67 protein-coding genes and 1 pseudogene are annotated in these 90,196 nt (G+C 70.6%); 43 read left to right on the plus strand and 25 right to left on the minus strand.

Features of this window, described 5'->3' with window-relative positions:
* Positions 1-1,880 precede the first annotated feature (1,880 nt).
* Positions 1,881-2,198: a M23 family metallopeptidase gene (locus O145_RS18915; RefSeq protein ID WP_267489913.1), complete on the plus strand. Its 318-nt coding sequence runs from the start codon at positions 1,881-1,883 to the stop codon at positions 2,196-2,198.
* A gap of 554 nt (positions 2,199-2,752) precedes the next feature.
* Here O145_RS18915 and O145_RS04275 read toward each other — a convergent pair.
* Both O145_RS04275 and O145_RS04280 read right to left on the minus strand, forming a co-directional pair.
* Positions 2,753-3,739: a D-alanine--D-alanine ligase family protein gene (locus tag O145_RS04275; RefSeq protein ID WP_043560179.1), complete on the minus strand. Its 987-nt coding sequence runs from the start codon at positions 3,737-3,739 to the stop codon at positions 2,753-2,755.
* A gap of 9 nt (positions 3,740-3,748) precedes the next feature.
* The gene (locus tag O145_RS04280; protein ID WP_043560182.1) at positions 3,749-5,056 is read right to left on the minus strand and encodes an aminotransferase-like domain-containing protein; all 1,308 of its coding nucleotides are present in this window, start codon (positions 5,054-5,056) and stop codon (positions 3,749-3,751) included.
* 308 nt (positions 5,057-5,364) lie between these two features.
* On the opposite strand from O145_RS04280, the gene O145_RS04285 reads away from it, so the two are divergent.
* Positions 5,365-5,952, plus strand: a complete 588-nt coding sequence (locus O145_RS04285; RefSeq protein ID WP_043560184.1) for a sugar O-acetyltransferase — start codon at positions 5,365-5,367, stop codon at positions 5,950-5,952.
* 107 nt (positions 5,953-6,059) lie between these two features.
* Here the strand turns inward: O145_RS04285 and thrC are convergent, their stop codons facing one another.
* The 6 genes from thrC to O145_RS04315 form a co-directional block, all read right to left on the minus strand.
* Positions 6,060-7,484 (minus strand): threonine synthase, encoded by a 1,425-nt coding sequence (gene thrC, locus O145_RS04290; RefSeq protein WP_043560187.1) that lies wholly within the window; start codon positions 7,482-7,484, stop codon positions 6,060-6,062.
* 219 nt (positions 7,485-7,703) lie between these two features.
* A complete protein-coding gene (gene trxA, locus O145_RS04295; RefSeq protein ID WP_043560190.1) occupies positions 7,704-8,030 on the minus strand; it encodes a thioredoxin in 327 nt (108 codons plus the stop codon).
* Between the two features lie 30 nt (positions 8,031-8,060).
* Positions 8,061-8,987 carry a thioredoxin-disulfide reductase gene (gene trxB / locus O145_RS04300; RefSeq protein ID WP_043560194.1) on the minus strand — a complete coding sequence of 309 codons (927 nt, stop codon included), beginning with the start codon at positions 8,985-8,987 and terminating at the stop codon, positions 8,061-8,063.
* 95 nt (positions 8,988-9,082) lie between these two features.
* Positions 9,083-12,823 carry a lipid II flippase MurJ gene (locus O145_RS04305; protein ID WP_043560197.1) on the minus strand — a complete coding sequence of 1,247 codons (3,741 nt, stop codon included), beginning with the start codon at positions 12,821-12,823 and terminating at the stop codon, positions 9,083-9,085.
* Positions 12,820-15,210 (minus strand): DUF6049 family protein, encoded by a 2,391-nt coding sequence (locus tag O145_RS04310; protein WP_229118344.1) that lies wholly within the window; start codon positions 15,208-15,210, stop codon positions 12,820-12,822. Before O145_RS04310 ends, O145_RS04305 begins: the two co-directional genes overlap by 4 nt.
* A complete protein-coding gene (locus O145_RS04315) occupies positions 15,207-15,716 on the minus strand; it encodes an NUDIX hydrolase (protein ID WP_043560200.1) in 510 nt (169 codons plus the stop codon). The genes O145_RS04310 and O145_RS04315 overlap by 4 nt, the downstream gene beginning before the upstream one ends.
* 77 nt (positions 15,717-15,793) lie before the next feature.
* Between O145_RS04315 and O145_RS04320 the strand changes: the two genes are divergently transcribed.
* Positions 15,794-17,371, plus strand: a complete 1,578-nt coding sequence (locus tag O145_RS04320; protein WP_043560203.1) for a CCA tRNA nucleotidyltransferase — start codon at positions 15,794-15,796, stop codon at positions 17,369-17,371.
* A 197-nt stretch (positions 17,372-17,568) separates the two neighbouring features.
* Positions 17,569-18,600 carry a hypothetical protein gene (locus tag O145_RS04325; protein WP_052374659.1) on the plus strand — a complete coding sequence of 344 codons (1,032 nt, stop codon included), beginning with the start codon at positions 17,569-17,571 and terminating at the stop codon, positions 18,598-18,600.
* A 110-nt stretch (positions 18,601-18,710) separates the two neighbouring features.
* On the opposite strand, the gene O145_RS04330 is transcribed toward O145_RS04325, so the two are convergent.
* Entirely contained in the window at positions 18,711-19,997 is a 1,287-nt protein-coding gene (locus O145_RS04330) for an ATP-binding protein (RefSeq protein ID WP_043560205.1), read from the minus strand.
* Positions 19,998-20,340: 343 nt separating this feature from the next.
* Between O145_RS04330 and cas3g the strand changes: the two genes are divergently transcribed.
* From cas3g to O145_RS04365, 7 genes are all read left to right on the plus strand, one after another.
* Positions 20,341-23,046, plus strand: a complete 2,706-nt coding sequence (cas3g, locus tag O145_RS04335; protein ID WP_043560208.1) for a type I-G CRISPR-associated helicase/endonuclease Cas3g — start codon at positions 20,341-20,343, stop codon at positions 23,044-23,046.
* Positions 23,030-23,992: a hypothetical protein gene (locus tag O145_RS04340; RefSeq protein ID WP_229118345.1), complete on the plus strand. Its 963-nt coding sequence runs from the start codon at positions 23,030-23,032 to the stop codon at positions 23,990-23,992. The genes cas3g and O145_RS04340 overlap by 17 nt, the downstream gene beginning before the upstream one ends.
* Positions 23,985-24,620, plus strand: a complete 636-nt coding sequence (locus O145_RS04345; protein ID WP_043560348.1) for a type I-E CRISPR-associated protein Cas6/Cse3/CasE — start codon at positions 23,985-23,987, stop codon at positions 24,618-24,620. Before O145_RS04340 ends, O145_RS04345 begins: the two co-directional genes overlap by 8 nt.
* A 68-nt stretch (positions 24,621-24,688) precedes the next feature.
* Entirely contained in the window at positions 24,689-25,891 is a 1,203-nt protein-coding gene (gene cas7g / locus O145_RS04350; RefSeq protein ID WP_043560211.1) for a type I-G CRISPR-associated RAMP protein Csb1/Cas7g, read from the plus strand.
* On the plus strand, positions 25,888-27,198 hold the full coding sequence (gene csb2, locus O145_RS04355; RefSeq protein WP_043560214.1) for a type I-G CRISPR-associated protein Csb2: 1,311 nt from the start codon (positions 25,888-25,890) through the stop codon (positions 27,196-27,198). The genes cas7g and csb2 overlap by 4 nt, the downstream gene beginning before the upstream one ends.
* Before the next feature lie 622 nt (positions 27,199-27,820).
* Entirely contained in the window at positions 27,821-28,903 is a 1,083-nt protein-coding gene (gene serC, locus O145_RS04360; RefSeq protein WP_043560216.1) for a 3-phosphoserine/phosphohydroxythreonine transaminase, read from the plus strand.
* A 47-nt stretch (positions 28,904-28,950) separates the two neighbouring features.
* Positions 28,951-30,132 carry a phosphoglycerate dehydrogenase gene (locus tag O145_RS04365; RefSeq protein ID WP_043560220.1) on the plus strand — a complete coding sequence of 394 codons (1,182 nt, stop codon included), beginning with the start codon at positions 28,951-28,953 and terminating at the stop codon, positions 30,130-30,132.
* A gap of 356 nt (positions 30,133-30,488) precedes the next feature.
* Here O145_RS04365 and O145_RS04370 read toward each other — a convergent pair whose 3' ends face one another.
* Positions 30,489-31,373: a helix-turn-helix transcriptional regulator gene (locus tag O145_RS04370; protein WP_043560224.1), complete on the minus strand. Its 885-nt coding sequence runs from the start codon at positions 31,371-31,373 to the stop codon at positions 30,489-30,491.
* Positions 31,374-31,552: 179 nt separating this feature from the next.
* Between O145_RS04370 and O145_RS04375 the strand changes: the two genes are divergently transcribed.
* From O145_RS04375 to O145_RS04390, 4 genes are all read left to right on the plus strand, one after another.
* The gene (locus tag O145_RS04375) at positions 31,553-31,936 is read left to right on the plus strand and encodes a DUF2255 family protein (protein ID WP_043560227.1); all 384 of its coding nucleotides are present in this window, start codon (positions 31,553-31,555) and stop codon (positions 31,934-31,936) included.
* Between the two features lie 25 nt (positions 31,937-31,961).
* Positions 31,962-32,705, plus strand: a complete 744-nt coding sequence (locus O145_RS04380; protein ID WP_229118346.1) for an SDR family NAD(P)-dependent oxidoreductase — start codon at positions 31,962-31,964, stop codon at positions 32,703-32,705.
* 61 nt (positions 32,706-32,766) lie between these two features.
* Positions 32,767-33,474, plus strand: coding sequence for an NADPH-dependent F420 reductase (locus tag O145_RS04385; protein WP_043560232.1), 708 nt, complete (start codon positions 32,767-32,769; stop codon positions 33,472-33,474).
* Positions 33,471-34,349: an aldo/keto reductase gene (locus O145_RS04390; protein ID WP_229118347.1), complete on the plus strand. Its 879-nt coding sequence runs from the start codon at positions 33,471-33,473 to the stop codon at positions 34,347-34,349. The genes O145_RS04385 and O145_RS04390 overlap by 4 nt, the downstream gene beginning before the upstream one ends.
* A 127-nt stretch (positions 34,350-34,476) precedes the next feature.
* Here O145_RS04390 and O145_RS04395 read toward each other — a convergent pair whose 3' ends face one another.
* Entirely contained in the window at positions 34,477-35,619 is a 1,143-nt protein-coding gene (locus tag O145_RS04395) for an ROK family transcriptional regulator (RefSeq protein WP_043560235.1), read from the minus strand.
* Positions 35,620-35,833: 214 nt separating this feature from the next.
* Between O145_RS04395 and O145_RS04400 the strand changes: the two genes are divergently transcribed.
* From O145_RS04400 to O145_RS04410, 3 genes are all read left to right on the plus strand, one after another.
* A complete protein-coding gene (locus tag O145_RS04400) occupies positions 35,834-36,964 on the plus strand; it encodes a GNAT family N-acetyltransferase (RefSeq protein WP_043560238.1) in 1,131 nt (376 codons plus the stop codon).
* Positions 36,965-37,069: 105 nt separating this feature from the next.
* Positions 37,070-39,274 carry a beta-galactosidase gene (locus tag O145_RS04405; RefSeq protein WP_043560241.1) on the plus strand — a complete coding sequence of 735 codons (2,205 nt, stop codon included), beginning with the start codon at positions 37,070-37,072 and terminating at the stop codon, positions 39,272-39,274.
* A 133-nt stretch (positions 39,275-39,407) separates the two neighbouring features.
* Positions 39,408-40,844, plus strand: coding sequence for a glycoside hydrolase family 30 protein (locus O145_RS04410; protein WP_052374663.1), 1,437 nt, complete (start codon positions 39,408-39,410; stop codon positions 40,842-40,844).
* Positions 40,845-40,959: 115 nt separating this feature from the next.
* On the opposite strand, the gene O145_RS04415 is transcribed toward O145_RS04410, so the two are convergent.
* Both O145_RS04415 and O145_RS04420 read right to left on the minus strand, forming a co-directional pair.
* On the minus strand, positions 40,960-41,607 hold the full coding sequence (locus tag O145_RS04415; RefSeq protein ID WP_043560243.1) for a TetR/AcrR family transcriptional regulator: 648 nt from the start codon (positions 41,605-41,607) through the stop codon (positions 40,960-40,962).
* Between the two features lie 180 nt (positions 41,608-41,787).
* The gene (locus tag O145_RS04420; RefSeq protein ID WP_043560245.1) at positions 41,788-43,098 is read right to left on the minus strand and encodes an MFS transporter; all 1,311 of its coding nucleotides are present in this window, start codon (positions 43,096-43,098) and stop codon (positions 41,788-41,790) included.
* Positions 43,099-43,449: 351 nt separating this feature from the next.
* Between O145_RS04420 and O145_RS04425 the strand changes: the two genes are divergently transcribed.
* From O145_RS04425 to O145_RS04495, 15 genes are all read left to right on the plus strand, one after another.
* Positions 43,450-44,760, plus strand: a complete 1,311-nt coding sequence (locus tag O145_RS04425) for an MFS transporter (RefSeq protein ID WP_043560247.1) — start codon at positions 43,450-43,452, stop codon at positions 44,758-44,760.
* A gap of 193 nt (positions 44,761-44,953) precedes the next feature.
* Positions 44,954-45,676, plus strand: coding sequence for a FadR/GntR family transcriptional regulator (locus O145_RS04430; RefSeq protein WP_043560249.1), 723 nt, complete (start codon positions 44,954-44,956; stop codon positions 45,674-45,676).
* A 165-nt stretch (positions 45,677-45,841) separates the two neighbouring features.
* Complete coding sequence (locus O145_RS04435) at positions 45,842-46,120, plus strand: hypothetical protein (RefSeq protein ID WP_043560251.1); 279 nt, start codon at positions 45,842-45,844, stop codon at positions 46,118-46,120.
* Between the two features lie 508 nt (positions 46,121-46,628).
* Positions 46,629-47,351: an aspartate/glutamate racemase family protein gene (locus O145_RS04440; protein WP_043560254.1), complete on the plus strand. Its 723-nt coding sequence runs from the start codon at positions 46,629-46,631 to the stop codon at positions 47,349-47,351.
* Positions 47,352-47,414: 63 nt separating this feature from the next.
* Positions 47,415-48,356 (plus strand): carbamate kinase, encoded by a 942-nt coding sequence (arcC, locus tag O145_RS04445; protein ID WP_043560256.1) that lies wholly within the window; start codon positions 47,415-47,417, stop codon positions 48,354-48,356.
* 52 nt (positions 48,357-48,408) lie between these two features.
* A complete protein-coding gene (locus O145_RS04450) occupies positions 48,409-49,917 on the plus strand; it encodes an NCS1 family nucleobase:cation symporter-1 (protein ID WP_043560257.1) in 1,509 nt (502 codons plus the stop codon).
* Between the two features lie 58 nt (positions 49,918-49,975).
* On the plus strand, positions 49,976-51,331 hold the full coding sequence (allB, locus tag O145_RS04455; protein ID WP_043560259.1) for an allantoinase AllB: 1,356 nt from the start codon (positions 49,976-49,978) through the stop codon (positions 51,329-51,331).
* A gap of 84 nt (positions 51,332-51,415) precedes the next feature.
* Positions 51,416-52,411 carry an aspartate/ornithine carbamoyltransferase family protein gene (locus O145_RS04460; protein ID WP_043560261.1) on the plus strand — a complete coding sequence of 332 codons (996 nt, stop codon included), beginning with the start codon at positions 51,416-51,418 and terminating at the stop codon, positions 52,409-52,411.
* A gap of 56 nt (positions 52,412-52,467) precedes the next feature.
* Entirely contained in the window at positions 52,468-52,878 is a 411-nt protein-coding gene (locus O145_RS04465) for a DUF3830 family protein (protein ID WP_043560263.1), read from the plus strand.
* Between the two features lie 78 nt (positions 52,879-52,956).
* Positions 52,957-53,778: a transketolase gene (locus tag O145_RS04470; RefSeq protein WP_043560265.1), complete on the plus strand. Its 822-nt coding sequence runs from the start codon at positions 52,957-52,959 to the stop codon at positions 53,776-53,778.
* Positions 53,775-54,725, plus strand: coding sequence for a transketolase family protein (locus O145_RS04475; RefSeq protein WP_043560267.1), 951 nt, complete (start codon positions 53,775-53,777; stop codon positions 54,723-54,725). The genes O145_RS04470 and O145_RS04475 overlap by 4 nt, the downstream gene beginning before the upstream one ends.
* Before the next feature lie 99 nt (positions 54,726-54,824).
* The gene (locus O145_RS04480; protein ID WP_043560269.1) at positions 54,825-55,745 is read left to right on the plus strand and encodes a sugar phosphate isomerase/epimerase family protein; all 921 of its coding nucleotides are present in this window, start codon (positions 54,825-54,827) and stop codon (positions 55,743-55,745) included.
* Between the two features lie 66 nt (positions 55,746-55,811).
* Complete coding sequence (gcl, locus tag O145_RS04485; protein ID WP_043560271.1) at positions 55,812-57,587, plus strand: glyoxylate carboligase; 1,776 nt, start codon at positions 55,812-55,814, stop codon at positions 57,585-57,587.
* Positions 57,588-57,919: 332 nt separating this feature from the next.
* On the plus strand, positions 57,920-59,443 hold the full coding sequence (locus O145_RS04490) for an NCS1 family nucleobase:cation symporter-1 (protein WP_052374666.1): 1,524 nt from the start codon (positions 57,920-57,922) through the stop codon (positions 59,441-59,443).
* 633 nt (positions 59,444-60,076) lie between these two features.
* Complete coding sequence (locus O145_RS04495) at positions 60,077-60,907, plus strand: MerR family transcriptional regulator (RefSeq protein ID WP_043560356.1); 831 nt, start codon at positions 60,077-60,079, stop codon at positions 60,905-60,907.
* A 106-nt stretch (positions 60,908-61,013) separates the two neighbouring features.
* Here the strand turns inward: O145_RS04495 and O145_RS04500 are convergent, their stop codons facing one another.
* Positions 61,014-63,953 (minus strand): cation-translocating P-type ATPase, encoded by a 2,940-nt coding sequence (locus tag O145_RS04500; RefSeq protein ID WP_043560273.1) that lies wholly within the window; start codon positions 63,951-63,953, stop codon positions 61,014-61,016.
* A gap of 128 nt (positions 63,954-64,081) precedes the next feature.
* On the minus strand, positions 64,082-67,531 hold the full coding sequence (locus O145_RS04505; RefSeq protein ID WP_043560275.1) for a PPi-type phosphoenolpyruvate carboxykinase family protein: 3,450 nt from the start codon (positions 67,529-67,531) through the stop codon (positions 64,082-64,084).
* A gap of 426 nt (positions 67,532-67,957) precedes the next feature.
* Between O145_RS04505 and O145_RS04510 the strand changes: the two genes are divergently transcribed.
* From O145_RS04510 to rplI, 5 genes are all read left to right on the plus strand, one after another.
* Positions 67,958-70,348 (plus strand): transglycosylase domain-containing protein, encoded by a 2,391-nt coding sequence (locus tag O145_RS04510; RefSeq protein WP_043560278.1) that lies wholly within the window; start codon positions 67,958-67,960, stop codon positions 70,346-70,348.
* A 274-nt stretch (positions 70,349-70,622) separates the two neighbouring features.
* Positions 70,623-70,910 (plus strand): 30S ribosomal protein S6, encoded by a 288-nt coding sequence (rpsF, locus tag O145_RS04515; protein ID WP_043560280.1) that lies wholly within the window; start codon positions 70,623-70,625, stop codon positions 70,908-70,910.
* A gap of 24 nt (positions 70,911-70,934) precedes the next feature.
* Positions 70,935-71,531 (plus strand): single-stranded DNA-binding protein, encoded by a 597-nt coding sequence (locus tag O145_RS04520; protein WP_043560282.1) that lies wholly within the window; start codon positions 70,935-70,937, stop codon positions 71,529-71,531.
* 171 nt (positions 71,532-71,702) lie between these two features.
* Positions 71,703-71,939: a 30S ribosomal protein S18 gene (gene rpsR / locus O145_RS04525; RefSeq protein WP_043560285.1), complete on the plus strand. Its 237-nt coding sequence runs from the start codon at positions 71,703-71,705 to the stop codon at positions 71,937-71,939.
* Between the two features lie 15 nt (positions 71,940-71,954).
* Complete coding sequence (gene rplI, locus O145_RS04530; protein ID WP_043560288.1) at positions 71,955-72,410, plus strand: 50S ribosomal protein L9; 456 nt, start codon at positions 71,955-71,957, stop codon at positions 72,408-72,410.
* Positions 72,411-72,848: 438 nt separating this feature from the next.
* Here rplI and O145_RS04535 read toward each other — a convergent pair whose 3' ends face one another.
* The 4 genes from O145_RS04535 to O145_RS04550 all read right to left on the minus strand — a co-directional run bounded on the left by O145_RS04535 (position 72,849) and on the right by O145_RS04550 (position 78,427).
* On the minus strand, positions 72,849-73,496 hold the full coding sequence (locus O145_RS04535; protein ID WP_043560289.1) for an NAD(P)-dependent oxidoreductase: 648 nt from the start codon (positions 73,494-73,496) through the stop codon (positions 72,849-72,851).
* A 107-nt stretch (positions 73,497-73,603) separates the two neighbouring features.
* Positions 73,604-74,197 carry a TetR/AcrR family transcriptional regulator gene (locus O145_RS18580; RefSeq protein ID WP_052374668.1) on the minus strand — a complete coding sequence of 198 codons (594 nt, stop codon included), beginning with the start codon at positions 74,195-74,197 and terminating at the stop codon, positions 73,604-73,606.
* A 263-nt stretch (positions 74,198-74,460) separates the two neighbouring features.
* Positions 74,461-76,905 carry a sensor histidine kinase gene (locus O145_RS04545; protein ID WP_156966597.1) on the minus strand — a complete coding sequence of 815 codons (2,445 nt, stop codon included), beginning with the start codon at positions 76,903-76,905 and terminating at the stop codon, positions 74,461-74,463.
* Between the two features lie 262 nt (positions 76,906-77,167).
* The gene (locus O145_RS04550) at positions 77,168-78,427 is read right to left on the minus strand and encodes a glycosyltransferase (RefSeq protein ID WP_043560295.1); all 1,260 of its coding nucleotides are present in this window, start codon (positions 78,425-78,427) and stop codon (positions 77,168-77,170) included.
* A gap of 60 nt (positions 78,428-78,487) precedes the next feature.
* Between O145_RS04550 and O145_RS04555 the strand changes: the two genes are divergently transcribed.
* Positions 78,488-79,318: an alpha/beta fold hydrolase gene (locus tag O145_RS04555; RefSeq protein ID WP_043560297.1), complete on the plus strand. Its 831-nt coding sequence runs from the start codon at positions 78,488-78,490 to the stop codon at positions 79,316-79,318.
* Positions 79,319-79,349: 31 nt separating this feature from the next.
* Here O145_RS04555 and O145_RS16385 read toward each other — a convergent pair whose 3' ends face one another.
* Complete coding sequence (locus O145_RS16385; RefSeq protein WP_052374670.1) at positions 79,350-79,691, minus strand: helix-turn-helix transcriptional regulator; 342 nt, start codon at positions 79,689-79,691, stop codon at positions 79,350-79,352.
* A gap of 896 nt (positions 79,692-80,587) precedes the next feature.
* Here O145_RS16385 and O145_RS04565 point away from each other — a divergent pair.
* On the plus strand, positions 80,588-81,037 hold the full coding sequence (locus O145_RS04565; RefSeq protein WP_043560299.1) for a hypothetical protein: 450 nt from the start codon (positions 80,588-80,590) through the stop codon (positions 81,035-81,037).
* Positions 81,038-81,457: 420 nt separating this feature from the next.
* Here the strand turns inward: O145_RS04565 and O145_RS04570 are convergent, their stop codons facing one another.
* Positions 81,458-83,026, minus strand: coding sequence for an MATE family efflux transporter (locus O145_RS04570; RefSeq protein ID WP_411265943.1), 1,569 nt, complete (start codon positions 83,024-83,026; stop codon positions 81,458-81,460).
* Positions 83,027-83,476: 450 nt separating this feature from the next.
* Between O145_RS04570 and dnaB the strand changes: the two genes are divergently transcribed.
* A complete protein-coding gene (gene dnaB / locus O145_RS04575; RefSeq protein WP_043560302.1) occupies positions 83,477-84,934 on the plus strand; it encodes a replicative DNA helicase in 1,458 nt (485 codons plus the stop codon).
* 111 nt (positions 84,935-85,045) lie between these two features.
* Here dnaB and O145_RS04580 read toward each other — a convergent pair whose 3' ends face one another.
* Positions 85,046-86,680 (minus strand): amino acid permease, encoded by a 1,635-nt coding sequence (locus tag O145_RS04580; protein ID WP_229118350.1) that lies wholly within the window; start codon positions 86,678-86,680, stop codon positions 85,046-85,048.
* A 166-nt stretch (positions 86,681-86,846) separates the two neighbouring features.
* Between O145_RS04580 and ddaH the strand changes: the two genes are divergently transcribed.
* Entirely contained in the window at positions 86,847-87,623 is a 777-nt protein-coding gene (ddaH, locus tag O145_RS04585; protein WP_043560305.1) for a dimethylargininase, read from the plus strand.
* A 114-nt stretch (positions 87,624-87,737) separates the two neighbouring features.
* Here the strand turns inward: ddaH and O145_RS04590 are convergent, their stop codons facing one another.
* Complete coding sequence (locus O145_RS04590) at positions 87,738-88,310, minus strand: hypothetical protein (protein WP_043560309.1); 573 nt, start codon at positions 88,308-88,310, stop codon at positions 87,738-87,740.
* Positions 88,307-88,572, minus strand: a pseudogene (locus O145_RS20020) (ATP-binding cassette domain-containing protein); the annotation flags it as partial. The gene O145_RS04590 and the pseudogene O145_RS20020, both read right to left, overlap by 4 nt.
* A 745-nt stretch (positions 88,573-89,317) precedes the next feature.
* Here O145_RS20020 and O145_RS17955 point away from each other — a divergent pair.
* Entirely contained in the window at positions 89,318-89,932 is a 615-nt protein-coding gene (locus O145_RS17955; RefSeq protein ID WP_156966598.1) for a hypothetical protein, read from the plus strand.
* On the opposite strand, the gene O145_RS04595 is transcribed toward O145_RS17955, so the two are convergent.
* Positions 89,904-90,196: transposase (locus tag O145_RS04595; RefSeq protein WP_043560312.1), on the minus strand; the 293-nt coding region annotated here is incomplete at its 5' end. The two genes, O145_RS17955 and O145_RS04595, sit on opposite strands and share 29 nt — an antisense overlap.

The following is a 90,196-nucleotide window of genomic DNA, read 5'->3' on the forward strand; positions in this document are numbered from 1 at the left end:
AACTTGGCCGTATGCCGTCGCATGACTCTCGACCATGAACAGGCGGGGCACCAGCGCACGACGGGAGGCCGGTGCTGATCTGGCGCCGGAGCATGGGCCCGGATGATCCCAGGCCATAGAGATCAGCGGAACTGGAGATGGTCCGTGCGAAAAGGGCCCAGGACGGAGGTCAGACAGGTCATGCCGAAGGGGTGCTGCTCGCAAGGACGCCGATGACAGGGACGAGTAGCTGTCCCTGTCATCGGGATACGGCTGCTGCCGACTGGATGTACCAGTCCTGAACATGGGATCGACATGACGACGGATGACGGGCGGTCCTGGAGGCGATGGTTGTACGTGGTGGCGCAGACTCGTGCAGCGAGGTGTGGAGCAGCACGGCCGCGCTCCCCTCCCCAGTGGGCATCACCTCGGCTTCGGGGACTAGGACGAAGAAGATCGGGTGGCTGCGGCGAGGGACGTCTCTTTCTCCGTGCCCGTGGCAATGCCAATAACCGGTACGACTGATCGGGTGGTCGCTGCTGCAGACCCCGCCACCTCAGGGGGCACCGTCTGCACAGTGCACCCTGTTCTTGGACGGCTCGGCATGCATCGAGCACCGAGGTGCTTTCACGCCTCGACAGATGGGGTGTATAGCCAATACCTCGAAGGTGCTCGCTGAGGCTGGGCTATCAGGTCCTCATTTCACGTGAAACGCCTCGACCGGTTCGTTTGCAACCAGTTAGCGAATCGTCTCAGCGCGATCCGCTGTGTGGGAACATGAGGCGCAGCGGGCTCCGGCTCCCCTCCGATGCCGCATTGGGCGGGGTGAAGGTTTGCTGTGTCGAACGATATGGCGGAGCCTGCGCAGGCACATAATGACCAGCTGAGTGAGGTGAGCGGCTCGTCGGGGCGGTACTGATCTGGTGGAGGGATGCTGGTGGCCGGGCCGTAGAGCTCCGGAGGATCCGCCCGAGCGCGCTCCAGACGGACAACGCCGAGGTGGTCCCCGGATGACCGCAGCGGTCCGCCGGACGTCGGCGAGCACGACGAGTGCCGGTGTTGGCCTTGAACAGGAGGTCATGCGCAGCGCGGGCATGACCGGCTGGCCATGACGCGGTTCGCCGTTGTCTCAGAGCGGTCGCCCGTGACGACAGATGTGTTCCTCTTGAACGCAGAGAGACTCATGTAAAATAATTCATTACCCAACGGTGGTGCTGCTCGGCGCCCTCACACAGTGAGATTTCGAGAGAGATGCAGCGCCTCAAGAGATCGGCGACAGCTCCAAGAAGGTGACATGAAGGCGTCAGAGCGCTCAGCGACCGTGCCGCCATGGCGTTCGGCGCACAGAAGTCCACAGCCGAACCCGCACTGCACAGGCAGCGCGACGGGAGCCCCGGACCTCTCCGCTTCTGCCGAGCCCATCGCTTGTTCGAGCGAGGTCGCGGGGTGATTCACGTGGACAGGGCCGGCCCCGCCGTCGGCCTTGAAAAGGATGGATAGTGGCCAGCCCCCGCACATCACTACAAACCCCGGACGGCTTCGTCGTCGCACGCCTGCCCTTCGGCGGTACGTGGCTGACCGAGGTGAGTCCCTCGCGGCAGATCCCAAGCCATGGGTCGGATCTCTTCGCCACCACCTACGCTCTCGACTTCATGGCGGTCGACGAGCGCGACCGCACCGCCCCCACCTGTGGGCCGGCGACCATTTTCGGCGTCGAACCCCCGGGAACTGTTCTACGCGTTCGGCAGCCCGCTGCCGGCACCGGTCGACGGACAGGTCATAGCGATCCATGACGGAGAGCCGGACCAGGTCGCGCGTCGTTCGTTGCCGGCCCTGATTCCGTACAGCCTCACGCAGGGCGGCGCATCCGGCAGGGAATCGGGGCGATCGCTGATAACCACGTGATCATCCGCGACCAGGACACTGAGCATTTTGTTGGCCTGATGCACCTCAAGCTGGGCTCGCTGAGCGTCGCTCAGGAAGACCGAGTCAGGGTCGGCGACCGGATCGGGGCGTGTGGAAACTCCGGGAAGTCGACGCAGCCCCACCTGCACATTCAGGCCATGTCCGGCCCTGACCTCAACACGGCTCGCGGGCTTCCTCTGCGATTCGTGGAGCTTCGCGAGCGGGAGCGGAGTACGCGCTGGTCCGGTAAAAGTCGTGCCCGTGCCTGCCCCGAGCAGAGCACGATCATCACTAGGCCTTGCGGGCCATTATGACGTTGTAGACGCCGGAGACGCCGGGTGCAGTGGGGGTGGCGGGATCAGGCTGTCAGGACTGGTGGTGCTCAGTCAGCCAGCCTCGTACAGGAAGAGCCCGCCGCCCATGGTAGACCGTAACGCCCGCTGATCCCGAGGGCGGGCGTCGCTTCCCCGGCTTGGCGATGGTGCATGCTGCCCTCCGGGAACCGCATGGAGCTCTGTGCACGGTATGCGAGCCCCGTACCCGCATATCGCACACGGGAGGCCGCATAACGGGCGTCACCACCGCAATACAGTGCCCGCGCAGATCGCCAGGCTCGCGTCATCCATACGAGTAGGGCAATGAGATCCCTGGCCTGCCAGTGTATCGCCCGAGGCCAGCCCAGCGGTCCAGGGCAGGGCGAAGACGAAGCGCGACGCCGGCCGCCTGCGCGACTCGCGCCGTCGTCGTCCTCGAGGAACAGTCTGGGCTCCGGTCCCCCTGCCCCGCGCCCGTTCGCTCTCGGGCTGGGACGTTTCACGTGAAACGTCCCAGCCCGAGAGCGAACGGGCGCCGCGAGGACGGAAACGGATCAGGGGTGGACGAGTGGGTGATGGACGAGTGCGTCGTACAGGCCGGGCAGGTCGCCGTCGGCCTCGGCCGCCAGCGGCAGCAGCGAGGTCTCCGTCATGCCAGGCACCACATTGACGTCAACGAACCAGGGGGTTCCGGCGTCGTCGAGAATCAGGTCGGTGCGGGACAGGTTGCCGAGGCCGAGCGTGCGGTGCACCGTCATGGCGGTGCCCTGCACGCGCTCGATAAGCTCGGGGCTGAGCCGTGCGGGCACGAAGTACTCCGAGCGTCCGGGGTTGTACCTGGCGTCGAAGTCGTACTGCCCCTCCGAGACGACCTCGACGGGCGGGAGCGCCCGCAGCCCCTGCCCCGTGTCGACGACGGAGACGGCCACCTCGGTGCCGGGAACGTACTTCTCGATGAGGGCGCGCTCGTCGTAGGAGAAGCAGGCCACCATAGCATTGCGCAGCTCGTCCGCATTGCGGGCCAGGGAGACGCCGAGACCGGACCCGCCCTGATTGGGCTTCACAATGACGGGCAGCCCGAGGTGCGAGGCGACGACGCCGAGCGCCTCCTGCGCCCCGAGCTGGGAGAAGTAGGCCTTGGGCAGAGTGACCGAGTCCGGCGTCAGCACGCCCCCGATCCGCACCGTCGCCTTCGCCGTCGGCTTGAACGAGGCGCGCTGGCACCCGTCGGAGTGCGTCCCCACATAGGACAGTCCGAGGGCGATGAGCACATTCTGGAGTCCCCCGTCCTCCCCGTGCAGCCCGTGGACGAGCGGCCACACGACGTCGGGAGCGAATGCGCGCAGCGACGAGATGGTCCGCGCGTCCACATCCAGGACGAGCACGTCGTGACCGAGGTGCCTGAGGACTGACGCGACGCGATGCCCGGAGCGAAGGGAGACATCGCGCTCGTGGCTGAGGCCGCCGGCGAGAATGGCGACGCGGAGCGGCTCGGTGGAGGCGGGCGCAGTCGTGGGCATGGACTCTGACGACTCGGTCATGGTGATTCCTCAGATCTGATCCGGAGCGGGGGCTGACACGCCTTCGGTGGGATGGGCGGGGAACGGGCCGAAGAGATTGATGAGGTCGAGGTCGTGCGCGACCACCTCGGACAGGCGCCGCACTCCCTCACGGATCTCCACGGGCTCGGGATAGCAGAATGACAGCCGGACGTGATCGTGCCCGGCGAAGCCCCCGGCGTAGAAGGCCGTGCCGGAGACATAGGCGACGAGATTGGTGACGGCGCGCGGCAGCATGTCCTTGGCGTCCAGCCCGTCCGGCAGCCCGACCCACACGTAGAAGCCGCCCGCGGGCACGTTCCACGTGCACGTGGGCATGAACTCCCCGAGCGCGGAGACCATGGCGTCCCGGCGGCCGCGGTACATGCCCCGGAACTCCTCGATCTGGAGCCTCCAGTCGAAGTTGTCCAGGTAGGTGGACACCGAGTACTGGCCGACCGAGCTCGGGCAGAGGATCGCCGCCTCGGAGGCCAGCTTCATCTTCTCCCTGACGGCGGGTGGAGCCACCGCCCAGCCGACCCGGTAGCCGGGCGCGAAGATCTTCGAGAACGAGCTCAGGTACACGACGTCGTCGGGTGCGAGGGTCTTGAGGGCCGTGTAGGTCTGCCCCTCGAAGCCGAGCAGTCCGTAGGGATTGTCCTCCATTATCAGAATGCGGTGCCTGCGGCAGATCTCAATAATGGCAGGACGACGCTCCTCGGACAGCGTGACACCCGCGGGGTTGTGGAAGTTCGGCAGGCAGTAGAAGAACTTCACGTGCCTTCCCTCGCGCTCCAGCCGTGTGATCGTCTCCTCCAGCACCTCCGGGATGACGCCGTCGGCATCGATCGCCACCTGCTGGATATCGGCCTGGTAGGTGGAGAAGATCGACAGGGAGCCGACATAGGTGGGAGCCTCGGCGAGGATCACGTCTCCGGGATCGATGAAGAGCTCAGTGACAATGTCAACGGCCTGCTGGGAGCCGGTGGTGATAATAATGTCCTCTGGATCGGCGTCAATGCCCTCGAGCGCCATGATCTCCGGGATCTGCTCCCGCAGGCGCGGCAGTCCCTGTCCGTTGCCGTACTGGAGCGCCCTCCCCCCGTCCTTGCGGATCATCTGGGCGGTGGCGTCGGCGAGCCGGTCAAGGGGCAGGTCCTTGAGGTTGGGCATCCCGCCGGCAAGTGACACCACCTCGGGCCGGGCGGCGACGGCGAAGAGCGACCGCGTCTCCGAGGCACGCAGGCCGTGGGCGCGGGCGGCATAGCTGTCCAGCCATGGATCGAGCCGATTGCCTTTCACCTGGTTCGCGTCAGTCACGTCGTCGTCCTTCCTGGGCGGGCACCGCCGTAGGAGGCCAGTCTGCCACGGCGGGCCCGTGCCTCGCCGCTCTGCTCCCAGAACGGACCGGAGCGCCTTGGGAGCGCCGGTCGGACCCGACACCGGTTCATGCGCCCCGTCGCGGGGCCGGGATGTGTAAACCGGGCCCATTGGAGGGCGTCGGGGACGATAATGGTGGGGTGCTCTCCCGCGGTGGCGCGACGCCGCAGTTCCTGCAGGGAGGGGACCTAAGCGGTCCTCCGGGTTGGGCCCGGTCGGGGATGAGGTTCGAAGACGGAGGCCATCGCATGAGCGATCAGGACAGGCGCACAGAGCTCGAGAAGCTGGAGGCTGGAGACGTCTACTGCTTCTTGGATCCGGAGGTCGTGGCCCGCAAGGAGTCTGCGGTGGTGGCGTGCCGGAGATTCAATGACGCCGATCCCGCCGACGTCGAGGGGCAGACCCGCATTCTGCGGGAGCTCTTCGGTTCGGCCGGAGCGGATCTCTCTGTGCAGCAGCCGTTCCGGTGCGACTACGGACCCAACATTCATGTTGGTGACGGATTTCTCGCCAATTATAATGTGACTATTCTTGATATTGCGCCGGTGGTCATCGGCGATCATGTCATGATCGGTCCGAACACGCTTATCACAACCGTGGGCCATCCTCTGGATCCTGCGGGCCGGCGTGAAAAGCTCGGCCAGGCCTCCCCCGTGCATATCGGGCACGATGTGTGGCTCGGCGGGAATGCTGTTGTCCTTCCTGGAGTCGCAATAGGCGATAACGTTGTCGTGGCGGCGGGCGCGGTGGTTTCCAAGGATATTCCGGATAATTGCGTGGTGGGCGGAGTCCCTGCCCGCAGGCTCCGGGAGCTCAATGCCGAGAAGAAGGACTGATTCGTTGATTCTGGCGCGAAGCTGAACCGGTCTCGAGCCGGAGCTGAACCGATCTCGGCGAAGGAGGCGGCCGGAAGGGCGTGGGAGGGGCGGCGGGGAGCGGCCGGTCAGGCGCGCAGAGCTCCGGCCTCGATGAGGGCGCGCAGTGGCGCCTCGTCGTCGGCAATGGTCTCCACGTGCTGCGGCAGCGCGAGCAGCCCGGTGATCTCCGGCGGGACGGGCTGGGCCCGCCCCAGCGCCTCGGTCACGGTCCCGCCGAACTTCGCGGCCTTGGCCGTCTCAAGCACGAGGGTCGGAAAGCCCGGCTCCATGAGCCTGAGCGCCACCGTGACGCCGTCGGCCGTGTGCGGGTCGATGAGCCTGCCCGTGGCAGAGTGCACCCGGCGGATGGCGGCCAGCCGGTCGGTGTGGGACGACGATCCCGAGACGAAGCCGAACTCGGCGCCCAGTCGTACCAGGTGATCGGACAGGTCGAGGACGCCGTCGGCCTCCAGCGCGGGCCAGCGGCGGCCGAACTCCTCGGGGCCGAGCAGCTGCCAGATGAAGCGCTCCAGGTTCGACGCCTTGGAGATGTCCATGGAGGGGCTCGATGTCGCCAGCGTCTCCGCGCCCCTGCGCGGACGGTAAATCCCCGTGGAGAAGAACTCGTCGAGAACATTGTTCTCGTTGGTGGCCAGAATGAGGCGCCGGATCGGCACCCCCATGGAGCGGGCCAGGTGGCCGGAATAGATATTGCCGAAGTTCCCGCTGGGCACGGCGACATCCACCTCGGCGCCGGCGCCCCGCTCCTTCTCATCGGTCATCCGCAGCCACGCCCACACATAGTAGACGACCTGCGCGGCAATGCGGCCGATATTAATGGAGTTGACAGCGCCAATGGAATATGCCGCCTTGAACGCGGCGTCATTGTTGAGCGCCTTGACGAGGCTCTGGCAGTCGTCGAAGACGCCGTCGACCGCAATATTGTGAATATTGGTGTCGTCGAGCGAGTACATCTGGGCGCGCTGCACGTCGCTCATCCGCCCCAGCGGGGAGAGCATGAAGACGGCGACGCCCTTCCGGCCCCTGAAGGCGTGCTCGGCCGCGGACCCGGTGTCGCCGCTCGTGGCGCCGAGAATATTGAGCACCTGTCCCCTGCGGCCGAGCACATGGGGAATCGCCTGGCCCAGGAACTGCATGGCCAGATCCTTGAAGGCCATGGTCGGTCCCTCCGACAACCCGACGAGCCCGAGTCCGTCGGCGACGTCGTCGAGCCGGTTCACGGGCACGACGGGCGCCGCGAAGCGCCCGGGCCCGTAGGCCGCACCGGTCAGGGATGCGAGGTCGCTGGCCGGGACGTCCGTGGCGTACAGGCCGATGACCTCGGCGGCGAGCTCGGGGTAGCTCAGCGGCCGCCACCGCTCGAGCCGGCCCCGGTCGACCGCAGGGATGCTCTCCGGCACGACCAGGCCGCCGTCGGGCGCGAGCCCGGACAGGAGCACCTCGGTGAAGTCGGCGGGGGCCATCCCGCCGCGGGTGGAGATGAAGCGCATGGGCGTGCCTTCGCGTCGTCGGTGTGCGGCCGCCTCGAGTCTATAGCGGACCCGCATGCGAGCCGAGCTCCACACCGATGCGCCGGGTCTCGACGGCGCCCGCCTCGGCCGGGCTCCGGGGCGCAGACGGGCGTGCGGGGCCGCCGTCGAGAACAGCGGCCCGCACGCCCCGCTCCCCGCTCCGGGGCGGGCGAGCGGGGCGTGCGGAGGGCCGGCGGATCAGCCGAGCGCCTTGCTGACCTCCTTGGTGAAGGAGCCCTTGGGGCGCGAGCCTGAGAACCGGTGGACGACCTTCCCGCCGCTCACGACGGCGAAGGTCGGGATGGAGCTGACGCCGAAGGACGCGGCGGTGGCCGGGTTGGCGTCCACATCGACCTTGACGAACTTGGCCCGCGGGCCCAGCTCGGCGGCGACCTCATCGACGACCGGCGCCATCTGACGGCACGGGCCGCACCACTCGGCCCAGAAGTCGATGACGACGGGCACCTCCGAGGCCAGCACCTCGGACTCGAAGGTGGCGTCGGTGACGGCAAGAGCGTTGGACATGGTTCTCCTCCAGAGAAGTCGGGTGGATGGTCAGGCGGTGAGAGCTGCGAGGTAGTGCTCGGCGTCCAAGGCCGCGCGGCAGCCGGAGCCGGCGGCGGTGACCGCCTGCTGGTAGTGCGGGTCGGCGACGTCGCCGCAGGCGAAGACGCCGGGGACCGCGGTGCGCTGGGACGGCGCCTCGACGGCGATGTAGCCGGCGTCGTCGAGCTCGAGGACGTCGGCGACCAGCTCGGACCTCGGGACCTGCCCGATGGCCACGAACAGGCCCGCCGCCGGGATGTCGCGCCGCTCCCCGGTGGCCACGTGCTCCAGGGTCACCGACTCCAGGGCGTCCAGGCCGTTGAGAGAGACGACCCTGGAGCTCCAGGCGAAGTCGATCTTCGGGTCCTCCTGGGCGCGCCTGGCCATGACGGCGCTGGCGCGCAGCTCGTCGCGGCGGTGGACGACTGTCACCGAGGAGCCGAAGCGGGACAGGAACAGGGCCTCCTCCATGGCGGAGTCCCCGCCGCCGACGACGACGATCGGCTGGTCCTTGAAGAAGAAGCCGTCGCAGGTGGCGCAGTAGGACACGCCGTGCCCTGACAGCCGGTCCTCGTCCTCCAGGCCCAGCTTGCGGTACTCCGACCCGGTCGAGATGATGACGGCGCGGGCTTCGTAGACGGCGTCGTCGGTGGTGATGCGCTTGACGTCGCCGGTGAGCTCGAGGGCCGTGACGTCCTCATAGCGGATGTCGGCCCCGAAGCGCTCGGCCTGCTCCTGCATCCGGGTCATGAGGTCGGGTCCCATGACGCCCTCGATGAAGCCCGGGTAGTTCTCGACCTCGGTGGTGTTCATGAGCGCGCCCCCTGCGGTGACGGAGCCCGCGAGGACCACGGGGCGCAGCCGGGCGCGTGCCGCGTAGATCGCGGCGGTGTACCCGGCCGGGCCGGAACCGACGATGACGACGTCGTGGATCATGACTCTCCTGACACTGACGAATGGGGCCCGCGAGTCGCGGATGCCTTGCGAGTCATAGAACAGTCCATGAAAAACAGATGTTCCCTAAGATATGCCTATTTAAGAGTGATCTCCGACACGCTCACCTTGGGCTGGCCGTCCGAGGCGGTCGGTAGCTCGGTCACCCAGATGACGATCGACTGGGTGGACGTCGGCGTGAAGTCGAAGCTCGTCGTTCCCGAGGTGAAGGCCCCCTCGGCCAGCATGGTGCCGCCGGTGGGGTCCTCCGGGCTCGTGGCCCGGATCTGGACGTAGCCGCCGCCGCCCGTCCCCTGGATGTCGATGCCCGAGACCTCGGCGGCCTGCTCCAGGGTCACGGCGATGCCCGTGCCGCCCTTCAGATTGCCGAACTTGGAGGTGCTGTAGTGCTGCGACTCCCACGTCGTGGAGGGGTCGCCGTCGACGGTCTTGCCCGCGTTCTCGGGATGGTCCCCCTCCCCCCCGGTCTCGTTGACCGCCCGCGCTCCGGTGATCGTAATGGGCACCTTGGAGGGCTCACTGGTCTGCTCGTCCTGCTGCTCGACCGGCGTGGGCAGCGTGCTGGCCGCAGGGATGTCGGGCTCGAAGAAAGGCAGGTTGAACAGGCCGAGAATGCTGTGCACCGCGTAGATGACGCCCACCAGCATGACCACGACCATGCCGCTGATAATCGCCATGGTGGTGCGCGACACCGAGCGCGCGACCTCCTCCTCCTCGGCGCGGAGGGCCTCGCCCGTGGTGAGCGGCGGGCTCGCCGGCGGCGCGGGGGCGGGCCTGGCACCGGGCGTCCAGCTCTGCGCGCCGCCCTGCCCCACGGCCGGCGCCATGGCGCCGGCCGGCGACGCGGGGTCCGGCGGCGGCGCGGCGGCCTGGGTGGCGGCCGGCGCGAAGCTCCGGGGCGCCTGGGCGACCGCGGCGGCCTGGGTGTCCGCGCCCGTCTGAAAGTCGTCTGAGTCCGGTTCGACGGCCGCGGTCGATGAGTCCGGGCGCGTCCCGGTCGCCCGGCGCAGGCGCGAGAGCACCCCGCGCGGGGCATCAGGCGCGTCCGGCGACGACGGCGAGGCGGCCTCCGAGACCGCCTGCGACAGGAGCGAGGCGTCCCAGGTCCCGAGCGCGTTGGCGACCTCGGCCGCGGACGTCGGCCCGGCGGCGGACCAGGCGCGGGCCACCAGCTCGTCGAGGTCGGCGTCGTCCGGACTCATGGTCATCGCCAGCATGGAGGGCGGCACCGGCACCCCGTCCGACGTCGTCGGGGCCGAGGGGAGCCCCGCGCGCTTGCCCGGCCAGCGCTTCGTCAGGCCGTAGTAGAGCAGCTCGACCAGGGCGCGGGCGTCGGTGCGGTCGGCCTCCAGCGGGTCGGCGTCGTCGCCCTCGTCGCCGGCGCCGTGAGGGTCCAGGCCGAGGATGGCCGCCTCGATGCCGACGCCGGTGACCTGGACGGTGCCGTCGGAGCGCAGCCGGACGGCCTCCGGGGACAGGTTCAGGTGGTGCAGGCCGCGGCGGGAGCAGGCGTCCAGCGCCTGGGCGACCTCGCCGACGATGGCGCGCACCTGGGCCGCGTCCAGGCCCTGGCTGACCAGGGAGGACAGGGGGCGCCCGTCGGCGGGCTCGGTGACGATGAAAGCGGGGTGATCCTTCTCGACGTCGAAGACCCGCTGAATGCGCTGGTCCTCCACCAGGACGGCGCGGCTGGCCGCTTCCAGGACCTCGGCCCGGTGGGGAGTCGCGTCGGTGAGCATGAGGATCGTCACCGTGCGGTCGAGAATGGTGTCCCGCCCGACGTGGCGGACCACCCGTGGGAGCGTCGCGGGCAGGGTGGCGGCCAGTGCGTAGCGCCCGGTGCCGATCGGGGTCGCATCCGTCATGAGGTTGCCTCCTCCCGTGCCGAAGAGCATGAGTGCGTGTGGAGCGAGTGTACCGGGCGTCAGTGCTCGGACAGAGGCCGCTTGGGCGGCCAGGTCCGCGACCGTGGGCGGCGGGGCCGGAACCGCGGGCGGCGGGGCGGGCGCCGGGCGCGGCGCGTCCACGGCCCGCAGCATGGGGCGGTAGGCCGGCGGGTACGACGGCGGAAGCTCGGTGCCCGCGCGGTCGGCGGAGGTCGGCGCCAGGACGTGGGCCAGGTGCAGGACCGCCTCGCCCGCCCTCCCCGGCAGGAGCCGCCCGATCTTGGCCACAATGCGCGACAGTGGGACGAAGAGCACACCGAGCTCCTCGACACGCAGCAGGCGCGCCGCCACCAGGTAGGTGACCGTCATGAACAGGGCCGCCACGAGGACGGTGACCATGGCGTCCGTCGGCCTGGTGCCGGTCAGGGAGCCGTCGGCCGGGCCCAGGATCACCCGGATGCCCGCCCCGACGAGCACCGTCGGCACCGCCGCCGCCAGCAGGCGGGCGTAGGTCGCGATGACGCGGGGGCCGTCGAGGTCGGGCAGGTGCCGTCTGATGAGCGGGATCACCATCGCCGAGCCGCCCACCTGGCTGAGCATGGAGCCCACCGCCGCCCAGGTCATCCAGTGGTTGGCCGGCGCCAGCACGTAGGCGGCCAGGCAGACGATGACCGGGACGATGCCGACGACGGTGTCGGCCAGGAGCAGCCGCTTGGTGTCCGCGTAGGCCAGCATGACGCGCTGGGTCGTGAACCAGATGCCCTGGAAGATGATGCCGACGGCCAGGACCGTGAGGATCGGGCCCGCGGCGGTGGCCTCGGCCAGGGACAGCGAGGGGACGAAGAGCTGGAGCGAGGGCGTGGCCAGGGTCCCGATGCCCGCGGCGAACAGGATGGTGAACACCGCGACGCTGCGCAGCCCCAGCGACAGGTCGTCGCGCACCCCCCGGCGGTCCCCGGCGGCGGCCTTCTCGCTCATACGCGTGAACAGGGCGGTGATAATGGATGTCGTCACCAGCGACTGCGGCAGCATGTAGACCAGCTGGGTGTTGTCGTACAGCGTCTTGGAGGGCACGACGACGCCGTCGTACTGCGGCAGGTAGGCCTCGGTGACGGCCCGGGCGCCCAGGTTCGCCGTCGCGATGTCCCCCAGCGAGACCACCGCCGTGCCCAGCAGCGCCCACAGCGCCACCTTCGACATCGTTCCCAGGCCCATGCCGCGGATCCCCCACACGAAGCGCGGGTGGAAGCCCGAGCGCACCAGGGGGATGTAGAGGATGAGGGCCTGGATGGCGATGCCCGCCGTCGTCGTGGCCCCGATCAGGGCGATGCGGCCCGCGTCCCAGATCTCCGGGCTCTGGCCGGTGGTGTAGCGGCCGTAGATGTGCAGGTAGGCCATGATCGAGGCGATTGAGATGACGTTGTTCAGGACCGGGGACCACATGTAGGGCCCGAAGCTCGACCGGGCGTTGAGCACCTGCCCCCACAGGGCGTACAGGCCGTAGAAGAAGATCTGCGGCATGCACCAGAAGGCGAAGGCGAAGGCCAGCGGCTGCCACTGGTCCAGGCCCGAGGCGTAGAGCATAATGACCAGCGGCGCCGCCACCGTTAGCACGGCCGAGACCGCGGCCATGGCGGCCGAGGCCGCCGTCAGCAGCCGGTTGACGAGCTCCTCGCCGTTGCGCCGGCGCAGCGCCTGCACGATCTGCGGGACGAGGATCGCGTTGAGCACGCCGCCGATCACCAGGTTGTACAGCTGGGTGGGCAGGTTGTTCGCAATATTGAAGGCCTCGGCGGCGCCCGACGCCGTCGCCCCCAGGGCGGCGATCAGCAGGGCGTTGCGCACGAGGCCCAGTAGGCGGCTGGCCAGCGTGCCGGCCGCCATGACGGCGCTCGAACGAGCGATCGACGAGCTGTTGTCCTTGCCGCTCATGTCTTCTCCTCGACGCGGTGGGGCGCTGTCGTGCGCCGCCCGCGACGCACGGTCCGCACGATGCCGCCGACGAGCAGGATGACGAGTCCGGCCCCCATGACCCGGGTGCCCCTGGACTCCCAGTCGGCGTGCACGCGCATGTGGATGGTCTGCGGGGCGCCGACGGCGGTGCCGTCGTTGGCCAGCAGCATGATGGTCAGGTTGACGTCTCCGCTGCCCACGGCCCTGACCGGCACGGTGGCGGTCGTCTGGCCGTCGGCCGGGACCGTGAGGATGACGTCCTTGATCGTCTGCAGGCGCGCCGAGCCGGACAGGACGCGCACAACGACGGTGGCGTCCTGGTTCAGGGACGAGGTGATGCGCACCGGCAGGTTGGCCTCGGCGGCGATCAGGTTGATCGTCCGCGAGGGCATCGCCGTGAGCCTCGCGGTCACCGCGGCGCCGCGCTCGCGGGCCGACTCCGCCATGGACGTGCGGCCCGGCGGATCGGACCGCCATGCGGCCGAGGCGGTGCGCGCCACGACATCGGAGGCCGAGCCGATCGCCGCCTGCGGATCGGGCAGGATCGAGGTCACCGAGCTGAGGTAGTCCCGGGTCGCCCGCGCGGCGGCGAGGTCGGCCGCCGAGGCCTCCTGGTCGCCGACGACCCAGTCGGGCGCGTCGGCGCGGTGCACCTTCGTTCCCTCGTCCTGCTGGGCGGCGGCCTCGGCGGTCAGGGCGCTGAGCCCCTGGGGCGAGGTCCAGGAGGACTCGCGCAGCGCCTTGAGGCGCTCGGCGAGCGCCTTGGTGTCGATGCCGGCCGCGTCACTCCGCTTGAGGGTGACGACGACGGAGCGGCTGAGCGCGGGGGCCTGGCGCGTCATGATCGCCGTCTCGGCGCGCAGCAGCTGGGTGGCGTCCAGGCTCGACAGGTCGGTGGAGGACTCGTCGGTCACCAGCGTGCCGCCGAGGGTGTCGGACAGGTTCGCGTCGGGCGTCAGCACCGTGCGCGAGCCGACGCTGGTGACCTGCGAGGGCGTGTACGTCAGGTCCTCCTCCACCGGCAGGTCCCCTGGGTCGGTGACGACGGTCTGCACGGAGTCGGGCAGTGCGTCCAGCGTCGCCGAGTCCAGGGCGCCGGCCGGCCAGGCCAGCGACGCGGGCGCGCCCGCCGCAACGGTCTGGGAGCCCTCGGTGCGGCTGTAGGCGTCGGCGAGCAGGTCGGTCTCCCCCAGGTGGGTCAGGGCGGCGATGTCCGCGTCGCTCCAGGGCAGGGCGACGACGTCGCCGGCCGCGACGGCCTCAACGAGCGTCTTGGTCAGGGCCTGGCCGGGCCGCTTGTCGGACGGGGACGGGGAGTCCGATGGGGAGGCGGTGGCCGACGGCCCTGCGGACTGCCCGGGCGAGGGGCTCGCCGAGGGCGTCTCGGAGGAGTCGGGGGACGACGTCGGCGCGGGGCTCTCCTCGTCACCGGCCTCGTCGCCCGTGGCGGAGGGGCTCGGGGAGGGCGCGGGCGAGGGCGTCGCGGCGGCCACCGTCTCCCTGGTGACCCCGAGGGCCTCCAGCAGCGCCGGGTCCACCGCCAGGACGACGCCGTCGCCGGCGAGCTCCAGCAGGGAGGTGATCCGCTTGCGCAGGCCCGCCAGAGCGGCGTCCGCGGGCGGCTCGGCGCCCGTGGTCAGAAGCTCCAGGTCCCCGGTCGAGGCCGTCACCGGGATCAGCGTCGTCACGTGCGACCGGCCGGCCTTGGCGCCCGTGTCCCACACGAGGAGCGTGCGGTCCTGGGCGACGGCGGTGCGGCCCTTGGACACCGTCACCTCCAGGCCCCGCGGGCCCCACTGCTGCTCGTCACCGAGGGGGAGGCTGTCGGCGGGGATGGTCACGGAGAAGGTCTTGACCTCGCCGGAGGCGATGCTCTCGCCGAGGTCGCCCTGGTGGACGGAGCGCATGGCGGAGTCGCGCTCCCCGGCCAGCCACGACTCCAGGCCGGTGACGGTCACCTCTGTGGAGCCCTCCATCTGGACCGTGACTGACAGGCCCTCCAGGGCGTCGCCGGTGCCGTTGGCGATGGTGCCGGAGACGGTGAGGTCCTGCCCGGAGGTGATGACCTCGGGGGCCAGGGAGTCCACCGAGAGCGTCGCCTGGCCGTCGATCATCTGGGCCTTCGCCGGCGGGGTCGTCGGGGCGGCGGTGCTTGCGGCGTCGGGCTGAGCGGTCGATGTGGCCTGGGTGGCCGGGGCGAGCAACAGCTCCGTCATATCCGGCCCGTTCGCCGCGTCCGTCACGGTGGCGCCGGTGCTCGGAGGAGGGCTCACGAGGGCGGCGGAGGCGGTCACCGCTGTCACCAGGGCGATCAGCAGGCGCGCCCGGGAGCGGGAGAGACGGCGACGGAGCTTGTTCGGGATCACCCGTCCCCCACGAGAATCTCGCGTGCAGCGGCGACAATGCGCCGCTCGTTGGGATAGGCCAGGCGGCGGGCGACGTCGTCCAGGCTCACCCACTCAACCTCCTCAGCCTCGTGATCCGGATCGTTCTCCGTGGTGAGGCTGCCACTGATCGCCTCAAGGAGAAAGTGGTGAACGACCTTGTGGACACGATGGTCGTCACCGGCGAACCAGTAGTCAATGGTAGCCAGGTGCCGCAGGACGCGGCCGGAGATGCCGGTCTCCTCGGCGATCTCGCGCACGGCCGCCTCCTCGGCGGTCTCACTGCCCTCGAGGTGGCCCTTGGGCAGGCACCACTCGAGGCGTCCGCCGCGATTGCGGCGTGCGATGACGGCGGTGACTGCCCGCCCGCCCTGGACGTCGATCACGAGCCCGCCGGCGCTGGTCTCATCGACCACCGGCAGGAAACGCGCACTCGCGCGCCGCGGCGATGAGCCAGCGCGGGGCTTGCGAGCGCGGTGAGAGGGCATGAGGACACTCTAGGCGGTTCGACTGGGTGGGCGCCGTTCGGGTGCTCGCGGGGAGTCCGCGTGGCAGGCTTAGACCAATGACTCATCCCGCCGCTCCCTCCGCCTCCTCCGCCCCTGGTGCCGCCTCGTCCTCCGGCCCCGGCTCGTCCGCCCTGTCGGGCGGGGCTCCCGCTGCCTCCGCCGTCCCCGTCGGCCCCGCGGCCCACGCGCTGCTCGACGAGGCCCCCGATGCCGCCGGCCTGACCCCCACGGCGCGCCAGGCCCTGCGCACGCTGCCGCCGTCGTTGGCGGCGCTCGGGCACATATTCGCCCGCGCCGGCCACGAGCTCGCGCTGGTCGGCGGGCCGGTGCGCGACGCCTTCCTCGGCGTCGTCCCCCACGACCTGGACTGCGCGACCTCCGCGCGCCCCCAGCAGACCGAGAGGATCCTGCGCGCCTGGGGAGACGCCTGCTGGGACATCGGCAAGGAGTTCGGCACCATCGGGGCGCGCAAGGGCGAGACGATCGTGGAGGCGACGACCTATCGCACCGAGGAGTACGAGGTCGGCTCCCGCAAGCCGGCGGTGGTCTACGGGGACACCCTGGAGGGCGACCTGACTCGCCGCGACTTCACCGTCAACGCCATGGCGCTGCGGCTTCCCGACCTCGAGCTCGTCGACCCGTTCGGCGGGCTGGCCGACATGCGCGCCGGGGTGCTGCGCACGCCCGTGAGCGCCGTGCAGTCCTTCGACGACGACCCGCTGCGCATTATGCGGGCAGCCCGCTTCGCCGCCCAGCTGGGGTTCGACGTCGAGCCCGACGTCATGGCCGCCATGGAGAAGATGGCGCCGCGCCTGGAGATCGTCTCGGCCGAGCGGGTGCGCGCCGAGCTGGAGCGCCTGCTGATCTCGCCGTGGCCGCGCCGCGGGCTCGAGCTCATGGTGCACACCGGGGTCGCCGACGTCGTCCTGCCCGAGCTGGCGGCCCTGGTCGAGACGGTCGATGAGCACAGGCGGCACAAGGACGTCTACGAGCACACCCTGACGGTGCTGGACCAGGCGATGGCCCTGGAGACGGGGCCCGACGGACCGGTGCCCGCCCCCGACCTCGTACTGCGCCTGGCAGCGGTCATGCACGACGTCGGCAAGCCGGCCACGCGCCGCTTCCTGCCGGGCGGCACCGTGACCTTCCACGGCCACGACCACGTGGGCGCCCGCATGACCCGCAAGCGGCTGCGCGCGCTGCGCTTCGACAGGCAGACCGTCAAGGACGTCTCCCGGCTGGTCGAGCTGCACCTGCGCTTTCACGGCTACGCCGACGCCGCCTGGTCGGACTCGGCGGTGCGGCGCTACGTGGCCGACGCCGGGCCGCTGCTGGAGCGCCTCCATCGGCTCACGCGCGCGGACGTCACCACCCGCAACAGGCGCAAGGCCCGCATGCTCGATGCCGCCTACGACGACCTCGAGGCGCGCATCGCCGCGTTGGCCAGGCAGGAGGAGCTCGACGCCATCCGCCCGGACCTCAACGGGGCGCAGATCATGGACGAGCTCGGGGTGGAGCCCGGACCGGTGGTGGGCGAGGCCTACCGCTTCCTGCTGGACCTGCGGATGGAGAAGGGGCCGCTGGGAGAGGAGATGGCGCGCCAGGCGCTGCGCTCCTGGTGGGCGGCGCGCTGAGCTCGCCGCGCCCCTGACTCGCTTACTACGCCTCTTTGTTCCTTACTACGCTCCTTTTCCTCGTACAGTAAGGGACAAAGGAGCGTAGTAAGCGATCGGTGGGGGCGGGGCTCCACAGTCACGGCTCGCGACGGCCCCGTCCACAGGGCTCGACGACGCCGCTCGCGCACGCGGCGTCCGGCGGTGAGCCTGGAACCATGCAGCGCTACCCGGTCCCGCCCGAGCCCCCGCAGGTCCTCTACACCGCCGACCGCAACGACCGCGACTTCTCCGGGCGTGACGATCTCATCCGCGTGAGCCGCGGTGCCTACATGGTGAGGGCCCCCGCGGGCACGCCGCTATGGCGCCTCAAGGAGATGGTGACCCTCGCCCGCTGCGAGGCGGCCCTGCGCGCCTACCCCTCCGCGCTGGCCCTCACCCATGAGGCGGCCGCCGTCGTCCAAGGGCTGTCCCCGATCGAGCAGGAGCCCGGCATACGGGTCGCCGTTGAGACCAACCGGTCCCGCACCACTCGTCCCCTCCCGGGCGTGGCCTACGGCCGGCCGGGCAGCGCGCCCGCCGCCCGGCCGGTGTCGGTGGCGCGCTCCCTCGTGGCGCCGCGCGAGGGGGAGATCGTCGTCGTGAGCGGGCTGCGCGTGACGACGCCGCTGCGCACCGCCGTCGACTGCGCCTTCGACATGCCGGTGCGCGAGTCCCTCCCGATCATTGACGCCGCCCTGCGGCAGGTGTGCCGGCCCGACCGCTTCACCCGGCGTTGCAACGGCGAGATGGACTTGGCGCAGGCGCGCGCAAAGCTCGCCGGCATGGTCGAGGAGCAGGGGCAGCGCAACGGCAAGCGCCGTGCCCGGGCGACGGTCGCCCTGGCGGACCCTTTCGCCGAGTCGCCCGGCGAGAGCGTGCTGCGGTGGGCGGCGGCCGCGGCGGGGCTGCCCGAGCTGGTGACCCAACTGCGTTGGGTTGATGAGGATGGACATGTGTACTACCTCGACCTGGGCTTCGTGGAGGAGGCGGTCGACCTGGAGTTCGACGGCTACGGCAAGCTGGTGACGGCGGAGGACCTGCGGGCGGAGAAGGCCCGCGAAATGGCCCTGCGGCGCGGCGGCTGGACGGTGGGGCGCACCGAGTGGAAGGAGCTGTTCGCCCCCGAGCGCCTGGTGCGGCGGATTGCGGACTTCTTCCCGCCCAAGGTGGCGGGGTGTGCCCGGCGGTGTCGGGATCTGTGGCTGTGAGCGCGCCCCGCCGCGCCCTCTTCTCGCTTACTACGCCTCTTTGTTCCTTACTGTACGAGGAGAAGGAGCGTAGTAAGGAACAAAGGAGCGTAGTAAGCAATCGGCGGGGGCTACGGGCCGAGCAGGGCGGCAGGAACGACGGCGATGCCGTGCCGGTCGCGGTAGGCGTGGCTGCCGGTGGTGACGACGACGGCATCGGCCAGGCGCTCTCCCAGCCGTTCGCGCAGCCACAGCAGATGGCGGGTGTCCCCGGGCCGTGGCGCGGCGGAGGCCTTGACCTCAATGGCGACGACGCGGCGGTCGGGGCCCTCGACAATGAGGTCGATCTCGTGCTCGCCTCCCTTGTCGCGCAGGTGGTGGACGGCGGCGTTGCACAGGGAGGCGTAGACCCGGACGCTCTGGGTGACCAGGGACTCGAAGAGGGGGCCCAGCATCCGGGTGCGCCTGGGGACCCCCTTCAGGGCTGTCTGGGCGGGCCTGCCCACACCGAGCAGGCCGGCGGCCCCGGTGCGCAGGAGGCGCGCCGCCAGAGCCGGGTCGCACAGCTGGTGCTTGTCACTCGTGGTGAGTCGTTTGAAGTCGTTCTCGGAGGGGCTCCAGCCGCGCACCGGCTCCAGGATCCACATCTCCTCCAGCAGGTCGCGGTACTGGCGCGTGGTGGAGGCCGCGGGCGTAGAGCCCTCTCTGCTGGTGGCGGCCGCGGCGATCGAGCCGTAGGAGGCCGTGGTCGCCACGCCGGCGGCATAGGCGCGCAACCAGTCCGTGAGGGTCCGGGTGCGCCGCGCGCGCCCGTCGGCCAGGTCGTGGCGGACAGTCTGCTCCAGGTAGGCGTCGAGCTGTGCCTCGCGGGCGACGGGCGGAAGGTCGCGGATGCCCGGGAAGCCGGAGCGGAGGATCTCATCGACGTACCGGCCCAGGTCGATCGGAGTGCTTCCCTCGATGGCGCCCGTCCCGTCCCCCGCTATCAGGGCCGCCAGTGAAATGGTGGGTGCTTCCAGGGAGCGCTCGGCCAGGCTGAGCGGCCACATGCGGATATTGACGATGCGCCCGGCCCCCGTGTGCACGGGCGCCTGCGCCGGCGAGGCGGAGCCGGTGAGGATGAAGCGCCCCGGTGCGGGGTCGTCGTCGACGGCGCGCCGCACCCTGTCCCAGGTCTCCGGCAGCCGCTGCCACTCGTCGAGGACCACCGGGTAGTCGAGGGACGCGGTGAAGCGCCTCCCCAGGTGCACGAGCTGGGCGCGCTCGTCCGGGTCGTCGACGGCGATGAGGGTCCGCGCGTGACGTGAGGCCGTCCAGGTCTTGCCGACGCCGCGGGCGCCCTCGATATTGACAGCCGGAAGCCCGTCGAGCAGCGTGGCGAGCCGGGTGTCGATGAGGCGGGAGTACGGCGGGCTCATGCGCCGCCCGGCTCCCGCCGCCCGCACCGCGCAACGTCCCCTCGGCGAGGGCCGCGCCCCTGCTGCCGACAGTGCCAGCCCCACGAAACACTCACAATCGTCGGGATCAAACACTCGCTTCCGTCGGTCATATGGACTCACTTTCGTCGCTTTTCATAGAAGAGACAGGTGACACGCAGATGGCGGTAGTGTAGCCTGCATCTCGATGCCCCGTGGTCTGCGCGAGCTCTCCGCCTGTGCGGATGTAGAGGAGTTCTCTTGGTTCGGCATGTTGACGAAGAGGACCGAGCCCCGAGTGATCGGGGGATCGAACGTTTTATTGGTAAGTGAAGGAGTTTGTCCTGTGCTGCCGGAGTTCCCGCCGGTGTTCCGCGCCGCCACCGGGTACGAGCCCCGCGCTTACCAGGAGCGGCTCGCCGAACGCCTCGCCGCAGGCGATGTTCCGCCCATCCTCGACGTCCCGACCGGCATGGGCAAGACCCTGGCCGTGCTCCTCTCCTGGCTCCACGCGCTCGCGGCCGACGCCGACAGCGGTGGCGCCCGGCTGGTCGCGCTGCGCCTGCACATCGTCGTCGACCGCAGGGTCGTCGTCGACGACGCTCACCGGAGCGCCTGCGACCTGGCGGACCTGGTCAATGGCGCCGTCGAGGGTCCGTTGGCGGCGCTCGCCTCCATCCTGCGCGGCCGCTTCGGCCTCGGCCCGGACGAACCGGTCCTCGAGGTGCGAAGGCTGCGGGGCGGCCTGACGCCCGACCTGACAGAGCACACCCGCAGCCCCGCCCGCCCCGCCGTCGTGGTCGGCACCCTGGACATGGTCTGCTCCCGTCTGCTCTTCCGCGGCTACCAGCTCTCCGCCGGGCGCCGCAGCATCGACGCGGCCCTGACCGGGCTCGACTCCTGGTGGGTGCTCGACGAGGCGCACCTGTCGGCGCAGGCGCGCACCACCCTGGAAACGCTTCAGACGTACGAGTCGGCGCTCGAGGACCGGTTCGGCGGAGCTGTTCCGGGGCTGCGGGTCATGGCCATGAGCGCCACCCCCGGCGGCGGGGCCGACGGCGCGCTCATCTGGGACGCGGACGAGGAGGAGCGGCGCGACCCGGCGCTGGCACGGCGTCGCCGGGCCCGGGACGCCATACCCGTCACGCTGACCGAGACCGGGGGGAGCAGTGTCAAGGCCGTGACCGAGGCGGCTGCGGGAATCGTGCCGGAGCTCGGCAACGGGAACAGCCTGGTCGTCTTCTGCACCACGGTCGCCGACGCCAAGGCTGTCATGACCAGACTCAGCAGGCCGTGCAGGCGCAGCGGCGTCGCCCTGGAGCTGCTCACCGGCGGCATGCCGGAGCGCTTCACCCGGACCGTCGTCGACCGGCTCGAGCCGTACCGCACCGGGAGCGAGAACCGGGCCCAGGCCGGGCCCGTCGTCGTCGTGGCCACCTCCACCCTCGAGGTGGGGGCCGACCTGGACTTCACCCACCTCATCACCCAGGCCTGCGGCGCGGACTCACTTACCCAGCGGCTCGGCCGCGTCAACCGCGTGGGTGCGCGCCAGGACGGTTCGGTGACGATCATCCGCGCGGCCAGCGGGTCCGATCCCATTCACGGGGACGCCGCCGACGCCGTCGCCCGGCTCATTGCGGACGCGCCCGTGCTCGGGGAGGCGGTGAGGCGTCTGCGCGAGGCGAGCGACCCCGCGGCGCTTCGCCGCCCCCAGCAGGTTCCGGTCGTCATCCCGCCGACCGTGCTGCGCGCCTACCTGCGCACGGCCGGCTCCAGGAACGACTCGCCGGTGGCGCCCTGGATCCGCGAGCTCGCCGACCCGCGGGCCGAGGTCACCGTCGTCGTCCGGAACCGTGTCGACCTTGTGGCCGAGGGGCCGCTCCTGGCCGATCTTGAGGACTTCCCACCCGACCTGCGGGCCGAGGGCTGGACACTGCGGATGGCCGACACGCGCAGGGCGGTTCAGGCCGCCCTCAGGACGGCCCCGGTCATTGCGCTCGACCCGGTCCGCGAGAAGCCACCCCGGGTACTGACGGAAGCGCGCGAGGCGGAGGCCGTGAGTCCCGGCGCCGTCCTGGTCATCGACTCGCGCGCGGCCGAGGGAGTCCTCGGGATCGCCGGCGCCGGGAAGGACCTGTCCGACCGCCTGCTCCTGCCGGGGGCGGACCTCGAGGACTTGCACGAGAAGGTGGAGGCCGAGGCCCTGTCCGGGGAGGGTGCCGGGACGCCGCGCGTCATTCTCACCGACCTCGGCGGGGAGGCCGACGTCGAGGGGCGGACGCGTGCCGACACCCTGCGCGAGATCGTCGAGGAGGTCGCCGCCCCCGAGGGCTGGGTGCTGACCGCCGACATCCTGGGCGAGGACTCCGAGTGCCCCTGGCTGCGCCTCTGCCTCGCCCGACCGGCGGGCCAGGAGCTGCTCCGCGCCGTCCCGCTGAAGGAGCACAGCCGTGACGTGAGCGAGTGCGCGAGGCGGTGGGCGCGCGCTATCGGCCTGCCCGAGGACGTGGTGGGCGACCTCGCCATGGCGGGCGCCTATCACGATGCCGGCAAGGCCGAGCTCGGCGCCTTCCAGTCCGCCCTGCGGATGAAGGAGGAGGACGGCTGGCTTGCCTTCGCGGAAGGGGACGAGGGCGGCGCGGCATCGGTGCCGCTGGCCAAGTCCGCGCTGCCCCGGCGCCTGTGGCGGCGCTCGACCGCGCTCGCCGGGGTCCCCCGGGGCTGGCGGCACGAGGCGGCCTCGGCGCGGGTGCTCGACGAGACGGTCGCCGCCGGGACCCTGCGGCCCCACGACGTCGAGCTGGTGCGCCACCTCATCCTCACCCACCACGGCCTCTACCGCGGGCCAGGGCCCATCTGCCCGCAGGACGACGGTGCGGGCGAGCCCTACCTGGATCCCGCCTGCCCCCGGTGGGCCGCGCAGATCGAGTCCTTCCACCGGCTCAACGAGCGCTACGGCCCCTACGGGCTGGCCCTGACCGAGGCCGTCCTGCGGCTCGCCGACTGGGAGGTCTCCCGGAAGGAGCAGGAAGACCATGAGCGAGATGAGTGAGATGTCCGCACCGGCTGAGCGGCCGACCGACCACCAGCACCCGCTCGCGGCCCTGTCTGGGCACCGCCCCGCCCACGTCCTGGCCTGCTGGGGGCTGGCCTCTCTTCTTCCCGGGGCAACGCTCCACTTCGAGGGCGACTGGGCGGTGCCGGTGCTCACCTGGGACGGCGATGCGGAGGCTCTGGCGCAGGTCGCCGCGGAGGCCCTGGTTGCCGGCACGTGGGACCTGGAGAGCCGGATGCCGCAAGAGCTCCAGGCGCTGAAGCCGAAGGAGTACCAGACGACGACGCCGAGCCGGACAGTCGCCAATGCGCTGGCCCGTGCGGCGTGGGAGGCCTGCCGGGAGCCGGCTGTGCTCGCCGGGTCCGGCATTGTCCAGACCTACGACCTGTCGGCGTCATCGGGGCCTGTCAAGGAGCCAGACGTCCGGGTGCGCTCCGCGGCGCTCACCCTGCTCAGCGGCAAGAGCTACACCGCCAAGTCCGTGCAGGACACCTGGGCCCTGCTCGGAGCGGAAACGCGTGAGGCCGCCCGGGATGCCGCCGCGGTTGAGATCGCCCGTCTGCTCGACGGGCGCCTGGCCGTGGCCGAGGCCAAGCCGGGGCTGCGGTTCTCCGCCGCCCAGCCCACCCCGCGGCTCACGAGCGGCTCGGAGAAGTGCGATGTCCACCCGCTCATCGATCTGCTGGCCTTCTGCGGACAGCTCCTCCTTCAGCCCGCACAGCAGGCGATGTCGGGCTCGCGCAAGGTGCTCACCTGGGTGCTCAACCCCGTGCCCCTGACCGTCACCACGATCGTCGACCTTCATGAGTCGCCGCCGGCTCACCTGCCCTGGCCGAGGTGGAGCTCGGCGATCCAGTCCACCAAGGGAACCGCCAGGATCACCTTCCTGGCTCCCGCGAGGCAGGAGACCGCCGCTGATGTCCGAGGAGGATCCCGTGCCTGACCAGATCATCACCCTGCCTCTGGCCCGGGCCTTGCCGTCCCTGGGCGGCCCCGACGGCATCCATCGTCTTGCCATGTCCTTCCTCCCGGACCTGGCGGGCGCCTCTCGGGCCGCCCGCGCGGACCTCGGCGTCCTCTACCGCCTGGCACTGCCCACCGACGTCGGCGGGCGCAGCGGGCATGCTGCGATCCTGTTCCGCGCCCCCTTCGATATCGACGGCGCCGAGCACATCGAGGCGCCGGACGCCTTCGCCGTCGGACAGCGCTTCACCGTGCGGGTCGTGGCCGAGAAGCGCCACCAGGACCCCGAGGGCCGTAGTCACTCCCGTCCCGTCTTCGACGAGGAGGCCGAGGCCTGGGCCCGGGGCCTGCTGGCCCGTCGCGGCATCGAGGCCGACGCCGTCGTCGCCTCCGAGCGGTGGAGGGTGGGATCGCCCGCCGAGCGGCCCCATTCGCGGCGCACTCGACGCACCGAGGCCGGTCGGAGGGCCGATCCGCCCAAGGGACGGTCCTTCACGGTGCGGGACCTCACCGCCACTATCACCGGTCTCGCTGAGGGCTGCGATGCCTACACCCGTGGGATTGGGCGCGGGAAGGCCTTCGGCTACGGCATGCCGATCGTCCTGTGAGCCTGCCCGCCTGCTCGATCTTCCTCTGCTCACCGCACTATTCCGGACCTCGTTGAAGGAGCCCATTCATGACCACCGCATCAGAGCTTCACAGCCAGCTCGTCGATCTCGCCTCCGATCCCGCGGTCGCGGGCCTGTCCCTCACCGGCCGGTACGAGTCCCTCACCGGGCCGACCGTCACCCCGCCGGCCGGGACGATCCGGCAGGACGGGAGGGTCGTCGGCATCTTCACCACCGCCGATGGCGAGCCGGCCGCCACCATCGACTCCTGGGGCTCGGTGGCCTCGCGCTGCGAGGCGCTCCTGGCGGGACGGTTTCGCGGTCAGACCCTCGCCGACTACCTGAACTTCCCGCTCGTGACCTTCGTCGACGAGAGAGGCCGGCTGCTCACCACCTCGGTCGAGCTCTCCCACCGGCAGGCCGATACGACCTGGCGGCTGGCGCGGGACGAGCTGCGGAAGGCCGGCGTCGATTTTGACGGGATCCAGCAGGCCACGCGTGAGAAGCCCGATGCCCTCCTGACCGGCTTCCCGACGGCAATCCCCTTCGGCTGGTGGCACTCGCAGACCAAGCGCTCCCAGAAGGCGGCCGACAAGGCCAACAAGAAGTCTTCCTCCGACGGGAAGGGCAACGAGATTGAGAAAGGGCGCGACGAGTACCTCGGCTACTACGTCATGAATCCCGCGGACTCTCGTTCTGCGCGCCTGTTCACCGCCGAGTTCATTGCAACGGGTGTTGAGGAGCGGCGCCGCATGGCCGGTAAGGTTGATGCCCTTTTTGCCGCCGTCGATGCTGAGACGAAGATCGGGGGAAACAAGCTTTCGACCGTGGGGCTGGGTTCCCTTCCGCCGACCGACCTGACCGGGAAGAAGAAAGACCGGCCGACGCCGTCGGACCTGACGTACCGCACCATTGAGAGTCACGCCTTCTTCTCCTTCACGGGACTGCGGACCTTCAGATTCAAGCAGCCGGAGCCGGCGCGCTCGCTCACGGTGGCCCTCACGCTCCTGCTCTATCTTCTGCACCACCAGAACCTCTCGCTGCGGGCCGGCGCGGAGCTGCGTCTGCTTGAGCCCGGGCTGGAGGCGCGGGTGGCGCGTCATGGCGCTGCTCCGGAGCCTCTGGGGCTGCCCGACGTCGACGAGCTGGCTGCCCTGGTACGTGAGCTCGGTGCCGAGGCCGGGTGGAAGAAGCCGGAAACGGCCCACATTATGGATGACTCCGCTCTGGGCAAGATCATTATCGCCATTGACGGCAGTACCGAGTCATGACGGCCTTTACTGTGACGGCGCGCTTCCCGGCAGGTGAGTTCAACGCCCACGACCGCGACGGGGGACCGGAGTGGCCTCCCGCCCCGGCTCGTCTGGCCGCTGCGTTTCTGGCGGCGGCCTACGAGGCTGGGAACGGGGTGGGCGCTGCGGAGAGTCTTTTCTTCTTGTCGCCCCCCAGGATCTCGGCGCCTCGCGCCGGAGTGCGCCGGGTCGGTTACGGACGCTGGGTGCCTGTCAACAATGAGATCAAGCTCGATAACCGAGGGAGGATGACCGGTATTATCGATGTTAACTCTCGTTTTGCGAGCAAGGACCTCAAGGATCCTGAGTGCGGCGCCCTGATCGGGGCGGGGCCCGACGACGTCGTGCGGTGGGTCTTCGACGACGCGCAGGACGTGGATGTGGAGGGATTGCAGCGGGTCGCCCGGAAGGTGGCCTACCTGGGCCGGCCGACGTCGCCGGTGATCCTCGACGTGGTGGAGGGCGTCCAGGAGCCGCCGGAGGCTCACGACCGGTGGATTCCCGATGAGAACGGGGAGTGTGCTTTGAGGGTGGCGACCCCGGAGCTGCTGCGCGCCCTTGACGAGCGCGAGGGGCAGCGCAGGCGCAGCCGCGTGACCGGTACCCATCCGCCTCTTGACGTGCGCCCTACTGCGAGGTATCGGCAGGCTGGTGCCGGCGCGCGGGTGATGGCCTCGGCGCCGTGGGATGTGCTCGCCGACGCGGTCCTGTATCGCTTTCCCGGGGGACGGTCGGGCGGAGTCACCGTGGGCGCGGCTGACGCGGCGACCATTGTCGATCAGCTGCGGGGGCAGGTGCCGGCTCTGGAGTGGGTGCTGCCGCTCTTCGGGGAGGTCGGACGACGAAGGGCGCCCGTGCTGCGCGGGTTCGTGCTGCAGGCGGGTGGAGTACCGGGCGAGATCACTCTGGCCGTGCGCAGTGGTGTTGTGAAGGTGCGGCCCTCAGAGCTGCGCGAGCTGGCCTCGCTGCCGAGGGTGGTGCGCGCTGCGACCGCGCCGACGTCGGCATGGACCTCGATCGTGCCCGTCGAGATGGAGTCGGAGGTTGCGGTCGAGCGGGTACGAGCGCTTGCGGACCGGCTGGGTGTGCGCCTGGTATGGGTGGGGCGTCATGCGCAGGCGCGAGCATCGGTCGGGCTTGATGCGTGCGAGCCGGGCGGCGCCGCTCACCTCACGGTCGTCTTCGATGAGGCTGTTGCCGGCCCAGTGGTCTTGGACGGCGTGTGTCTCGTTCCGGAGGAAGCCAGCGGGTTGGCAGTGAATGAGAAGCGAGGCGCGCGGGAGTAAGATCCCGCTGTATTGTACGGTTTCGCACGGTTTGCCCCGCGTGCGCGGGGGTAGAGGCAGGTTTCCGTCGGGGTTGGAGTAGGAGAGCTGGTTTGCCCCGCGTGCGCGGGGGTAGAGGCGCCGCCCAGGTCATCGCGGCCGGCAACGCCGCGTTTGCCCCGCGTGCGCGGGGGTAGAGGCGTGCTGAAGGTGTTCGGCGGTGCCCTGGCTGCGTTTGCCCCGCGCACGCCGGGGGTGTGAGGGCGCTCTCGTGGTCTCCGGTCGGGAGCGACAGAGTGTTGCGGTTGCGGTGGGGGCATGGCTGGGAGTGCGCCCCGCCGCGCCCTCTTCTCGCTTACTACGCTCCTTTGTTCCTTACTGTACGAGGAAAAGGAGCGTAGTAAGGAACAAAAGGGCGTAGTAAGCGATCGGCGGGGCCTACGGGTCGAGGAGGCCGAGCGCGCCTGGCGCGCTGCCGCTGACACCTCGCGCCATGCCGTAAGCGTCCTGCGCAGTCAGGGCCTCACCGTCCAGGACATCGCGACTCCGGGCGAACGTCCAGCGGCCCCACCCGGCCCGCCGGACGCGGCCTGCCCCGTGAGACGGCGCGGCTGCCCGCCCTGTGCACGGGTTATCGTGAGACATGCGCGTGTACAACTTCTCCGCCGGTCCCGCCCAGCTCCCCCTGCCCGTCCTCGAGCGGGCCGCCTCCGAACTCACAGACTGGCGGGGCTCCGGCATGAGCGTGCTCGAGGTCTCCCACCGCGGCAGGGACTTCGTCGAGTGCGCCGCCGACGCCGAGGCCGCCCTGCGCTCTGTCGCCGGCATCCCGGAGAGCTACCGCGTCCTCTTCCTCGCCGGCGGCGCCACCGGCCAGTTCTCCGCCATCCCCGCCAACCTCACCGCCCCCGGCGACACCGCCGCCTTCCTGAACACCGGCCAGTGGTCCGCCAAGGCCATCAAGGAGGCCCGCCGCCAGGGCGTCGTCGTCGAGGTCGTCGCCGACGAGGCCGCCTCCTCCTACACCACCACCCCCGCGCCCGGCTCCTTCACCGTGCCCGATAGCGCCCGCTACCTCCACTACACCCCCAACGAGACCATTGGCGGCGTCGAGCTCCCCTACATTCCCGACGCCGGGGGCGCGCCCCTCGTCGCCGACTTCTCCTCCGCCTACCTCTCGCGCCCCCTCGACGTCTCCCGCTTCGGCGTCATCTACGGCGGCGCCCAGAAGAACCTGGGGCCGGCGGGCCTCGCTGTCGTCATCGTCCGTGAGGACCTGCTGGGGCGCGCCCGCCCGGACGTGCCCGCTATCTGGGACTGGACGGTCATGGCCGCCAAGGACTCCATGCTCAACACGCCCCCGACCTTCTCCATCTACCTGCTGGGCCTCATCCTCCACTGGATCGAGGACACCGGCGGCCTGGCCGCCATGGGAGAGCGCAACAGCGCCAAGGCCGCCCTCCTGTACGGGGCCATCGACGCCTCCGACTTCTACACCAACCCGGTCGAGCCCCGCTCCCGCTCCTGGATGAACATCCCCTTCACCCTGGCCGACCCGACTCTCGACGCCGACTTCCTCGCTGGCGCCGCGGCCGCGGGCCTGACGGGCCTCAAGGGCCACCGCAGCGTCGGCGGCATGCGCGCCTCCATCTACAACGCCATGCCCGTCGAGGGCGTGACCGCCCTCATCGACTACATGGCCGAGTTCGAGCGCACCCGCGCCTGAGCCCGCCCGACCTGAACCCGCAACCCCGCACCCCAGCGAAGGACCCCATGACCACCCGCAAGCAGTTCCGCGTCCAGACCCTCAACGCCATCTCCGGCGCGGGACTCTCCCGCTTCCCCGACGACCTCTACGACGTCGGCGGCTCCCTGGCCGACCCCGACGCGCTCCTGGTGCGCTCGGCCAAGCTCCACGACGAACCCATCCCCGAGACCGTCCTGGCCATCGCCCGCGCCGGCGCCGGTACCAACAACATCCCGGTCGCCGCCATGACCGAACGGGGCGTGCCGGTGTTCAACACGCCGGGCGCCAACGCCAACGCCGTCAAGGAGCTGGTCCTGGCGGGCCTGTTCATCGCCTCGCGCAACCTCATTCCGGCCGCCCGCTTCGCCCACACCCTTCAGGGCGACGACGCCGCCATCGCGGCCGCCGTCGAGGCCGGCAAGAAGCAGTTCGTCGGCTTCGAGCTGCCCGGCCGCACCCTGGGCGTGGTCGGGCTGGGCGCCATCGGCGTCCAGGTCTCCAACGCCGCCCTCGGCCTGGGGCTTAATGTCGTCGGCTTCGACCCGGGCATCAGCGTGGAGCACGCCTGGCACCTGAGCGCGGAGGTCGAGCGCGCCGAGTCCATCGAGGAGGTCTTCCGGCGGGCGGACATCCTGACCGTCCACGTCCCGCTCATCGACGCGACCCGCGGGCTGGTGTCCACCCAGCGCGTCGCCCTCATGAAGGAGACCGCGGTGCTGCTCAACTTCGCGCGCGCCGAGATCGTCGACACCGACGCCGTCGTGGCCGCCCTGGACGAGAGGACCCTGGGCGGCTACGTGTGCGACTTCCCCTCCACGCTGGTCCACAAGCACCCCAAGTGCATCTCGCTGCCGCACCTGGGCGCCTCCACCAAGGAGGCCGAGCGCAACTGCGCCATGATGGCCGTCGATGCGCTGCGCGGCTTCCTCGAGGACGGCCAGGTCCACAACTCGGTCAACTTCCCCGAGGCCGTCATGGCGCGCCAGGAGGGCACGCACCGCTTCGTCATCGTCAACCGCAATGTGCCCAACATGGTCGGCCAGGTCTCCACGATCGTGGCCCGCCGCGGGCAGAATATCGCCAACCTGCTCAACAAGTCGCGCGGCGAGCTGGCGGTCACGCTGGTGGACGTCGAGGGCGGGATCAGCGTTGAGGTCCTCGAGGAGCTCCGGGCGATCGACGGCGTCATGTCCGCCCGCGGCATCTGAGGCACGGCGCGGGGCGGCCCGGCATGCCGTCACCCGCACGGCCGCGGGGCGGGGGCGAGATTCTCCAGGACTCGCCCAGCGAACATCGCCGTCCCGCTCTCGCGCGCCCGGGCCGCTCATGCGGCCGCTGGCGCCCGGAAGGTCGCCCCCGGGCTGCCGATGTTGACGGCCCACCTGATCCCGGAGGCATCGAGGCCCGCTGCGGACTCCCCGCAGCATCTCCCGAAGGGGCTCGAGGAGCCGGTTGGTGCGGTCAGCGGGCGCCTCGGACCGATCGCGGCGCGGAATACGACCGGTCTCGGTGAAGAGGGCTGCACCGCCCGCCGTCTCATGAGTCGGTGCCGACGGGCCGGTACTCAGGTCTTGCGCGCGGCGGTCCTGAGCAGGCCCAGCGTCCGTGCGGCGGGCGAGTGGGGGGCGACCGGGAGGACCACCAGAGTCAGCCCAGGGTCCGCCGCCAAAGGGGTGGCCTCCATGCACACCTCCAGGTCCCCGACGTCGGGGTGGTGCAGACGCAGGACGCCCGCCCGCTGCTCCATGACGTCCTGCGTCTCCCACAGCCCGCGGAAGCGGGGGTTGCCCGTGCACAGCTCGACCACCAAGTCGAGGAGGCCGCGGTCCCCGGGCACGCGCCCCGCCTCGGCGTGCATGGTGGCCACAATGTCGCCGGCCACCTTGTCCCAGTCCGTGTAGAAGGCGGGCGCGCGCTCGTCCAGGAAGACGAAACGAGCGATATTCGGCGCGCCGGGCGCATGATCGGGCGCGTCCTCCGGCTCGCCCGTGCTCTGCTGGGAGTCGAAGTGGGGCGAGTACAGCCGCCGTCCCAGCTCGTTGGCGCCCAGCAGGTTGAGGCGGCCGTCGCGGATGAATGCCGGGGCGCCCTCGATCGCGTCGAGCAGCCACTGCAGGCTCGGCCGGATGCCCGCCGTCGCCGGCCGGTCCGAGGCGCGCCGGCCCGTTGTGGTGCTGCGGGCGAGTCTGCGCAGGTGGGAGCGCTCGACGTCGTCGAGCCGGAGCACCTCGCCGATGGCGTCGAGCACCGTGTCCGAGACGCCTCCGGCCCGCCCCCTTTCCAGGCGGGTGTAGTACTCGGCGCTCACCCCGGCCAGCAGGGCGACCTCCTCACGCCGCAGGCCCGGAACCCGGCGGTGCCCTCCCGCCGCGGTCAGACCGACCTCCTGCGGGGACAGGCGGGCGCGCCGCGTCGCCAGGAAGCTGTGGAGCTCGGCTCGGGGGTCCACGGTCCCATTATTCCCGACGCCGCAGCGAGGGGCGCCCTGCGAGTCCCCCTCTCAGCAGGATCTGTCACAGGCCGCGGTCGCCCTGATTGCATGGTCGCGGCACGACGGACCGGCCCGCGTGGAGCCCCGCGGATCGCGGGCGCCGGGCCGCAGAGCTCCGCGAGAAGGAGGAAAGGACAATGAGTACATGGCGCGAGGACGCCATTCGGGCCATCGGTACCGCCGACGACTTCCATATTGCGCCGTTCCACCCCGACGGCGTCACCACCGGAACTCCCACATGGATCTGGTCGGTCATTGTGGAGGGCAGGCTGTTCGTGCGCTCCTACAGCGGCACCAGCGGCCGATGGTACCGGGCGGCCATTGAGCAGCGGGCCGGGATCGTCAAGTCCGGGGGCAGGACGTACAACGTCGACTTTGCCCCCGCCCCCGAGTCCTGGGCAGGCATCATCGACGACGCCTACTCCAAGAAGTACGCCGGCAGCCCGTACCTGCCGATGGAGCTGAGCGAGCGGGTGCGCGCCGCCTGCGTCGAGGTCATCCCCGTCAGCGAGGCCGGCTGAGGTCCGAATGAGAGAGGACGAGAGTATGAGAATCGCACTGATCACCGGCGCCGGGCGCAAGGGCGGACTCGGCTACGAGGCGTCCCGGCAACTGGCGGAGAAGGGCCATCACGTCATCCTCACCGCCCGGCGTCTGGAGCAGGTCGAGCCCCTGGCGCAGGAGCTCGTCGCGCAGGGCCTGAGCGCCTCCGCGCTGCGCCTGGACCTGACCGACGACGCCAGCGTCGTGGCGGCGGCGCGCGCCGTCGAGGCCGAGCACGGCCGCCTGGACGTGCTCATCAACAACGCTGTCCTCATGATCCCCTCGGGCACGATCGCCCAGAAGGACCTGGAGGAGTTGAGCCGGGAGCTCGAGACCAACGTGGTCGGGCCCTGGCGCGTCGCCAAGCACCTCTTCGGCCTGCTCGCCGCGAGCGACCACGCCAGGATCGTCAACGTCTCCAGCGGGGCGGGCTCCTTCTGGGACCCGGATTTCGGGCTGGTCAACTACCCCGGCCTGGCCCTGCCGGGCTCCGGCGATGCGTCGATCACCGCCTATGGGATCACCAAGACGGCGCTCAACGCTGTGACCATCAAGATGGCCAAGGACTTCCGCTCCAGCCGCATCCTGGTCAACGCCGTGTGTCCCGGCGTGACCGCCAGCCGTCCCGGGGCGGGATTCGGCCGCCCCGCCGCCGAGAGCGCCAAGGGCCTGGTCTGGGCGGCCACGCTGCCCGACGACGGCCCGACCGGGCTCTTCTTCCGCGACGGCAAGCAGCTGCCCTGGTGAGGCGCGCGGGAGCGGCCTGGAAATGATCGTACAGGTACGCAAGCACAGAAAGCAGGCATTAATGAGAATCGCAGTCATCGGCACTGGAATGGTGGGGCGCGTCCTCGCTGCCAAGCTCGCCGAAACCGGTCACGAGGTCACCATCGGCACCCGTGACGTCGAGGCCACGCTCGCCCGCACCGAGCCCGACCAGATGGGCGCCCCGCCCTTCTCCCAGTGGCGGGGCGAGCACCCCGATATCGGCCTGGCCACCATGCCCGACGCCGCCGCAGGCGCCGAGCTCGTCGTCAACGCCACGGCAGGTCGCGTCTCGCTGGAGGCCTTCCGGAGCATTGGCGCCGAGCGGCTCGACGGCAAGATCGTTCTCGATGTGGCCCAGCCGCTGGACCTGTCCCGGGGGCTGCCGCCCACTCTCACCGTGGTCAACACCGACTCCCTCGCCGAGCAGCTCCAGCGCGAGCTCCCGGGCGCCAGGGTGGTCAAGTCGCTCAATACCACCTACGCCGAGGTGATGGTCAACCCGGCGCGGGTGCCCGGCCACCACAACATCTTCGTGGCCGGGGACGACGAGGGCGCCAAGCGCGTCGTCCGCGGTATTCTCGGCGAGCTCGGCTGGCCGGAGGACCGGGTCATCGACCTGGGCGACATCACCGGCGCCCGGGCCGCGGAGATGTTCGCGCGCATGTACTTCACCCTCGTGGGCGTTCTGGGCACCTTCGACATCAATATCGCCGTTCTCGCCGGGGGCCGGAAGGAGCAGCGACCATGACGTCCATGACACGCGCGACCGGCCCGACGGCCGTGCGGACCGTCTCCCTCAACAGCGGCGGCGAGATGCCCGTCGTCGGGCTCGGCGTCTTCCAGATGGACGACGCCCAGGTCCGCGAGATCGTGCCGGCGGCCGTCGAGGCCGGCTACCGCCTCATCGACACCGCCTCGCGCTACTACAACGAGGAGGCCGTCGGCCGGGCCCTGGCGGAGCTGGACGTGCCCCGCGAGGAGCTGTTCATCACCACCAAGCTCTGGTTCAAGGACCACGGCGAGGGCATGACCCTGGACGCCCTCAGGGTCTCCCTGGACAACCTGGGCCTGGACTACCTCGACCTCTACCTCGTGCACCAGCCCTTCAACGACTACTACGCCGCCTGGAGGGACATGGAGAAGGCCCTGGGGGACGGGCTCGTGCGCGCCATCGGGGTGTCCAACTTCTACCCGGACCGCTACCTCGACCTCGTCACCCACACCGACACCGTCCCGGCGGTCAACCAGCGCGAGACCCACCCCTACAACCAGCAGGTCGACATGCAGGAGCTCATGGGCCGCCACGGCACCGTGCTCCAGGCCTGGGGCCCGCTGGGCCAGGGCAACACGGCGATCCGCGAGGACCCGGCCCTCGTCGCCATTGCCGAGGCCCACGACGTGAGCGTCCCGCAGGTCATGATCCGCTGGCTCGTTCAGCGCGGCACCGCGCTCGTGGTCAAGTCCACGCACGTCGAGCGCCTGCGCGCCAACCTCGACGTCTTCGGCTTCACGCTCACCGACGACGAGATGGCCGCCATCGCCACCCTGGACAGGAGGACCCCCAACGCCGGCTTCACCCACCAGGATCCGCGGATGCTCGAGGCCCTCATGCGCTTCGAGTAGCAGGCGGCGGGCGCGCCGGTGCTGGCCCGCCGCGTCGAGATAGACATTTTCGTACGAGGTAGACGGTGACACCGCCGACCTCGTACGAAAATGTCTATCTCGACGCAGGAGCCGCGCTGCAGGGGCGTCACCTCCTGGGGGCGGCCTCCAGGGAGTCCCCGAAGTACCGGTCGCGCACGTCGAGGGCGGCGCGCCGCGCGGCTCCGCGGACGACGGCCTCGCGCCCGAGCGTCGAGACCCTGACGACGGGCATGCGCGGGACGAGGCGCGCCAGGGCGCGCGTGAAGTGCTCCAGCCACAGGTCCGCGCTCGGCGCCATCTCGCCTCCCAGCACCACAATGGCGGGATCCACGGCGAGCACGAGCGCGGCGGCTCCGGTAGCCAGGTCCCGGGCGTAGGTGCGCACGCAGGAGGCCGCCTCGGCGTCCCCGTCTCGCGCGGCGCGCACGACCCAGGCGATGCGCTCGCCCGCATCCTCCAGCTCCGGCAGGCGCGGGTGCGCGGTCAGGTCCCGGACGGCGCGCTCCCACCGCAGGACCTTGAGCCCTCCGATCTCCCCGGCCGCTCCGGCTGACCCCTCGATCACCCTGCCCTGGCTCATGATTGCCGCGCCGGTGCGCCGGCCGGCGAGGATGTGGACGACGTCGGAGTACCCGGCCGCCTGACCGTGCTGCACCTCGGCCAGCAACGCGGGCCTGCAGCTGTTGCCGACCCGCACCGGGCACGCGAAGCCGGCCCTCAGGCGCGTCACCAGGTCGATCTCGTGCCACTGGGGCGGCGGCGTGCGGGAGGCCGTGCGCCCCGGCTCCTCGAGGGCGGCGGAGACGGCGACGGTCAGGGCGTGCACGTCGTCGGCGCGCAGCCGGGCCCGCGCGAGCGCTTCGGCGATGAGCCGGTCCAGGACCGCGAGCCGGGCCGGCGGGTCGAGGCCGGGCTCGACGTCCTGGGAGCACCGGGCCAGCGCCGTCCCCGCCAGATCCGCGAGCAGGACCTCGACGTGGCGCACACCGACGTCAGCGCCCAGGACGACGGCGCCCTCGCTGCGGAACCGGTATCGTCGCGCCGGTCGTCCGCCGGTCATGCCCGTGACCGCCTCGAGCGTAGTGATCCAGCCCAGCTCGCGGAGGTTGGCCAGAGCGGCGTTGACGCTGGTTCGGGACAGGCCGCAGTGATCGGCGATCTCAGTAGCAGTGGCCTCACCGCCATCGACGAGCCAGTGGAGGATCTGCAGGGAGTTGAGCTCCCGGATTCGCTCGGGACCAACTCCCATCCTGCCTGTCACCGTGTCCTCCGTCCGTGGGCGTTAGGGCCACGGTAACGGGTTCCACAGAGACGTGCGCTATGAGAATACTGCATGTTCGCATGCTTCGTCAAGAGCGTTGACAAACTTTTGTCGGGATGCGACTTTATCCATAGTGGGTCGCATTGGGCGCCCTCACGGCTCTGGCAGCGCAGCCAGTGGTGTCGAGCGAAGGGGAGTGGCAGTGAGCGCGACGTCATCGACGGCGGTTCTCGCGGGCGGATTCACGTTCCGGCCCCTGGGAGAGGAGGCCGGGCGCGAGTACCTCGCCGTCCAGCGCCGGCCTCCCGGCCGTTCCCGGTGCGGCCCGATCGCGCGGGCGCCCGCGGGCGGCGGGCCGTGCGTCATGGGCGCCCTCGACCCCGGCGGCCTCCCGGTCGCCATGGCCGGCTCCCTGCCGATGACTGTGAGGATCGGCGGTCGGGGGCTGCCCGCGCACGGCCTGCTCGATGTGGCCGTCGACCTGCGCCACCGGGGGCGCGGCGTCGCCCGCGGGCTCCTCGGCAGGCTGCTCACCGACGAGCGCGCGAGCGGCTCCGCCGTCTCCCTGGTCCACCCCGCTGCGCCCCTGTTCTACCGGTGCCTGGGGTACGAGGCCGTGGGCTGCCTGGAGCTGCGGGAAGTGGCGCGCGCCGTCGTCGAGAACGCCGCCGCGGACCCGACGGTGCGCCTGCGCGGGCCCCGCGTCGGCGAGGACGTGCTCGGCCCGCTGTCGCGCCATCTCGAGGGTGCCCTGAGCCCGGCGCCGCCCGCGGACGACGGCGTGCGCGACGTCGTGCTGGAGCGCGCCGGCCGGGTCGTCGGCATGCTGCGCCTTGAGCGGCTCCCCGGGCGCCTGGTCGTCCACTTCCTGCGCGCCGCCGACGCCGGTGCGTGGACGACGGCGCTGGCCGCGCTCGGCGCCGAGGCGGCAGAGGCCGGCGGGTCGCGCATCGAGGTGTGGGGCGGCGGGAACGACGACCTGATCCGCTGGTCCCCCGACCGGCTGCGGGTGCGGGAGTGCTCCATGCCCATGCTGCGAGTCATCGACGTCGTGCGGGCGCTGGAGGGCCGGGGGTGGCCCGACGACGTCGAGGGGCGGTGGTGCCTGGACGTCGCCGACCCCCTGGTGCCGGCCAATACCGGGACGTGGGTCCTGACGCTGGAGGGCGGCCGTGCCCGCGTGCGTCCGGGCGGTGCGCGTGGCGTCCCGGTGAGCCTGCCGCGTCTGGCCCAGCTCGTGGCCGGGGTCCCGCCGGTCTGCGACGAGACCGTTCCGGTGGATCTGGCGTGCGCGAGCCTGCTGCGCCCGTGGGCCGGGCTCATCGAGTTCTGAACGACCGGTAGATTCTCGGGCGAGCCCTCTTCCACCTGGGCGCCGATCGGGCTATTATCTAGTAAGTACTAGGTAAATGGCGACGGCGCCGCACAGGAGGCACTCATGATCCGATCCGACCGCATCCTCTTCGGCGCGGCCTACTACGACGAGTACACCCCCGCCTCCGCGGGCCCCGACCGCCTGGAGCGCGACATGGAGATGATGGCGGAGGCCGGCTTCACCACCATCCGCATCGCCGAGTTCACCTGGGGAACCTGGAACCCCGCCCCCGGCGTCTTCGACTTCACCCACGTCGACCGCACCATCGACGCCGCCGCCGCCCACGGCCTGGGCGTCATCGTCGGCACCCCCACCGCCGCCGTCCCCACCTGGCTGGCCGCCCGTCACCCCGAGGTCCTCGCCGTCACCGGCGCCGGCCCCGCCGTGTACGGCCCCCGGCAGAACATGGACATCACGGCCCCCGCCTACCGCCACTGGGCCGAGGCCGCCATCCGGGCGCTGGTGGCGCGCACGGCGCCGCGGGACGTCGTCGTCGGCTTCCAGCTCGACAACGAGACCAAGTACTACGACGCCGCCAACCCCGGCATCCAGCGCGCCTTCGTCGACTGGCTCAAGGAGCGCTTCGACGGCGACCTCGACGCCCTCAACGCCGCCTACGGCCTGAGCTACTGGGCCAACCGGGTGAGCGCCTGGGAGGACTTCCCGGACGTGACCGGCACCATCAACGGCTCGCTCGCCGCCGCCTTCGACGCCTTCCGCCGCGGCCTGGTCGCCGACTTCCTCGCCTGGCAGCGCGCCATCGTCGACGACTACCGGCGCGAGGACCAGTTCGTCACCCAGAACTTCGACTACGAGTGGCGCGGGCACTCCTTCGGCATCCAGCCCGCCGTCGACCACTTCCGGGCGGCGCGGGCCGTCACCCTGGCCGGCGTCGACATCTACCATCCCGGGGAGGACCACCTGACCGGCAGGGAGATCGGCTTCGGCGGGGACGTGAGCCGCTCCCTGAAGGACGGCGCGCCCTACCTCGTCGTCGAGACCCAGGCGCAGGGGCAGATGGGCTGGCTGCCCTACCCCGGCCAGCTCCGCCTCCAGGGCTACTCCCACCTGGCCTGCGGGGCCCGCGGCGTCATGTACTGGCACTGGGGCTCCCTCCACAACTCCTTCGAGACCTACTGGAAGGGGCTGCTCTCCCACGACTACTCCCCCAACCCCACCTACCTGGAGGCAGCCGGCTTCGGCCGCGAGATCGCCGAGCACGCCGCCGCCCTGACCGGTCTGACCAAGCGCAACCGGGCGGCCATCATGGTCTCCAACGAGTCGCTCACCGCCCTGGAGTGGTTCGCCCTGGAGTCCGGCTTCCCCCGGCGCTACTCCGGGGGCGGGGCGAGCTACAACGACGTCTTCCGCTGGGTCTACGACGCCCTGTTCGACCTCAATATCGAGGTCGACATCGTCCCCGCCGACGCCGGCGCAGAGCGCCTGGCCCGCTACGGGATGCTGGTGGCCCCCGCCCTGTACGTCACCCCCGGGGCCACGACACGGGCCCTGCGCGACTACGTGCGCGGCGGCGGGCACCTGGTCACCACCTTCCGCACCGGCGTCGCCGACGAGAACCTCCAGGTCTTCACCGATCGCCAGCCCCATGGGCTGAGCGACCTGCTGGGGCTCGGCACCGACCAGTTCACCCGCCCCGAGGGCGTGCGCCTGGCCCCGCGCGGGGCCCTGGCCGAGGCGCTGGGATCCGACAGCGCCGGCGCGGGCGGTGGGAGTGCGGCGGAGCGTGAGGGCGCCGACGGCGGGGGTGCGGGCGGCGGCGCTGGCGGCGCCGTCGGGCGCAATGAGGCGGACCTGGCGGCCTCCACCTTTATGGAGCTGCTCACCCCGGTCGCCCACCCGGCCGAGGGCGGCGACGTCGAGGTCCTCGCCGAGTACTCCCACCACGCCTGGTCCGGGCCCGCCATCGCCGCCCGCGCCGTCGGCGCCGGCTCCGTCACCCACCTGGCCACCATGACGAGCCCGGCACTGCTGCGCGCCGTCCTGCGCCTGACCGCCGAGCGCGCCGACGTCGCCGACTGGGCAGTGGGCCTGGCCGGGACCGTGACGGTCCGCAAAGGCGTCAACGGCCGGGGGCGCAGCCTCACCTACCTCCTCAACTACTCCCGGGAGCCGGTCGGCGTTGTCCTGCCCGTCGGCGGGCGCGACGTCCTGGGCGCCGTCGGCGAGCCGGGCGCCCCCCTCGCGGCGGGCGCGGCCGTGAGCGTCCCCGCCTGGGGGGTGCTCGTCGTCGAGGGCGACCGGGCCTGAGACCCGTGCGCCGCCTCCGGCACGGATACGCCCGCCGGTGGCGCGCACCGCTTTACGACAACCTGTCGCAGACTTCCTGATCCCCGTCATGGCAATGAGAGCAATGACAACCGACACGAATCCGAGGAGAGTCATGTCCGCTGCAGCTACCGAGCCGACCGCCGGCCCCACCTGGGTCGCCACCACCGAGGACAACCCCTGGTTCACCCCCGACGAGCCCGTCTCGATCGGGGAGATGACCGCCTTCCCCGGCGCCTTCCTCCGCCTCGACCAGCCCGCCCAGGAGGTGGACGGCTTCGGCGCCTGCTTCAACGAGCTCGGCTGGGTCGCCCTGTCCCGCCTCGACGAGGGCGAGCGCTCCGAGGTGCTCCGCCAGGTCTTCGCCCCCGGCGTCGGCGCCGACCTGTCCGTGTGCCGCATGCCTGTGGGTGCCAACGACTTCGCGGTGGACTGGTACTCCTACGACGAGGTCGACGGCGACTACGCCCTGGAGCACTTCAGCATCGAGCACGATGAGGCCACCCTTGTCCCCTACCTCAGGGCCGCCCTGGCCCACCGCCCCGACCTGACCCTGTGGGCCTCCCCGTGGGGCCCGCCCAGCTGGTTCAAGCGCAACAGGCACTACGCCTGCGCCGCCCCGAACCCCCTGAGCGAGCAGACGAGGTTCGACAACGGCCTCGACCCGGACAACCAGATCGCCGAGGGCACCGACGGCCTCATCCTCACCGACGAGGTCCTGGACGCCTACGCCCGCTACTTCGGCAGATTCATCGACGCCTACGCCGAGCGCGGCATCACGATCTCCATGGTCATGCCCCAGAACGAGTTCAACTCCGCGCAGATCTACCCGGCCTGCACATGGACCCCGGAGGGCCTCATCGCCTTCCTCAAGCGGCTCATCCCAGAGATGGACAGGCGCGGCGTCGCCGTCTTCTTCGGCACCATGGAGCGCCCCGACGACTCCATGGTGGAGAAGGTCCTGGCCGACCCGCAGGTCGGCCCCCGCATCGGCGGCGTCGGCTTCCAGTGGGACGGCAAGCGGGCCGTGCCCTTCGTCCACCACGCCCACCCCGACCTCAAGATCTACCAGTCCGAGCAGGAGTGCGGCGACGGGCGCAACGACTGGCGCTATGCCAGGTACGCCTGGACGATGATGCGCCACTACTTCACCAATGGCGCGAGCGTCTACGACTACTGGAACCTGGCCCTCGACGAGGGCGGGGTCTCCCGCTGGGGCTGGAGCCAGAACTCCCTCGTCGTCGTGGACCCGGCCACCGGCACGAGCCGCTTCAGCTACGAGTACTACGTGCTGCGCCACCTGTCCGGCTTCGTGAGGCCCGGCGCCCGCTTCATCCCGGCGCTGTCCTACACGGGGTATGAGAACCTGCTCGCCTTCCACAACCCGGACGGGTCCGTGGTCGTGGCCGCGCAGAACGACATGACGACCCCGCAGGAGATCGTCGTCGGGATCGGGCGGAAGAACGTGACCTTCACCGCGCCGGCGGACTCCATCGTCACCGTCGTCGTCCCCGCCGAGGAGGTCGAGGTCGCGGGAAAGCCGCTGGCCTGAGGCCGCCACGCGCTCCCGGCGCACCCTTGGCGTCGAGATAGACGTTTTCGGACGAGATCGACGGCGACACCGTCGATCTCGTCCGAAAACGTCTATCTCGACGGGGCGGGCCGCGTCAGCGGTAGTCGTCCCACAGCGGGGAGGGGAAGAGCAGCGGCTCCCACCGGGTCCACTCCTCCACGAGGCTGATGGCGGGACGCCGGAAGTAGCGGATCTGCGCGCCGTCCATGGCCTCAAGGGCCATCTCGACCAGGGGCCGCATGGTCTCCCAGCCGCCCGCCTCCTGGATCTCGGGAGGCAGGCGCCAGGTGAAGTTGGAGTAGTACTCCCAGACCTGGTTGGGGCGGTCGATGAAGTAGTCGTGGGCGGGGTGCCGGGGGTCGGTCGCCTCCACCCCGAGCGTCATGTAGAGCTCCATGAGCTGGGGGCGGGCCTGGTTGAACGCGACCAGGTACCGGAAGTAGGCGGGCAGGGATATTCCCTCAGGGTGGGTGGCTGCGGCGCTGCCGGAGTCGAGGAAGTCCTGCGGGGTTCCCTGCCTGTCGTAGCGGGAGTCCAGAAGAAGCTCGAGCAGGCCGTTCTTGGTGCCGATGTAGTGGAGGAGGCCGGCCTGGGTGATGCCGACGCCGTCGGCGACCTCCTGCAGGGATAGGCCGTTGAAGCCGTGCCGGGCGACGAGCTCGGTGGCGACAGTGACGATCTGTTCGCGGCGCTCCTCCGCGGAGAGCCGGACACGCTGCTTGGCGGCCGAATTGGAGGTCATGACTACAATCCTAGAGACAATCCGCTGCGACGGCGCGCCAGCCCCGCCTGCGGTTCGGGCGGGACTGGCGCGCGGACGGCGCAGCCGGTGCAGCGCGGCCGGCTGAGCGGACGGCGCAGCCGGTGCAGCGCGGGCGGCTGAGCGGACGGCGCAGCCGGTGTAGCGCGGGTGCCGCCGTGCTCAGCGGACCTTCCTGATCATGAGGATGGAGAAGCAGCCGAGGACGGCGCAGGTGATGGAGATGGGGAAGACGAGGGTGTACTCCCCGGTGCGGGTGACCACGAATGAGGTGATGATCGGGCCGCACATCTGGCCGAGGGTGGTGGACATGTTGAGGATGCCGAGGTCCTTGCCGGCCTTGTCCGGGTCGGGCAGGACATCGACGTTGAGCGCCTGGTCCACCGAGCTGTAGACGGCGTAGCCGAAGCCCGCGATGGCGGCGAACAGGTACATGCCCATGGTGGAGTGGATGAGCCACGGCATGGCCACGCCCACGGCGAAGCACAGGGACGAGATGACGACGGGCAGCTTGCGGCGGCGCAGCAGGTCGGAGATCGGCCCGCCGAGGAAGCCGCCGGACAGGCTGGTGACCAGGATGATGGTGTTGGTGACCGAGACGGTGGTGACGACCTCCGCGGCGGACAGGTGGAGGTAGTCCTGGATGATGTAGAGCTGGTAGGCGTTGATCATCTGGTAGGAGATGAGCATGGTGAAGCGGCCGACGAAGGCCTTGTAGAAGTCGCCCGCGTTCCTGGTCGGGGGGACGAAGGACTGCAGGAGGTCCAGGAGCGAGCCCGCCTCGACGTCGGCGTCCGTGGAGGGGCGCTCGCGGGGCCACAGGGCGACGGCGACAATGCCGGAGACTCCCATGAGCGCCCCGCCCAGGACGAATCCGGAGACGGACGCCGTGCCGCCGGCGATGAACCGGGCGCCGATAATGGCGCCGAGCGGGTACCCCATGGAGGCTCCGACGCCCCAGAAGGTGGACATGGTGCCGCGGATCGACTCCGGCACGCGGTCGGACAGCACGGCGATGGCGGGGGCCAGCATCATGTTGAGGCCGACCATGCACAGGCAGTAGTCGAGCGTGAGCAGGACGGTGCTGCTGAGGACGCCGACGGCGAAGAGCGTGATGCCGCCGAGGACGCCGCCGCACACCACCCAGGGGGTGCGCCTGCCCAGACGCGAGCGGGTGCGGTCGGAGAAGTTGCCGAAGACCAGGTTGGAGACCAGGGACACGACGGCGGTGATCGCGTTGATCGTGCCGAGGAGGGCGTCGGGGCTCGCCACGCCGAGGTCCTTGAGGCGCTGGGGCAGGAGGACTGAGGCGATAATGCTCAGGCCGATCGCCCACAGGACGGAGATGAGGAGGAAGCCCGCTCCGAAGCGCACCATGGTGCTCCTGGGCAGGGGCAGTCCCGTGTCGGGCGCCAGATTGGAGGGAGCCGGGGCCGCTTCCTCGGCAGCGAGGCTTGCTGGTGTCGGGGGCATGTGTGTGACCTATTCGTCGAACGGCGGTGTCCGTCAGAACTGACTACTTACTGATTAGTAAGTACAACGGCGATCGTAATCGCTTCGCACCGTTGCGTCAACAGGTTGCTCATCCGATTTGCCAACGACCGACAATAACGATTACCGCAAGTTAAAATCGTGCCAGGACTGCTCCACATGCGCGGCGGCGCCGTCGTCCCCCGCCCGCGCTGCCGCGCTGCCGCGCCCCGGCCCACCCCGGCCCGCGCGTACCGGCCGCGACCGGCGTCGGGGGTCCGCCGTGGCGACCTCGACGACGAGCCGCCCCCGCCCCGATTCCCCACCGGGGCGCGAGTAGGCCAGTCTTGACCCATGCGCCTGACCGCCGACCTCAGGGACCTCGCCGCCGTCCCGGCCTTCCGCACTCTGCTCGGCGTCCGCCTCATCTCCCAGACCGGCGACGGGATGGTGCAGGCCGGGCTGGCGACGCTGTTCTTCTTCCGCCCCCAGAACATGACCGACGCGGCCGGCGTCGCCGCCGCGCTGATCGTTATGCTGCTGCCCTTCTCCGTCGTCGGCCCCTTCGTCGGGCCCTTCATCGACCGCTGGCGGCGCCGTCAGACCCTCCTGGTCGGCAACCTCGTGCGGGCCAGCCTGATCGCGGCCACCGCGCTGCACCTGGGCGCGGCAGGGATCGGGCCGCTCGTCTACGTCCTGGTCCTGGCGGCCCTGGGCGTCAACCGCTTCCTGCTGGCCGTGATGTCGGCCGGGCTGCCGCAGATCATCGGCCGCGAGCGGCTGCTGGTCGCCAACTCCATCGTGCCCACCCTGGGCGGCACGGCCACCGCGGCGGGCGCCGTCCTCGGCCTGGTCCTGCGCCTGGCGCTGCCGGCGGGCACCGCCCAGGACGCCGGCAGCCTCGTCGTCGCCGTCGGGCTGTACGCGCTCGCGGCCGGGGCCGTCACGCGCCTGGGCGGGAACGAGCTGGGGCCCGAGCGGATCGACCGCCGCACGGAGGTTGCGACGGCGCTAGCCGCGACCGCGGGCGACCTGGCCGCCGCCGTCCGCTACCTCGTGCGGCGCGGGACGCCCGGCCTGGCCCTGACCACCATGGCCCTGCACCGCTTCGTGTACGGCATGGAGCTGATCACGCTGATCCTCATGTCGCGCAACCTTCTCGCGGCGCCCGAGGACGCCGACGCCGGGCTGGAGGTCTTCGGTGCGCTCATGGGTGCGATGGTGGCCGGGCACGGCCTCGCCGTCGTGCTCACTCCCCTGGCCCGCGAGAGGGTGGCGCCGTCGGCCTGGATCGTCATGTGCCTGATCGGCGGGACCGCGGGCCAGCTCGTCCTCGTGGCCACGCACATGTGGGCCGCGGTGGCGGCGGGGATCTTCCTCTTCGGCGTCGGGGTGCAGGGCGCCAAGATCGCCGTGGACACGATTGTGCAGGCCGACACCGCCGACGCCTACCGCGGGCGCGCCTTCTCCATCTACGACGTCCTGTTCAACAGCGCCGAGTGCGCGGCGGCCGGAGCGGCCGTGCTGGTGATGCCCGCCGTCGGCTGGTCGCGGGGCGTGCAGGCGGCGCTGATCGCCTTCGTGTGGGCGGTCGCGCTGGTCTACCGCGGCCGGGTCGGGGCGCTGGGCGGCCGGCCCCGCCCGGTGGGCGGGCCCGGGGCGTGAGGTCCGGCGGCGGTGAGGGCGGTCGGGGACGACGGCGGTTGTGAGGCGGTTATGAGATGCTGTTGTCTGAGAAGACGCCGCCCCAGCGCAGACCGAGTGCCGGCCTCCGCCGCATTCTCCTTCGCCGGGGCGCGTGTGTCCTGCGCGCGTCAGTACCCCGATACACCGCAGCGCCGAGTCCCAGGGAGGTCGGATGGCCGTCGACATGGTCGCCGGAGCAGTGAAGAAGATCCTCGACGCCGTCGTCAACGGCACGTTCGTCGAGGAGGAGCCGCTGCCCGCGGAGGCGGACCTGGCGCGCTTCCTCGACGTGTCGCGGCCGACTATGCGGGAGGCGGTCCGCACGCTGTCGCTGGGCGGCGTGCTCAATGTCGTGCACGGCCGAGGCACGTTCCTGCTGCCCCGGTTCCGCTGGAGCGAGCTGCGGTACCTGATGTACGTCTCGGCGCACGAGGGCAATGCCGTCGAGGTTGAGGTCCAGGTGCTGGGCGTGGAGGAGATGATCGAGGTGGGGGCGGTCCGCCTGGCGGTTCGCAATCGCACCGAGGAGGACCTCGCCGAGATGCGGCGCAGCGTCGAGCAGTATGCGGTCGCGGACCGCGCCGACGACGTCCAGGCCCTGGTCGGTCTCGACTACGCCTTCCACGATGTGATTCTGCGGACCGCCGGGAACCAGTTCGTCTCCTCGGCGGTGCACCCCTACCGGGACGCCCTGCTCGGGGTGCGGTTCCGCGCGACTGAGTCCAAGGAGGTGCGCAGCCGTGTGGACGCCCAGCACAGGGAGATCCTGGCGGCGGTGGAGAACCAGGACGAGGACCTGGCGGTCTCGCTGATGCAGGCGCACATGGCGCAGACGCGCGAGGACATCCTCGCCGCCCGTCAGCGCCGCCCCGACGAGGTCTCGGAGAACCTGTAGGTGCCGAGGGCGCTGGTGCTGGCGCGCTCGTGATAGAAGCGACATACCTCAGTGCTCTGAGGTGTTGTACGGTGAATGCAGGTCTGATTTGAAGGGTGCCACGCCACAGCCGTGCGGAGTGCGGCTGCGCTCCCGCACCTTCGTCCACGAAGAAAGCAAGGAACCATGTCCGTCGTTGCCCTGGACGTCGCTACGCGCCGCCCCTCCTCCGCCCGTCTTCGCGCCGTCTCCTCGAAGAGCCCGACCGATGAGGCCCCCACCGTCGCATGGCAGACCGACGCCACCGTCGTCTCGGTCGCCCTGGCGGTGCTGGCCGTTCTCGGCATGTTCACGGTCTTCGCCGCCATCGCCGACTCGAAGCCGGTCGTAGTCGGCTGCGCCGTCGTCTCGGTGGTGGTCTCCGTTGCGACCGCGTTCTGGCAGCTGCGGCGCGCGGGGCTCTGAGACCTGCGAAAAGCTCCGGCGCGGGCGGGTCGCGACACGCGCCCTCCGCCGAGGGCGGCGCCAGGAGGCGCCACCCTCGGCGCGTCTGCGGACTGTCTGCGCCCGCCGCGGGGCGACAGGTTGAGCCGGGCAAGCCCCGACGTTCACGGAGCTTCGTCGCGTGAACGCGCCTTTCTCCCGTCCTTCTGGGGGTAGACCCCAGAAGGACGGGAGAAAGGCGCGTTAGTGCTGCGAGGGTGCGTTCACGTTCCGGCGCGTTCCGGCCCGCTCCGTGCGGGCGCCCGGGCCGCACGCCGGCGCGCAGCCCCACCGCCCGTCCCTCGCAGTCTCCGCCTCCCCTCTTCGCCGGGACCGGTCCGCGGTGACGGTGGGGACGGGCGCCTGGGAAATGTGATCTGGGTCTTGCCAAGAGCGCCGTGGTGAGGTTCAATTGAGATACCTCAGACCTCTGAGGTCTATGGACCGCAGCGCTGCGGCCCGAGCCGAACCTCATGTGGAGGAGCGCGGAATGAAGATCCTCGCGGTGAACGTCAACACCACTCGGACGATGACCCACTCCATCGCCGAGGCGGCGCGCGCCGCCGCCCGGCCGGGCACCGAGATCGTCGAGCTCACGCCGAGCTTCGGGGCGGACTCGGTCGAGGGCAGCTTCGAGTCCTACCTGGCGGCGGTCGGCGTCATGGACGCCGTCGTCACCTATGACGGCGACTTCGACGCCGTCATCCAGGCCGGCTTCGGCGAGCACGGCAAGGAGGGGCTCATGGAGCTCCTCGACGTGCCCGTCGTCGATATCACCGAGGCGGCCGCCCACCTGGCCATGCTCATCGGCCACCGGTTCTCGGTGGTCACCACCCTGGACCGGACCGTTCCCGGGATCGAGGACCGCCTGACGTGCTTCGGGCTGAGCGCGCACTGCGCCTCAGTGCGCTCCTCGGGGCTCGGCGTGCTGGAGCTCGAGGACGCCGGAGCCGCCCGCCGGGCGGTGGCCGCGCAGGCGCGGCAGGCGGTCGAGGCGGACCGCGCCGAGGTCATTGTCCTCGGCTGCGGGGGCATGGCCGGGCTGGACGCCCAGCTGACCGCCGACCTCGGTGTCCCCGTCGTCGAGGGCGTCACCGCCGCGGTCAAGCTCGCCGAGGGCCTGGGCGACCTGCGCCTGAGCACGTCCAAGGTCCGCGCCTTCGCCCCTCCGCGCCCCAAGAGGGTCAGCGGCTGGCCGCTGTCCGCGCGCTGAGCCCCGGCCCCGCCGGCCCTCGTCGAACCCCCACCACCCACCGCCCTCGCCGGAAGGACACTCGTGATCACCAAGGGAATCGTCGTTGCCGTGGGCGGCAACGCACTCATCAAGGACAAGCACCGGATCTCCGTGAAGAGCCAGGGCGCGGCCGTCCTGGAGTCCTCGCAGCGCATTGCCGCGCTCGTCGACGCCGGATACACCCCGGTCGTCACCCACGGCAACGGGCCGCAGGTCGGTTTCCTCCTGCGCCGCGCCGAGCTGGCGGTCGGCGAGCTCCCCCCGCTGCCCCTCGACGTGCTCGGCGCGGACACGCAGGGAGCCACCGGGTACCTGTTCGCCAGGAGCCTGAGGGGCTGTCTCGCCGAGCGGGGCATCGACCGCCAGGTCGTCGCCGTCGTCACCCAGAGCCTTGTCGACCCCGACGACCCCGCCTTCGCCGAGCCCAGCAAGCCGATCGGCTCCTTCATGGACGAGGCCGAGGCCCGCGAGCACGAGCAGAGGGACGGCTGGGTCCTGCGCGAGGACTCCGGGCGCGGGTGGCGGCGGGTCGTCGCATCCCCGCAGCCCCTCGACATCCTCGAGCGTCGCGTCATCGGCTCGCTGGTCGACTCCGGCTGCGTCGTCGTCGCCTGCGGTGGCGGGGGCATCCCGGTGCGTCGCGAGGGCGCCGGCTACGTCGGCGTCGAGGCGGTCATTGATAAGGACTTCGCCTCGGCGCTGCTGGCCAACCAGCTGGGCGTCGAGGACTTCGCCATCTGCACCGCCGTCGACGCCGTCAGCCTCGGCTACAACACCCCCGCGCAGGTCGACCTGCGCGAGCTGACCATCCAGGAGGCGGAGAGGCACCTGGCCGAGGGGCAGTTCGGCAAGGGTTCCATGGCCCCCAAGATCCAGGCGGCCATCAGCTTCCTGCGCAATGGCGGCCGCAGGGTCGTCATCACGTCCCTGGCAAGGCTTCGGGACGCCGTCGACGGCAGGGCCGGCACCGTCATCACCCGCTGATCATCCCCGCGCGCCGGGCGAGGGAGCCCGGTCCTCACCCACAGGAGAACCCATGACCGCACAAACGCAAGGCCGACCGCCGATGGTCCCCGAACCGGCCGCCGGCATCGACCCCCGCCTCATCAATGACGACCTCGCCCCCGCCAGGAGCCGGGACTGGGGATTCTTCTCCCTGTTCGCCATGTGGATGAGCGACATCCACTCCATCGGCGGCTACACCTTCGCCGCGGGCCTGTTCGCCCTCGGGCTCGGCGCCGCGCACGTCTTCGCCTCGCTGAGCATCGGCATCATCATTGTCTTCCTCCTGATGAACCTGGTGGGGTTCGCCGGGCAGAGGACGGGCCTGTGCTACCCGGTGCTCGCCCGCATCACCTTCGGCACGATCGGCTCGAACCTGCCCGCGCTGCTGCGCGGCTTCGTCGCCATCTGCTGGTACGGCATCCAGACGTGGCTGGCCTCCAGGGCCGTCATCGTGCTCGTCGCCGGCCTGTGGCCGGGCGTCGTCGAGATCGGCCGGACCCGCCTCCTCGGGGAGAGCCTGCTCGGCTGGGCGGCGTTCATCCTCATGTGGGCGCTCCAGCTGCTCCTGCTGCGCAAGGGCATGGAGACCATCCGCAAGTTCCAGGACTGGGCCGGCCCGGCGGTGTGGGTCGTCATGCTCATCCTGACCGTCTACGTCCTCAAGCTCGCCGGCTGGCACGTCTCCTTCGACCTCGCCACCGCCCCCTCCCAGTGGGGCACCGCCCACGCGGTCCTGGCCGCCATCTCCCTGACCGTGGCCTACTTCGCCACACTCATGCTCAACTTCTGCGACTTCTCGCGGTTCTCCCCGACCCGCAGGGCGGTGTGGCTGGCGAACCTGTGGGGGCTGCCGGTCAACTTCATCGCCTTCTCGGTCGTCTCCGTGCTCGTCACGGCGGGCTCGATGCAGATCTACGGCGAGTACATCTTCGACCCCGTCGACCTGGTGGCCCGCCTCGACCACCCCGTCGCCATTGTGCTCGGGGCCGTGACCTTCACCGTGGCCACCCTGGGCATCAACGTCGTGGCGAACTTCGTGTCCCCGGCCTACGACCTCGCCAACGCCTGGCCGGAGAAGATCAGCTTCCAGCGCGGCGGCCTCATCTCCGCCTGCATCGCCCTGGTGATGACGCCGTGGAACCTGTTCAACAGCCCCTTCATCATCAACGTGTTCCTCGCCGCCCTCGGCGCCGTCCTCGGACCCCTGTTCGGCATTATCATCGCCGACTACTTCATTCTGCGCAGGCAGCTGGTCCAGGTCTCCGAGCTGTTCAGGGCGCGGGGGGAGCACGCCTTCGACAACGGCTGGAACATGCGCGCCGTGTGGGCCTTCATCATCGCCTCGATCCCCTCGATCCTGGTCGCCGTCGTGCAGGTCGACTTCTGCAGGTTCCTCAGCCCCTTCTCCTGGTTCATCGGGGCCGGGCTCGGCCTGATCGCCCACCTGGCCATCTCGCGCAACGACCCCCATATCGCCCGGGCCCTGGAGAAGGCGGCGGCGGTGGACCTCGACGCCGACCGCGACTCGGTCGCGCGCTGAGCCGCACCCGCGCCACCGCACCACTTCACAGACGACATCACGAGGACGTGAGGAAGCCATGACCGCAGACACCCGCAACACCCGCGAGACCCACCAGCTCGTCCTGCGCGCCCGGCGCGCGGTCCTCCCCGACGGGACGCGCCCGGCCACCGTCGTCGTCGACGACGGGCGCATTACCGCCCTGCTCGGCCCCGGGGCCGACGTCAGCGCCCGCGAGGAGATCGTCGTCCCCGACGACCAGGTCCTCATGCCCGGGCTCGTCGACTCCCACGTGCACGTCAACGAGCCCGGCCGCACCGCCTGGGAGGGCTACGAGAGCGCCACCCGGGCGGCCCTGGCCGGGGGCATCACCACCATCATCGACATGCCGCTGAACTCGAGCCCGCCCACGACGACGGTCGCCGGCCTCGAGGCCAAGGAGGAGGCCGCCCGGGGCCTGCTCTCGGTCGACGTCGGCCTCTGGGGAGGCGCCGTCCCGGGCAATATCGACCAGATGGCGCCCCTGTGGGACCGGGGCGTCTTCGGGTTCAAGTGCTTCACCGCCCACTCGGGCCTCGACGAGTACGGCTACCTCGGCTACGACGGCGTCAGGGAGGTCCTCGCCGAGCTCGCCGCGCTCGACGCCGTGCTCATCGTCCACGCCGAGGACGCCCGCATCCTGGCCGAGGCGCCCCAGGGCATCACCGACCGGTACGCCACCTTCCTGGCCTCCCGGCCCCGCGCCGCGGAGAACACCGCCATCGAGCAGGTCCTCGTCGCCGCACGCGAGACCGGCGCCCGGGTCCACATCCTCCACCTGTCCTCCTCCGAGGCCCTGCCCGCCATCCGCGCCGCCAAGCGCGACGGCGTCAGGGTCACCGTCGAGACCTGCCCGCACTACCTCACCTTCGCCTCCGAGCTCATCCCCGACGGCGCCACCGAGTACAAGTGCTGCCCGCCGCTGCGCGAGGAGGACAACCGCCGGGCCCTGTGGGAGGGCCTGAAGGACGGCACCATCGACCACATCGCCTCCGACCACTCGCCGTGCACCATCGACCTCAAGTGCAAGGACACCGGCGACTTCGGCAGGGCCTGGGGAGGCATCGCCTCCGTCCAGCTCGGGCTGCCGGCGGTGTGGAGCGCCGGCGAAGAGCTCGGCATCGACCTGGGCGACATCGCCCGGTGGTTCGCCGCGAACCCCTGCGCGAGCTTCCGCATCCCCGGCAAGGGCGCCATCGCCGTCGGGAGCGACGCCGACTTCGCCGTGGTCGCTCCCGAGGAGACCTTCGTCGTCGATGTCGAGTCCCTGGAGCACAAGAACAAGATCTCGCCCTACCAGGGGCGCGTCCTGCGCGGCGTCGTCAAGCGGACCGTGCTGCGGGGGCGGACCGTCGACCGCGACTCCAAGGCCGGCCGCATGATCCGCCGCCCCTGACCCGGGCGGCGGCCCTGGGGCCCCGCTCCGGGGCCCCACCCGTCCCGCACCTTCACCACCACCCCATCTCGAAGGAGAGACACCATGTCTGAGTACATGCGCTCGATGAAGGGCCTGGTCGACGCCGTCGACCACGTCGGCAAGGACTTCATCTCGATCACCGACATGACCAACGACCAGCTCTACTCGCTGTTCGAGCTCGGCAAGAACCTGGAGCTGTTCAACCGCTCGAGGGTCGACCTGCTCGGCGACCGGATGCTCGCCCTCATGTTCTTCCAGCCCTCGACCCGCACCCGCATGAGCTTCCAGACCGCCATGGAGCGCCTGGGCGGCCACGTCATCGTCGAGGCCAACCCCAAGGTCACCTCCTCGGTGGCCAAGGAGGAGAGCATCGAGGACACCATGCGCTGCGTCTCGCAGTACGCCAACCTCATGGTCATCCGCCACTACGACGCCGAGGAGGCCCGCCGCGGCGCCCGGGCCGCCGAGTGCCCGGTCATCAACGGCGGCTGGGGACACTGGGAGCACCCCACCCAGGCCCTGCTCGACCTGTACACCATGTGGCGCCGCTTCGGGCGGATCGAGGGCCTCAACGTCGCCGTCGTCTCCCCCGACATGATCGAGGCCCGCACCGGCCACTCCATGGCCGCCGGCCTGGCCCGCTTCGGCGCCAACGTCACCATCTGCTCCGACTCCGACCGCCGCACCCCCGCCGAGGTCAGGGAGCGGATCCTCTCCCACGGCGAGGTCAGCCTCAAGGAGGAGTTCGACTTCGAGCAGGACACCTTCAACGAGTTCATCCGCACCCAGGACCTCATCTACCTGCCCGGCTGCTCCGCACCCGCCGGCGCCAAGGCCGAGGAGTTCAAGACCCTCATGGACCGCTACCTCGTGCGCTACGAGACGCTCCAGGAGGAGGCCGCCAAGGGACACCAGATCTACGTCACGCACACCCTGCCGCGCCGCGCCGGCGAGATGGACCTGCGGATCGACGACACCCCGCACCAGCTCTACTTCCGGGCGATCCTCCAGTCCGTCTCGATCCGCATGGCCCTGGTCACCGCGATCCTCGGCCTGTGAGCGCACCGGCGGCAACCGCATTACAACCCAGCACCGCAAGAGAAAGGACCTGCACCATGCTCGAGATCAAGGCCGGCGGCCTCACCTTCCTGGCCCGCTACGAGGAGGAGACGGCCCCCGCGACCGTCGCCGCCTTCCGGAAGAAGCTCCTGCCGCTGGACTCCAAGATCATCCACGTCCGCTGGTCCGGCCAGGCCGGCTGGATCCCCATGGGCGACCTCGACCTGGGGATCGCGCCCGAGAACGGCACCTGCTACCCGCACCCCGGTGAGCTCGTCATCTACCCCGGCGGCGTCTCTGAGACCGAGCTGCTCATGGCCTACGGCTACGTCAACTTCGCCTCCAAGGCCGGCCAGCTCGCGGGCAACCACTTCGCCACCGTCGTCGAGGGGGCCGAGAACCTCCCCGCCCTCGGAGAGAGGCTCCTGTGGGACGGCGCCCAGGAGATCACGTTCCGAGAGGCCTGACCCGCCACGAGCCGGCTCCGCCTCCCGCCCGGCGGGAGAACCCGCCGGGCGGGAGGCGGAGCCGAGAAGGAGGAAACCATGCTCAATGACCAGGAGCTCGCCGAGCTCGAGGACGTGGCGCGCCAGTGCCGGCGCGACATCGTCCGCATGACCCACAAGGCCGGCAGCGGTCACCCGGGAGGCTCCCTCTCGGCCGTTGACGCGCTCGTCGTCCTCTACCTGCGGCACATGCGCGTGCGGCCCCAGGAGCCGCTGTGGCACGGGCGCGACATGTTCTTCCTGTCCAAGGGGCACTGCACGCCCGCGTACTACGCGGTCATGGCTGCGCGCGGCTACCTCCCCCATGAGGAGCTGCTCACCTTCAGGGCCATGGGCAGCCGGCTCCAGGGCCACCCCTCCAACACCCACCTGCCCGGCGTCGACTCCTCGTCCGGCTCGCTGGGCCAGGGGCTCTCCATCGCCAACGGGGCCGCGCTCGCGGCCCGCTACGAGGGCCTGAACGCGCGCTACTACGTCATGATCGGCGACGGCGAGAGCCAGGAGGGCCAGATCTGGGAGGCGGCCATGACGGCGGCCGCCTGGGGCCTGGACAGCGTCTGCGCCATTGTCGACGTCAATGGCATCCAGCTGGACGGGACCGTGGAGTCCGTCAAGTCCCTGGGCGACCTGCCGGCCAAGTGGCGGGCCTTCGGCTGGAACGTCATCGACGTCGACGGCCACGACCTGCGCGCCGTGGACGACGCGCTCACCGAGGCCTCCCGCACCAGGGGCGCCCCCACCACGATCATCTCCCGCACCGTCAAGGGCAAGGGCGTGTCCTTCATGGAGAACACCGCCAAGTACCACGGGCTCGCCCCCACGGACGAGGAGCTCACCACCGCTCTGGAGGAACTGCGATGACCCAGCGTCACGAGCCCCGGGAGCCCCGCGAGGGCTACGCCCGGGGGCTGGTGGAGATCGGCGTCGAGCACGACGACGTCTTCGTGCTCGACGGCGACTGCGCCAAGGCCAACTACACCGACCGCTTCGGCGAGAGGTTCCCGGACCGGTTCTTCAACCTCGGCATCGCCGAGTGCGACATCGTCGGCACCGCGGCCGGCATGGCCGCCCTGGGACGGGTGCCCTTCGCCAACGCCTACGGCAACTTCCTGACCGGACGCGGCTTCGACCAGGTGCGCGTCTCGGTGGCCTACTCCCGGCGCAACGTCAAGATCGTCGGGCACAACGCCGGCACCACCGCAGCCCAGGAGGGGGCGACCCACCTGCCGCTGGAGGACGTCGCGATCATGCGGGCCATCCCCGAGATGACCGTCGTCGTGCCGTGCGACGCCGTCGAGATGCGCAAGGCCGTCCACGCCGCCCACGCCCTGGACGGGCCCGTGTACCTGCGCGTCGGCAGGCTCCCCGTCCCCGTGGTCACCGATGAGGACACTCCCTTCGAGATCGGCAGGGCGGTCCGGCTGCGCGAGGGCGAGGACGTCACCCTGCTCACGACGGGCTGCATGGCCTCCGAGACCCTCGGCGCTGCCGACCTGCTCGCCGCCGGGGGCGTCGAGGCTGACGTCCTCCACCTGCACACCGTCAAGCCCCTCGACGTCGAGGCGGTCGTCGCCTCGGTGACCAGGACCGGCTGCGCCGTCACCGCCGAGGAGCACTCCGTGCTGGGTGGCCTGGGATCCGCCGTCGCCGAGACCCTGGGCGCCCGTCTGCCCGCCCCCCTGGAGCGGGTCGGCACCAAGGACGTCTTCGGGGTGTCCGAAACCATGGACGAGCTCTTCGACTACTTCGGGCTGCGCGCCGCCGACATCGCCCGGGCGGCGCGCACGGTCCTGGAGCGCCGTGGCTGACCGTCCCACCCGCGCGGCCCGCCGCGCGCACCCGCCGCACACCACCCACCACGCGCACCCGCCGGGCGCGCGGCTACGAGAAGACCGAGGAGACACAGCATGAAAGAGTCACTGCACGACTACATGAAGGTCGGGATCGTCCACTTCATGGCCTACCCCTTCGCCCAGAGCGGCCAGGAGCCGGTCGCGGACGCGGTCGCCGAGATCGTCGAGGACGACTTCTTCGACGCCATCGAGGTCACCCGCATTGACGACGACGCCGAGCGCCGGCGCGTGGCGGACCTCCTGGACAGCGCCGGCGTCGCCGTCGGCTTCGGCGGCCAGCCCTACGTCCTCAAGGGCCGGCTCAACCTCAACTCGCCCGACGAGGAGGAGCGCGCGCACGCCATCGACGTCCTCAAGGGGGGCATCGACCAGGCCTACGAGCTCGGCGCGGGGAAGTTCGGCTTCCTGTCGGGCCCCAGGCCGCCGGCGGGCGAGCGGGACCGGGCGCTGGAGCTCCTGGCCGACTCGATCGTCCAGCTCGGCCGCTACGCCCGCTCCAAGGGGGACCTCGTGCTGTCCCTGGAGACCTTCGACGACTCCACCGACAAGAAGGCCCTCGTCGGCACCAACCGCATGGCCTGCGAGCTCGCCTACGAGGTGCGCAAGGCCATCCCGGACTTCGGCCTCATGGTCGACCTGTCCCACCTGCCGATGCAGGGAGAGACCCCGCACCAGGCGCTGAGCGCTACCCGGGAGTTCATCAACCACGCCCACATTGGCAACTGCGTCATCAGCGACCCGAGCCACCCCGACTACGGGGACCTCCACCCGTACTTCGGCCACCCCCAGGGCGAGAGCAATGTCCCGCAGGTACGCGAGTTCCTCCGCGCCCTGCTCGACATCGGCTACCTGCGCCCCGACGCCCCCGAGCGCAGCATCGTCGCCTTCGAGGTGCAGCCCCGCGGCGGCCAGCGCAGCCGCGCGGTCGTCGCGGACGCCAAGCGCGTGCTGCGGGAGGCCTGGCGGACGCTGTAACACCCGCGGGCGGCCCCGCACGGGGCTGCCCGGCGGCGCACATCCCACCGATTGGAGCAGAGAACCATGACACTCATGAGAGCAGTGGACGCCATCGTCCTCATCCTGGAGAAGGAGGGCGCCACCCAGGCCTTCGGGGTCCCGGGCGCCGCCATCAACCCCCTGTACTCCGCGATGAAGAACCACGGGGGGATCCGGCACGTGCTCGCGCGGCACGTCGAGGGCGCCTCCCACATGGCGGAGGGGTACAGCCGGGCCGGCGCCGGGAACATCGGCGTGTGCATCGGCACCTCGGGCCCCGGCGGGACCGACATGGTCACCGGCATGTACTCCGCCGCCGCCGACTCCGTCCCGATCCTGTGCATTACCGGTCAGGCGAGCGTGCCCATGCTGAGCAAGGAGGAGTTCCAGGGCGTCGACATCTCCTCCATAGCGGCGCCCGTGACGAAGATGGCCGTGACCGTCCTGGAGGCCGCCCAGGTCCCCGGCACCCTCGCCAAGGCCTTCCAGCTCATGCGCTCCGGGCGCCGCGGCCCGGTCCTGATCGACCTGCCCTTCGACGTCCAGGTCGCCCGGATCGACTTCGACATCGACTGCTATGAGCCGCTCCCCGTCGCGGTCCCGGCGATGTCCCGCACCCAGGCCGACCGCGTCCTGGACATGCTCGACGCCGCCGAGCGTCCGCTGCTCATCGCCGGCGGCGGGATCATGAGCGCCGACGCCGCCGGGGACCTCGTCGCCCTGGCGGAGTACCTGGACGTGCCGGTCATCTCCACCCTCATGGGCTGGGGGTCCATCCCCGACGACCACCGGCTCGCCCAGGGCATGGTCGGCATCCAGACCTCCCAGCGCTACGCCAACGCCACCTTCCTGGAGTCCGACCTGGTCATCGGCGTCGGCAACCGCTGGGCCGCCAGGCACACCGGGAGCCTGGACGTCTACCGCAAGGGGCGCCGGTTCGTCCACGTCGATATCGAGCCCACCCAGATCGGGCGCGTCTTCGCCCCCGACCTGTGGTCCGTCTCCGACGCCGGGGTCGCGCTGCGGGTGCTGCTGGAGGCGGCCGAGGAGCGCTACTCCGGCCCCCTGGAGCGGTACGGCTCCTGGGTTGAGGCCTGCAACGAGCGCAGGCGCACCCTGCTGCGCAAGACCCACTTCGACGACGTGCCGCTCAAGCCCCAGCGCGTCTACGAGGAGATGTGCCGGGCCTTCGGGCCGGAGACCCGGTACGTGACCACCATCGGCCTGTCCCAGATCGCGGCGGCGCAGATGCTGCACGTCTTCCGGCCGCGCCACTGGGTCAACGCCGGGCAGGCGGGCCCGCTCGGGTGGACCATACCCGCCGCGATCGGCGCGTGCGTCGCCGACCCGGACACCCCCGTGGTGGCGCTCTCGGGCGACTACGACTTCCAGTTCCTCATCGAGGAGCTGGCCGTGGCCGCGCACTTCCGCATCCCCTACGTCCACGTCGTCGTCAACAACGCCTACCTGGGACTGATCCGCCAGTCCCAGAGGAGCTTCGACATGGACTACCAGGTCCAGCTCTCCTACGAGAACATCAACGCCCCCGAGACCGAGGGCTACGGCGTCGACCACATCGGCGTCGTCAAGGCCCTAGGGTGCCACGCCATCCGCGCGCGCACCCCCGACGAGCTCGGGGACGCGCTGGCGCGGGCCCGCGGCCTCGCCGAGCGGGACCGAGTGCCCGTCGTCGTCGAGGCGATCCTCGAGCGCGTCACCAACATCTCCATGGGCGGCGCGATCGACGCCGTCACCGAGTTCGAGCCGATCGCCGAGGACCCGGCCGTCGACGCCCCGACCGCGGTCGGGCTGTCCGCTTGAGCGGCCGCAGAGCCGCCGGCCGCTTCGCCCGGCGGCTCCGCGGGCCTCAGCGCCTCCGCGCTCCCGCCTCCGCCCCCGCCGGGACGCCGGCGGGGCGGGGCCACCGGGGTACCGCGGCCTCCGACGTCGGAGACCTTGAGGCCGACCGCCGGTGCGGGGAGGCCCGTCGGCTGCCGGCGGGAGCGGCGCACTGCCGATCGCGCGCCCCGGGCGCGGGGCGCCCGTCGTCGTCACGGTGCGGGCCGGTGACGACAGCCGGCCACCGCGACGGCGGTGAGCCGAGCCCTCAGCCAGGCCCGCGCTACCTGACAACGGTGTGAGGAGAAGAAGACATGAAAGCACTGGACGTCCGCCACGACGAGCTGCGCCGCGGCGACACCGCGGGACGATTGTTCAACGACGACCTGGCCCCGGCGCGCGCGAGCGACCGCAGCTGGAACAGCTACTCGCTGTTCTCCCTGTGGATGAACGACGCGCACAACGCCTCGAACTACACATTCGCCGCCGCCCTGTTCATCGGGACGGGGACGCTCATGGGCATGACGCCGCTCGCGATCGTCATCGGGGTGCTCGTCGCCACCGTGATCATCTTCGCGGCGTGCTGCGTCTCGGGGCAGATGGGCTACGAGACCGGCGCGCCGTACCCCGTCATCAGCAGGGTGACCTGGGGCGTGTGGGGCGCGAACTTCCCGGCGATCGTCCGGGGCGTTGTCGCCATCGCCTGGTACGGCATTCAGACCTACCTCGCCTCCATCTCCCTGGAACTGCTCCTCATGCGCATATTCCCGGGCATGCTGACGTGGAGCGCCTCGTTCCTCGGCCTCCGGCTCTCCGGGTGGCTGGCGTTCCTGATCCTGTCGGCCGTCCAGCTGGTCATCGTGTGGCGCGGGATGGAGGCGGTCCGGCACTTCCAGGGGGCCGCGGGCCCCACCATCTGGGCCATTATGATCGGCCTGGGCCTGTGGATGCTCTCCCGGGCCGGATGGCAGTTCCACTGGACGGTCAACGCCGACGGCGTGGCGCCGCCGGCGGGCACGCAGGTCCACCAGGTGCTGGTCACGGTGGGCCTGACGGTCGGCACGCTGGCGACCCTCATGCTCAACTTCTCCGACTTCGCCCGCTACGCGCCGAGCTCGCGCTCCATGGTCATGGGCAACCTGCTCGGCCTGCCGCTGAACTGGACCGCCTTCGCCATGACGTCGGTCCTGTGCTCGGCGGCGGCCATCGAGGTCTACGGAGTGGCCATCCACGACCCGGGCGAGCTGCTGTCCCTGGTCGACAACGACATCGTCTTCTACGTGGTGAGCATCGGGTTCATTGTGGCCACCATCGGGGTGAATATTGTCGCCAACTTCGTCTCGGCGGCCTTCGACCTGTCCAATGTCAACCCCAAGCGGATCTCCTTCCGGGTGGGCGGAATCGTCGCCGTCGTCGCCTCCATTGCGGTCACGCCCTGGAACCTCTACGGGAGCCCCGCGGCCATCACCTACTTCCTGGGCTCGCTGGGGGCGCTCCTGGGCCCCTTCTTCGGGATTCTCGTCATTGACTACTTCTACTTCAAGCGCGCACGCGTCGACCTGCGGGACCTGTACTCGCCGGCGCGCGACGGACGGTACTACTACCACCGCGGAGTCAATATGAATGCGCTGATCGCCTTCATTCCGGCGGCGATCATCGCCCTGTGCATCGCGCTCGTCCCGGTGCCGCTGCTGCAGACCCTGGCCCCGTTCTCCTGGTTCATCGCCGCCCCGCTCGGATCGCTGTGCTACTGGACGGTCATGCGCGTGCGCGGGGTCGAGGAGCGGCTGGTGCCCGTGCCGACCGCCGAGGAGCGGAGCAGGACGGAGGCCGCATAGAGTCCGAATAGATCGTATAGATCATGCGGTCCGTGCGGTCCGTGCGGGCTCCTCGTTCGGGCCGGGCGGCGCGGGTCGCGCCGTGTGGACTCCGAACAGGTCCGGTGCGGGGTGCGACGGCGGCACTGAGCGCGCGGCCGCGGAGGCGCTTGGCGCACGCCGTCGTGCCCTGCGGCCGCCGGCCTGAACCGATCTCGACGCGGAAGTGAACCGATCTCGAGCCGGAGTACGACCGATCTCGGCGGCGGCACACACGACTGCGGCCCGCGGAGCCGGGTTGTCTCTCCCGGCCCGCGGGCCTTTGTCGTCGAGGGGCTCAACTCCGGGTTCCCAAATCCGGAGGAGCGCGCCTCCTTCGCCAGAGCGACCGGTGCCGGGCTCCCTAAGACCCGACTCCGTCTCGGCAGCGAGCCGGTCACCGGGTTCCCCAACCCTCGCGGCCCGCTCCGTCCAGCGGCAGTCACTATGTAACCCGACCCGCCTGGAAACTCACCCCTATGAACCCTGGCAAGTTCCTGTGAACGTCAGATTGTGGTGCTCGTGGGATCCAGCCGGCCCGCACCGACCTGCGCCGGCCCTCGTCTTGACCCTCGCGCTGCGTGAGGGCCCATGCTGTCGGGCGTGAGAGATGCTGTGCTCATGGAGCTTGCGGACACCGTGCGGGGCCGGGCCGAGGGGCCCGGCGAGATGACGGTCGGGCGAGTCGCCGGGCTCGTCGGCGTCAGCGTGCGCACCCTGCACCACTGGGACGAGATCGGGCTGGTCGTCCCCTCGGCCCGCTCGTGGGCCGGCTACCGGCTTTACAGTGCCGAGGACGTCGCCCGGATCCACCGGGTGCTCGTCTACCGGGAGACCGGGATGCCGCTGGCCGAGGTGGCCCGGGTCCTGGACGACCCGCACGTCGACGCCGTCGCGCACTTGGCCCGCCAGCGCGAGCTGCTCCGGGCCCGCATCGCTCACCTGACCCGGATGCTCCGGGCAGTGGACACGATGATGGAGAGGAACAGTATGGGGCAGAACCTGACTCCGCAGCAGCAGGCCGAGATCCTCGGCGCCGAGTGGGACCCCGCCTGGCAGGAGGAGGCCGAGGAGCGCTGGGGCGGCACCGAGGAGTGGGCGCAGTCGTCCGCCCGCAAGGCCGCCATGACCCGGTGGGACTGGGCGTGCGTCGCCAAGGAGACGGGTGCCCTCGAGGCCGACCTGGCGGCCGCCATGCGCGAGGGCGTCGCCCCCGGCAGCGAGCGGGCCAACGCCCTGGCCGAGCGGCACCGAGCGAGCATCGACCAGTGGTTCGACGCGACCTATGCCAAGCAGGTGCTCATCGCCCGCGGCTACGTCGCCGACCCGCGCTTCACCGCCTACTACGACAGGATCGAGGACGGCCTGGCCGCCTGGCTCAAGGATGTCGTCGACGCCAACGCCGCCGCCCACGGGGTGGACCCGGCCACCGCCGTCTGGGAGTGAGACGGCGCCGGCGCTCTGCCGGCGTCGAGATAGACATTTTCGTACGAGATAGACGGTGACACCGCCGACCTCGTACGAAAATGTCTATCTCGGGGGGTGCGGCGCGTCAGCGGGCGCGCATCCGGCGCACCGCCTTGCGGGCCTCGTCGAACCACAGCACCAGGGAGGCCATCGCCACCGTCACGCCCCAGTGCACCGCGTCCAGGCTCGACGTCGAGAACGCCGCCTGCAGGAGGGGCACCTCCACCACGGCGATCTGCGCCGCCACCCCCAGCGCGATCGCGCCCCACAGCCACCGGTTGACCAGCAGGTGGCTGAAGGCGCTGACCGTCTCCGAGCGCGAGTTCAACGTGTTGAACAGCTGGGCGAGCACGAGCGTGGTGAAGGCCGCCGTGCGGGCCGTGGCCAGGTCGTCGGTGGACACCCCCGTGATATCGACCAGCCCGCCCGGCAGGAAGATGTCGAGGGTGCCCAGCGTGGCGGCCGCCATGACGGCCCCGATGAGGAGCACTCCGCCCCACATGGCGGCATCCACGACGTGGTCCTCGGGCCTGCGGGGCGGGCGCCCCATGACGTCCTCCACGCTCGGGTCCACGCCCATGGCCAGGGCCGGGGCGGAGTCGGTGATGAGGTTGATCCACAGGATCTGCGTGGCCATGAGCGGCAGCACGACGCCGGAGGCCGACTGCCCGCTCAGGCCGATGACGCCGGCCAGCACCACCCCGCCGAAGACGGTGAGCACCTCGCCCATGTTCGACGACAGCAGGTAGCGCAGGAACTTCTTGATGTTGTCGAAGATGCGCCGCCCCTCGCGCACGGCGTCGACAATGGTGGCGAAGTTGTCGTCCGCCAGCACCATGGCGGCGGCCTCCTTGGTCACCTGGGTGCCGGTGACGCCCATGGCGACGCCGATGTCGGCCGCGCGCAGGGCCGGGGCGTCGTTGACGCCGTCGCCGGTCATGGAGACCGTGTGACCCTGCGACTTCAGGGCGCCGACGATCCGCATCTTGTGCTCCGGCGCCACCCGGGCATACACGTTCGTGGACGCGACGGCGTCGGCCAGGGCGCCGTCGTCCATGCTGCTCAGCTCGCCGCCGGTGAGCACGTGGGCCCAGCGCTCGGCAATGCCCAGGTCGGCGGCGATGCGCCCGGCCGTGGCGGGGTGGTCGCCGGTGATCATGAGGACCCGGATGCCCGCCCGGTGCGCCTCGGCGACGGCGGCGGCCGCCTCCGGGCGGGGCGGGTCGATAATGCCGACGACGCCGGCGAGCACGAGGTCGCTCTCCAGGTCGGAGAGGTCCGCGTCCCCGCCCCCGGTGGCGAGGGCGACCCGGCGCGCCTCGTCCTCCTGAAGCACCCGGTAGCCCACCCCGAGGGTGCGCAGCGCTCGGCCGGACATGTCCTGGATGTGCTCGACGAAGGAGCCGCGCCGCTCCTCGGTGAGCGGGACGGCCGCCCCGACGACCCCGCCGGCACCGTCGTCGGAGCCGCCGACGCCGGAGCCGGCGCCCCCGACTGGGCCGCCCTCGCGGACCCGGGTGCAGCGCTCGAGGAGGACGTCCGGGGCGCCCTTGGACACGATGATCGTGGTGCCGTGCTTGGCGTCGGTGTACAGGACGCTCATGAGCTTGCGCTCACTGGTGAAGGGCACCTCGCCGACCCGCTCGAAGCGGCCCTCCCGGCTCCCCTGTGTGCCCAGCTTGCGCTCGGCGACGAGGAAGGCGCCCTCGGTGGGGTCGCCGACGACGCTCCAGGCGCCGTCGTCCACGGCCAGCTCGGCGTCGGAGGCCATGGCCCCGCCGGACAGGACCACGGTGACCTCGTCGCGCAGGGCCCCGGCCAGCGGCTCGGGGTCGGGTCGCCCGTCGCGGTCGGCGTCGGGGGCGACCTCGCCGTGCGGGGCGTAGCCGATGCCGGTGACCACCGTGGTGCCCGAGGCGGTCGCGACCTCCTGGATGGTCATCTCCGAGCGGGTGAGGGTGCCGGTCTTGTCCGAGCAGATGACCGAGGCCGACCCGAGGGTCTCCACGCTCGTGAGCCGCTTGACCACGGCCTTGTGGAGGGCCATGCGCTGCACGCCGAGCGCCAGGACGACCGACAGGATCGCGGGCAGCCCCTCGGGGACAGCGGCCACGGCCAGCGAGACCCCCAGGAGGAGGGCGTCGATGAAGGTCTCGGCGGTGCGCTCGGTCGCCAGGAGCAGCAGGGTGGCCACGACGACGACGGCGATGACGACGACGATCGCCCCCAGCGTCTTGGAGATGACGTGGATCTCCTTCTCCAGGGGCGTGTCCTCCTCATCGACGGCCTGCAGCATACGGGCGATCCCGCCCATCTCGGTGCCGGCGCCCGTCGCCGTCACGACGGCCCGCCCGGTGCCCTGGGCCACGGAGGTGCCGCGGTGGACCATGCAGGAGCGGTCGGCCAGGTCGGCGTCGGGGGCGACGGCGTCGACGGTCTTGGCCACGGCGTCGGCCTCGCCGGTCAGCGAGGACTCGACGACGCGCAGGGAGGCGGCGGACAGGAGCCGGGCGTCGGCCCCCACCTGGTCACCCTCGCCCAGGACGAGGACGTCGCCGCGGACCAGGTCGGCGGAGGGCACCGTGAGGCGGCTCCCGCCGCGCAGGACGGTGCTGGTGGCCCGCGTCATCTCAGACAGGGCGGCGACGGCGTCGGACGCCCTGCTCTCCTGGACGAAGCCGAGCACGGCGTTGAGGGTGATGACGGCCAGAATGACGAGCGCATCCACGGGGACGCCGTGCGCGCCCTCCAGGACCCAGGCGATCGCGGAGACGACGATGGCGACAATGAGCAGGTAGACGAGCGGGTCCTGGAACTGGGCCAGGAGGCGCCGCCAGGCGGGGACCGGCGGCTCGCTCGGCAGCTCGTTGGGGCTGTCGGAGCCGAGGCGGCGGGCGACCTCGGCCTCACTCAGGCCGGCGTCGGGGCTGGTACCGCAGGCGGCGGCGACGGCGTCGGGGCTCTCGGCGAAGGGTGCGGGTGGCTGGGCACTGGGCGTGTTCGTGGGTGCGGTCGGCGCGCTCATGAAGAGACTGTAGCCGCAGCCCCATCTCGTCGAGAGAGACATTTTCGTACGAGATAGACGGTGACACCGCCGATCTCGTACGAAAATGTCTCTCTCGAGGGGCGCCAGCGTGAGGGACGTCCGGGGCCTCAGGCCAGGGAGGGCTGGAGGCCGAGCGTGCCCACCAGGTGCGCCCGGTAGGCCGGCGAGGTGACCTCGTCGAGCCAGGCGCGCGCCGAGGCCAGGCGGCCCTCGATATCGAGGCGCTCGGTGACCTCCTCGTTGCCCTGGGTCGTGGTGAAGCGGGTCAGGGCCGCGATCGCGGACTCTGCCTGCTTGCGGTCGCGCTCGACCTTGGCGTCCACGCGCTCCGCGTACCAGTCGGAGGCCAGGATGTTCTCCCGCTCGAACAGGGCGCGCAGCTCCGGGCTCGACAGCGTCCACCCCTCCTCGGAGCGCCCGGAGTACATGATCTCCAGCAGCGCCTTGAGCGGCGGCACGGCCCACTGGATGGAGCCGTCGTCGACGTAGTGCTTGGCCACGGCCCGGTGGGTGGCGACGATGACCTCCACGGAGTCGGCGAAGATCGCCGGGTCCTGCAGCTCGGGCCGCAGCATCTCCTCGGTGAACACGACGTCGGGGTGCAGGAAGATGCGCCCGAAGTAGGCCGTCGCGAAGGCGGCGTTCATGCGGTAGCCCAGACGCGAGGCCTCGATGCGGCGGCCCTCGTGGTCGAAGTCCTCCAGGCGCTCCAGGTAGCCGGCCTCGATCAGGGCGCGGGCGTCGCGCTCCTGCGGGGTCATGCGCGAGAAGATCTCGGGCACCAGCAGGGAGATGTCGTGGGCGACCTTGACCTTCGGGCCGATGTAGCCCGCCGAGCTCAGCCAGCCGTCGTAGCCGCCCAGCGCGTAGGACAGCAGCGCGGCGTTGAGGTCGTAGACGGGCGGCAGCGCGTTGAAGGGCGACTTGGTCAGCGCCCCCTCGCTGCCCGCGCCCGTGGTGGAGGGCGACTTGCCGGTCATGGAGGAGATGAACTCCATGAACAGCTCGGGCAGCTCCATGTAGTGCAGCGGGTTGTAGGCGCACAGCGCGGGCACGCCCGGCTCGGGCGGGTTGTTGCGGCGTCCCGCGGCGACGACGTCGACGCCGTGGCGCGCCGGGGCGGCCAGCGGCGCGTCCCGGTACAGGTGGATGGACAGGTCGGCCAGCGCGACGTCCCGGGGGTTGGCGATGTCCGGGCGCACCTGCAGGTAGCGCGGGTTCCTGGTGGGCGCGCCGCCGACCAGGCGCGGGTTCGCCGTCGAGGTCCAGTAGGTCTCCTCGCGCGGGTCGGCCGCCTCGGGGATCGCGGCCGCGCGCCGCACGAGCTCCTGCATGGGCTCGGTGAAGCGTGACAGGCCGGGGGCGTCGGCGACCATGGCGCGGGCGTCGGCCGGGGTCAGCGGCTGGTAGTTCGAGATGAACAGACCCGTGCCGGACATGTCCCGCTCGGTCTGCTTGTCGTAGCCGCGCACAATGGCGTCGTCGGGGCGCTGGAAGAGCAGCGACTCACAGTTGGTGACGAACTTGCGCGAGACGCTGGAGCCGGCCGTGGACTCCAGGCCGCCGGGCGCCACGATCGAGGAGGTGATGTCGTCCTCGGTCTGGACCTTGGCGGCCGGGGAGAAGTCCGGGCGCAGGGACAGCAGGCGCCAGGCGCCGTCGTCCTCGAAGCCCACGCGCAGCATGTTGACCTTGATGACCTCGCCGTCCAGGCGCAGCGAGTTGCCCTTACGGCCGTTGATAATGCCGACCGAGAAGTGGCTGCGCCAGTCCGCGCCCCAGCCGGGCTGGTAGTAGCGCTTGACGGTGAAAATGAGCTCCTTGATGTGGGCCGGGATGGACTCCAGGAAGGCGTTGTACTCCTCGGTGTACATGCTCGAGGGCGTCAGCAGCTTGATGACGCTGCCCAGCGAACGGCGCTCGGACAGGATCGGGCGGTGGTGGGCGCTCTTGTTGGCCGGGTCCACGAAGCGGTCGGCGTAGTTGCCGTCCAGGATCTTCTGCACGGCGTCGAGGTCGGCGTCCACGTCGCCCACGTAGGCCTCCCCGAACACGAAGGCGTCCAGGAGGGACTTGGAGATCTCCGACTTGCCGCCGCCGGAGACGGTGGCGGGCTTGTGCGCCTGGGTGGCCCACGGCGCGGTGCCCACCAGGTGCCACTGGGTGGCGTCGCCCTCGCGGTGCTTGGCGTGGACCCGGTAGCCGCCGGGGGCGATGTAGACCCGGTCGGCCAGCAGCGGGATGGAGGCCTCCCGGCCGTCCGCGCGGTCCCAGGTCACTGTCTGGGTGCGCATGGAGAAGTGCGCGCCCGCGGGCACCAGGACAATCCCCTCGTCCGGGCGGCCGTCGTCGTCGAGCAGGACCGCCGAGCCGTCCGCGCGCGCCTCGAAGCGGCCGGGGTTGCGCGCGAGCACCCGCTCGACGGTGGCGCCGGCGGGGGTGTGGACGTCGGTGTACTCCTGGCCCAGGTTGTAGCGAGGGAAGGCCAGGGCCCCGCCGGAGTGCTCCTCCTCCACGCAGCCGAACAGGTTGGCCGAGTAGCTGATCTGGGTCTTGACCTCCTTCTTGCAGTAGCCGTAGTAGTTGTCGGCGATAATGGTGACGATGACGCCGCGCTCGTCGCGGGCCACCAGCTTGAAGGCCTTGCCGTCGTTGTAGAGCTCGTCGGCGCCCCGCCAGCACATGCCGTCGCGGCGCTGGCGCTCGGTGGCCTCCTCCCAGGCCGGCAGCCCCAGCTCCTTCTTGGTCAGGCGGGTCAGGTGCGGGGCGAGGATGACGCAGCCGGTGTGCCCGGTCCACGACTCCGGCGCCAGGGAGGCGTCGTTCTCAGGCAGGTAGGGGTCCCCGCCGTTGCCGAAGATGCCCTCGACGAAGTCGAGGTTGGACACCAGGCCGCCGGGCGCGATGAAGCGGATCTCCATGGAGCGCTCGGCGGAGAAGCCGGGTACCTCGGGCACGACGACGGGGCGCAGCAGCAGGGAGACGAAGCAGCGGGCCGGATCGGCCTGGGTGGAGGCCCACGGCAGGGTCATGAGGTCGTCGGGGGCGTCGACGGCGGCCGCGAGGACGCGGGCGAAGACGTCGCGGGGCACGGCCTTCTTGTCGTCCGGGATGGGCAGGCCGCCCTCGGCGACGTGGAAGACGCCGGCGGTGGTGCGGCGGTCGTTGCGCGGGTTGTGCAGGACGCCGGAGAGCACCCTGTAGCTCTCGACGTAGTCGGAGGTGAAGCTGGTGGCGTCCACCGGCAGGGACAGCGCGCGGGCCAGGCCCGGCTGGTCCAGGACGAGGGTCGCCCCGGGCAGCTTCGGCTGCGCGGCGGCGCCGTCGAGGTAGGAGTCCAGGAAGGCCTGGATGCGCCGGTCCGCGGCGCACGGGCGGTTGGCCAGGCGGCGGGTCAGCTCGCGCTGGCGGGCCAGGATCGGCGCCACGAGGCGGTCGGTCTCGCGGTCGAAGTCGGAGCGGGCGGCGTGGTCCGGGACGGGGGCGCCGAGCAGCTCCAGGCGCAGCGCGATCGCTGAGTTCGCTGAGTTGGTGGGCGCGGCAGGAGAAGAGCTCATGGCGCCGAGCCTATGGCGGGACGCGACACACGCCGGTCTCATTGGCCCGCGGGGAGTGTCGGCGACTCCCGGCGACTCCCGGCATCCGTGACGTGCTGCACACCACGAAGAGGGCGAGCGGGTCTCCTTGGTCACGGAATCGGTTACTGATTGCCACCGGGCGCATGGGGCGACGACGACGCCGGGGCGGCAGGCCCGGGCTCGGCGGAGAGGGGGAACCGCGCCGTTCTGCGCGATTGCCGGCAGCGCCGAGGCCGGGTGGACGGTGGGGCGCCCGCGACCCGACGGCGAGGAGGGGCGCGGGTCATGGGTTTCATTCGGGAGTCTCGCAGGCGCTTCCCGCTGTTCATGGCACGCCGAAGCCGCCATACTTGACGACAGTCCGTGACGGCAGTGCGCCGTCGTCCGCACAGAAATGAGGACCGCGTGGCAGACTCCGCTAACAAGGGCAAGCGACCGAAGGGCACGAAGCTGGCTCAGGCCGCGAGCCGCTACACCGGCCAGGGCGGTGCTCGGCAGACCGGGCCCGTCCCCGTGGGCGGCGCCCGCGGGAAGAAGGCGGGCGGGCGGCCCGGTGTCCGGCAGGAGGCCACCAGGCGCCGTCGCTGGATCAACTACCCGCGCGCCGGCAAGGGCCCGGTGATGCGCTGGATCCCCGGGTGGCGCTTCTACCTGGGGAGCTTCCTGCTGCTCATCATCCTGGCCGTGGGGGCGTTCGCCGTCGCCTACGCGATGGTCAAGGTCCCCGAGCCCAGCGAGTTCGCCCAGGCCCAGACGACCACCGTCTACTACGCCGACGGCACCACCAAGATGGGCGAGTTCGCAGACGTGGACCGCACCATTATCGATACCAGCGGCTTGCCCGACTACGTCGGCAACGCCGTCGTCGCCAGTGAGGACCGCACATTCTACTCCAACAACGGTGTTGATCCCAAGGGCATTATCCGCGCCTTCGTGAACAATATGCGCGGCGGGGACCGCCAGGGAGCGTCCACCTTGACGCAGCAGTACGTCAAGAACTACTACGTGGACACGACGTCCTCCTACTCCGGCAAGTTCAAGCAGGCCATTATGGCCATCAAGATCGACCGGGAGATGAATAAGAAGAAGATCCTGGGCTCCTACCTCAACACGGTCTACTTCGGGCGGGGCGCCTACGGCATCGAGGCTGCCTCCAACGAGTTCTTCGGGCACCCGGCCTCCGAGATGACCGTCTCCGAGGCGGCGCTGGTGGCCGGCATCCTGCCCGCGCCGTCCACCTGGGATCCCGCCATCAACCCTGACAAGGCCAAGGAGCGATGGCAGCGCGTCCTCGACTTCATGCTCGAGGACGGCTACATCACCCAGGAGCAGCACGACTCCGCGACCTACCCCCAGACCGTGAGCTCGGAGAGCACCGAGACCTACGAGGGACCGAACGGCTACCTCCTCCAGATGGTGCGCAACGAGCTCCGGGACGAGAACGGGGCCAACCTGAGCGACCAGCAGATCGATACCGGCGGCCTGAACATCGTCACCACTATTAACAAGGACGACCAGGATGCCGCCGTCGAGGCCGTCAAGAACCTTCCTGAGGGGCACGCGGACAACCTGCACGTGGGGCTGGTGTCCGTCGATGCCACGAACGGCGGCATTCTGGCTCTGTACGGCGGTTCGGACTACCTGACCGACCAGGTCAACTCCTCGACCCAGGCCGTCGCCCAGGCGGGCAGTACCTTCAAACCCTTCGCGCTCATCGCCGGGCTGGAGGGCGGGCTGACCCTGTCCAACAGCTATGACGGGTCCTCGCCCATGCAGATCGGCGACGGCACCTTCACCAACTTCCAGGGCGCGCAGTACCCCCGGATCAACCTGATCCAGGCCACGACCGACTCGGTCAACACCGCCTACGTCCAGCTCAACCGCGACGTCGGGCCCAATGCCACCAACGAGGTCGCCACACGCGCGGGATACCCCGACGACACGGTCGGCATGAACTCCTACCTTCAGAACGTGCTCGGATCGGCCTCCCCGCACACCCTTGACATCGCCACCGCCTACGCCACCTTCGCCTCGCAGGGGACGCGGCGCGACACCCACATCGTCTCCACGGTGACCAACGGCGCGGGATCGGTGTCCTACACGCCCTCCACTGACGGGGAGAAGGTCTTCTCCGACGGCGTCATGGCCGATGCGACCTATGCCATGCAGCAGGTGGTCAACAACGGCTCGGGCAAGACCGCCCAGAGCCTGGGGCGCCCCGTTGCGGCCAAGACCGGCTCGTCCAGCGACAACAAGTCCGCCCAGTTCGCCGGGTACACCCCGCAGATCGCCACCGCGGTCACCCTCTACCAGGCCGGCGCGAACGGTGAGGAGGAGTCGATCACCCCGTGGGGCAAGTACGACGAGATCACCGGATCGACCTATCCGGCCGACATCTTCACCGACTACATGACCACCGCCCTGAAGGACCTTCCGGTCGAGGAGTTCCCCGATCGCACCCAGGGGTCCTACCAGGCGGGTGCCCTCGACAACGGGACCCCGGCGCCCGCCGAGGTGGACAACAGCACTCCCGAGCCCCAGCAGCCGCAGGCTCCCGAGCCCACGACCGTCCCCGAGCAGCCCGTCGGGCCCGGGCAGGGCAACCAGGCCGAGACCCCCGGCAATGGCGATAGCGGTGGCGATGGCGGCGGCGGCGGGCTGAACCCAGGCTCAGAAGACCGGACGCAACCAGCGAATCCGCAACCAACGGCCCCACAGAAGGATCCGGAGCAGCCGAAGAATCCCGATCCTCCCAAGCAGCCAGACCAACCTCAGAAGAAAGACAACGGCCGCTGACGACGTCGCGGGGCGGGCCCCGGCTCCTGCCCCGTCGTCGTGAGTTGCCCCGAGCCGCGGCCGGGCGCTGCGCTCCTCGCGCGCCCGCGGTCCATCGTGGCGCACCGCACGCCGCCCGGAGGGGTGCCCGCCTTCCGGGCGGCGCACCGTCTCCGGTAGTGTGCGGAAGTCAGCCCCGTCGTCGGGCATCCGGTCGGCGGCGCGGCCACACGCATCACCCTCCTGTCACGGAAAGGCCGTGACCGCTTGAGTCCAGAGGAGGTGGGTACCAAGCATGCGTCATTACGAGATCATGATCATTCTCGAGCCCGAGACGGATGAGCGCACCATTGCGCAGTCGCTCGAGAAGCTGCTGCAGGTCGTCCCCAGCAACGGGGGCACGGTCGACAAGATCGATATCTGGGGCAAGCGCCGTCTCGCCTACGACATCAAGAAGAAGTCCGAGGGCTTCTACGTCGTCGTCGATATGACCACCGCGCCCGAGACCGCCCAGGAGCTCGACCGCCAGCTCGGCCTCAACGAGTCCGTTCTGCGCACCAAGCTCCTGCGTCCCGAGGCCTGAGACCGACCGGGAACGGAGAGAAGCATGGCTGGCGAGACCACCATCACCGTCATTGGAAACCTCACCGCGGACCCCGAGCTGCGGTACACCAGCAGCGGCATCCCCGTGTGCTCGTTCAGGGTGGCCTCGACCCCGCGCGTCCGCAACCGTCAGACGGGCGAGTGGTCGGACGGCGACCCGCTCTTCCTGGGGTGCGAGCTGTGGCGCGAGGCCGCCGAGAACGCGGGGGAGTCCCTGAAGAAGGGAATGCGCGTCATCGTCCAGGGCAACCTGTCCCAGCGCTCCTACCAGACCCAGTCCGGGGAGCAGCGCACCGTCTACGAGCTGAAGAACTGCGAGGTCGGCCCGTCGCTGTTCCGCGCCCGCGCCCAGGTCACGCGCAATGAGCGCGGCGGCGGCTACGGCGGCGGTTACCAGGGCGGTGGCGGCCAGGGCGGCTACCAGCAGAACCAGGGCGCCCCCAGCCAGGGGGGTTCCGGCGGCTACAACGGCGGCGGCCAGGGCGGCTACGGCGGGGGCGGCGGCCAGCAGCCGACGTACAACGCTCCGGCCGGTGGCGCCTCGGACGACCCGTGGGCCACGGGCGGGGCGACCAGTTTCGGCGACGAGCCCCCGTTCTGATCCTCCGGGGGCGCCGCGGGTCGGGCCGACGACGGCTTCGGTCCGCCAGGCCGGCCCTCATTGCGCAGTGCGCCGCCGGCCGGCGCCGCGCACACATCACATCTCGCATGAGCGCATGGAGCGCTTGGCACCATGAGCGCCCGAGGCGCTTGAAGCAAGGAGTACCGAACTATGGCGAAGCCCCAGCTTCGTAAGCCGAAGAAGAAGATTGGCCCCATCAAGGCCATCAAGGTCGGCGCTATCGACTACAAGGACACCGCCACGCTGCGGAAGTTCATCTCCGACCGCGGCAAGATCCGCGCGCGCCGCGTCACCGGCGTGTCCGTCCAGGACCAGCGCAAGATCGCCAAGGCCGTGAAGAACGCCCGCGAGATGGCGCTGCTGCCCTACTCAAGCTCTGCTCGCTGACGGGAGGAGGAAGGAATGACCACCAAGCTCATTCTCACGCACGACGTGTCTCACCTCGGTGAGGCCGGTGAGGTCGTCGAGGTCAAGGACGGCTACGCACGCAACTACCTCATTCCCCGCAAGCTCGCGACGCCGTGGACCAAGGGCGCCCAGCGCCAGATCGACCAGATGGCCGAGGCCCGCCGCAAGCGCGCCATCGCCTCCCTGGACCAGGCTCAGGCCGCCCGCGCCTGGCTGACCGAGAACGTCGTCACGGTCACCGCCACCGCCGGCGCGAACGGCCGCCTCTTCGGCGCCGTCACGACCGCCGACCTCGCCCAGGCCGTCAAGGATGCGGACGGTCCGGCCCTGGACCGCCGCAAGATCGAGGTCGTCCCCCCGATCAAGTCCACCGGCCGTCACAGCGCCTCGGTGCGCCTGCACCCCGACGTCGTCGCCCCCCTCGAGGTCAACGTCGTCGCCGCGCGCTGACGGCCGGTTTTCCGGCCTTGCTGGCGTCCGCGAGGCCGTACCCCCGTACCCCTGCGCGCCCGGTCGTCTCAGGCGCCGCGGCCGTACCTTCAAGGTACGGCCGCGGCGCCCCGTCGAGATAGACATTCTCGTACGAGATCGGCGGTGACACCGTTGACCTCGTACGAGAATGTCTATCTCGACGCAGGAGGGGGCGCAATGCAGAGGCAGAGGGAGTGGACTGCTGCCGGGCGTGCTTCGACGGCGCGGTTTGTATGGCACGACGACGCTGACGTCCGGCTCCTGCGCGCGTACAGTCGGGCCGTGCACGAGGGCGGCCGGCTCGTGGCTGAGGCAGTGCGCGGAGGACGCCCGGGCAGGTGCTGCCGCGCACCGCGCCATCCCGACGAAGAATCAGCACCAACCAGCAAGTCCCGCCAAGCCGTCGTGAGTCAGGTCTCAGGACCGGCGGAACCCCTTCTCCGTGGTCACGAGGAGGCGCTGACCGCGCGTGTCCGGGTTCTCGGCGGCCGCGAGGATCTGGGCCGCGGCATCATCGAAGGAGAGCGTCGGCAGGCCCGGCACCTTGGCGACCCGGTCCAGGGGCAGGCTCACGGCCGCGCCGGTGGCGGCGGCGTCCTTGAGGTTGACCGGGTAGAGAATCGTCCACGGAAGGCCCGAGGCCTGGAGGAGCCTGTCCGAGGCGTCCTTGTCCGTCATGAAGCCGCCGAGCACGTGGCGGTAGACGAACCGCATGTACCAGGAGGCCTTGCCCGCCGTGTCGCCCGCTCCGAAGGCGGAGACGAGTACGAGGCGCGGCGCCCCGGCACTCTTGAGGCCCTCGATCACCCCGGGCAGGTTGGTCTGCATGAAGGACTTGTCCGAGGGCTTGCCGGTAATGGCCACGACGACGGCGTCGGCGTCCCGGGCCGCCTGGGCGATGGTCTCCGAGTCGGTGGCCGACCCCCGGATGACGGACAGGTTCGGGGCGGCCGCGATCGCCTCGGGGCGGCGGGCCACGACCCTGACGTCATGACCGGCTGCGAGGGCTCGCGACAGAATGCGGGAGCCGACGTTGCCCGTGGCTCCGATGATGGTGAGCTTCATGGTGTTCTCCTTAAGGTGCGCGAGTATCGGGCCCGACGCTGTCGGGCGGGAGGTGGTAGTCGCTCTGTGAATGGGCGGGCGAGTGGCTGTCGCTGGGACGGGGCGGCTCAGGAGCCGGTGTCGGTCGCCTCGAGGTCGCGTCCCAGGACGGTGGCCAGGACGGACAGGCACAGGTCGATGGCCTCGCCCTGCTCGGCGGGGCCGGCGTCGGCGATGTCCTGGCCGATAGCCGTGACGAAGACGAGCCAGGCGTGAAGGCTGCGGCGCGTTGCCGGGGTGTCCTCCGCCCCCGTCAGAGCGAGGATGCGCTCGATATGCGTGCTTCGGCTGCGCTCGACGACGGTGCTGATCCCTGCCGGGTCGCCGGTCGCGTAGAGCTCGCGCAGGCCTCCGCTGGCGGAGTGGAATCGGGCGAGGTAGGCGCGCAGGGCCGCCTCGGCGTTGTCCCGCGGGCTCAGACTCGGGTCGATGTCCGTGTCCGCGAGGAGCTGGTCCGCCTCGGACTCGAGGACGGCGCGCAGGAGATCCTCCTTGCCCGGGAAGTAGTGGTAGACGAGGGCGCGGGCCACGCCCGCCGCCTTGGCCACCGCGCTCACGGAGGTGCCGATGACGCCGTAGCGGGCGAAGTGCTCAGCGGCGACGCCGAGGATCTGGCTGCGGCGTTCCTCGGGGGCAAGACGCGAGCCACTCTTGTTGGACATGTGGCCAACATAGATGGAAGTTAGACACGTGTCAATCAAGGTGATGGTGAGAGCTCCCGCAGTGGTGGATCCCGCAGGGTGTCGGGCGGGGCCGGGCGCGCGCGGCTGCTCGCCCCGCACACGCCTCCCGCCCCCTGCGGCACTTACTACGCCTCTTTGCCCCTTACTACGCTTCTTCTCCTCGTACAGTAAGGGACAAAGGAGCGTAGTAAGCGTTCTGGCGCTACCCGGGCACGAGCCGATCGCCGCCCCCGCCCAGCCGCTCACGCGGGCGCCCGCGTAACGGGGCGGCCGTCCTCCCCGATGAGGACGACGTCGTCGGCGGTGACGACGGACATGAACTCCGGGCGCTGACGGGGCGGGAGGAGCCGGATGATGACACGCCCCCCGTCGGCCCCGTCGAGCGCCTGAACGGCCCGGGTCATGACGGCGTCCCGGATCCGGCCCGCGGCCTTCTCGGCCGGCCCCCGGTCGTCGAGGAGGGTGACGTCGATGCCGCGGGTGCGGGCGGCGCGCGCGGCATCGACGACGTCGGTGCCGGTGAAGACGTGGGCCCGGCGCTCGTCGCGCAGCTCGGCCTCGAGCATGCGCGCCTGCGCGCACAGGGCGGGCGTGCTCGGCCGTCCGGAGGAGACGGCGGTGAGGACGGGCGTGCTGCGTTCGCGGACCGAGTCCATAGCCTGTCGCATGAGCCTCTGGCTCTCCTGCTCGGCGCGGCGACGGGCGGCCGCCTCGGCCCCGATCGTCTCGTTCTCGGCGGTGGCTGCGGTGAGAGCGACCGACAGGCGCGCGATCGCGCGCCACAGGCACACCGGGATGATCTGCCCCGCCATCCAGGTCAGGATCATGGTCGGGTCCCAGCCCGTCGCCAAGGTCCAGACGCCGGAGGTGGCCACGAGGAGTCCGAGGCCGGCCCACGCCTCCCGGATCCGATCCCGCGCCAGGAGCCCGCAGCACAGGGCCGCCCCCGCACCGGTGCACCACGCGGCGCAGCCGGGCCACCCCGCGACATCGATCTGGAACAGGACGGCCGAATTCGCCGCGCCGATGAGGACCGCCGCCCATGCGGCCGCCCGGCGCGGCATGCGCTGCTTCGGCCATGCCCTGAGCATGAGGAGCGCGGCAGCCGACATGGCGCCGAGTCCCCCGATGACCGGCGCGGGCCGTCGGTAGGATCCCGCCCGCACCTCCAAGAGAAGGACGTAGGTGCAGATGGCGAGCACGCACACGGCGATGACCCGCGTGATTGGGGCCTCCATGCACGCCGACAGGGACAGCGGCGAGGCCGCGGCCGGCGCCGGGCCGGCGGGGCGTCCCGGGCGCGAGCCGGCGGGCTCCGGCTCGGCCGGGCGCCGGGTGGCGTCCGTCCAGGTGAGGGTCACGGTGGTGCCGGCGCCCGGCGCGGCGTCAATGCGGGCGGTGCCGCCGACGTCGTGCATGCGCGCCACGATCGATCCGGTGATGCCGTGCCGGTCCAGGGGCGTGCGATCGGGGTCGAAGCCGCGGCCGTCGTCGGAGATGGTGACGACGACGCCGTCCGGGTCGCTGTGCAGCGTGGCGGTGCGCGTGACCCCGTCCGAGGCTCCCCGCTCCGGCGCGGCGCCGGCGGCGTGGGCCAGAGAGTTGCGCAGCGCCTCCGCCGCGGCCCCCTCGAAGGCCTGTGCGACGCTGCGGGGTACGGGCGGGTCCCGGTCGATCGAGCTGGAGACGACGACGCCGTCGCCCCCGATCGCCCGCAGCCGCCCGCTCAGAGCGCCGAAGAGCCTCGAGGCGCTGCGCGTGGCCGCCTGCCGGTCGGCGGCCACGTCCAGCGAGACCAGGGCCTCACGGGCGCTCCGGCGCAGCTGGGGGGAGGTCGCCGGCACGGTGGGGACGGACTTCAGGACCGACAGGATGTGGTCGTGGACGAAGTCGTCGCTGAGCCGGCGCGCCTTCGAGCGGGACTGCTCGGTGCGCAGGTCGATGAGGAGCGCGCGGCGCCGGGCATCGGCCTCGTCCAGGGTGTCCGCCTGGCGGAGCAGCCACGTGAGCACCCCCATGTCGCCCAGGCAGGTGGCCAGGTAGAGGGCGACCTCCTCCACCGCGATGTGTGTCGGGCCGGCCCCGCTCGGAGGGTAGGTCGCCAGAAGGAGCGGCGCGAGCATGATCACGTAGGCGAACCGGCCCCGAGGGGGCAGGACGGCGGTGGCCGCCACCGCGGCGGTGACGTAGTAGTCGACCAGCGGGTTGGGGGCGGGCGCGGTGTCCGACCGGTGGTAGGACGGCAGCACCGGGAGCCAGGCCGCCAGCAGGACGAGGGCCGCGTAGCCGACGAGGAGCGCCAGGAGGGCCGTCTGCCATACGCGGTCCGTGCTGGTGACCGCGGCGGCCGCGGCCGTGGGGCGGAGCGCCGGCGTGGTTGCGGGGCGGGGTGCCGGCGTGGCCGCCGGTCCCGGTCGGCGTCGGCGGTTCACCGGGCGGGCCAGCACGTGGGCCAGCACTGCGCCCCCGGCGACCAGCGGCGGGACCAGCAGGGCGGGCAGCAGGGCCCAGAAGAGCGGCCGGTGCGCGGTCTGCGCCATAATGCGGATCGACGGCGTGATGAAGCAGGCCGACATGAGCGTGGTGGCCACCGCCATGGCGACGACGAGTCTGCGCATCCGCAGGGAGTGGGGGCCGGTGGCGAGCCACGGCGGCGAGCTGGTCAGAGCACTCGTTGGGGCGGACATGGGGGTGATCACTCGTCTTCGTTGATCGGGCCGCGGCTGCTGGTGCACCCGGTATCCATAGCGTCTCCTCGCGGGCCCCGGGCCCGACGGCGAGATGGTGCTGCGGGCATGGGTGCATAGCGTCAGCAGAATCGAAACAGTATAATTATACTAAGGTTTCTCACATTGAGGTCACAGACTGCGACGGGAACGCGATGGCGCTCCGTCCTCCCTCCCGGCGCTCTTCTGGCGTCCTCCCGCCGTTCTTCCGCCGTGACGGGCCTTATGCCCTCGCCTTCGCCCTCGACCGGTCGGCGATCGCAGTCTCATAGAGCTGGATGTAGGCGCGGGCGGTGGCCTCCGGGGACAGCTCGGCGAAGACCGACGACGTGCCCGCCGCCAGCGCCCGGCGTCGACCGCTGTCCGCCAGCGCCACCATGCCGTCGGCCAGTGCGGTTCGGGACGGGCCGACCAGCAGGCTGTTCGTCGGGTGGAGGCCGACGTCGAGGCGCTCGTCGCAGTACAGCACCGGAACGCCGGCGGCGAGGGACTCGATAATGGAGATGGGCTGGTTGTCGAATCCGTGCGAGGCCAGAACGAACACGTCGCTGTCGCGGAGGTGCTGGATGAGCTCCGCCTGGTCGCCGATGTGCCCGGTGAACACGACCTGCGGCATGCTCCGGGCGCGCGCCCGGAGGGACGGCAGCTCCGCGCCGTCGCCGACGATGATGAGCTGGCTGTGAGGGATGTCCGCCTGACGGAACGCCTCGATCATGACGTCGAGTCGTTTCTCCCTGGCGATGCGGCTGACGCTGATGAAGCGGATGGCGCCGTCGTGGCGCTTGCGGTGCGTGTCGGCGATGATCGATTCGAGCGAACGGCTGTAACCGGTCGGTATGACTCGGCCCGACAGCGGCGTGCGGTCGGGGGCCGCCGCCCGGATGTAGCGCTGCATGAAGCCCGACGGCGTGGTGAACGCGTCAACGGAGGCGGCTATCAGGGCCTGGGTGCGCCAGTCGAAGCGGCCGATGGCCGACTCGCCGGACAGGACGCCGCCCGATGGTCGCGGGCCGGGGCGAGGAGAACGGCCGCGGAGCGACGCCAGCTGGTGCGCTCTCAGCCGGTACCCGAGGCTGGCCAGCAGCGTGAGCGCCTGCCTGGTGTGCGCGCCGGCGATGTTGGTGTGAAAGGTGTGGACGTGGGGGATGCGTTGAAGCCGCGCGATCCGCGCCGCTAGGATGACCGCGCCGACGTCGGTGTGGCTGTGAATCACATCGAGTCGCTGCTGCCCGCTGATTTGTCTGGCCAAATGCGGGCTGCTCGATAAAATGGTCGTGTGCGGCGGCAGCCCGGGCGGCCGGTGGAATGGCGCGGCAATAGTACGCGCATTCTCCGGGGGCTCCAGCGGCGTCCGCGGCGCGATCAGGGTCACACTGTGCCCGGCGCGGTTCAACTCGACGATCTGAGTTTGCACGGACCTGCTAACCCCGCTAGAGTCCGGGTATGTGTCGTCGAGCACGAGGGCGATATGCAGTACCTGCATGCTATCATTATAGGGTGACCGTCAACCGGCACGCGACCCTGTTGCTAACGAGGTGCATACATGTGGAGAGTCGACTCTCTTCAGCAGATAGCGCTTGAGCTCGACTGCCGAGAGCAGAGGAGAAGCGGTATCGGCTGGCTGGAGTGCGACACGGGTGCGCCGCGCACTGCGGTGATCTTTCACGGCGTGACGGGCGGCAAGATGGACATGCTGCCGATTATGCGCGCATATGCGAGATGCGGTTATGCCGTCTATGCGATCGATCTTCCGGGTCATGGCGGGTCCGATTTTCTGGAGGCGAAGAACTTCGATGATCTGGCCGGATGGTGCGATCGGGCGCTGCGGAGGATCGGCCGCACCCCCGACGTCATCGTCGCCAACTCCTATTCTTCGTCATTGCTGTACTGGTATATGTGCCGGGGATTCCTGCCGACCTGCACGCGAGTTATCCTCGGGTGCCCGGTGCCACGGGTCTCGTGGTTGTCCAATGCTCTGCACCTGCTGTCCGTCCGGGCACCCGAGCGGTTCTTCTGGCCGATCTACAACTCCAGCGGCATCCGGGTGGCCAGGACCGCGCTGCTCCTGTCGTCCCTCGATCGGAGCGCCTGGGCCTGGACGCTCGAGTCGGAACGGAGGAAAGAGCAGTACACGAGTCAGCGGGCCGCGAATACGCTGACGGAGCTGATTTATCGACGAAACCCGTTCGAGACGACGCTGCCGGAGGACGTGCAGCGGCGTGTGACGGTGGTGATGGGGGAGAACGATCTCCTGGTCAACCGCAGGTCCCGAGAGCTGATGCACCAGCTGCTGCCCTGCTCGTTGTTCCGCAGCGTGCCGCACGCGGGGCACCTGCTGCAGTTCGAGGCGTGGTCGCGCCTCTTGCCGGAGTAGCTGCACAGAGCCGCTGGGGGAGTGGGTCGCCTCAGGATCCGGCGGTCGGGCGGCCGGTTCCGCGATACTTCTCCCTGATCCGCGCGATGCATGTGTTGACGGTGGGGACAGACAGACCCAGGGTGCGGGCGACACGGGACGACTTCATCCCGCCGGCGTACAGGGCGAGGACCCGGACCTCCTGGTCGCTGAGGCCATCGGCGGCGGGGCTCTCGTCCCTCTCCGGGGCGCGCGCCCAGTCGTGGCCGGCGCCGGGACAGCCCTCCAGGGCGGCTCTGACGGCGTCGATGAGGTCCTGGTTCGCGGCGCCCCTGCTGACGACCGACGCGGCCCCGGCGGCGATGGCCTCGCGGATCGGGGTGGGTCGTCGCAAGAGGTGTAGACGACGACGGGGATGGAGCGGCGCGTGAGCTCCCCGATGATCTCTGCGGGCCGGCTGCCGTCGTCGAGGTGCAGGTCGAGGATCGCGAGGGTGCGGCCCTCGGGCCATACGACGTCGCGCAGGCGTCCGAACCGGGTGACCGTCCACGGCAGTCCGGCCTCGTTGAACATGTGCTGACAGCTGTGCGCGACGAGCGCGTTGTCGTCAATGACGATAACGGAGCAGACGTCATCCATGGTGCCTCCTCGGCGGGGTCCCGACCCATCATTGCACGGCGCGCGGGCGACGTCGTCAAGGTCTAAGAATTGAGACTGGCGATCCGAGGCGCCCCGGAGGCGGGTCCTCAAGAGATGTGTATAAGAAATGAGACTCGTGGATGAGCGGGGTGCGACGTAGATTAATGGCCGTCCCAATCGCCGGCCCCTGAGCGGGGCGGGTCCTGTGGTTGAGAGGAAAGTGATGTCGTGGAAGGCGTAATTGGTGTCATCGTCATTTTTGGTGTGTGCTTCGCCGTGGTGCACTTCTATTCGAAGTTCCTGATGTCGGGAATGGCGAGCCGTACAATTGTGACCAGCGCCTCGCCGGCTCAGGTTCGAGACGCGTTCGTGCGCAAGGTGGCGGGGAGCACGTGGAAGATCGTCGATGACGGGAACCCGATGATCGCGCAGAGCCCGCTGGTGACGGGTATTCGCCAGCAGATCGGGCTCGAAGTCAGGCAGGAGGGGGCAGGTGCAGGGCCTGTGTCGAGGTGCTGCGCTGGACCGAGAAGCACGGCATGCCGAACAAGGCATACACCCTGCGCATGCGCCTGAGCTCCTTCGTCAACGAGATGCAGCGCCTCGACCCCGGTGCCAGCGTCACCACAACCCCTCTGAAGGGTTGACGCCGTGGTAGCCGTCATTCTGGTCATCGGTCTGGTCGCCCTGGGAGTGCAGGTCTACCTCACCATGAGAGGATTCGGTCCGCCGTGCTCTCCGGACGGCTTCGACCCGATGCATTATGAGGAACGGGTACTTCTGGCGCCCCCGGCGACGGTTCTGGAGGCCTACGGACGGGCTGCGGCGCAGACTGGGGGAATGCGGGTCTATGCCACCGGAAGCAACTGCCTGTTCATTGACTCCCGCCCGTCGGCTCTCGTCCTGGACGGAGACTACGGATCAACCATCCGGGTGCAGGTCGCTCCCGCCGAGAACGGCGCGAGCGCTGTGCGGGTCGAGTCGGTGCCGAAAACTCCCTGGGTGGCGGCAATCGGCCGCGTGGGCGCCGGCTTTGTGGCCAAGGAACGCGCCCTCAGAATGACCGCGAAACGCCTGACCGGCATCTCCGAGAGCCTGTAGAGCGAGACGTATCGAAGGCAGGGCTCTTGAGCAGGAGCCTTCGGGCCCGGGTCTGCGGGACGGCCGCATCCGTCCCGCAGACCCGGGCCTCTTATGCGCGGGCCTCGTCGTCCCGGCCCATCGCACGCAGGACATGACGGTACTTCTCCAGGCAGTCGGCCTGATCCCGCCGGGCGCCGATCTGACGGTGAAGTTCCAGGGCCCGCCGGAATGCGGTGAGCGCCTTCGTGTGCCGGCCTCGTAGACGAGGGACTCGCCCTCGACGCGCCTGTGCGACGCGTGGTTGAGCTTGTCGTCATCCTTCTTCTTCATACTCCGATCCACCTACTCCCCTCCCCCGTCTCCCGTGCGCCTTGCCCCTGCGCCTTGAGGCGACCGGCGGGGCGCACGGGCGCATCCGGTTCTCACCGCCCCGCGCGCTCAGTGGCGCCAGGCGCTGCCGCGGGCGCGCAGGCCGGTGGTCAGCGCCCGCATCCCCATGAACACCCAGGCGAAGGCTACCCACAGCCAGGCGAGTCCGACGCCGGGCGTGATCGCTGCGGCGGGAAGAGCCTTGGCCACGACCACCGTCAGGGGCAGGTACGGGACCAGGGTGATGAGCCCGGCTCCCGCCAGGTAGCGGCCGTCGCCCGCTCCCGTGAGCACGCCGTCGAACAGGTAGACGGCGCCTGCCAGGGGCATGGCCGAGGCCGCCACGAGCAGCGCCGGAGTCGCCGTCGTCACCACAGCGGCCTCCGAGCTGAACACGCGCGGCAGCCAGGGGCTCGCCGCCGCCAGCACGACGCCGATCACCGCGCCCACCGCGACGCCCCACGCCAGGCACCGGCGCAGCACCGCGTCCAGGGCGCACCTCGGATCGGTGCCGGCACCGCCGACGACGGCGCCGTCGGACGCCGGGAGGGCATCGGGTCGGCGTCGGGAACCCGCGTCTCCGGGGGCCGCGCCGGGCCGGCCGGGCGTGCCGTCGTCGTCGCTGGTCTCCCGCTCCGCGTCCGCCTGGCCCAGGGCGGTGCCGACCAGCGCCTGCGCCGCGATCGCCAGCGCGTCCAGTGCGAAGGAGGAGAAGCTCCACAGCGAGTTGACCACCTGGTGGGCCGCCAGCGGCAGCTCCCCGAGCGACGTCGCCGCCCACACTGTCGCCAGGATCGCCGCCCGCAGCGACAGGGTGCGCACCAGCAGCGGCGTCCCCGCCCCCAGGGACGCCCGCAGGCCGCGGCGCCGCGGCGCCAGACCCACGCCCGAGCCGCGTGCCGCCCGGACCACGGGAGCCATGAGCGCCACCGCCATGACGCTCTGGGTGATCGCGGTGCCCAGGCCCGACCCGGCGATCCCCATCCCGACGCCGTACAGGAGCACGGCGTTGAGCCCCACGTTGAGGGCCGCCCCGGCACTGGCCACGACGAAGGGCGTGCGGGTGTCCAGCAGGCCCCGCAGCGTGCCGGTGGCGGCATAGACGACGAGCATTCCCGGGATACCGGGGGCCGAGGCCCGCAGGTAGGCGCATGCCGCTTCGGCGACGTCGCCGCCAGCGCCCATGGCGGCGACCACCCGCGGCGCTCCCGCCGCCAGCAGCGCCGCCGCCCCCAGCCCGAGGAGCGCCGCCAGCCAGGCGCCGTCGATGCCGGCGCGCAGGCCGCCGCGCCGGTCGCCGGCGCCGAAGAGGCGGGCGGTGGTCGCCGTCGTGGCGTAGGCGAGGAAGACGAACAGGCCCACGGCCGTGGTCAGCACCGTCGAGGCGAGCGACAGGCCCGCCAGGCTCGTGGCGCCCAGGTGTCCGACCATGGCGGAGTCGATGAGGACGAACAGGGGCTCGGCGACCAGGGCGCCGAGGGCGGGCACGGCCAGGGACAGGATCTGACGGTCCAGGGCGGGGCCGGGCGGTCGGGTGGGCGAGGCGCTGGCCGGCTGGGCGGCGGGCGATGAATCAGCCGGCTGGGCGGACGGCTGCCCGGCCAGCGGGTCGTCGGGCGATGCAACGGGGCGGGTCACGATTTTCTGGAGTCCTCCACGGTCTGGGGCCCGGCCAGTGTCTCACGTGCGCCGCGGCCCGCCGCGCTTCGCGTCGTGCCCCGCGCCGCCCGGACGGGTTCGATCCCCAGGCAAGCCACAGACCTCAGGGTGAGGTAGAGGTTCATCCACAGGTTTACCCACTTGTCCACAGATTCTTCCGGGGCGCCCAGGGTTCGTGCTGTGAATCGTGACTCCGCGTGAAGAATCCCGTCGTTCCAACGCTTCTGCCGCTGCATCCAGCTGCGCGGCCACCAGTCTGGTACGGCTGTGCACAAGCGGCACGGCGCGTCGTCCACAACCGCGGAGGAGTTATCCACAAGGCGCTGCGGATTGTCCACAGGCGGCGAGTGGATACCGGCTTGCGAGCGGTGTGGCCGCCCGCTATGGTCGCGCGCGCACCCGGCCGGGTGCACGGCAGGGGAGGCGCGCATGAGAGACATCGACCCCGGCCCGGGCTTCGAGTCCGGCCGGTCGGGCGCCGACGACGGCATCAGCGGCTCGGTGCGCTACGACGACGCCTTCGACCGCATCCCGCCCCAGGACCTCGAGGCCGAGATGGCCACGCTCGGCGGAATGCTCCTGAGCAAGGAGGCCATCACCGACGTCATCGAGGTGCTGCGCGGCACGGAGTTCTACAAGCCGGCCCACGAGTCGATCTACGACGCCGTCGTCGAGGTCTACAACCGCTCCGAGCCGGCCGACCCGCTCATTGTGGCCGACGAGCTGGCCAAGCGCGGCGAGCTCGAGCGCGTCGGCGGCGCCCCCTACCTCGCCTCCCTCATGGCGACCGTGCCCACCGCGGCCAACGCCGCCTACTACGCGCGCATCGTACGCGAGAAGGCCCTCATGCGCGGGCTCGTCCAGGCGGGCACGCGCATCACCCAGCTCGGCTACTCCACCGACGCCGGCGACATCGCCGAGCTCGTCACGCTCGCCGAGGCCGAGGTCTACTCCGTGGCCCACTCCGAGGGGGAGAAGGAGGACTACGTCCCGGTCGGCGAGCTGCTCAACGAGGCCAACCTCCAGATCGAGGCCGGGCAGGCGCGCGAGAACGGCCAGATGACGGGCGTGCCCACGGGCTTCGTCGAGCTCGACGAGCTCACCGGCGGCCTGCACCCCGGGCAGATGATCATCGTCGCCGCGCGTCCCGCCATGGGCAAGTCCACCCTCGCCGTCGACTTCTGCCGCTCGGCCTCCATGCACTCCCGGCGCGCCGACGGCTCCCTCATCCCCAGCTGCTACTTCTCCCTGGAGATGGGGCGCATGGAGCTCATGATGCGCATCCTGGCCGCCGAGTCCGGAGTGGACATGAACAAGCTGCGCGGCGGGCGGCAGATGACCGAGCGCGACTGGGAGGACGTGGCGCGCGCCTACAACCCGGTCAGCGAGGCGCCGCTGTTCATCGACGACTCCCCGAACCTGACCATGCCGGAGATCCGCTCCAAGGCGCTGCGCCTCAAGCAGCAGGGCGACCTGGGTCTCATGGTCATCGACTACCTGCAGCTGATGACCTCGGGCAAGCGCGTGGAGTCCCGCCAGCAGGAGGTCTCCGAGTTCTCCCGCTCCCTGAAGCTGCTGGCCAAGGAGCTCGAGGTCCCAGTGGTCGCCGTCGCCCAGCTCAACCGCGGCCCCGAGCAGCGCACCGGCAACAAGCCGCAGATGTCCGACCTGCGCGAGTCCGGCTCGCTGGAGCAGGACGCGGACATCATTATGCTGCTGCACCGCCCGGAGTACTACAACCAGGACGAGCGCGCGGGCGAGGCGGACATCATCGTGGCCAAGCACCGCAACGGCCAGACCCGCACCATCCCGGTCGCCTTCCAGGGGCACCTGTCGCGCTTCGCCAACATGGCGCGCGACGTGAGCGTCGAGCCCGCCTACGAGTGAGGGCCGGCTGCGGGGCTGCGAGCAGGGGCCGGCTGCGGGTCCGCGGGGCCGGGCGGGCCCGCAGCCCCTCGGCGACCCCGCCGCTCTCGGTGAAAGGGGGCGCCGGCGGTCTCAGCGGACGTCGTCGGCGGACAGGTCGATCTCTGCCAGCGGGAGCGGGCGCGAGCCGCGCGCCCGCCTGTAGCCGAGCCACAGCGCCACCGCGATCGGCAGACCGATATAGGCCAGGAGCAGGCCGTACCAGCTGAAGCCCGAGATCGCCAGGTTGACGCCCTGCCCGATGATCACGCCCACGAAGACGATGAGCGCGAACCACGTGCCCACCGGGAAGAACCTGGCGCGGTAGGGCAGCTCGTCGGTACTGCGCCCCTGGGCCCTCCAGGCGGCGCGGAACCGCAGGTGGGCCAGGCACACGCCCACCCACACGATGAAACCGGTCAGGCCGGTCGCATTGTAGAACCAGGTGTAGGCCACCGAGTCGCCCACGCGGGAGGACAGGAAGCCGAGCATGGAGATGGCGACCGTGGCCAGTACGCCCCACACGGGCACGCCGTGCGCCGTCGTCCGGGTGAAGAGCCTCGGTGCGCGTCCGGCGCCCGCCATCGAGTACAGCAGGCGGGAGCCGACGTAGAGCGTGGAGTTGCCGGCCGAGAGCACGGAGGTCAGCACGACGGCGTTCATGAAGGCGGCGGCGACGGCCAGGCCCGCCCGCTCGAAGACGAGCGTGAAGGGGCTGGCCGCGATGTTCTCCTCCGAGGCGCTCAGAAGGCTGGGGTCGGTGTAGGCCACCAGGGTCGCCACGACGACGATCGCCCCGATGTAGAACAGCATGATCCGGATGAACACGGAGTTGATGGCCCGGGGCATGGTCCTGCGGGGGTTCTCCGCCTCGCCGGCGGCCACCGCCGCGGACTCCACGCCGACGAAGGAGAACCCGGCGACCATGAGCACCGAGAACGTGCCCGACCACCCGCCCACGAAGGGGGCCTCGCCGGTCGTCCAGTTCGACAGGCCGTCCTCGTGGCCGCCCATAATGCCCACGATCATGGCCACGCCCATGACGAGGAAGACGATGATGGTGATGACCTTGATCCCCGCGAACCAGAACTCGGACTCCCCGAAGATGCGGGCGGAGAACAGGTTGAGGGCGAGGATCGTGCCGAGGAACAGCGTGCTCCACAGCAGGGAGGGGGAGTCGGGGAACCAGTACTTCATAATGATGGAGGAGGCGACCAGCTCGACGGCGATGGTCATCGCGCACGAGTACCAGTACATCCACCCCACGGTGAAGCCCAGCGCCGGCTCGACGTACTCGCCCGTGTAGGTCTCGAAGGCCCCGGCCACGGGCCGGTGGGTGACCATCTCGCCCAGCGCCGCCATCATGAAGTAGATGGCGATGCCGATGATCCCGTAGGACACGACGGCGCCGCCCGGCCCGGCGGTCGAGATCGAGGCTCCCGTGCCCACGAACAGCCCGGTGCCGATCGCTCCGCCGATGGCGATGAGGTTGACGTGCCGGGCCTTGAGATTGCGCCGGAGGCGGCCCTCGCCGGGGCTGTCCCCTGCGGTGACGGCCGCGGTCGTCGGCGCCCCGGCGGGATCGCCCTCGGCGGAATCGCCCGCGAGCGCGGGCGCCCCGTCGGCGCCGTCTGCGGCGGGGCCGTCCTCGGGCGCCTCGACGGTCGCTTGAGCGGGTGACTCTGGGCGGGAATGACCGCCGTCGGGATGTCCGTCCTGTCCGTCCATGGGTGCCTCGTTCGTCGTGTTGGTTGTGTGCCGCGCCTGTCGAGAAGACCTGTTGAGCCGCGCTGGCAAGTGGGTGGCTCGCACCGAGTGAGCCCTCACTATAACGTTGGGATGAAGAGCGCTCGATATACCGTTGCGAGCCATCCCCGAAGACCGGAGTCATCACATGGAGATCACTAAGGCACTCGTCCGCAGGCCCAGCCCCCGACTCGCCGAGGGGCTGGTCACCCACATCGAGCGCAGCGCGGTCGACCTGGACCTGGCCCGCAGCCAGTGGCGGGACTACGTCGACGCCCTTCACTCCCGGGGCTGGGAGACCATCGAGGTGGACCCCGCCCCCGACTGCCCCGACTCGGTCTTCATTGAGGACGCCGTCGTCGTCTACGGGCGCACCGCCGTGATCACCCGCCCCGGCGCCGACTCGCGCAAGCCCGAGACCGAGGCCGCCGAGCGGGCCGTGGCGGCGCTCGGCTACGACGTCAAGCGCATCACCGCCCCCGGCACGCTCGACGGCGGCGACGTCCTCAAGCACGGCGGGAGGGTGTGGGTGGGCCAGGGCGGCCGCACCAACGCCGAGGGGCTGCGCCAGCTGCGCGAGCACCTGGCCGCCGAGGGGGCCGAGACGATCGGCGTGCCCCTGACCAGGGTGCTCCACCTCAAGTCAGCCGTGACCGCGCTGCCGGACGGCACCGTCGTCGGCTACGAGCCGCTGGTGGACGACCCCTCGGTGTGGGACTCCTTCCTCGCGGTGCCCGAGGAGAGCGGCGCGCACGTCGTCCTGCTGGGCGGCAACCGGCTCCTCATGGCCGCCGACGCGCCGCGCTCGGCCGAGCTCTTCCGGTCGCGCGGCTACGAGGTCACCGAGGTCGACATCTCCGAGTACGAGAAGCTCGAGGGCTGCGTGACCTGCCTGTCGGTGCGCCTGCGCGGCTGCCCCGCCTGAGGGCGCAGGGCGGCGCGGGCCGGCCGGTTCGCGACGGCGGATGGCGCGGCTAGCCCGCCTGAGCGCGCTGGGGCAGGTACTTGCCGTCGAGGCCTGCCGCGCGGCCCGGCACGCTCAGGGCTCGGGCAGACGGATCGTGCGCAGGCGCAGTACCCCCAGCAGCCGGCTGGTCGTGCCCAGCGCCGGACCGTAGGCCGCCCTGTGGGCCGGCCCGTGGTACAGGTAGTCGCCCGCTTCAGGGCCCAGTGGCCCCACGGCGTCGGCGACGTCCAGGATGTAGCTCGCCGGCTCTCGGGCGGACCACAGCGGCAGGGCGAGGGTCCGGCTCTTGTCCGGGGCGACGAGCACCTGGACCGCCATGACCGCCGGGAGCAGGGGCGCACCCTCGAGGTCGCGGGGGACGACGGCGGCCACCAGCGCCCCCAGGGCCAGTGCGAGCAGGCCGATGCTCCAGCCCGGGCCCATGGACAGCAGCCGGAGCGCCGTCCACGTGTTCAGGCGGACCAGGAAGAAGGTCGGCGGGAGGAGGGCGAGCGCGAGGACCCCGCGCCGTCGGGCGAGCTCGCGCAGGGCGATGAGTGCGACCAGTCCCAGGGTGCCCGCACGGTGGCGGTTGCGCTGGCGCGCTCCGCCGGGGGCGGGGCGGGCTGCGTCGAGGGCCGGGCCCGCTGTTGATGCGCTGCTCATGCCGTCTCCTTCGACGTGTGCTCGGGGGCGGGCGGTTCGACCACCCGGTCGACGAGGTCGACGTCGCGCAGGAGGTGGGTGACGAGCGGGACTCCGGCCCCGGAGTCCCGCTAGGACGAGATCAGCGTCCACAGGTCCTCGTGGGCCAGGGCGTCGAAGCCCTGGTAGGGCTCGTCGAGGAGCAGCAGGTCCGGGGAGTCGAGCTGGGCCAGGCGACGTTGAGCTTCTGCTGCGTGCCGCCGGACAGGGCTCCGGCGGGGCGCCGGTCGCGGCGGGCGCTCACGCCGCTCAGCCGGAGCATGACCGGACCGGACTGTGGGGGCGCAGAGGACTTCGAGGTCCCGTCGGCGCTGTCGAGCGGGGCGCCGACGTCCTGCAGGGCGGAGGCGAGCTCGCGGGCGTACAGCACCGCCGGGCCCGGAGCCCGCGCCCGGACTCGCGGCACCCTGGCACGCCTCCGCCCAGCTCGGCGACCACCCGGAGGATCACGGAGCTCGCCCTCCGGGCGGGAAGGACCAGGGCGTGCTGGGCGGGCGCCCGGGCGGAAGCCGGCGGGCGCCACCCTCAAGGAACGAGAGGGTCTACCAGATGGTCCACCACCGCAAGAAGCAAGACCACCCGGGACACCGCCCCCCTCAGGCCGAGCCCGGAACAAGCCCGGAACACACGAACAGAGACAGCCCCACCCCGCCCCGAGGGCACCGGACACCCGGCGAAGCCGACCAGAAGCACCGAGCAGCAAGACAAGCAGCTTGAGACACAGCCTTCAAGGCCGTCCAAGACACGCCCGGCAGCCCAAGCCCCGCCGGCAACCCTGCCGACCCCTGCCGAGAGCAAAGACATCTCAGCCAATAGAATAAATCTATTCATGATCCAAGAAAAATTGATTATGTTTACACTCTGGGAGTGTTCTGACATTCCTCTGAAAATATCTACCGCAGGGTAGACGTCCCAGAAAAAAAGATGCATACTATACACGACGGCCCTGGAAGCGCAATCGAGTACCTTTGGAGGTTGTCGATGAAGAGAAGATCAATTTTGTTGTGCGGGCTCGCGCTAACGCTCTCCTTACTTTTGCGCTCGCATTTCACCTGTCGTCGCCGGCGTCAAGCGTGCAAAGTGAATTGAGCAATGACGCAGTGTCCGTGGCCGTAAATGAGTACCAGGCCGAGCTTGATGCGGAGTGGACAGATCCGAGCAATTCAAGCAGGTCAGTGCTCACTTCGGCGGAAATCGCCAACAACAATATTCGAGACAGGCTCATCGCCATTGGTGAGCCAATTGTGTCGGCAGAAAGTGCCGTGGAGATTCTCGGTACCGAGCAGGACGGCGACAGAATTACTGTTTCTGCGAGGATCTCAACCGCCTTTATTTACGGAGGAAAACAGGGGAATAGTTCTCCGGGCGTGGTGACCGATAATCACACAATAGTTCTCTCGTCCAGCGGAGACGAGACATACTCCGTTATTGAGGATACTGTCACCAACAAGAACGAGGATGGGTCTCCGGGCGGTGTTCCTGATGGGTACAACCCACATAAATCATCAAGCGAGGAGACTTCGCCAAGCACCTCGGACGGCGGTATGGCTGGAATTAAACAAGATCGGTGTGTGGCGGTGTGACTGGGAGGTGCTCGAAGTCGTAGTCGAAGGTGCGGTTGGTGATGTAGGCGGTGAAGGCCGCGAAGGTGTTCTCCGGGGCGACCCCCCGGAGGTTGGCGATATTGTTCTTGGCGGCGTTCCACACGTGTTCTGTGGGATTGTGATCGGGGGCGTACGGGGGCATGTAGATAGGCATGATGCGCTCCAGAGCCTGGCCGGGGGCATAAAGATCGTTCAAAGCCTTGGCGTGGTGGAACCTGGCGTTGTCCAGGACGACCGCGATCT

This window comes from Actinomyces israelii DSM 43320 (assembly GCF_000711965.1).
Taxonomy (GTDB): Bacteria; Actinomycetota; Actinomycetes; order Actinomycetales; family Actinomycetaceae; genus Actinomyces; species Actinomyces israelii.

Bases quoted from the DNA above. Each gene is read 5' to 3' on its own strand.
- O145_RS04275 (WP_043560179.1), bottom strand. From the start codon at position 3,739: ATGACCGAGTCGTCAGAGTCCATGCCCACGACTGCGCCCGCCTCCACC.
- O145_RS04285 (WP_043560184.1), top strand. From the start codon at position 5,365: ATGAGCGATCAGGACAGGCGCACAGAGCTCGAGAAGCTGGAGGCTGGA.
- thrC (WP_043560187.1), bottom strand. From the start codon at position 7,484: ATGCGCTTCATCTCCACCCGCGGCGGGATGGCCCCCGCCGACTTCACC.
- trxA (WP_043560190.1), bottom strand. From the start codon at position 8,030: ATGTCCAACGCTCTTGCCGTCACCGACGCCACCTTCGAGTCCGAGGTG.
- trxB (WP_043560194.1), bottom strand. From the start codon at position 8,987: ATGATCCACGACGTCGTCATCGTCGGTTCCGGCCCGGCCGGGTACACC.
- O145_RS04305 (WP_043560197.1), bottom strand. From the start codon at position 12,823: ATGAGCGGCAAGGACAACAGCTCGTCGATCGCTCGTTCGAGCGCCGTC.
- O145_RS04315 (WP_043560200.1), bottom strand. From the start codon at position 15,716: ATGCCCTCTCACCGCGCTCGCAAGCCCCGCGCTGGCTCATCGCCGCGG.
- O145_RS04320 (WP_043560203.1), top strand. From the start codon at position 15,794: ATGACTCATCCCGCCGCTCCCTCCGCCTCCTCCGCCCCTGGTGCCGCC.
- O145_RS04325 (WP_052374659.1), top strand. From the start codon at position 17,569: ATGCAGCGCTACCCGGTCCCGCCCGAGCCCCCGCAGGTCCTCTACACC.
- O145_RS04330 (WP_043560205.1), bottom strand. From the start codon at position 19,997: ATGAGCCCGCCGTACTCCCGCCTCATCGACACCCGGCTCGCCACGCTG.
- O145_RS04340 (WP_229118345.1), top strand. From the start codon at position 23,030: ATGAGCGAGATGAGTGAGATGTCCGCACCGGCTGAGCGGCCGACCGAC.
- cas7g (WP_043560211.1), top strand. From the start codon at position 24,689: ATGACCACCGCATCAGAGCTTCACAGCCAGCTCGTCGATCTCGCCTCC.
- csb2 (WP_043560214.1), top strand. From the start codon at position 25,888: ATGACGGCCTTTACTGTGACGGCGCGCTTCCCGGCAGGTGAGTTCAAC.
- serC (WP_043560216.1), top strand. From the start codon at position 27,821: ATGCGCGTGTACAACTTCTCCGCCGGTCCCGCCCAGCTCCCCCTGCCC.
- O145_RS04365 (WP_043560220.1), top strand. From the start codon at position 28,951: ATGACCACCCGCAAGCAGTTCCGCGTCCAGACCCTCAACGCCATCTCC.
- O145_RS04375 (WP_043560227.1), top strand. From the start codon at position 31,553: ATGAGTACATGGCGCGAGGACGCCATTCGGGCCATCGGTACCGCCGAC.
- O145_RS04380 (WP_229118346.1), top strand. From the start codon at position 31,962: ATGAGAATCGCACTGATCACCGGCGCCGGGCGCAAGGGCGGACTCGGC.
- O145_RS04385 (WP_043560232.1), top strand. From the start codon at position 32,767: ATGAGAATCGCAGTCATCGGCACTGGAATGGTGGGGCGCGTCCTCGCT.
- O145_RS04390 (WP_229118347.1), top strand. From the start codon at position 33,471: ATGACGTCCATGACACGCGCGACCGGCCCGACGGCCGTGCGGACCGTC.
- O145_RS04395 (WP_043560235.1), bottom strand. From the start codon at position 35,619: ATGGGAGTTGGTCCCGAGCGAATCCGGGAGCTCAACTCCCTGCAGATC.
- O145_RS04405 (WP_043560241.1), top strand. From the start codon at position 37,070: ATGATCCGATCCGACCGCATCCTCTTCGGCGCGGCCTACTACGACGAG.
- O145_RS04410 (WP_052374663.1), top strand. From the start codon at position 39,408: ATGTCCGCTGCAGCTACCGAGCCGACCGCCGGCCCCACCTGGGTCGCC.
- O145_RS04415 (WP_043560243.1), bottom strand. From the start codon at position 41,607: ATGACCTCCAATTCGGCCGCCAAGCAGCGTGTCCGGCTCTCCGCGGAG.
- O145_RS04420 (WP_043560245.1), bottom strand. From the start codon at position 43,098: ATGCCCCCGACACCAGCAAGCCTCGCTGCCGAGGAAGCGGCCCCGGCT.
- O145_RS04425 (WP_043560247.1), top strand. From the start codon at position 43,450: ATGCGCCTGACCGCCGACCTCAGGGACCTCGCCGCCGTCCCGGCCTTC.
- O145_RS04430 (WP_043560249.1), top strand. From the start codon at position 44,954: ATGGCCGTCGACATGGTCGCCGGAGCAGTGAAGAAGATCCTCGACGCC.
- O145_RS04435 (WP_043560251.1), top strand. From the start codon at position 45,842: ATGTCCGTCGTTGCCCTGGACGTCGCTACGCGCCGCCCCTCCTCCGCC.
- O145_RS04440 (WP_043560254.1), top strand. From the start codon at position 46,629: ATGAAGATCCTCGCGGTGAACGTCAACACCACTCGGACGATGACCCAC.
- O145_RS04450 (WP_043560257.1), top strand. From the start codon at position 48,409: ATGACCGCACAAACGCAAGGCCGACCGCCGATGGTCCCCGAACCGGCC.
- allB (WP_043560259.1), top strand. From the start codon at position 49,976: ATGACCGCAGACACCCGCAACACCCGCGAGACCCACCAGCTCGTCCTG.
- O145_RS04460 (WP_043560261.1), top strand. From the start codon at position 51,416: ATGTCTGAGTACATGCGCTCGATGAAGGGCCTGGTCGACGCCGTCGAC.
- O145_RS04465 (WP_043560263.1), top strand. From the start codon at position 52,468: ATGCTCGAGATCAAGGCCGGCGGCCTCACCTTCCTGGCCCGCTACGAG.
- O145_RS04470 (WP_043560265.1), top strand. From the start codon at position 52,957: ATGCTCAATGACCAGGAGCTCGCCGAGCTCGAGGACGTGGCGCGCCAG.
- O145_RS04475 (WP_043560267.1), top strand. From the start codon at position 53,775: ATGACCCAGCGTCACGAGCCCCGGGAGCCCCGCGAGGGCTACGCCCGG.
- O145_RS04480 (WP_043560269.1), top strand. From the start codon at position 54,825: ATGAAAGAGTCACTGCACGACTACATGAAGGTCGGGATCGTCCACTTC.
- gcl (WP_043560271.1), top strand. From the start codon at position 55,812: ATGACACTCATGAGAGCAGTGGACGCCATCGTCCTCATCCTGGAGAAG.
- O145_RS04490 (WP_052374666.1), top strand. From the start codon at position 57,920: ATGAAAGCACTGGACGTCCGCCACGACGAGCTGCGCCGCGGCGACACC.
- O145_RS04500 (WP_043560273.1), bottom strand. From the start codon at position 63,953: ATGAGCGCGCCGACCGCACCCACGAACACGCCCAGTGCCCAGCCACCC.
- O145_RS04505 (WP_043560275.1), bottom strand. From the start codon at position 67,531: ATGAGCTCTTCTCCTGCCGCGCCCACCAACTCAGCGAACTCAGCGATC.
- rpsF (WP_043560280.1), top strand. From the start codon at position 70,623: ATGCGTCATTACGAGATCATGATCATTCTCGAGCCCGAGACGGATGAG.
- O145_RS04520 (WP_043560282.1), top strand. From the start codon at position 70,935: ATGGCTGGCGAGACCACCATCACCGTCATTGGAAACCTCACCGCGGAC.
- rpsR (WP_043560285.1), top strand. From the start codon at position 71,703: ATGGCGAAGCCCCAGCTTCGTAAGCCGAAGAAGAAGATTGGCCCCATC.
- rplI (WP_043560288.1), top strand. From the start codon at position 71,955: ATGACCACCAAGCTCATTCTCACGCACGACGTGTCTCACCTCGGTGAG.
- O145_RS04535 (WP_043560289.1), bottom strand. From the start codon at position 73,496: ATGAAGCTCACCATCATCGGAGCCACGGGCAACGTCGGCTCCCGCATT.
- O145_RS18580 (WP_052374668.1), bottom strand. From the start codon at position 74,197: ATGTCCAACAAGAGTGGCTCGCGTCTTGCCCCCGAGGAACGCCGCAGC.
- O145_RS04545 (WP_156966597.1), bottom strand. From the start codon at position 76,905: ATGTCCGCCCCAACGAGTGCTCTGACCAGCTCGCCGCCGTGGCTCGCC.
- O145_RS04550 (WP_043560295.1), bottom strand. From the start codon at position 78,427: ATGCAGGTACTGCATATCGCCCTCGTGCTCGACGACACATACCCGGAC.
- O145_RS04555 (WP_043560297.1), top strand. From the start codon at position 78,488: ATGTGGAGAGTCGACTCTCTTCAGCAGATAGCGCTTGAGCTCGACTGC.
- dnaB (WP_043560302.1), top strand. From the start codon at position 83,477: ATGAGAGACATCGACCCCGGCCCGGGCTTCGAGTCCGGCCGGTCGGGC.
- O145_RS04580 (WP_229118350.1), bottom strand. From the start codon at position 86,680: ATGGACGGACAGGACGGACATCCCGACGGCGGTCATTCCCGCCCAGAG.
- ddaH (WP_043560305.1), top strand. From the start codon at position 86,847: ATGGAGATCACTAAGGCACTCGTCCGCAGGCCCAGCCCCCGACTCGCC.
- O145_RS04590 (WP_043560309.1), bottom strand. From the start codon at position 88,310: ATGAGCAGCGCATCAACAGCGGGCCCGGCCCTCGACGCAGCCCGCCCC.